At 43.4% G+C, this 115,343-nt stretch carries 123 protein-coding genes and 1 pseudogene (1 of these 124 running past the window's edge); 94 read left to right on the forward strand and 30 right to left on the reverse strand.

Annotated elements, in window-relative coordinates:
• Positions 1-1,230, forward strand: a 1,230-nt coding sequence (locus B853_RS00735; RefSeq protein ID WP_249027383.1) for an LTA synthase family protein, incomplete at its 5' end; no start/stop codon positions are given.
• A 102-nt stretch (positions 1,231-1,332) separates the two neighbouring features.
• Here B853_RS00735 and coaD read toward each other — a convergent pair.
• Entirely contained in the window at positions 1,333-1,827 is a 495-nt protein-coding gene (gene coaD, locus B853_RS00740; protein WP_010445102.1) for a pantetheine-phosphate adenylyltransferase, read from the reverse strand.
• Between the two features lie 83 nt (positions 1,828-1,910).
• On the opposite strand from coaD, the gene B853_RS00745 reads away from it, so the two are divergent.
• Positions 1,911-2,945 carry a glycosyltransferase family 9 protein gene (locus tag B853_RS00745; protein ID WP_029560900.1) on the forward strand — a complete coding sequence of 345 codons (1,035 nt, stop codon included), beginning with the start codon at positions 1,911-1,913 and terminating at the stop codon, positions 2,943-2,945.
• Here B853_RS00745 and B853_RS00750 read toward each other — a convergent pair.
• Both B853_RS00750 and B853_RS00755 read right to left on the reverse strand, forming a co-directional pair.
• Positions 2,914-3,708, reverse strand: coding sequence for a glycosyltransferase family 2 protein (locus B853_RS00750; RefSeq protein WP_038883444.1), 795 nt, complete (start codon positions 3,706-3,708; stop codon positions 2,914-2,916). The two genes, B853_RS00745 and B853_RS00750, sit on opposite strands and share 32 nt — an antisense overlap.
• Positions 3,695-4,753 carry a glycosyltransferase family 9 protein gene (locus tag B853_RS00755; RefSeq protein ID WP_038883446.1) on the reverse strand — a complete coding sequence of 353 codons (1,059 nt, stop codon included), beginning with the start codon at positions 4,751-4,753 and terminating at the stop codon, positions 3,695-3,697. Before B853_RS00755 ends, B853_RS00750 begins: the two co-directional genes overlap by 14 nt.
• Before the next feature lie 99 nt (positions 4,754-4,852).
• Between B853_RS00755 and B853_RS00760 the strand changes: the two genes are divergently transcribed.
• From B853_RS00760 to B853_RS00770, 3 genes are read left to right on the forward strand one after another with little or no spacing between them, the layout of a single operon-like run.
• Positions 4,853-5,248: a diacylglycerol kinase gene (locus B853_RS00760; RefSeq protein WP_038883449.1), complete on the forward strand. Its 396-nt coding sequence runs from the start codon at positions 4,853-4,855 to the stop codon at positions 5,246-5,248.
• Positions 5,245-5,964: a 3-deoxy-D-manno-octulosonic acid kinase gene (locus B853_RS00765; RefSeq protein WP_038883451.1), complete on the forward strand. Its 720-nt coding sequence runs from the start codon at positions 5,245-5,247 to the stop codon at positions 5,962-5,964. The genes B853_RS00760 and B853_RS00765 overlap by 4 nt, the downstream gene beginning before the upstream one ends.
• Before the next feature lie 29 nt (positions 5,965-5,993).
• A complete protein-coding gene (locus B853_RS00770; RefSeq protein ID WP_038883454.1) occupies positions 5,994-7,826 on the forward strand; it encodes a DUF3413 domain-containing protein in 1,833 nt (610 codons plus the stop codon).
• Between the two features lie 38 nt (positions 7,827-7,864).
• Here the strand turns inward: B853_RS00770 and B853_RS00775 are convergent, their stop codons facing one another.
• Positions 7,865-9,115 carry an O-antigen ligase family protein gene (locus tag B853_RS00775; protein ID WP_038883456.1) on the reverse strand — a complete coding sequence of 417 codons (1,251 nt, stop codon included), beginning with the start codon at positions 9,113-9,115 and terminating at the stop codon, positions 7,865-7,867.
• 92 nt (positions 9,116-9,207) lie between these two features.
• Entirely contained in the window at positions 9,208-9,885 is a 678-nt protein-coding gene (locus B853_RS26300) for a GNAT family N-acetyltransferase (protein WP_010445110.1), read from the reverse strand.
• Between the two features lie 229 nt (positions 9,886-10,114).
• Between B853_RS26300 and rffA the strand changes: the two genes are divergently transcribed.
• The 10 genes from rffA to pseI all read left to right on the forward strand — a co-directional run bounded on the left by rffA (position 10,115) and on the right by pseI (position 20,339).
• On the forward strand, positions 10,115-11,251 hold the full coding sequence (gene rffA, locus B853_RS00785) for a dTDP-4-amino-4,6-dideoxygalactose transaminase (RefSeq protein WP_038883458.1): 1,137 nt from the start codon (positions 10,115-10,117) through the stop codon (positions 11,249-11,251).
• Positions 11,252-11,253: 2 nt separating this feature from the next.
• Positions 11,254-12,372: a hypothetical protein gene (locus B853_RS00790; RefSeq protein ID WP_038883460.1), complete on the forward strand. Its 1,119-nt coding sequence runs from the start codon at positions 11,254-11,256 to the stop codon at positions 12,370-12,372.
• 17 nt (positions 12,373-12,389) lie between these two features.
• Positions 12,390-13,403: a UDP-N-acetylglucosamine 4,6-dehydratase (inverting) gene (gene pseB / locus B853_RS00795; protein WP_010445113.1), complete on the forward strand. Its 1,014-nt coding sequence runs from the start codon at positions 12,390-12,392 to the stop codon at positions 13,401-13,403.
• Entirely contained in the window at positions 13,400-14,575 is a 1,176-nt protein-coding gene (gene pseC / locus B853_RS00800) for a UDP-4-amino-4,6-dideoxy-N-acetyl-beta-L-altrosamine transaminase (RefSeq protein WP_173399861.1), read from the forward strand. The genes pseB and pseC overlap by 4 nt, the downstream gene beginning before the upstream one ends.
• Positions 14,575-15,267 carry a pseudaminic acid cytidylyltransferase gene (gene pseF / locus B853_RS00805; protein ID WP_038883463.1) on the forward strand — a complete coding sequence of 231 codons (693 nt, stop codon included), beginning with the start codon at positions 14,575-14,577 and terminating at the stop codon, positions 15,265-15,267. The genes pseC and pseF overlap by 1 nt, the downstream gene beginning before the upstream one ends.
• Before the next feature lie 3 nt (positions 15,268-15,270).
• On the forward strand, positions 15,271-16,224 hold the full coding sequence (gene pseG, locus B853_RS00810) for a UDP-2,4-diacetamido-2,4,6-trideoxy-beta-L-altropyranose hydrolase (protein WP_249027384.1): 954 nt from the start codon (positions 15,271-15,273) through the stop codon (positions 16,222-16,224).
• Positions 16,225-16,383: 159 nt separating this feature from the next.
• Positions 16,384-18,573 (forward strand): HAD-IIIC family phosphatase, encoded by a 2,190-nt coding sequence (locus B853_RS00815; RefSeq protein ID WP_038883466.1) that lies wholly within the window; start codon positions 16,384-16,386, stop codon positions 18,571-18,573.
• A 10-nt stretch (positions 18,574-18,583) separates the two neighbouring features.
• A complete protein-coding gene (locus tag B853_RS00820; RefSeq protein WP_173399862.1) occupies positions 18,584-19,288 on the forward strand; it encodes a VOC family protein in 705 nt (234 codons plus the stop codon).
• 8 nt (positions 19,289-19,296) lie between these two features.
• Positions 19,297-19,608: an N-acetylneuraminate synthase family protein gene (locus tag B853_RS26870; protein WP_428843293.1), complete on the forward strand. Its 312-nt coding sequence runs from the start codon at positions 19,297-19,299 to the stop codon at positions 19,606-19,608.
• Positions 19,536-20,339 carry a pseudaminic acid synthase gene (pseI, locus tag B853_RS00825; protein ID WP_428843294.1) on the forward strand — a complete coding sequence of 268 codons (804 nt, stop codon included), beginning with the start codon at positions 19,536-19,538 and terminating at the stop codon, positions 20,337-20,339. Before B853_RS26870 ends, pseI begins: the two co-directional genes overlap by 73 nt.
• Before the next feature lie 34 nt (positions 20,340-20,373).
• Here the strand turns inward: pseI and B853_RS00830 are convergent, their stop codons facing one another.
• The 7 genes from B853_RS00830 to wecA form a co-directional block, all read right to left on the reverse strand.
• Positions 20,374-21,372, reverse strand: a complete 999-nt coding sequence (locus tag B853_RS00830; RefSeq protein WP_038883469.1) for a glycosyltransferase 52 family protein — start codon at positions 21,370-21,372, stop codon at positions 20,374-20,376.
• Between the two features lie 44 nt (positions 21,373-21,416).
• Positions 21,417-22,097 (reverse strand): acyltransferase, encoded by a 681-nt coding sequence (locus B853_RS00835; protein ID WP_081641155.1) that lies wholly within the window; start codon positions 22,095-22,097, stop codon positions 21,417-21,419.
• Positions 22,098-22,099: 2 nt separating this feature from the next.
• On the reverse strand, positions 22,100-23,377 hold the full coding sequence (gene waaA, locus B853_RS00840; RefSeq protein WP_038883473.1) for a lipid IV(A) 3-deoxy-D-manno-octulosonic acid transferase: 1,278 nt from the start codon (positions 23,375-23,377) through the stop codon (positions 22,100-22,102).
• Complete coding sequence (gene waaF, locus B853_RS00845) at positions 23,371-24,429, reverse strand: lipopolysaccharide heptosyltransferase II (protein WP_010445158.1); 1,059 nt, start codon at positions 24,427-24,429, stop codon at positions 23,371-23,373. Before waaF ends, waaA begins: the two co-directional genes overlap by 7 nt.
• Positions 24,426-25,400 (reverse strand): lipid A biosynthesis (KDO)2-(lauroyl)-lipid IVA acyltransferase, encoded by a 975-nt coding sequence (locus B853_RS00850; RefSeq protein WP_010445160.1) that lies wholly within the window; start codon positions 25,398-25,400, stop codon positions 24,426-24,428. Before B853_RS00850 ends, waaF begins: the two co-directional genes overlap by 4 nt.
• Before the next feature lie 113 nt (positions 25,401-25,513).
• A complete protein-coding gene (gene rfaD, locus B853_RS00855; RefSeq protein WP_010445162.1) occupies positions 25,514-26,455 on the reverse strand; it encodes an ADP-glyceromanno-heptose 6-epimerase in 942 nt (313 codons plus the stop codon).
• Positions 26,456-26,639: 184 nt separating this feature from the next.
• Complete coding sequence (gene wecA, locus B853_RS00860) at positions 26,640-27,683, reverse strand: UDP-N-acetylglucosamine--undecaprenyl-phosphate N-acetylglucosaminephosphotransferase (protein ID WP_038883477.1); 1,044 nt, start codon at positions 27,681-27,683, stop codon at positions 26,640-26,642.
• 305 nt (positions 27,684-27,988) lie between these two features.
• Between wecA and B853_RS00865 the strand changes: the two genes are divergently transcribed.
• The 26 genes from B853_RS00865 to B853_RS00990 all read left to right on the forward strand — a co-directional run bounded on the left by B853_RS00865 (position 27,989) and on the right by B853_RS00990 (position 58,642).
• On the forward strand, positions 27,989-28,342 hold the full coding sequence (locus tag B853_RS00865; RefSeq protein WP_029560904.1) for an EamA family transporter: 354 nt from the start codon (positions 27,989-27,991) through the stop codon (positions 28,340-28,342).
• 12 nt (positions 28,343-28,354) lie between these two features.
• Positions 28,355-29,320, forward strand: a complete 966-nt coding sequence (locus B853_RS00870) for a glycosyltransferase family 2 protein (RefSeq protein WP_010445170.1) — start codon at positions 28,355-28,357, stop codon at positions 29,318-29,320.
• A 9-nt stretch (positions 29,321-29,329) separates the two neighbouring features.
• Complete coding sequence (locus tag B853_RS00875; protein ID WP_050568926.1) at positions 29,330-31,492, forward strand: DUF7657 domain-containing protein; 2,163 nt, start codon at positions 29,330-29,332, stop codon at positions 31,490-31,492.
• Positions 31,493-31,695: 203 nt separating this feature from the next.
• Positions 31,696-32,613, forward strand: coding sequence for a glycosyltransferase family protein (locus B853_RS00880; protein WP_038883480.1), 918 nt, complete (start codon positions 31,696-31,698; stop codon positions 32,611-32,613).
• The gene (locus B853_RS00885; protein WP_050568927.1) at positions 32,607-33,572 is read left to right on the forward strand and encodes a glycosyltransferase family 2 protein; all 966 of its coding nucleotides are present in this window, start codon (positions 32,607-32,609) and stop codon (positions 33,570-33,572) included. Before B853_RS00880 ends, B853_RS00885 begins: the two co-directional genes overlap by 7 nt.
• 78 nt (positions 33,573-33,650) lie before the next feature.
• Entirely contained in the window at positions 33,651-35,210 is a 1,560-nt protein-coding gene (locus B853_RS00890) for a hypothetical protein (RefSeq protein ID WP_038883482.1), read from the forward strand.
• A gap of 396 nt (positions 35,211-35,606) precedes the next feature.
• Positions 35,607-36,689: a dTDP-glucose 4,6-dehydratase gene (gene rfbB / locus B853_RS00895; protein WP_038883485.1), complete on the forward strand. Its 1,083-nt coding sequence runs from the start codon at positions 35,607-35,609 to the stop codon at positions 36,687-36,689.
• Positions 36,689-37,579 (forward strand): dTDP-4-dehydrorhamnose reductase, encoded by an 891-nt coding sequence (gene rfbD, locus B853_RS00900; RefSeq protein WP_038883488.1) that lies wholly within the window; start codon positions 36,689-36,691, stop codon positions 37,577-37,579. The genes rfbB and rfbD overlap by 1 nt, the downstream gene beginning before the upstream one ends.
• A gap of 2 nt (positions 37,580-37,581) precedes the next feature.
• Positions 37,582-38,466 (forward strand): glucose-1-phosphate thymidylyltransferase RfbA, encoded by an 885-nt coding sequence (rfbA, locus tag B853_RS00905; RefSeq protein ID WP_038883490.1) that lies wholly within the window; start codon positions 37,582-37,584, stop codon positions 38,464-38,466.
• Positions 38,467-38,468: 2 nt separating this feature from the next.
• Positions 38,469-39,005, forward strand: coding sequence for a dTDP-4-dehydrorhamnose 3,5-epimerase (rfbC, locus tag B853_RS00910; RefSeq protein ID WP_010445186.1), 537 nt, complete (start codon positions 38,469-38,471; stop codon positions 39,003-39,005).
• Between the two features lie 286 nt (positions 39,006-39,291).
• Entirely contained in the window at positions 39,292-40,077 is a 786-nt protein-coding gene (locus tag B853_RS00915) for an ABC transporter permease (protein ID WP_010445188.1), read from the forward strand.
• Positions 40,078-40,101: 24 nt separating this feature from the next.
• Complete coding sequence (locus B853_RS00920; RefSeq protein WP_038883493.1) at positions 40,102-41,763, forward strand: GspE/PulE family protein; 1,662 nt, start codon at positions 40,102-40,104, stop codon at positions 41,761-41,763.
• A gap of 11 nt (positions 41,764-41,774) precedes the next feature.
• Positions 41,775-42,956, forward strand: coding sequence for a type II secretion system F family protein (locus B853_RS00925; RefSeq protein ID WP_038883497.1), 1,182 nt, complete (start codon positions 41,775-41,777; stop codon positions 42,954-42,956).
• Positions 42,957-42,967: 11 nt separating this feature from the next.
• Positions 42,968-43,378 carry a type II secretion system major pseudopilin GspG gene (gspG, locus tag B853_RS00930; RefSeq protein ID WP_038883499.1) on the forward strand — a complete coding sequence of 137 codons (411 nt, stop codon included), beginning with the start codon at positions 42,968-42,970 and terminating at the stop codon, positions 43,376-43,378.
• Between the two features lie 2 nt (positions 43,379-43,380).
• Positions 43,381-43,797, forward strand: a complete 417-nt coding sequence (locus B853_RS00935; RefSeq protein WP_050568928.1) for a type II secretion system protein — start codon at positions 43,381-43,383, stop codon at positions 43,795-43,797.
• 2 nt (positions 43,798-43,799) lie between these two features.
• A complete protein-coding gene (locus B853_RS00940) occupies positions 43,800-44,186 on the forward strand; it encodes a PulJ/GspJ family protein (protein WP_128826778.1) in 387 nt (128 codons plus the stop codon).
• A 1-nt stretch (position 44,187) separates the two neighbouring features.
• Entirely contained in the window at positions 44,188-44,916 is a 729-nt protein-coding gene (locus tag B853_RS00945) for a PulJ/GspJ family protein (RefSeq protein WP_227741886.1), read from the forward strand.
• A 26-nt stretch (positions 44,917-44,942) separates the two neighbouring features.
• Complete coding sequence (locus B853_RS00950) at positions 44,943-45,863, forward strand: type II secretion system protein GspK (protein ID WP_227741887.1); 921 nt, start codon at positions 44,943-44,945, stop codon at positions 45,861-45,863.
• Positions 45,864-45,867: 4 nt separating this feature from the next.
• Positions 45,868-46,974 (forward strand): hypothetical protein, encoded by a 1,107-nt coding sequence (locus B853_RS00955; protein ID WP_038883507.1) that lies wholly within the window; start codon positions 45,868-45,870, stop codon positions 46,972-46,974.
• Positions 46,962-47,597 (forward strand): hypothetical protein, encoded by a 636-nt coding sequence (locus B853_RS00960; protein ID WP_128826779.1) that lies wholly within the window; start codon positions 46,962-46,964, stop codon positions 47,595-47,597. The genes B853_RS00955 and B853_RS00960 overlap by 13 nt, the downstream gene beginning before the upstream one ends.
• Positions 47,597-48,130, forward strand: a complete 534-nt coding sequence (locus B853_RS00965; RefSeq protein WP_038883511.1) for a hypothetical protein — start codon at positions 47,597-47,599, stop codon at positions 48,128-48,130. Before B853_RS00960 ends, B853_RS00965 begins: the two co-directional genes overlap by 1 nt.
• Positions 48,127-50,244 carry a secretin N-terminal domain-containing protein gene (locus B853_RS00970; RefSeq protein ID WP_128826780.1) on the forward strand — a complete coding sequence of 706 codons (2,118 nt, stop codon included), beginning with the start codon at positions 48,127-48,129 and terminating at the stop codon, positions 50,242-50,244. Before B853_RS00965 ends, B853_RS00970 begins: the two co-directional genes overlap by 4 nt.
• Positions 50,245-51,134: 890 nt before the next feature.
• Entirely contained in the window at positions 51,135-53,066 is a 1,932-nt protein-coding gene (locus B853_RS00975; protein ID WP_038884549.1) for a VapA family S-layer protein, read from the forward strand.
• 193 nt (positions 53,067-53,259) lie between these two features.
• Positions 53,260-54,582, forward strand: a complete 1,323-nt coding sequence (locus B853_RS00980; RefSeq protein ID WP_081641176.1) for an ABC transporter ATP-binding protein — start codon at positions 53,260-53,262, stop codon at positions 54,580-54,582.
• On the forward strand, positions 54,572-55,345 hold the full coding sequence (locus tag B853_RS00985) for a sulfotransferase family protein (RefSeq protein WP_038884547.1): 774 nt from the start codon (positions 54,572-54,574) through the stop codon (positions 55,343-55,345). The genes B853_RS00980 and B853_RS00985 overlap by 11 nt, the downstream gene beginning before the upstream one ends.
• Before the next feature lie 15 nt (positions 55,346-55,360).
• Positions 55,361-58,642 (forward strand): glycosyltransferase, encoded by a 3,282-nt coding sequence (locus B853_RS00990; protein ID WP_038884545.1) that lies wholly within the window; start codon positions 55,361-55,363, stop codon positions 58,640-58,642.
• Positions 58,643-58,748: 106 nt separating this feature from the next.
• On the opposite strand, the gene B853_RS00995 is transcribed toward B853_RS00990, so the two are convergent.
• Entirely contained in the window at positions 58,749-60,062 is a 1,314-nt protein-coding gene (locus B853_RS00995) for an MBL fold metallo-hydrolase RNA specificity domain-containing protein (protein WP_038884543.1), read from the reverse strand.
• Between the two features lie 315 nt (positions 60,063-60,377).
• Between B853_RS00995 and cysD (B853_RS01000) the strand changes: the two genes are divergently transcribed.
• The 14 genes from cysD (B853_RS01000) to B853_RS01065 all read left to right on the forward strand — a co-directional run bounded on the left by cysD (B853_RS01000) (position 60,378) and on the right by B853_RS01065 (position 75,399).
• The gene (gene cysD, locus B853_RS01000; protein ID WP_202796568.1) at positions 60,378-61,286 is read left to right on the forward strand and encodes a sulfate adenylyltransferase subunit CysD; all 909 of its coding nucleotides are present in this window, start codon (positions 60,378-60,380) and stop codon (positions 61,284-61,286) included.
• A 96-nt stretch (positions 61,287-61,382) separates the two neighbouring features.
• Complete coding sequence (locus B853_RS01005; RefSeq protein ID WP_249027385.1) at positions 61,383-63,029, forward strand: SLC13 family permease; 1,647 nt, start codon at positions 61,383-61,385, stop codon at positions 63,027-63,029.
• Positions 63,030-63,047: 18 nt separating this feature from the next.
• Positions 63,048-63,671, forward strand: coding sequence for an adenylyl-sulfate kinase (gene cysC, locus B853_RS01010; RefSeq protein WP_010445226.1), 624 nt, complete (start codon positions 63,048-63,050; stop codon positions 63,669-63,671).
• Positions 63,672-63,682: 11 nt separating this feature from the next.
• Complete coding sequence (cysN, locus tag B853_RS01015) at positions 63,683-65,101, forward strand: sulfate adenylyltransferase subunit CysN (protein ID WP_128826781.1); 1,419 nt, start codon at positions 63,683-63,685, stop codon at positions 65,099-65,101.
• A 15-nt stretch (positions 65,102-65,116) separates the two neighbouring features.
• Positions 65,117-66,379 carry an MATE family efflux transporter gene (locus tag B853_RS01020; protein WP_128826782.1) on the forward strand — a complete coding sequence of 421 codons (1,263 nt, stop codon included), beginning with the start codon at positions 65,117-65,119 and terminating at the stop codon, positions 66,377-66,379.
• A gap of 12 nt (positions 66,380-66,391) precedes the next feature.
• A complete protein-coding gene (locus B853_RS01025; RefSeq protein ID WP_128826783.1) occupies positions 66,392-67,156 on the forward strand; it encodes a sulfotransferase family 2 domain-containing protein in 765 nt (254 codons plus the stop codon).
• 7 nt (positions 67,157-67,163) lie between these two features.
• Positions 67,164-68,033, forward strand: a complete 870-nt coding sequence (locus B853_RS01030; protein WP_038886685.1) for a Gfo/Idh/MocA family oxidoreductase — start codon at positions 67,164-67,166, stop codon at positions 68,031-68,033.
• A 236-nt stretch (positions 68,034-68,269) separates the two neighbouring features.
• On the forward strand, positions 68,270-68,986 hold the full coding sequence (locus tag B853_RS01035; RefSeq protein ID WP_249027386.1) for a glycosyltransferase family protein: 717 nt from the start codon (positions 68,270-68,272) through the stop codon (positions 68,984-68,986).
• Positions 68,987-68,994: 8 nt separating this feature from the next.
• Positions 68,995-69,936, forward strand: coding sequence for a glycosyltransferase family protein (locus B853_RS01040; RefSeq protein WP_038885375.1), 942 nt, complete (start codon positions 68,995-68,997; stop codon positions 69,934-69,936).
• Complete coding sequence (locus B853_RS01045) at positions 69,851-71,023, forward strand: glycosyltransferase family 4 protein (RefSeq protein ID WP_227741917.1); 1,173 nt, start codon at positions 69,851-69,853, stop codon at positions 71,021-71,023. Before B853_RS01040 ends, B853_RS01045 begins: the two co-directional genes overlap by 86 nt.
• Positions 71,023-71,619, forward strand: a complete 597-nt coding sequence (locus B853_RS01050) for a sugar transferase (protein ID WP_038885373.1) — start codon at positions 71,023-71,025, stop codon at positions 71,617-71,619. The genes B853_RS01045 and B853_RS01050 overlap by 1 nt, the downstream gene beginning before the upstream one ends.
• Positions 71,612-72,232 (forward strand): acetyltransferase, encoded by a 621-nt coding sequence (locus B853_RS01055; RefSeq protein WP_010445246.1) that lies wholly within the window; start codon positions 71,612-71,614, stop codon positions 72,230-72,232. Before B853_RS01050 ends, B853_RS01055 begins: the two co-directional genes overlap by 8 nt.
• A gap of 28 nt (positions 72,233-72,260) precedes the next feature.
• Complete coding sequence (locus B853_RS01060) at positions 72,261-73,436, forward strand: DegT/DnrJ/EryC1/StrS family aminotransferase (RefSeq protein WP_010445248.1); 1,176 nt, start codon at positions 72,261-72,263, stop codon at positions 73,434-73,436.
• A gap of 52 nt (positions 73,437-73,488) precedes the next feature.
• Positions 73,489-75,399 carry a polysaccharide biosynthesis protein gene (locus tag B853_RS01065; RefSeq protein WP_038885372.1) on the forward strand — a complete coding sequence of 637 codons (1,911 nt, stop codon included), beginning with the start codon at positions 73,489-73,491 and terminating at the stop codon, positions 75,397-75,399.
• A gap of 115 nt (positions 75,400-75,514) precedes the next feature.
• On the opposite strand, the gene tpiA is transcribed toward B853_RS01065, so the two are convergent.
• Positions 75,515-76,285 (reverse strand): triose-phosphate isomerase, encoded by a 771-nt coding sequence (gene tpiA / locus B853_RS01070; RefSeq protein WP_010445251.1) that lies wholly within the window; start codon positions 76,283-76,285, stop codon positions 75,515-75,517.
• Between the two features lie 260 nt (positions 76,286-76,545).
• Here tpiA and B853_RS01075 point away from each other — a divergent pair, with 260 nt between their 5' ends.
• The 3 genes from B853_RS01075 to B853_RS01085 all read left to right on the forward strand — a co-directional run bounded on the left by B853_RS01075 (position 76,546) and on the right by B853_RS01085 (position 77,898).
• The gene (locus B853_RS01075) at positions 76,546-76,893 is read left to right on the forward strand and encodes a 5-carboxymethyl-2-hydroxymuconate Delta-isomerase (protein ID WP_010445253.1); all 348 of its coding nucleotides are present in this window, start codon (positions 76,546-76,548) and stop codon (positions 76,891-76,893) included.
• Between the two features lie 62 nt (positions 76,894-76,955).
• Entirely contained in the window at positions 76,956-77,378 is a 423-nt protein-coding gene (locus B853_RS01080; RefSeq protein ID WP_038885378.1) for a DUF805 domain-containing protein, read from the forward strand.
• A 253-nt stretch (positions 77,379-77,631) separates the two neighbouring features.
• Positions 77,632-77,898, forward strand: coding sequence for a GIY-YIG nuclease family protein (locus B853_RS01085; protein WP_346243144.1), 267 nt, complete (start codon positions 77,632-77,634; stop codon positions 77,896-77,898).
• Here B853_RS01085 and B853_RS01090 read toward each other — a convergent pair.
• From B853_RS01090 to glpX, 3 genes are all read right to left on the reverse strand, one after another.
• Positions 77,892-78,236: a DUF3135 domain-containing protein gene (locus tag B853_RS01090; RefSeq protein ID WP_038885368.1), complete on the reverse strand. Its 345-nt coding sequence runs from the start codon at positions 78,234-78,236 to the stop codon at positions 77,892-77,894. The genes B853_RS01085 and B853_RS01090 overlap by 7 nt on opposite strands.
• Positions 78,237-78,373: 137 nt before the next feature.
• Positions 78,374-78,988, reverse strand: coding sequence for a helix-turn-helix transcriptional regulator (locus B853_RS01095; RefSeq protein WP_010445258.1), 615 nt, complete (start codon positions 78,986-78,988; stop codon positions 78,374-78,376).
• Between the two features lie 302 nt (positions 78,989-79,290).
• Positions 79,291-80,298 carry a class II fructose-bisphosphatase gene (gene glpX / locus B853_RS01100; protein ID WP_038885367.1) on the reverse strand — a complete coding sequence of 336 codons (1,008 nt, stop codon included), beginning with the start codon at positions 80,296-80,298 and terminating at the stop codon, positions 79,291-79,293.
• Between the two features lie 334 nt (positions 80,299-80,632).
• Between glpX and zapB the strand changes: the two genes are divergently transcribed.
• Complete coding sequence (gene zapB, locus B853_RS01105) at positions 80,633-80,875, forward strand: cell division protein ZapB (protein ID WP_010445262.1); 243 nt, start codon at positions 80,633-80,635, stop codon at positions 80,873-80,875.
• A gap of 63 nt (positions 80,876-80,938) precedes the next feature.
• Here zapB and rraA read toward each other — a convergent pair whose 3' ends face one another.
• The 7 genes and pseudogenes from rraA to priA all read right to left on the reverse strand — a co-directional run bounded on the left by rraA (position 80,939) and on the right by priA (position 88,981).
• On the reverse strand, positions 80,939-81,463 hold the full coding sequence (rraA, locus tag B853_RS01110) for a ribonuclease E activity regulator RraA (RefSeq protein ID WP_010445263.1): 525 nt from the start codon (positions 81,461-81,463) through the stop codon (positions 80,939-80,941).
• Between the two features lie 75 nt (positions 81,464-81,538).
• Positions 81,539-82,456: a 1,4-dihydroxy-2-naphthoate polyprenyltransferase gene (locus B853_RS01115; protein ID WP_010445265.1), complete on the reverse strand. Its 918-nt coding sequence runs from the start codon at positions 82,454-82,456 to the stop codon at positions 81,539-81,541.
• 312 nt (positions 82,457-82,768) lie between these two features.
• Positions 82,769-84,100: an ATP-dependent protease ATPase subunit HslU gene (gene hslU, locus B853_RS01120; RefSeq protein ID WP_010445268.1), complete on the reverse strand. Its 1,332-nt coding sequence runs from the start codon at positions 84,098-84,100 to the stop codon at positions 82,769-82,771.
• Positions 84,101-84,129: 29 nt separating this feature from the next.
• Positions 84,130-84,681 (reverse strand): ATP-dependent protease subunit HslV, encoded by a 552-nt coding sequence (gene hslV, locus B853_RS01125; RefSeq protein WP_009698878.1) that lies wholly within the window; start codon positions 84,679-84,681, stop codon positions 84,130-84,132.
• Positions 84,682-84,883: 202 nt separating this feature from the next.
• A pseudogene (gene ftsN / locus B853_RS01130) lies at positions 84,884-85,431 on the reverse strand (cell division protein FtsN).
• A gap of 136 nt (positions 85,432-85,567) precedes the next feature.
• Positions 85,568-86,575: a DNA-binding transcriptional regulator CytR gene (gene cytR, locus B853_RS01135; protein WP_038885365.1), complete on the reverse strand. Its 1,008-nt coding sequence runs from the start codon at positions 86,573-86,575 to the stop codon at positions 85,568-85,570.
• A gap of 204 nt (positions 86,576-86,779) precedes the next feature.
• Positions 86,780-88,981 carry a primosomal protein N' gene (priA, locus tag B853_RS01140; protein WP_038885364.1) on the reverse strand — a complete coding sequence of 734 codons (2,202 nt, stop codon included), beginning with the start codon at positions 88,979-88,981 and terminating at the stop codon, positions 86,780-86,782.
• 297 nt (positions 88,982-89,278) lie between these two features.
• Between priA and rpmE the strand changes: the two genes are divergently transcribed.
• The 29 genes from rpmE to rplQ all read left to right on the forward strand — a co-directional run bounded on the left by rpmE (position 89,279) and on the right by rplQ (position 103,615).
• Entirely contained in the window at positions 89,279-89,497 is a 219-nt protein-coding gene (gene rpmE / locus B853_RS01150) for a 50S ribosomal protein L31 (RefSeq protein WP_010445294.1), read from the forward strand.
• Between the two features lie 457 nt (positions 89,498-89,954).
• The gene (gene rpsJ, locus B853_RS01155; RefSeq protein WP_004410492.1) at positions 89,955-90,266 is read left to right on the forward strand and encodes a 30S ribosomal protein S10; all 312 of its coding nucleotides are present in this window, start codon (positions 89,955-89,957) and stop codon (positions 90,264-90,266) included.
• A gap of 14 nt (positions 90,267-90,280) precedes the next feature.
• On the forward strand, positions 90,281-90,910 hold the full coding sequence (rplC, locus tag B853_RS01160) for a 50S ribosomal protein L3 (RefSeq protein ID WP_005435072.1): 630 nt from the start codon (positions 90,281-90,283) through the stop codon (positions 90,908-90,910).
• Between the two features lie 17 nt (positions 90,911-90,927).
• A complete protein-coding gene (rplD, locus tag B853_RS01165) occupies positions 90,928-91,530 on the forward strand; it encodes a 50S ribosomal protein L4 (protein ID WP_005435074.1) in 603 nt (200 codons plus the stop codon).
• Positions 91,527-91,829, forward strand: coding sequence for a 50S ribosomal protein L23 (gene rplW / locus B853_RS01170; RefSeq protein WP_004398471.1), 303 nt, complete (start codon positions 91,527-91,529; stop codon positions 91,827-91,829). The genes rplD and rplW overlap by 4 nt, the downstream gene beginning before the upstream one ends.
• A 15-nt stretch (positions 91,830-91,844) precedes the next feature.
• The gene (gene rplB / locus B853_RS01175; RefSeq protein WP_010445306.1) at positions 91,845-92,669 is read left to right on the forward strand and encodes a 50S ribosomal protein L2; all 825 of its coding nucleotides are present in this window, start codon (positions 91,845-91,847) and stop codon (positions 92,667-92,669) included.
• A gap of 21 nt (positions 92,670-92,690) precedes the next feature.
• A complete protein-coding gene (gene rpsS / locus B853_RS01180) occupies positions 92,691-92,969 on the forward strand; it encodes a 30S ribosomal protein S19 (protein ID WP_005431614.1) in 279 nt (92 codons plus the stop codon).
• 10 nt (positions 92,970-92,979) lie between these two features.
• The gene (gene rplV / locus B853_RS01185; RefSeq protein ID WP_010445309.1) at positions 92,980-93,312 is read left to right on the forward strand and encodes a 50S ribosomal protein L22; all 333 of its coding nucleotides are present in this window, start codon (positions 92,980-92,982) and stop codon (positions 93,310-93,312) included.
• 18 nt (positions 93,313-93,330) lie between these two features.
• The gene (rpsC, locus tag B853_RS01190) at positions 93,331-94,029 is read left to right on the forward strand and encodes a 30S ribosomal protein S3 (protein WP_005435080.1); all 699 of its coding nucleotides are present in this window, start codon (positions 93,331-93,333) and stop codon (positions 94,027-94,029) included.
• Between the two features lie 11 nt (positions 94,030-94,040).
• Positions 94,041-94,451 (forward strand): 50S ribosomal protein L16, encoded by a 411-nt coding sequence (gene rplP, locus B853_RS01195; protein WP_005379577.1) that lies wholly within the window; start codon positions 94,041-94,043, stop codon positions 94,449-94,451.
• A complete protein-coding gene (rpmC, locus tag B853_RS01200; protein ID WP_004410456.1) occupies positions 94,451-94,642 on the forward strand; it encodes a 50S ribosomal protein L29 in 192 nt (63 codons plus the stop codon). The genes rplP and rpmC overlap by 1 nt, the downstream gene beginning before the upstream one ends.
• A complete protein-coding gene (rpsQ, locus tag B853_RS01205) occupies positions 94,642-94,896 on the forward strand; it encodes a 30S ribosomal protein S17 (RefSeq protein WP_010445317.1) in 255 nt (84 codons plus the stop codon). Before rpmC ends, rpsQ begins: the two co-directional genes overlap by 1 nt.
• Before the next feature lie 164 nt (positions 94,897-95,060).
• A complete protein-coding gene (gene rplN / locus B853_RS01210) occupies positions 95,061-95,432 on the forward strand; it encodes a 50S ribosomal protein L14 (RefSeq protein WP_004410450.1) in 372 nt (123 codons plus the stop codon).
• A 13-nt stretch (positions 95,433-95,445) separates the two neighbouring features.
• A complete protein-coding gene (rplX, locus tag B853_RS01215) occupies positions 95,446-95,763 on the forward strand; it encodes a 50S ribosomal protein L24 (protein ID WP_010445323.1) in 318 nt (105 codons plus the stop codon).
• 23 nt (positions 95,764-95,786) lie between these two features.
• Entirely contained in the window at positions 95,787-96,326 is a 540-nt protein-coding gene (gene rplE, locus B853_RS01220) for a 50S ribosomal protein L5 (protein ID WP_010445325.1), read from the forward strand.
• A 17-nt stretch (positions 96,327-96,343) separates the two neighbouring features.
• Positions 96,344-96,649, forward strand: coding sequence for a 30S ribosomal protein S14 (gene rpsN / locus B853_RS01225; protein WP_004410442.1), 306 nt, complete (start codon positions 96,344-96,346; stop codon positions 96,647-96,649).
• A 29-nt stretch (positions 96,650-96,678) separates the two neighbouring features.
• On the forward strand, positions 96,679-97,071 hold the full coding sequence (gene rpsH, locus B853_RS01230; protein ID WP_005450567.1) for a 30S ribosomal protein S8: 393 nt from the start codon (positions 96,679-96,681) through the stop codon (positions 97,069-97,071).
• 12 nt (positions 97,072-97,083) lie between these two features.
• Positions 97,084-97,617 carry a 50S ribosomal protein L6 gene (gene rplF, locus B853_RS01235; RefSeq protein WP_010445333.1) on the forward strand — a complete coding sequence of 178 codons (534 nt, stop codon included), beginning with the start codon at positions 97,084-97,086 and terminating at the stop codon, positions 97,615-97,617.
• Between the two features lie 9 nt (positions 97,618-97,626).
• Entirely contained in the window at positions 97,627-97,980 is a 354-nt protein-coding gene (gene rplR, locus B853_RS01240; RefSeq protein WP_005435088.1) for a 50S ribosomal protein L18, read from the forward strand.
• 14 nt (positions 97,981-97,994) lie between these two features.
• Positions 97,995-98,498 carry a 30S ribosomal protein S5 gene (gene rpsE, locus B853_RS01245; RefSeq protein WP_004745894.1) on the forward strand — a complete coding sequence of 168 codons (504 nt, stop codon included), beginning with the start codon at positions 97,995-97,997 and terminating at the stop codon, positions 98,496-98,498.
• A gap of 7 nt (positions 98,499-98,505) precedes the next feature.
• Positions 98,506-98,682 (forward strand): 50S ribosomal protein L30, encoded by a 177-nt coding sequence (gene rpmD / locus B853_RS01250; protein ID WP_000201159.1) that lies wholly within the window; start codon positions 98,506-98,508, stop codon positions 98,680-98,682.
• Between the two features lie 5 nt (positions 98,683-98,687).
• Positions 98,688-99,122: a 50S ribosomal protein L15 gene (gene rplO / locus B853_RS01255; protein ID WP_005450562.1), complete on the forward strand. Its 435-nt coding sequence runs from the start codon at positions 98,688-98,690 to the stop codon at positions 99,120-99,122.
• A gap of 20 nt (positions 99,123-99,142) precedes the next feature.
• On the forward strand, positions 99,143-100,477 hold the full coding sequence (secY, locus tag B853_RS01260; RefSeq protein WP_005435093.1) for a preprotein translocase subunit SecY: 1,335 nt from the start codon (positions 99,143-99,145) through the stop codon (positions 100,475-100,477).
• Positions 100,478-100,515: 38 nt separating this feature from the next.
• Positions 100,516-100,629 carry a 50S ribosomal protein L36 gene (rpmJ, locus tag B853_RS01265; protein WP_000868186.1) on the forward strand — a complete coding sequence of 38 codons (114 nt, stop codon included), beginning with the start codon at positions 100,516-100,518 and terminating at the stop codon, positions 100,627-100,629.
• A 149-nt stretch (positions 100,630-100,778) separates the two neighbouring features.
• Entirely contained in the window at positions 100,779-101,135 is a 357-nt protein-coding gene (gene rpsM / locus B853_RS01270) for a 30S ribosomal protein S13 (protein ID WP_005450559.1), read from the forward strand.
• Positions 101,136-101,153: 18 nt separating this feature from the next.
• Positions 101,154-101,543, forward strand: coding sequence for a 30S ribosomal protein S11 (gene rpsK / locus B853_RS01275; protein ID WP_001118870.1), 390 nt, complete (start codon positions 101,154-101,156; stop codon positions 101,541-101,543).
• Between the two features lie 27 nt (positions 101,544-101,570).
• Positions 101,571-102,191, forward strand: coding sequence for a 30S ribosomal protein S4 (gene rpsD, locus B853_RS01280; protein ID WP_005383146.1), 621 nt, complete (start codon positions 101,571-101,573; stop codon positions 102,189-102,191).
• 24 nt (positions 102,192-102,215) lie between these two features.
• Entirely contained in the window at positions 102,216-103,208 is a 993-nt protein-coding gene (locus B853_RS01285; protein ID WP_010445384.1) for a DNA-directed RNA polymerase subunit alpha, read from the forward strand.
• 26 nt (positions 103,209-103,234) lie between these two features.
• A complete protein-coding gene (gene rplQ / locus B853_RS01290; protein ID WP_005383141.1) occupies positions 103,235-103,615 on the forward strand; it encodes a 50S ribosomal protein L17 in 381 nt (126 codons plus the stop codon).
• A 271-nt stretch (positions 103,616-103,886) separates the two neighbouring features.
• Here the strand turns inward: rplQ and B853_RS01300 are convergent, their stop codons facing one another.
• Both B853_RS01300 and bamJ read right to left on the reverse strand, forming a co-directional pair.
• Entirely contained in the window at positions 103,887-104,381 is a 495-nt protein-coding gene (locus B853_RS01300) for a DUF2780 domain-containing protein (protein WP_038885362.1), read from the reverse strand.
• 114 nt (positions 104,382-104,495) lie between these two features.
• Positions 104,496-105,116 (reverse strand): BamJ family beta-barrel-assembly machinery protein, encoded by a 621-nt coding sequence (gene bamJ, locus B853_RS01305; RefSeq protein WP_005437303.1) that lies wholly within the window; start codon positions 105,114-105,116, stop codon positions 104,496-104,498.
• Positions 105,117-105,347: 231 nt separating this feature from the next.
• Here bamJ and B853_RS01310 point away from each other — a divergent pair, with 231 nt between their 5' ends.
• On the forward strand, positions 105,348-105,944 hold the full coding sequence (locus tag B853_RS01310; RefSeq protein ID WP_010445390.1) for a LysM-like peptidoglycan-binding domain-containing protein: 597 nt from the start codon (positions 105,348-105,350) through the stop codon (positions 105,942-105,944).
• Positions 105,945-106,020: 76 nt separating this feature from the next.
• Here B853_RS01310 and B853_RS01315 read toward each other — a convergent pair whose 3' ends face one another.
• Entirely contained in the window at positions 106,021-106,881 is an 861-nt protein-coding gene (locus tag B853_RS01315; protein ID WP_038885360.1) for a DMT family transporter, read from the reverse strand.
• Entirely contained in the window at positions 106,882-107,334 is a 453-nt protein-coding gene (locus B853_RS01320) for a GNAT family N-acetyltransferase (protein ID WP_038885359.1), read from the reverse strand.
• 146 nt (positions 107,335-107,480) lie between these two features.
• Between B853_RS01320 and dbpA the strand changes: the two genes are divergently transcribed.
• Entirely contained in the window at positions 107,481-108,860 is a 1,380-nt protein-coding gene (gene dbpA / locus B853_RS01325) for an ATP-dependent RNA helicase DbpA (protein ID WP_038885358.1), read from the forward strand.
• 67 nt (positions 108,861-108,927) lie between these two features.
• On the opposite strand, the gene B853_RS01330 is transcribed toward dbpA, so the two are convergent.
• Both B853_RS01330 and cpdB read right to left on the reverse strand, forming a co-directional pair.
• Entirely contained in the window at positions 108,928-109,500 is a 573-nt protein-coding gene (locus B853_RS01330; RefSeq protein ID WP_010646401.1) for a Crp/Fnr family transcriptional regulator, read from the reverse strand.
• A 97-nt stretch (positions 109,501-109,597) separates the two neighbouring features.
• The gene (cpdB, locus tag B853_RS01335) at positions 109,598-111,559 is read right to left on the reverse strand and encodes a 2',3'-cyclic-nucleotide 2'-phosphodiesterase (RefSeq protein ID WP_038885357.1); all 1,962 of its coding nucleotides are present in this window, start codon (positions 111,557-111,559) and stop codon (positions 109,598-109,600) included.
• A gap of 274 nt (positions 111,560-111,833) precedes the next feature.
• Here cpdB and cobA point away from each other — a divergent pair, with 274 nt between their 5' ends.
• The 4 genes from cobA to B853_RS01355 form a co-directional block, all read left to right on the forward strand.
• On the forward strand, positions 111,834-112,709 hold the full coding sequence (cobA, locus tag B853_RS01340) for a uroporphyrinogen-III C-methyltransferase (protein ID WP_045402724.1): 876 nt from the start codon (positions 111,834-111,836) through the stop codon (positions 112,707-112,709).
• A 58-nt stretch (positions 112,710-112,767) separates the two neighbouring features.
• Positions 112,768-113,676: a sulfate adenylyltransferase subunit CysD gene (gene cysD / locus B853_RS01345; RefSeq protein ID WP_005450539.1), complete on the forward strand. Its 909-nt coding sequence runs from the start codon at positions 112,768-112,770 to the stop codon at positions 113,674-113,676.
• Positions 113,677-113,694: 18 nt separating this feature from the next.
• A complete protein-coding gene (gene cysN, locus B853_RS01350) occupies positions 113,695-115,125 on the forward strand; it encodes a sulfate adenylyltransferase subunit CysN (protein WP_038885356.1) in 1,431 nt (476 codons plus the stop codon).
• A 208-nt stretch (positions 115,126-115,333) separates the two neighbouring features.
• Positions 115,334-115,343, forward strand: the start of a protein-coding gene (locus B853_RS01355; protein WP_038885355.1) for an SLC13 family permease. It continues 1,715 nt past the right edge of the window; 10 of the gene's 1,725 nt are visible here — the first part of the coding sequence; its start codon is at positions 115,334-115,336; the stop codon falls past the right edge of the window.

A 115,343-nucleotide genomic window follows, 5' to 3' on the forward strand; every position in this document is an offset into this window, starting at 1 on the left:
TGGGCAAGAAGCGATTATACTGAACAGTTTAATTTTAAACCCGTATCACCTGAAGCAGTAGTTAAGCAGCAGATGATAAAGGTACTGGGGAAAGATAACCCTCAATATCAGACTCCTCAAAACGATTATTTAGCAGAGAACCCTCCTCATGTTGTAATGGCTTTAATGGAAGGAATGGGAAATAACGTGCTTATTGAGGATGATCCACATAAGAATGATCTACTGGGTGCTTTGCGGCCGCATTTTGAGCAAGATTATGTATACAAGCGTTTTTTAGCGGGGACCTCAGCCACAATAGATAGCATCGTCATGATGTTGTTTCACAGCAATGTTGCAACACTGAGCCACTCTATGGCACAAAAGACGTCATTGCCAAGTTCCGCTGTAATGCCATATAAGGCGGCAGGGTATGACGTTGTTTTTATTTACGGTGGAAACAGCATGTGGCGAAACTTAGCTAATTACCTTCCTAAGCAAGGCTTTGATCGAGTCTTTGATGAGAACTCTATCATAAAAGCATTCCCGGAAGCTGAAAGTTATCAGAGTACTTGGGGGATTCCAGATGAGTACACATTTAAGTTTGCAAGAAAAATCCTTGATGAAGCGAGTAAGCCAACTTTTGTTTACATAATGACGGTTACCAACCATTCTCCTTTTATGGTTCCTGACAATTATGCAGCTAAGCCAATTACTGTGAGTGCCAGAATCAGCAATCTGTTAGGCCCGCTTTCTGATGAAGCTGAAGCTATGTTGCATACGTACCAATACAGCAACAACGCCCTAGGGGAGTTTATACAAGGAGTGAAAACCTCACCTTTGGCAGTAAAAACTTTAATTGGAGCATCCGGCGATCACAGAATGCGTTATTTGGCGACTGATAAATCTGAGGAATATGGCTTAACCTATGGCGTCCCTTTTTACTTGTATGTGCCTGATGTAATTAAACAGCAGTCTGACATTGTCTATGACGAGCAGCGAATTGGTTCTCATAGAGACATTTTGCCAACTCTGTATCACCATAGCTTGTCAGATAGCTCATACGTTAGCCTTGGTGGGGAGAATATGTTGTCATCTAAGCCAACGGCTAATATCGGCTACAATAAGTTACGCACAATTACTTCTATAGGTGCTTTTAATAACAAAGAAGGAGCATTAGTTTACCCATGGTCTACTGCGCTTTATTCTTCAGCACAAGGACTTGAAGGCTTAGATACCGTTTGGGGGGGGTAGAGTACAATAAACTCCAGGACTACTATTTACGCTCTCAACTTCAGGCATATTAAAAAGGCCCTATATAGGGCCTTTCTCATCATTTTTACGTTAGACAGCCTCTTAAATCTGTCGCTTGTTGTGTAATGCCTGTGCGACAACATCAGGGACAAAGGCATTGACGTCGCCGCCATGTATGGCGACCTCCCGAACAATGGTCGATGAAATAAAGGCGTATTCTTCCGATGGTGTTAGGAACACACTTTCTAGATCTGGCAGTAAACGGCGGTACATATTGGTTAAGCCAAACTCGTATTCAAAGTCGACGGTTGTACGCAGGCCTCGGATTAAAACGTTAGCATTGACTTGTTTTACAAAATCAACCATTAGGCCACTAAAGCCTTGAGCCGTGACATTATCAAGGTGTTTTGTCACTTCTGTGGCAAAAGCAACGCGCTCTTCAAGAGCAAACATGGTATTTTTACTTGGGCTAGCGGCTACAGCAATAATGACTTCGTCAAACATATGGGATGCGCGTTCAATTAAGTCTAGGTGACCATTTGTGATTGGATCAAAAGTACCAGGGTAAACAACTCTAGAAATGTTTTTTTTAGACATGGGCCATACTCGTAAGCTTTGAACTTTCTACATGCTATCAATATGCCGATTTGATGACGACAAAAATTAAGTGTGAAAATGCAATGAAAAAAATACTAGTGATCCGAAATGACAAAATAGGTGATTTTATGTTGGCATGGCCTAGTTTTGCGATGCTTAAGCAATCAATGCCGGATTGTCACGTCACTGCTTTGGTTCCGAAATATACCATTGAACTTGCTAAGTTATGCCCTTGGATTGATGATGTTTTATTAGATCCGACAAAAAATGGTGATCCGTCAGAACGAAGGGCTGTTCTGGAAAGCATAAAGAAAGGCAAATTTGATGCGTCGATTAATCTGTTTTCCACAACATATAATGCGCTTCTTGTTTGGCGAGCAGGTATAAAGTACCGACTTGCTCCAGCAACCAAATTTGCTCAGTTGTTTTACAACCATCGTATTAAGCAGAGGCGTTCACAGTCTGCCAAGCCTGAGTTTCAATATAATTTAGATCTAATCCGAGCATTTTTAAATGAGCAAAACATTACGATTGTAGAACCTCAGGCTCCATACTTAACTTTTGAAGCTGAGATTCTGAAAGAGCAAAAACGTAAACTTTCTCAGCAGCTAGATATCGATACTTCTCTGCCATGGATAATGGTCCATGCAGGGACTGGGGGCTCGGCAAATAATCTGTCTCTAGAGCAGTATTCAGATTTAATCATTGGTATTGAGAGCGACTTTCAACTGATCGTGACAGCAGGGCCAGGAGAAGAAGAGAAAGCCTTCCAGCTACTTGAGCTAATAAAGAGCAAAGGTAAGAAAGGCGTTGTTTATAGCAAAAATGATGGTTTGACTGACTTCACGCGATCCATTGCATGTGCTCGGCTCTTCATTGCAGGTTCGACAGGGCCGCTTCATATTGCTGCAACTATTGATATACCAACGGTAGGCTTCTTTCCAAGCAAGCGCTCCTCTACGCCATTAAGGTGGCTGCCAATCAATTCTGAGGGGCGCCATCTCGCTTTTTGTCCGCCAAAAGGAGGGGGAGAAGAGTTAGAAGCGGATATGAGCCGCATCAATGTTGATACGGCACTTGAGACGCTTAACCCTTGGGTTGCTCGGTATCTGTCCTAATCCAAAGATCGGCATATTTCACGAATGTTGAATGTGCCGATAAGATGGAAAGCAACAGACCTTGCTTTCCATCTAAAAAGCCCGCTTTAACAATATACATCTTAACGAAGCAGGCTAGAGCATGAAGTATTCCACTTCCGATGCTGCTTTTTTTACCACGCTTTTCTCTCTGTTCAGCCCACGCTTTTGCATAGCCTGCAGATTTCACTAAATAGTGGTGTAAGTCGTTGTAGGTATAGTGCAGTGCATCTCCTTGAAGAGGTTTAATGTCCATAGAGTTATCGACTTTCACTTTTTCATGAACGAGAGAATCATCATATTCAGTGAGTTGAGTCGGGTAAAGGCGAACCACTCTGTCTGGGTACCAGCCGCAATGACGGATGTATCTACCGAAAACCCAACTTAAACGGCAAATTGAAAAAAGGGTATTGGGTTGGTTTTCGCTTACAGCTTGCTGAATACTAGATTGTAGTTCAGGTGTTATACGTTCATCTGCATCGAGCCAAAGTACAAAGTCTGAGGTGACATACTTCTGAGCCAATTGTCGTTGAGGACCAAATCCTGGCCAGTTGGTATTTTCGTAAAATTTATCTGTGTATTGGCTTGCAACTTCTTTTGTATTATCCGTACTACCCGAGTCTAAGATGACGATCTCATCAACCCATCCATGTACAGTTTTTAGGCATGCGTCCAAGTTTTCGGCTTCATTCTTAACAATTAACGCTACCGCTAAAGTTGGTTTGCTGGTGCTAGTTTCTGACATCGATGTCACCTTTAATTAGTTTATTAAATGCCTCAACTACGTCATTGAGCGAGATGGCTTGCATAACGTTAGCCCCCTTAACGCGAGTACTCCAAGGCAGGGATTCTACAGGCTGTTTATTCTGTTCTTCTGCGAACTTCTCGTAAACGCTAACGACATTGTCAATATTATTATAAGGTCCCGTTCTCTTGGGATTACTGTGACCATACAGGCCCAGTACTTTTGTTCCTTGTGTCGTTGCTATATGTGCTGGCCCTGAATCCGGAGCTAAGACAAGCTCACAAGCGCTCAAAACCGCAGTCAATTGTTTTAGGCTCGTTTTTCCGACCAAGCTTATGATTGGCGATTTGGTTTGCTGAATAATGTTATTCGCCAAGTCTACTTCACGCTGCGCTGGTGAGCCACAAAGTACGACTTGGTATCCTTGAGAGTACACGAAATCAGCGAACTGGGCATAGCGTTCTGGCAGCCAATTTCGTTCATCTTTACTTGCTGCTGGGCAAATCGCGACGGTTGCTTTGTGAGTCAACTGTTCAGTAGCAAACGCATGATCCTCTCTGCTTAACGGGAGTTGCCACGTCGGTTTTTGAGAGGGAACGCCTAAATATTCAGTAAAGGCATAAAAACTGTCGAGAACATGTTGCGACTGTGTGTCAGGTATCTTTTTATTCGTAAATAACCACTGCCCTTCTTTCGCTCTCTTGAAATTAAAACCGACTTTGTAGCGTGCTCTGATACCCGTTGTGAGTATGCTGGCACGTAAGGCGAGCTGCATATGTATCAAAGCATCAAACTTTCGATCTTTTAGTGTTTGCCAGACACTTTGCATGCCTTTAATACCTTGCTTTTTATCAAAAACAACCAATTCAACACCGTTTAAACCCTCCAAAAGCTGAGCTTCAATTTTTCCGATAACCCAAGTGATTTTTGTGTTAGGCCAGTGCTTTTGTACGTTTTGAATTGCGGCAACGGCATGACACACATCGCCAATAGCAGAAAGACGTAAAAAACATAATGATTTTGGTTCGTGTGCAAAGAGAGGCATATGGAGAGCTCTAAAAAAAAAACTGACTAAATTATGCAGATACCTAAGTTAAATGTAAAATGACTGACTTTCGTTCAACGACATTGTGTAAATTTGGCTATGACAGAATCTAACCAAGGTAAACCAGGAAATACTGGTTTAAAACGCATCTTTAAAGCTGGCATCTATTCTGTTCAAGGATTGAAAGCAGCATTTAAGCACGAGGCCGCGATTAGGCAAGAGATTGCCCTTATGGCTCTTGCATTTGGCTTGTTATGTTGGTTAGACGTGGGTGTGACAGAAAAAGTGATCATGATGGCGTTGGTTGTGCTTGTTTTCGTGGTGGAACTTCTAAACTCGGCAATTGAAGCGGTTGTGGATAGAGTTGGAGTTGAGCATCACGAGTTGAGTGGTCGTGCCAAAGACATTGGTTCAGCAGCAGTTTTAGTGATGTTGATGCTTGCCGGAGGCTCTTGGCTCTACATTATCGGTAGTCACTATTGGTGGGGACAATGATCAAACGATATCAAGATAACAATTGTGTAGTGCTGTATGACTCTCGATATATAACAGACCCTACACTGCCTATCTTTGATTCCGAATATTGGCAGGCCGAAGGGAAAATTACCGGGAAGGCAAAAGGGCGCGGAACAACTTGGTTTTTACAACTAGTTGAAATACAGGGTGCTTTACGTCACTACAACAGAGGCGGCTTGTGGGGTAAAGTCATACGAGATTCTTATTGGTTCTCTGGATGGGAGAGTGCTCGAAGCATTGCGGAGTTCCAATTGCTTAATCAACTTATTGATGCTGGGGTTAGTGTTCCTAAACCAGTGGCTGCAAGAGTGATAAAAATAGGATGCTTCTATACTGCCGATTTGCTAAGTGAGCGTATTGAGAATGCACAAGATCTTGTCTCTATTCTCATTGAACGCAAATTACCTACGAGAGTCTATCGTCTTGTTGGTCAAGAAATTGCCCGGATGCATAAAGCAGAGGTAAACCACACAGACCTAAATATTCATAACTTGCTGATTGATAACAATGAAAAGGTTTGGATCATCGATTTTGACAAATGTAAAAAGCAAGTTGGAAATGGCTGGCAGTCTGCGAACTTAGAGCGACTATTACGCTCTTTTAGAAAAGAGCAGAACAAACGTCAAATACAATGGTCAGAACAAGACTTCACCGAGCTTAAGGCTGGGTATCAAGAATTTATGGCTCAGCCATAATCACAAAACCAAATCAGGATATTCATCTCATGACTTTTAAGCAAAAGTTGCATATTCACGGCTGGTATATCTTAATCAATGCTTTAGTGTTGATGCTGATCTCTACCCGCTACTTTGCTTTTCTGGCCGAGTTCCCAAGTGAACCTTTAGGGGCTATCTTTATCGTCGTTGGCACATTTGGGCAAATGACATTATTAGCGCTTGTGGTTGGTATTTTGGCCTTACCAGCCTTATTGCTACCTCAAAAAGCTCGAACATCAGTACAAGCATTGATTGCGACTATCGGAGTCGTGACACTATTTATCGATACCATTGTTTTTGCTCAATATCGATTCCACATTAATGCAATGGTTTTGGATTTGTTGCTATCTGGACAGATTGTCAGCTTTCCACTTGTTACATGGGTCATGGTGTTAGTAGGGGTTTCAATTGCGTTTGCAATCGAGTTTGTTGTACTGCGCTGGCTTGAAAAGGGCCCTGAAATTCGTACCAGAAAGTTAGGCCGTAAGTTTGCATTCCTTACCTTCCTATCCTTGCTTGCGACTAATGGAATTCACATTTGGGCTGCTGCCCATGCTTATCAACCAGTTACGACAGTTAAAAGATATTTGCCGCTATTCTACCCTGCGACTTCAAACAGTATGATGCGTAAGTATGGTTGGATTGATGAGCAAGCAATTGAGCGTCAAAAAGCCCTAACTTTGAATCGAAAGAGTGATCTGAATTACCCGTTATCTCCACTCAAAACTAAAACTATAGAGAAACCAGTCAACATTATGTTTTTGGTTGTCGACTCTTGGCGCGCGGATACATTCAATGCAGAAAATACACCAAATATGTGGAAATATGCGGAACAAGGTGTGACTTTCCATAATCATATCGCCACTGGCAACGCAACTAGAACAGGTATTTTTGGTTTGTTCTATGGTATCCCAGGTACGTATTGGCATGGCTTCCTTGCTAACCAGCAAAGTCCAGTTTTTATGGACCGTTTGCAAGCAATGGGTTACGACATTGGGATATTCACTGCAGCTCAGCTTAGAAAGCCAGAATTTAACCAAACAGTGTTTACCAATATAGATAATCTTCGCATGAGCTCCGTTGGGGATACCCCATCAGAGTTAGACGCAGACTTAACAAAAGATTGGCTTAACTGGTATGACGCTCGAGATAAGTCTAAGCCAGCATTCTCTTTTTTGTTTTATGATGCCCCGCATGGTTATGACTTTCCAAAAGATTATGCCCATAAGTATGAGCCGATGCTCAAGGAAGTTAACTATCTGAAGCTCAACAACGACAGTGATCCTGAGCCTTTCTTTAATCGTTACAAAACAAGTGTTCACTATGTAGATAGCATGGCGAAGAAAGTGTTGGATAAACTGCAGTCGAGTGGTGATTTGGAGAACACAGTAGTCATCATTACGGGTGACCATGGGCAGGAAATGAACGATAACAAGCTTAATTTCTGGGGACACAACGGTAACTTTACTAACGCACAAGTGAATGTACCGTTTGCTATGTTCGGTCCAGGTATCAGCAAGGACAACTTGAAATGGCAGAGCAGTGATTTGACGAGTCACCAAGATGTTGTGCCAACACTTATGAAACACTACTTGGGAGTGACTAACGATAGTAAAGATTACTCTGTAGGTGAGGACTTACTAGGTGAGCGGATTAAGCGTGACTGGGTGCTATCATCCAACTATAGCGGCTATGCAATCATCACTGACAGCAGCATTGTTGAAGTTGGTGGTGGAGGGCAGTATCAGTACCTTGATAAGTCAAATCGACCAAAAGAAGGTGAAATGGATTTTGATAATGTTCAGGCGGCATTAGAGCAAATAAGTCGCTATCGAAAATAGTAAAAAACGGCAGTTAAATACTGCCGTTTTTTTATGTTCTATTGTATTCCATTATCTTCCGATGCTCTTTGCTCGACTTGGATGCCAAGCCCTATTGCGAGCATAAAAAAGACTCCTATTGTTTGGAAATCCATAAAGTTCGTATAGAAAACGCTGACGAGTAAAAAAGTCATCATCAAATATCTACAGAAAACTAGCCAACAATCGTCACCAGGAAGGCTTTTGAAAATAACAACTAGCAAATAAACAAATATTGCCGAGTATACGATTCCACTGGTACTAATGATGTTAAGTAGTCCGTTGTGATGATCGTTGTAGGAAAACTGATTGTCTGTCGATTCCATCAGGTGTTGGAAAATGCCTTTATCGATTAAAAACTGTTTGAGTTGTTGATCAAAACCATTTACACCATAACCGGTCATGTAAGTTATAGGTTCTTCCTCAATAGTTTTTAGTTGAAAGAGAATACCTTCCTTCCAGGATGTAAGACGGGCGGTATTGGACATGTTTTTCTCAGTATCAGTAATACTAACAATTCGAGTCTCTGCTTGCTTTACAACACTTGGAGCAACGAAATAAACGGCTACGGTTGCGATGAAGCCAAATAGAATGGCGGGTAAAATGACCTTCTTTTTATTGAATAGAAAATAAACTGGCAGAATAAGGCCAAGAGCAAGAAACGCAGCTCTAGAGCCATTAATAGCGATACAGAATACAGCGGCAATTAGCGTAGCCAGCAGAGCGAGATACTCCCAAGTGTTGTTCTTACGCTTAGTCAGCCAAACCACACAAAGTAAGGACATATAGATCAGTAGCTCAGCCCATCGCCCTACGGTCCAAAAACTTGCAACTCTTTGTCCTCTCCAGTGATCAAATGACAAAAATAAAGAAAGGCTATAAAGCAGAGCGATAGCAAACCCCGCTAGCATTGCAATAATTGCGTAGCGTCTGTTTTTGGCATTTGAAAAGTAGGATATGAAGAGAGGGAATATGAGCAAAAATCCCGCTTTATTGAAGAAATTTCCCATGCCTTTTAAGTGGGAGGGAGACAGTAAACCCGCGATAAGACCAACCACAAAGCAAATTAAAGATAGTCTTGCTACCTTATTCGTCGTGAGGAAGGCTTTAAATTCTGGCTGAGTTAAAGTTTTCACTATCATCAGTATCAGAGCGAGCACAAGCGCTATATTCAAGCCTGCCTTAGATATAAAAATACTTAAACTGAATAGAAAAAACGTTAGATGCTCAAATTTTTGTATAACGGAAGAAAAATTGTGTTTAGTTTGCATATGTTTGTACGTTCATATCATTAGGTAAAGTTATTGTTTTAGACATATCTCATGTGATCTTTGACTGAGCAGCTATAAGTTGAAATTAGAGGTTAGCTTTTATACAACCATACATGAGAGCTGCTTATAGAATAACCGCTTTTTAGATATAGGTTCATTGCAGGGATATTACTAGATTGCGTAGCAACATTGATATTTGCTGCTCCGCGTGAATGTGCATACCATTCAGCACTATCTAAGAGCATGCGAGCGACCCCTTTTCGAGAGAATAGAGGGTTTACTCCAAGAAGCCCAATAACCGCTTCTTGTTGGCGCACTTTTAAAGTGATAAAGCCTTTAATTAAGTTATCTTGATTAATGATTAAGCAGACATCATCAAATGCACCAATAATGGCTTTTTGTAGCCACTCTTGATAAAAATAATCCCTTTCTTGTGGTGAAAACCACGGGGCCTTGAAGCGACTGTGTTGATAGAGGTTAGGAATCAATGCCAGTAGTCCCTCCATATGTGCTGTTGTTGCCACTTCTGTGTATTCTTTTGTTGATTTGGATACTTTCTTAGTAAAAACCAGTTCACCTTCACAATATGAAAAGCCGTGCTTGTTTAATGACGATAACTTCTCTGCATCAGTACAAGGTACTTTAGTTGTAATGAGCTCAAAATGGGTATTGGATGGTAACGGTGCCTGTGACCAGTTTACGTCACAGATATTACGTTTAAAGAAAAAAGAGTCCCACTCTCTGGCACTTACAGAGAAGTAACTTGTCATAATGATTACCTATAACGCTAGCATGGTGTTGATGTTATCATAAGTGGGACAAACTCTTTTTGAAATAGTCTTGTATTTGGAGAAAGGGTATGAGTAAGTTTTATCTGGTTCTCGATATGAAGGCAAAGGTTAGACAATTAAGTGCTTATTTTAAATCATGAGTTTAACGTTATTGGTCCGGTATGTGATTAGCGCTTTCTAGTATGAAATGTTTTATGAGTAAATTAGCATGATTCCGTTTAATAAACCGGCAGTGTCTGGAAAAGAAATTCATTACATTCAAGAAGCGATTCTTGGTCAAAAGCTGTCAGGAGACGGGTATTTTGCGAAAAAATGTGAGCAGTGGTTTGCCGAAAAAAGTTCGAGTCTGAAGACGCTCCTAACCCCTTCTTGCACTCATGCATTAGAAATGGCTGCATTGCTTTTAGATTTGAGTGAAGGGGATGAGGTAATCATGCCTAGCTATACCTTTGTCAGTACTGCAAATGCTTTTGTATTGCGTGGGGCAAAGGTCGTCTTTGTTGATATTCGACCTGACACAATGAACATTGACGAAAAGCTAATTGAGTCGGCTATAACAGAAAAGACTAAGGCGATCGTTCCTGTCCATTATGCTGGTGTTGCTTGCGAAATGGATGCAATCATGTCTATTGCAGAAAAGTATGGCTTGTTTGTAATCGAAGATGCCGCTCAAGGAATGATGTCAACCTACAAAGGCCGCCCTTTGGGTTCTATTGGTCATTTAGCAGCTTTTAGTTTTCATGAAACTAAAAATTACACTAGCGGTGGGGAAGGTGGATTACTTTTGATAAATGATGATCGATTTATCAAAAGAGCTGAAATACTAAGAGAAAAAGGCACAAACCGTAGTCAGTTTTTTAGAGGTGCTGTGGATAAGTACACTTGGGTCGATTTAGGAAGCAGCATGCTTCCAAGTGAGATCCAAGCTGCTTATTTGTGGGCCCAACTAGAAAGTGCAGAGGATATTAATCACAAGCGCCTAGAGATTTGGAAGGGATATTACAATTCTTTCAATGCATTATGTAGTCAAGGCGACGTATCTCTTCCATTAGTTCCTGAACAATGTGCGCACAATGCCCATATGTTTTATCTAAAGTTAAGCTCTTTAGAAGAGAGAGAACGTTTCATTGAGTATCTCAAAGCGAATGATGTGATGGCTGTTTTTCACTACGTCCCTCTCCACTCTTCTCCTGCAGGGGAAAAATTTGGCCATTTTCACGGGAGTGACAACTACACGACATCTGAAAGTGAAAGACTGGTAAGATTGCCGCTTTATTACTCAATGACTGAGCAAGAGCAACGACAAGTCATTGAGACCGTGTTTTCTTATTTTATAAAGAGCTAGCAATGTTCGAAAACAAACACATATTCATCATTTCTGGTGCTGACTTCTTTTTTTACCTTTATGCAGAAGCTTTAATCAAAAAAGCAGGGGTTTTACCTGAAACCATTGTAGCACTTGTTTTTGAAGTCGATGGTAAAGGGAAAGAGTCACAAATACCCGTATCAAAAGTTACGTATTTAGATGCTTCTGAAGAGTTGTTAAGCCAGGCAATAACTGCTCAAACAGTAACGTTTATGTCTCTGAACCGATTTAACTCACCCTATATGAAAAAGGTTCTTCAGTTAGATGCTGGCATGAAAGATAAAATGTGTGTCTTTTTAACTGATGACGAGGTCGATCGCTGGGAAATTTGTTATAAGAATAAGGGAGACATTCAACCTGACCTCAAGCTTCATATAGCAGAAGATGACTTGTTTTGCTTGACTCAAATAGATCGTTTTATTGGCCATGAAAAAACGTTTAAGCCTAAGCTTGATCGCCTGCTAAATCGAGATGTTGGCTTCATAGATGCAAGTGTGATTTTTGAAACGTTGCCACGTGATTCAGCTCATTATTTGGCTCAGGCAGAGATGAGTTGCCAAGGGTGGGCGCGTAATGAAAAGCGTATCTTAGTCGGAACGAAGCAAAAGGCATTTTCTTGTTCTGAAATTAGAAAGTTCTTGCAAGCTCTTGGAAAAAACAAAAAAGCAAAAGACTTCAAATTACTAATCATGTGGCACAAAAAGTCTCGTTGGCAGAGAGCTCTCACGGACTTATATTTGATCTGGCTAAGAAACGTTAAACGCCAAGCTTTTGATGTTAGTTATGTCACGGCTATTAACCCCATAGCTTATACTTCTCTAGTAATGTCATGCTCTCACATATTGCTCCAACGCAGAGGGGGCGCGAGTACAGTAAGGCCCTATATCAAGAACGGTTATGGGGCTGTTTGTATCGAAAAAGGAACGCCCAATCATTACGGTTTCAAATCAGCATTGGATCTAGATATTTTGGAATACAGCTCCTTTGATGAGTTAGTTGAAAAACTTGTAGGGCAACAAGTTGATATTACGTCTAATGCTGAAGCAACAAAAATTGAAGAATTGCGATCAATAAAAGTTCTATCGCAAACATATTCATAAAAAAGTAGGTCTCAATTATGTTAAACGGTAAATCGGTACTTATCACAGGTGGTACTGGCTCATTTGGTAAACAATTTATCAAGACTATTCTAGAGCGCTTCCCTGAAGTGAAAAAAATCATAATATTTTCTAGAGATGAGCTAAAGCAGTTCGAGCTCAAACAAAAGTATCCGAGACATGACTTCCCACAATTACGTTTTTTCATCGGTGACGTCCGAGATCAACAGCGAATGATTCAAGCTTGTGAAGGTGTTGATGTGATCATTCATGCAGCAGCGATCAAGCAGGTAGATACGGCTGAATACAACCCAACAGAATGTATCCGAACTAACGTGGATGGCGCAGAGAATGTTATTCATGCAGCACTGCAATGTGGCGTTAAAGATGTTGTAGCTCTATCAACAGATAAGGCGTGTGCGCCAATTAACCTTTATGGAGCGACCAAACTTGCTTCAGATAAGCTGTTTGCCGCGGCAAATAACATCAAAGGTTCGAAAGATATCCGTTTCAGTGTAGTGCGTTATGGCAACGTAATGGGTTCTCGTGGTTCAGTGATTCCATTCTTTTTAAACAAACGTGCAGAAGGTGTTTTGCCGATCACTCATGAAGAGATGACTCGCTTTAATATCTCATTGCAAGATGGCGTGAACATGGTGATGTATGCTTTAGAAAACCACCTCGGTGGAGAAATCTTTGTACCAAAGATTCCATCATACAAAATTTTGGATGTAGCCAAAGCGGTTGCACCTAAATGCGAAACTAAGGTTGTTGGTATTCGCCCTGGTGAAAAGCTCCATGAAGAAATGATTACGGATACAGACTCTCTAAATACGATCGATCTTGGCAAATACTACGCAATTCTGCCTTCTGTATCGTTCACTTATACAGAGCAAGAATATATCGAACACCACAAAGCTGAAAAAGTACCATTTGGTTTTAAATACAACTCAGGTACGAACACAGAGTGGGAAAGTATTGAAAGCCTACGCGAGCTAATTAAAGAGCACGTTGATCCGAACTTTACAGTGTGAGAACAGTTGTGATTCCTTACGGTAAGCAAGATATTAATCAACAAGACATTGATAGTGTAGTTGATGTTTTGAAGTCGGACTTTCTGACTCAGGGGCCTCAAGTGCCAGCGTTTGAGCAAGCGCTCATTGATCATACTGGTGCGAGTTATGCACTGGCGGTGAATAGTGCGACGTCAGCATTACACATCGCTTGTCTTGCTTTAGGTTTAGGGGAAGGAGATTGGCTTTGGACTTCTCCTATCACCTTTGTAGCGTCAGCAAACTGTGGTTTATATTGTGGTGCAAAGATCGATTTCGTTGATATTGATCCGAGCACTTACAATATGTGTCCAAAGCGCCTTGAGGAAAAGCTAATCAAAGCGAAAGCTGAAGGTAAGCTTCCAAAAGTCGTTGTGCCTGTTCATTTATGTGGTCAACCATGCGATATGGTGGCGATCGCTAGACTGGCAAAAGAGTATAACTTCAAAATTATTGAAGATGCTTCCCATGCAATCGGCGGCAAATATCAAGGCTTACCGATAGGGAATTGCGAATATTCGGATATCACGGTCTTTAGTTTTCATCCTGTTAAAATTGTAACGACAGCTGAAGGTGGCGCAGCAATGACCAACCAGAAAGCTTTATCTGACAAGATGACTTTGCTTCGCAGCCATGGCATTACTCGTGACCTTGAGAAAATGGAGGGTGAAAGCCATGGTGGTTGGTACTACCAACAGGTCGATTTAGGCTTTAACTACCGCATGACAGAGCTTCAAGCGGCACTGGGTGTGTCTCAGATGCAACGCTTAGACGATTTTATTGCCGCTCGCCATCACCTTGCAGATCGTTACAATAGACTATTGAAGTCTTTACCTGTGGTATTGCCATATCAATTGGAAAACACCTACTCGGGCCTTCACCTTTATGTAATTCGTTTGCAGTTGGATAAGATCTCTTTAACACACAAAGAGGTGTTTGACGCACTGAGAGACAAAGGTATTGGAGTGAACTTGCACTATATTCCAGTCCACACTCAACCTTACTATGAAAAAATGGGTTTCAGTGAAGGTGATTTTCCGGAATCTGAGCGTTATTATCGTGAGGCTATTTCTCTTCCTATGTTCCATGCGATGAGTGAAGAGCAGCAAGATACAGTTGTTCAAGTGCTAACAGAAATATTGCAGGGGCACTAATGAAAGTTGCGATTATTCCAGCGCGTGGTGGTAGTAAACGTATCCCACGTAAGAATATTAAGGAATTTAATGGCAAGCCGATTATTGCCTACTCAATTGAAGCTGCCCTTGAGTCAGGCTGTTTCGATAAAGTCGTGGTTTCTACTGACGATCAAGAAATAGCTGATGTTGCTTTGCAGTACGGGGCAGAAGTCCCATTTATTCGCCCTGAAGCGGTCTCAAATGACTATGCGACTACGGCGGATGTCATTTTACATGCACTTGATTGGTTTGAAGAGCAAGCCATTTCTATAGAGTATATTTGCTGCATCTATGCTACAGCGCCATTTATTGCTATTGAAGACATTCAGTTAGCCTATCAAATGCTCCTGAAAGATCCTGCAGCAAACTACTGTTTTCCTGTGTGTGAATTTCCTTTCCCAATTCAGAGAGGCGTTAAGTTAACTGCTGGCAATCGAGTTGAAATGTTTCAACCAGAACATTTTAATACTCGCTCTCAAGATTTAGAGACTGGCTACCACGATATAGGGCAGTTTTATTGGGGTAAACCAAAGGCATATCGAGATAATATTCCAATGTTTTCAAATACGGCGATTGCCTTGCCTGTATCAAGAAATCGGGTGGTAGACTTGGATACCCAAGAAGATTGGGAATTTGCTTTGCTTCTATCTAAAGCGTTACAAGGAAGTTGAGCATTGTTAGTCGGTATTCGGGTTGACGCTTCTCTGAAAATGGGAACGGGCCATACATTCAGAATGTTAACGCTGGCTAGTAGATTAAAGCAAAAAGGGCATGAAATAGTCTTCATTAGTCGTCGACTCAAAGGAAACCTGATTGCTTTAGTCAAAGAAAAGCACTCCGTAATAGAGTTGCCGGAACCTGATGTTGATTTTGTTCCTAGCACACACTGCGGACACGCAGCTTGGTTAGAAGTCTCGTACGATCAAGAAATCACTCAAACGCGAGACGCTCTAACTTCATACCTAAAAAGTAAAGGGCGAAGCCAACTGGATTGGCTTGTCATCGACCACTATGCAATTGAGAAGGATTTTCAATTAGCGCTTAAGCCGCATAGCAAGGACATTCTACAAATTGATGACTTAGCTGATCGGCAACATATATGCGATGTATTGCTAGACCAAAATTTCTATCGTTCAGGCGAGGCTCGCTATGACGGTCTTCTCCCAACAGAAAGTTTACGTCTATGTGGTCCTAGGTATGCGTTGCTTCGGGAAGAGTTTGCTGTGTCGCGACGTAACCTTCCAGCTTATCAATCAAGATTAATGCAGAAAAAAGTCGTTTTGTTTTTTGGTGGTGTAGACATTGCCAACGAAACAGAGAAAGCTTTAAAAGGCCTTTTAAGTGTAGATAGTGACGACTCTTTTGACGTTATTATTGGGATGAACAATCCTCATAGAGAAGCGCTTACGGCACTGTGTAAAAAACATCTGGATAGAGTGACTCTCCACATCCAAGTAGAGAACATGATGGACTTCTTTTCATCAGCGTATCTCTACATCGGCGCAGTTGGCGCTACTACATGGGAGCGATGTGTATTGGCACTTCCTGGGATAGTATGTTCAGTTGCGGATAACCAAAAAGATCTAGCAATAAATTTACATCAAATAGGGGGGGGCATCATTATTTAGGTTTAAATACAGACCTAACTTCTAGTGATTATGCCAATGCCTATAAGCTTTTTAGCTCGGAGCCTGCATTACTTCATACTCAATCTAAATTATGCGCTGAGCTTATTGATGGTAAAGGCTGCGAAAGAGTTGTTAAACAGTTAGAAGAGATCTTAAGAAATGACTACATTTAGTATTCGCCTAGCTACCAATGAAGATAAATGGATGGTATTAGATTGGCGCAACCACCCAGACGTTAGGGCGGTGATGCTGACCAATCATGTCATTCAGCGTGAGGAGCACTCAACATGGTGGGATACTACGTTAGCTTCCGAAGATCGATGTTTGCTCATACTAGAACGATTGGGTCAGCCTGTTGGTGTAATTATATTTAATCGAATAGATCAAATAAAGAAAACAGCATGGTGGGCTTTTTATTTAGATAACGCCAGCTTGGAAAAAGATAATAAGATAGAGATATGGTTTGAAGCTGAAAAGTTAGCGCTGGACTACGCTGGCAACACTCTAAATCTGCACGAGATGTATGGAGATGTGGTAGATGAAAACGAAGCTGTTTTTGAGTTGCATAAAAAGTTTGGATTTGAGGAGTGTGAACCACCTGCTGGTCTCGTCGAGACAAACCGTCCAATACGCTACCTAAAATACACGTGGACAAAGAATAAACCAGATTTAAGATCAAGGCTTTATCTCTGTGCTTCGCATAATACGGACTTCTTGACTGATGCATTGTGTCGAAAAAGTGGTCATTATCCTCAGTTTCCTTATCAAATAAAGAAGCTTGAGTTTGGACGTTATCAACTAGACTTATTGGACGAGTCCAATGTGGAGTTGAATCATCAAGACTCTTGTTATGTTTTTTTAGAGCGTATAGAAGATCTTTTTCCTGATATTTATACATTGCCAACGGAGTCCTCTCTTCTAGAGACAGAGAAGCGTATTGCCGAGTATCTCTCTTTTATTCGACAAATTGCAACTCGTGGTAATAACAAAGTATATGTCGCTGATTTCTGCCTTCAAAAGGGTTTTCCTTATTCCTTAGAAGAGCAGTTTACAGGTTCAAAACTCCAGCGTTTAGTTGGGGAATGGAATGATTCTCTTCAAGCACTTAAAGCTGAAAACCTTATTGAAATCGTTCCATATTCTCAGGTCATCCAACGAGTCGGACACTCCTTTTCAAATAAATATTGGTATATGGCACGAGCGCCTTTCTCTATTCAGTGTTTGGAAGCTTACAGTCAGGCTATTTTAGGTAGTGTATTCGCATCACAAGCACTATCAGCTAGAGCTTTGATTCTAGATTTAGATAATACACTTTGGCAGGGAGTTATCGGTGATGATGGGTTGGAAGGTATTGCTTTAGGTGGGGATTACCCAGGTAATATCTATAAGGAGCTCCAATCACTTTTCCTCGCCTTGAAAGAGCGTGGTATCTTACTTACCATTTGTAGTAAGAACACAGAGCAAGTAGCGTTAGATGCCATTGAGTCTCACCCCGAGATGCGCTTAAAGAAAGGTGATTTTGTTGCTCATCGTATTAACTGGGTACCAAAATCTCAGAACATAAAAGAGTTGGCTCAAGAATTAAATCTTGGCGTTCAATCTCTCTGCTTTATTGACGATAATCCAGTTGAACGTGCGGAAGTTCGCCGTAACGTCCCAGGTATTTTTGTTCCTGAATTACCTGAAGACCCAGCAGATTGGTATGACTATATCTGTTACTTACCTGAGCTCTACGTTGCTCAAATCAATGAATCGGATAAGCGTCGGGCAGAGCTTTATAAAAAGCGAGTTGATATTCAGAAAGCTCAGGCTAACTTTGCTGATAGAACTGAGTTTTTAGCAAGCTTGGAAATGGATGTCCGCATTGAGCCATTAAGTGAGTCAAACTTTGATAGAACTTACCAGCTCTTTAGCAAAACGAATCAGTTCAACACGACGACTATACGTTACAGCAAAGAGGAGCTGCAGAGGTGGCTCGGATCGAGTCAGCACCAAGTTTTGCATGTTCAAGTAAAAGATAAGTACTCAAGTGAGTATGAAGGTGTTGCTGCGCTAGTCATCATTTGTGATAACAAAAAATGGGTTATCGATAACTTTGTAATGTCGTGTCGAGTGATGGGTAGAGATATTGAAAATGTGATTCTTGAACAGCTTATCCATCAAGCGAAAGCTATCAACATAAGCTCAGTTATTGGGCGTTACGTTAAGAGTCAAAAAAACATACCAGTGGAACATTTATACTCAAAGAACGACTTTGAAAAGCAGAATGATGGTTGCTGGCTGTTTGATTTGGATAATAAGCCATTACCTGAAAGAACAGAAGTTATGAAGTTACATTGGAATATGTAAGAGTATGAGTATGAATTCAAATACAATGTTTTCCGCTTTAGGTGTCTTGTATGTTGACCATTATACAATCACAACTAGAGACTTAATGGATACACTTAAAGATCTCTTATCGATCCCTAATACAAAGTTACTCCGTGGGCCAGGCGAAGATCCTAATCGCAATGCGCTTTATGCATTCGTTGAGCTTAATGGGATGGGAGTTGTAGAAATCCTATCGCCAACTAATGACAACTCTCCAATTACTGAGCACGCGAGTTCTGGAGGTGGGGCATATAACCTTTGCTATACAGTGCAAGATTTAGATAGCGCAATTAAAATTGCGGAAGAGAGATTTAACGCCGTACTTGTTGAATTACCAAAAGTCGAGGTTGCCTTTGATGGTCGGAGATCAGCATTCTTAAAGCACCCATCACATGGACTTTTCAAGTTGCTGGAAAGTCTCCCTAGTTCAATTGCTTTTGATATTCCTCACCTTCAAAGTGATGAGCAATGCGTGCAAAAAGATAAATTACTGGCAATTTATAATAATGTTGTTGGCGATAGAGAAACAGAGTTCAATAAAGTAAATATGAAAAGCTGCGCTGAGTGGGATTCATTTAAGCATTTACTTCTCATGATGGAAGTTGAAAAACAGTTCGAATTGAAAATACCAGCAGCAGACATGTCCTCTTTAAATTCATTAGAAAAGATAGACGCTTACCTGTCGAAAAAGTAAAGGCAATTATGAAGATAGCAAACCGACAAATTGGTCAAGGACACAAGCCATACATTATCGCAGAAATGTCTGGTAATCATAATGGTGACATCAATCGAGCAATTGCACTGATCAAGGCTGCGAAAGAAGCGGGTGCAGATGCCGTCAAGTTACAAACATACACAGCCGATACGATTACAATTAACCACGATAGTGAAGAGTTTATGATTCGTGGGGGGGGCTTTGGGATGGCGCTAAGCTTTATGATTTGTATGAGCAAGCACATACACCTTGGGAGTGGCACAAGACATTATTTGATGCAGCTGAAGAAGTTGGTATAACAATTTTCAGCTCTCCTTTCGATCATACAGCAGTCGATTTTTTGGAAAGTTTGAATGCACCAGCGTACAAAATTGCCTCATTTGAGTTGATTGATCTTCCTTTAATTAGAAAAGTTGCTTCCACAGGGAAGCCTATGATCATGTCAACTGGAAATGCGAACTTAGGCGAGATAGAAGAAGCTGTAGCAGCGGCGAAAGCGGCAGGAGCACAGGATATCGTCTTGCTACACTGTACCAGTGGTTACCCAACGCCAGCTTCTCAGGCGAACATCTCGACAATGGCAGTAATGCGTGATGGCTTTGGGGTAGAGGTTGGATTGTCAGATCATACGATGGATATCGGCGTGTCTGTAGCAGCGGTAGCATTGGGCGCATGTGTTATTGAAAAGCACTTTACTTTATCGCGCGCAGATGGTGGTGTAGATTCGGCATTTTCTCTTGAAAAAGAGGAGCTTAAATCTTTAGTGGTAAATTGCACCATGGCCTATGAAGCTATTGGTAAGCCAAATTTTGTTAGCACGGAGGCAGAGCTTCAGACTAAATGTCATCGCCGTTCTTTGTATGTAGTAAAAGATATTAAACAAGGTGAGATCTTCACGGAAGAACATGTTCGGTCCATACGTCCTGGTAATGGAATATTACCTAAGTTCTTAGATGAAGTTCTTGGGAGTACAGCAACGGTAGACTTGAAGTTTGGAACACCTTTAAGCTTCTCCCACTACCAAAAGTAACAGAAAGAAAAATCGCCGGTCTGACCGGCGATTTTTATAGTTTTGTCTCAATAACACCTATCTTTTCAAATGCTTTCTTTATTCTCTGTTCTCGATTTTTGATCAAAGTATTTTCTGAAATATGTGGAGAGCTTAAGTTGTAGACAGGCATACCAGTATAGAGGAGTGATGCTGTGTATTGAACTGTTGATAAAACCCCAACCAAACCAGAAAGCATTATCTTCTTATCGATTAGCTCAATCTCAAGCGGAAATTCGCTGTAATGGTAAGTAACGTTTGGAATTTCTAAAATTCTATTTTTAATCTCTTCAGATTCGGTTCTATGAGGGAAGTAAATGATAGGCTTACTATACGTTTCCACAAAGTGCTTTATTTCATTTACATACTCATCAATGGTTTTTCGTCTTTTGTGGCCAATCGCACCCTGACCAATAAAACCAATTGGGGCATTAGGATTGAATAAGTTTGTAATTTTGAATCTATCTTTTAATACAGAAAGTGAATTTTTTATAATGACATGTTCTGGGTTTGGAATGTCAAAGATAGTGAATATTTCCAAGTTACTACTTTGTTCAAGTTTACCTATAGGCTTCAGACCATTTAGACGTATCATGATGTCCTGAATAAACCTAGGTCTAAAATAAGTACTTTTATGGCGAATTTCTTCTTCATACTCGTTAATGGTTAATGTGCCATCATCAAAGTAAACTTCAGTATTTATAATAAGATTTTTTAGGATTAATTTTGTTCTCCATGCATTGTATTCAGCATGAAAGAAATAGTTTATGAACTTATCTTTACAGATTTTTTTTACTTTTTTTATTGCAATCGGTACTTGTTTGCTTCTATTGGTTCTTGGGATTTGGATGATATAATCCCATTCATTTTGGTCTAATAGTTTGCCTTGCTGCGATATCCCAGGTTCAGAATCCTGGTCGACAAGCAGTAATATATTATTCTGGCAAGCGTATTCTCTCCTTGCCTCTAAGGCACAAATATATTGAAATGGTGAAGTTACTAAAAACAAGTTCACTTTAGACTCCTCTGCAACAATCTTTTATTGCGAGCGTATTAATACTAGTCGACAAAATGTTTACCATTCATATCACCAATAACTTTTGCTGGGTTTCCCCCTAGATATGAGGAACCTTGGTACTCTTTTCCTGTCAACACAGCACCCGCAGCCACTATCGTATTAGTGTTTACCCTTGCTCCTTTCAATACTGTGGTTCGCGTTCCAAACCAGGCCTGCTTTGCGATATATATTGGCTTGTCTTTATTCACCTGTAATGAAGTAGAGTTATCAATAATGGGATGAAAGTCGGTATCCATAAACAAGCTCTGCCATGATATCAAGTTGTGCCCTTCAAAATGAATTCTGTCCTTACATATAATCGTGACATCGCCTGTAAAGTTACAATAGCTTCCAAAAAAAAGGTGTCCATCAACATGTAATTTACTGCCAACACCGATTTTGACATTTTTAGAGAAAGAGACTTGACCGCTTTTACTGAGATTCCATATAAATCTAGATCTGGTACTATCGATGGTTTGAATTTTCCCGAAACCTAGTCGAATTCTTGCAAAAGTAGGTTCATTTATAAGTGCCACTTTCCCACTTAATGACTCAAACTTTGTTTTATGACATACGATAATGGGTAGTTTAATAGCTTGGCTAAACGGTAAGTAATAGAAATTAAACAATAAGGTTTTTGGAATAGCTCTAATGTAATAGTACAGTTTGCTAACTAATTTCATTTTTATATATTCTTATAAACAAAGTTGAGTGTCCTTGAAATAGAGCCTTGAAAATCGTTTACAAATTCTTTTAGCTCCTGCTGGTGATTTATAGACATCTCTTTGTTGGTTAGTAGTTCACCAATTGTGTCGGCAATTTCGACATCATTAGATGATATCTTGATTAGCTTTCTTTTAATCAATTCAGGGACAACCTCATTGAAGTTATAGTAACTCGGCCCGTTAACAATAGGAATGCCTAGCGCTGCTGGCTCTAAAACGTTATGACCACCGACTTTCTCTCCAATTAAACTGCCGCCCATAAAGCATGCATCGGAAGCTTGTAGCAAAGTCAGCATTTCACCCATTGTATCAGCTAGGTAGACTTGAGTTTGTGGCGTGATTTGTGTGCATTGAGATCGTCTCTCACTAGTAAATCCAGACTTAGTAATCAAATCACTCACATGTTCAAACCGTTCGGGGTGGCGAGGGACAATGATAAGAAGCGCACTTGGTATATGTTTTAGCAACCTAGAGTGTGCTGAAAGTACGATTTCATCCTCTTTGGGGTGAGTGCTCGCAGCAATCCAAACCGGTCTGTTTTCACCAATTCCAGCTCTCAGATGGTTCCCTTCGGTGATTGCATTTTCAGGAATTTTTAGATCGAATTTAATGGACCCAGTCACGGCTAGTTTATCTTGAGGCACTCCTAGCTCTGCGAAATGAGCTTCATCAGATGCTGATTGGCAAAGAAGTTTATCTAAGCAAGGAATCATAAGATTGAAGAGTGGTTGAACCCTCTTATAGTTACTGCAAGATTTCTTTGATAGACGTGCATTGACAACCGTAATTGGGATTCCTGCCTTATGAACAGTATTAAGCGTATTTGGCCAAAGTTCAGTTTCAATGATTAACATTTGCTTCGGCTGAATCGCTCTTAAAAAACCTTTTATTGCGAAGCTGAAGTCAATTGGCATGTATCTGTGCTCAACCAAGCTGCCCAGCTTAGAAATCTGTGCCGCACCTGTACTCGTTGTCGTAGTTACAACAACGAGCTGTTCTGGATCTTTCTCTTTGATTGCTTTAATCAAAGGCGTTGCTGCTATGCTCTCACCCACTGACACCGCATGAATCCAGATAGGTTTTCCCTCTCGTTTTTGGGTTATTCGAGGAGTGAAACCAAAATGTTCTTTCCAACGAGAACCAAATGGGGGTTTATTGTTTTTTTTCTTGTAAAGCCCCATTAGTAAAAAAGGGGATACGATGAAAAGTAGTGCAGTATAGAAGGCTCGTATTAGCATGGTTCTACCGTTATCGCTTCTAACTTTTTGATACTGTTTAGGACCTGTTCAGGGCTTAGGTCGCTTAAGCACTTGAGGTGTTTAAACTGACATTCACGTTTAAAACAAGGTCGGCACTCAATGTCCGTGTGCACAATTTCGACTTTTTCCGCGAGGGGAGGCGTGTATTTAGGTGAGGTTGAACCATACACTGCTACCACATTACAGCCGACAGACGCTGCTACGTGCATTAAGCCAGAATCATTGCTTACAACTGTTTGGCAGGCTGATAGTAAATCAACAGCTTCAATTAAACTGGTGGCTCCAGCAAGAATATGAATGTTGTCCTTATACTTATCACTTACGTTAGATTTTATGTTCTCACAAGTTAACAAATCTTTTTTAGAACCAAACAGCCAGACATGTTGGCCTTCGCTTGCTTTTGCCTCAGCGACTTTAGCGTAGTGTGTTTCTGGCCACTTTTTGGCTGGCCCAAACTCAGCCCCAGGGCACAGACCTAGAACCGGAGTGTTTTGAGATAGTCCAAACTTTGCGATGGTATCTTGTAGTTGCGTTTCATCAACAGACAATTTAGGTCGAGGAAGGTTTTCAATCCCAGGAAGAGACGATGAGTCTTTCATTTCCGCCAGAGGGTAGGCTAGTGCAACATAACGTTCCACCATGAACTGGAATGACTTTTTATTCGGTCGAAGGTCATTGAGTAGGCCATAACGCATCTCTCCTCGCCACCCAGTTCTTGTTGGGATATTCGCGAACCAAGGTATTAGCGCAGACTTAGCTGAATTTGGTAGGACAAAAGCGTGGTCGTAACTGTTGGAACGTAGAGTTTTACCTAGCTCTCGACGCCCCCAGAAATTGAATTCACCATGACCAAGAGGCATTTCGATAGCTTGGTGAACTTCAGGCATCCTTTCTAGAATGGGCTTACACCAGCCAGGGGCCATCACATCGATAAGTACATCTGGGTGTGCTTGTTTGAGAGTGATATATAACGCCTGAGACATTACCATATCGCCAACCCATGACGGACCGATAACTAAAACCTTTTTCATTTTACGATCTTCTTCTTGAACTTTTCATGTTGGTAAGGGTTGCTTTCGGTTGGGTCTGGCCTATTTCTGAGTAATTGGAATATCCACATGTACTGAGTTGGGTCTTGAACCACTTCGTCTTCGATAAATGCGTTCATACGCCTAGCATCAACCAGTTCATCCCCTGATGGGAAGTCATACCAAGGTTCTTTTATCGATATTTCATATTGACCAGTGTTGATGTTAAATCGAGAAAATGTCGGAATAACAACTGCTTTGCTGAGTTTAGCTAATTTTCCCATGCCTGGTAAGGTCGCTTTTGGCACCCCAAAAAAGTCCACGAATACACTTAGCTCTCTACCGTGATCTTGGTCGGGTAGGTAATAGCCGAGAAAGCCTTCGCGAATAGACTTAAGAAATGGTTTTACGCCTAAGTCACGCTCATGAATACGCCCACCAAACTGGACTCGTTGGCGGTACATCAACCAATCGCCGATAGGGTTTTTCTGTTTCTTTGCCATCGCCGCGACAGGCATACCTTTAGATGCAAGAAAAACTGGCAAGATATCAATAGGCCATGAGTGAGGAGCAAGAAGTAAAATGTTGTACCCTTTCGCTTGTGCTTCTTCTAGATGCTCTAACCCATGAACCACCGTATTTTTTTCTAGGTATCTCTTTCCGAGTAAAGTGACTAGTGGAAAGTTAAGCAAGAAGGTGCCCGCGACGGTAAGTGTTTTTCGCAGTAGCTCTTCTTTTTCTTCATCACTTTTATCTGGAAAACATAAAGATAAGTTAACCCACACATTTAAAATTGTACTCTTACGTTTGTTTGCCAGTTTGTTGGCAATGAATCGAGCAATAGCGCGGTGAACTTTTAAAGGAAGCAAGCTAATTGGCAAAATAAAAAGTATGGCTAGCCAAAGCCCCCAATGTTTAGGGTGCAAAAAGGCCCATTGGAATTTTGGCTCATACTCATTAGAAGTAGTATTCATTTTAGTATTCATAACAAACGTTATTTATAAGGACAGAAGCTATTTGAATGACAACTGAGAGACATTATGAATTAAGCCTCAACTTTGGAAAATTGAGGCTTACTAAGTATCTATTACTTATTAATGATCGCCATATATTCAGCGACACCTTCGGCAACTGATTTGAACTCAACATCACAGCCAGCCGCTCGAAGCTTAGTTAAATCAGCTTGAGTGAATTCTTGGTATGCGCCCTTTAGATGCTCTGGGAATGGGATGGCTTGAATTTCCCCTTGCTTATGATGAGTAATTACTGCTTTCGCAACCTCTTCAAATGACTCTGCACGTCCTGTACCGCAGTTGTAAATGCCAGATACACCATTTTCAAGGAACCATAAATTTACTTTACAAACATCACCGACGTAGATGAAATCACGTTTAAAATGCTCACTACCTTCGAATAGCTTAGGGTTTTCACCTGCGTTAATCTGGTTGTTTAGGTGGAAAGCAACCGAGGCCATGCTACCTTTATGATCTTCACGAGGGCCGTAAACGTTGAAATAACGAAAACCGGTAATCTGAGAAAGCTTTTCGCCGTGTTCTTCAGCATCGAGCCATAAACGACGTACGTAGTTATCAAATTGCTGCTTAGAGTAACCGTACACATTTAGCGCACCTTCATACTCAGCTTCTTCAATGAAAGTATCTGTTTCGCCATAAGTGGCAGCAGAGGAAGCGTATAAGAATGGGATTTCTCTATCCAAACAGTAATGAAGTAGCTCTTTAGAGTACTCATAATTGTTTAGCATCATGTACTTACCATCCCATTCGGTAGTGGCAGAACATGCGCCTTCGTGGAATACAGCCTCAATAGGGCCAAAATCATCGCCAGCCATAACTTGAGTCAAGAAGTCATCACGATCCATGTAATCAGTGATATCTAAGTCAACTAAGTTTTTGAACTTTTTGCCGTTTTTTAAGTTGTCAACAACCAAAATATCATTGATGCCAGCTTCATTTAGTGCTTTAACAATGTTGCTGCCAATCATGCCAGCACCACCAGTTACGATGATCATAAAACATCCACCATAAATAACGAATAATACTTGATGATAACAGAGAATATCTGGAGTAGCGAGAATACGAAATTCAACAAAAGAGCAGTATTTACCTCAGTGCTTCTGTCTAGCTATTAACCGATAGGCTTACCTATCAAGTGGCATGAATGCATAGATAAGTCATTGAACTTAATGCAGACGACTAGTTTTTCTGCCTGGCAAGAGTGAATGTCTTTCGTGAGTAAGAAAGGATTTTTGCGTAAGCTAAAAATGCAAAAACAAAGAGGTAGAACATCACGTAATCCTCTATGCGATAAATTTCACCTAAAATTCCAATTCCTGCCAAGCCAGTTGCGAGCGTACATATGATTGCTAATGTTTGACGAGAGCTGAAACCAATTCGCTGCAAAATGTGGTGAATATGTTCACGGTCTGGTCGGAATGGTGAATCTCCACGTTTGGCTCTGCGTACAACCACGGTAACCATATCCATCAATGGCACTGCAATTAACCACAAGGCCGTAACAGGGCGGATAGATGTTGTACTTGGTGTTTGGCTTGCACTTAGAAGCAGCCATATGACTGTAAAGCCGATCAGCATACTACCCGCGTCGCCCATGAAAATTTTCCAGCGTTTCCCTAATAGGCCAAGGTTCATAATGGTATAAGGCAGCATTGCGGTGACAATTAACAAGCAAAGGAAGCTCAGCCCTTTATGTGCATCTGAGCCCAAGAGGTAAGCAAGAGATAGGAAAGTTACGATAGATAACCCACCGAGTAGTCCATCAATACCATCGATCATGTTGAATGCATTGATGGCTGCAATTACGGCCAGTACGGTCAGTATTGGACTGATAAAACCGAGTTCTATGGAGCCTAAACCGAGAATGTTGCCGAGTGAATGTAACTCAATACCAGCGATGTTTATCATTGCGATAGAGACAAGAGCTTGAATCACAAGGCGCAGCTTAAAGCTAACATCAAACTTATCGTCAAATGCGCCAATAACAGCCAGAATGCTGATACAAATAACGAACATATTGCTTTGCGGAACATCATGAGTTCTGAAGACAAGGTATTGTGCAAGCACAATACAAATAGACAAGCCACCTACTAATGGGAATGTCCCCTCATGAAGCTTTCGTTCATTAGGGCGATCTGCTAAGCCAATTGTTTTGGCAATTTTTCTCATAATCAGCTGAACAGCAAAAGAAAAGAGAAAAAGATAAAAGAGTTCTTCAAGCATAAAAATCGATAACCTAGCAGTCTTGGCGTCACGCGTCGCGAGACAATTTTAACGCAAAACTGTCCTCAGGTAAAAGTTACCCATGCATTAGATTTGTATCAATTATGTACTTATTATTCGTTATCATCTAGGTCGATATAAAATCTTCTGAAGATAAGTATTATTAATAAACTTCTTGTTTAGGTCATAGTGCTCAGAAATCGGTAATCGTACTTTCTCAAAGACGAAGTTTTACTTGTTGATGATGAAACTGTTCTGCGTGTTGTGTTAAATTAGCGCATAAATTGACTACTAACCGACACAAAATGACACTCTTTAACATCGCGATCATCTTGGTGTGCGTCCTAGGCATTTCGATAGGACAGATCTTATTCAAACTTGCCTCACCATATTTTCCTACAGCAATATCAATGGCCTCATTAACAGGTTTTGTTTTTAACAAGTACCTATTTTCTGCCTTGATCATATATGGATTGGCAACTGTTTTATGGGTTTATGCACTACGCTTAGTTCCTCTTTCTGTTGCTTATCCATTTATGGCATTGGCTTTTGTCATTGTTCCACTATTAGGGATGCTGTTTTTAAATGAGCCTTTTCAATGGCGTACATTGCTTGGTACTGGCTTAATCATCTCAGGCCTATTGGTTATTGTTCGTTAAGGGGTTATATAAATGAAAGTCGCTGTTGCCATCCCATGCTACAAAGTTAAATCTCACATTCTTTCAGTGATCGAAGGTATTGGTGCTGAGGTTGATACAATTTACGTAGTGGATGATTGTTGCCCTGAGCAGTCAGGAAACTTTGTGATTGAAAACAACCAAGATGAGCGAGTTAAAGTACTTTGGCATTCTGAGAACCAAGGTGTCGGCGGTGCTATTGTCACAGCTTACCAACAGGCATTAGAAGATGACATGGATATTGTCGTGAAGGTAGATGGTGATGGACAGATGGACCCATCTTTGCTGCCTCACTTCATTGAACCTATCATTCAAGGCCGTGCTGATTACACGAAAGGCTCTCGATTCTTTACTCTTGAATCTCTTACGTCTATGCCATTTGTTCGTAAATTTGGTAACGCTGCACTCTCCTTTATCAATAAAGTCTCTAGTGGTTACTGGAACGTCATGGACCCAACAAATGGATATACCGCTATCCACGCCCAAGCATTGCGCTTAATGCCTTTAGAGAAGCTAAGTCGTCGCTACTTCTTCGAGAGTGATATGTTATTCCGTTTAGGGACGTTACGTGCAGTTGTACAAGATATTCCGATGGACGCGATTTATGGCGATGAGGTGAGTAACCTGTCAGTCAAAAAAGTACTTGTAGATTTCCCGCCACTTTATTTAAAAGCATTCTTCAAACGCGTGTTTTACAACTACTTCTTGCGTGACTTTAATGGCGCAAGCATGGAGTTAGTACTTGCTTTAGTGCTAATGATATTTGGAACGTTCTGGGGTGGAAGCCACTGGATTGGTTCAATTGTTAGTGGAGAAGAAGCAAGCACAGGTACTGTAATGCTAGCAGTATTGCCTATTATCATGGGATTCCAGCTCCTTCTGAGCGCAATTGATCACGACATGACACATGTCCCAAGCAAGCCATTGCAACGCTGGTTTTCTGGTGCAAAGAAAAAGTAAGGGCGCTGAGTGAGATTGATTAGGCAACTAGAACTGGACAAGTTCGATTGGTTTTGTTTGTTGTTATTGATACCAATAACAATTTTTGCCATAACACCTTCATCGTACGGTATTGTTCTAAATATGTTTGGATACAATGGTGAAGGCTTGCTTTGGGGAAACCCGCGCCCAATACGCTCTGATGAATGGTCAGTCTGGACACCCTATATGCAGATGGCAGTCCTAAATGATTTTGGCCGTTTTAATGAGCTATCTACATACCATCAAGACTTACGTGGCTTCAATGCTCTTCCCTTATGGGATTGGGCGTTAGTTTTTAAGCCACTAATGTGGCCATTTTGGATCTTTGAACCAGCTCGCGCTTTTGCATTGCACCACGGCTTAGTCATCGTTGCTTTCTTGATTGGCTGGAAAAGACTCATCATCAGGTGTATTCAAGACTTATTGTCAGATACTAAACAGCAGAAAATTATAGCTGCGCTTTTCTCCATTTTATTGTTCTTTACAGGTTTCGTTCAGTTTTGGTGGACAACGTTAGGTCCGGTTTTGGCATTTAGTCCATGGCTATTATTGCTCATATTGAAGTGGCAACATAACGTAAAACACTACATTGTACTGGGTTATGTTGCGACAGTATGGTTGCTATCTCATACTTACCCGCCAATTATTGTCTCTATCGCCTATTTTGGGCTCCTTTTACTTTGTGTTCATAAGTCTGATTGGTGGCGCTCTGCTCCAATGCAGTTGATTTCTACTGCTCTAGTCTGCTTGGCAGCAGTAGTGGTAGCCTTGGTATACTACAAAGATGTTATCCCAGTCATGATGGATACAGTGTACCCAGGACAGCGCGTTTCAAAAGGTGGAGAGAGTAACTGGTTTATGTGGCTTTCCACATTACTGCCATATATGACGCACTCAAACTTTCGAAACCTGATCGGGATGAACATCTGTGAAGTTGGGGCTATTGCAAGTTTGTTGCCTATGGCCGCAGTAAGCTTTATTAAGCCCGATTTATCCAATGCCACGACAAAAAGAGCGGTAATCGGCAGTGTTGTGTTATTAGTAATATGCGCGGTTTGGATGTTATTACCCGTTCCTTCAATTCTCGCAAAAGTCACCTTGCTTTACCAAATCCCAGGCAACAGAATGCTCTTCTTAAGTGGCTTGGTATTCAACTATTTAGCTCTGATTGTTATCGTCACTGGCGATCTTAGAATAAGCTGGAAACGAGGAATGCTATTTTTACTATTTCTAGTCGGCGCTATTGCAATCCCAAGTTTGCTTTCGTTGATAGATTTTGGCAAAAAATCGCTATTCGAACTTTCTTCTTTAGTTGCCCTTGCTGTTCTGTTTTGTATCAGTAGGAAAAGTGAGTCAAAACGCAATATTAAAGCCGCAGTCGTTCTTATAGCTGTTATTCCGAATGTTCTTTCATATGCCTGGTTTAACCCGGCGCAGTCAGCATTCCCGATATTCGATCTGCACTCCCGTAAAGAGGTTTCAGCCCTGCAAGCCACTGCCCTAGAAGATGAGCCTCATTGGGTGGTTTCGCGAGATTATCGCGGCGCAATATTATCAGGAATGGGGCTTAACTCATTTGTATCTGTTCTTATTCAGCCTCAGTTGAAGTTGTTTCGAAAAATGTACCCTGATATGAGTGAAGCTGATTTTAATCATGTCTTTAATCGTTATGGCCATGTTTCTTTGAGTATTGACAGTAGTACTCCAAGCTCGCCGTTCTTAGATGTTATATCTATACCTTTGGCGGATTTATTGCCAAATAAGCACTTTATATCTGCGCACTATGAAGTTTGGGATGAAGTGCAAAGAACTCAAACTGTTCAATCGGGTGGGTATGTCGATTCGATAGTTGAGAACGCTAATAATATCGTTATTCGTGGATGGGTAATGGCACAACCCGTGGAGATATTAGGTAATGTAGACTTGCAAGATATTGCTATTGTTGCCAACCAGCCTCGCTCGGATGTTGCACTAGCACTAAATGACACTAGATTGCAGTCCTCTGGATTTGAAATGGTTGTGCACCGCAGTTCACAATTGGATCAACTTATTAAGCAAGAGGGGCTCTGTCTTCTTAGTCATGATGCTCAATACGGTTTGCGTGAACTGAGTTTACCACCAAGCTTGTCAAAATATATGTGTAAAAAATAACCTTACACTCTCATGACAAGCAAGACGTTGAAGAGACATTTTGTAAGCGGTATGATAGTGCCGCTTTCTTTTTGCAATATAATTAATGTGAGCAAATCATCACAATTCTCATAAAGATCGAACGATAACTAATCATATAAGAAAGCCGTACTAGAATTTAGCTTTATCCACCACGTCAACACAGTTAGCTATAAGAGCAAATAATGCGCATAATCATCTCAACAATTTCACACAATCATTATGAAATGATCGCGAAATTAAATTCACTTGCACAGCTGGCAGAAAATGAAGATGTAACCGTTATTTGTCGAGATAATACTGGTGATGCAAGGCTTCGAGAGTATTGCTCAGCACATGAAATTATCTATATTGAGAATCGTTATTCGTGTGGTTATGCCGTAAATAATAATTTGAACTTTGTTTACTATCGAGAGCACTTAGAACCACAAGATGATGATTACTTTGTGCTATTCAATCCAGACGTTGAGCTAACACCAACAACGATTCAAGAGCTTCGTAAGTCACTGACTGATAAGCCTCAAGGTATCTTGGCTGGTAATCTATTCCTCGATGAAGATTTTACTACAACCGATGACAACATCAGGCGTTATCCGCGTTTATATCAGTTTGCAAAAACCTACCTTTTAGGCAACCGATCGACGATGATCGACCGAAAACAAGGCTTACCTGAAGATGGACGTTACTGGGCAAGTGGTGCTTTCATTGCTATCAATGCCCCTCTATATAAGAAGCTTGGTGGTTTGGATGAGCGTTACTACATGTACTGCGAGGATATCGATTTTTGCTACCGCGCATCAAAGGCTGGCATTCCAGTAGAGTTAGTGGAAGATGTAAAGGCGATTCACTGGCGTCAACGTGACAGCAAAAAAATGTTCAGTAAGTTCTTTGTATGGCATGTTAGCAGTGTATTTCGTTACTGTTTTAGTCGAAAGAAAGTCGCAGCAAAGCGCTCTCATCTTTACCTTCCGACCTCAACCAGTTCAGCTCAGCCAGTTGTCGCAAAACCACGTGTTGTTGTAAAACCAATTAATGCGGTGGAGTCGATCGAAATAAGTCGATCTCGCGCTGTAGATGAACTGTTGGAACGTGAGGCGTGTTAAACGTTTTGCAAGTTCAGCCTTGTATTGACATTGTTTTAGCGACATACAATGGTGCTGTTTATCTAAAAGAGCAAATTGAATCTATCCAAAATAACCAAGCTTATTCAAGCTTGGTTAAGTCTTTCATTATCATTGATGACGGCTCTTCAGATGCGACTGAAGAGATTGTTGCCGATTACGCTAGTTCTGACTCTTTAATCAAGTGGGTGCCATCCAGCGGCAAAAGCTTGGGACCTAGCGGCAATTTTTGTCGCGGAATCGAGTTAACGTCTGCCCCTTTAGTCATGTTGTGCGATCAAGATGATGTTTGGTTTGAAGATAAAATTGTTACCAGCTATGAAAGCATAAAGCCTTACATTGGTTCAGCTATTCCTGCGCTGGCGTACAGTGAAATGCATATTGTCGATAACCGTTGCCAGTTAATTGCAGACTCCTACTTTAAGTTCAAGAGCATCCCATATTCATGGCCATCAGATTGGGGCAACTTGCTACAGCAAAATACGGTATCTGGTTGCACCAGTATTTTTAATCGAGCTTTGATCGACAAATCATTGCCTATCCCATCAGATGCCTACATGCATGATTGGTGGTTGGCTCTTGTGGCAAAGCAATTTGGAGTGTTGATTTTTATCGAAAAGCCCCTTATTGCCTACCGTCAGCATCAATTCAACACTATTGGAGCTAAAAAACGCTCGCTACGCGGGATAGGGAAGCAGTTCCAACGCTTTGAGCAAAGTGTGCATGATGTGGTCAAGCAGGCGGCAGCCTTTCTCCGCATATATGGCAAAGAGATGGATGAGCTAGAGGCAAAGAAAGAACTTGAACAATTGAGGGTAATTTCCGAGCTTCCTCGCTCCAGCCTAATGAAAAAAATATCGCTATATCAGAATGGTATGTTAGGTCGTAGCCATGCTTTAGGCACGGTACTTCTCATGATAGTGGTTCTCTTGAAACTATAATTGGATATTTTGGCATCGATATTGCTTATTGGTTGTAGCAAAGGAAATTACGACAACTTTTTGGCGAGGCTTAATTCGATGAACAAACTGACTCCCTTAGCAATACTGACTCCATTAATTCTTGCCGGTTGTGGTGGTAGTAGCGGTGGCTCTGCACCAGCACCAAAATATAATATTGAGTTTGCTTCTTTTTATGTTGAGAAAGCGGCAAGCAGTAACTCGACATGTTCTGTTTATGCGGAAGAGGTCTTCTACGAAGACCCTGATCCAGCTAAGCCTGATGAAGAGCCAGAAGTTGACTACAAAAATGTTGTCCTAGCGACAAAAGTTAGCTCACCATCAGTTCGTGTTGCAATTCACGATGCCAACGGCCGAATGATCAAAGACTTTGTTCCTGGTGCCGCTGAATGGAAAAACGGCAAGTTGTCGTTTAACCAATCGCTTATTCCATCAAATGGCTACCTTACAACTTACCAATTGCTTCAGCGCAATAACATCGTATTCTTAGATGCAGTGTCATACCAAAAGAACGTACTAAATGGTTCAATGACATTTACAACACCGCCAGCAACACTGACGCAAGAGAAAAAATGTATTACGTCAGGAGCTAAGCCACCAACATTTACTTCTAAGAAACAAACTTTCGATGATCGTGGCGAACCAACAGGCGTATTTGGTTTTAACACGCCGGACGGCAACTACTGGTCAGTATCACCACTTAACGCTGAGTTAGAGTTGGGTAACAAACCAATGCTAGCCGTGCGTTACGACCGTCATGTTGACGATACTCAAGACAACATCAACGAATCAGAAGCAGAGTCTCGCTATCGTCCACTTCAAGAGTACCGTTTCATCACAGGTACTAACCTTGGTACTAAGCCACTAGAGTTAAAAGAAATCGGTGACTCAAATTCTGATAGCAAGCCGCAATGGTATCCACCACAAGACGCAACAATCGACAGTGCGAAGTTGTTTGTTAAGTACAGCGGCTACTCATATTTGTGGCAAGCACTGCCGAACGCTCCGGAGCAGTTTAGTTTTGCTAGCAGCATCGGTAGCAGCAACTACTACCTACAAACAGAAGGTACGTTCAACAACTGGAACTTCAGTCAAGTAGATCGCGTGTCTAATCCTGCATCGGGTATTGATGCAACCAATTCAATGAGCGCGTTGGATGTTCCTATGCACGCACCACTAGAGCTAATGGCTTGTAGTTCAAGTGCGTCTGAAGTAGGCACCTGTTTACGTGCATACCAGACTCCAGACACAGGCAATGCGCGTATTCAACGTAGTTTTGTAAACGTAGATGACAATGCTGGTGGCCAAATTCGTCACACTATTTACAGCAAGCCGAATGATATGCCAGGTATGTTCTCGTTTGGTAATAGTGTCGTCGACGCAATTTGGAGTTCTAACTTAGTTTCAGCAAGTGCGTCATTGCTTTACACATCAGATACAAGTGTTGAAGATACGTTCCTGAAAGTACATCGCGATCCAATGGCTATCGCACAGGATGATTACAACTCAGATACCAACGTAGATAGCTTCGGTTTCTTGGTGACAGACTATGATGTTAAATACAATGCCTCTACTCTAGATACCAAAGATTACCTACTGTTGGATAACACTAAAAAGTAGCAGTACTCTGACTACGAAAGCGCTCCTATTGGAGCGCTTTTTTGTTGTGTGTAAATAATTGATAGTAATCTCAAGTAAAATTAGCACTCAATTGACACATTTTCTCAAGGCCGGCTGACGGCGTTGACGCATTCCCAATTGAGTCTTTCCTCCGCAGTGGTCATGCTTTATTTTCATGGGTAGAGCCGTTATGATTACAGGTTGAGCGAAGAGGCTCTGCTTTTGGGCGACTTTTCGTTAAAGAATTCATCAAGAATGCCCCTATCGATCGATTTGGGTCTTTCATATTTATCGAGGTCTCAGATACGTAGCCTAATACACGCTGCATGTTTGAAACGATCTCGCGATTGCTATTCAGTTGGCATCTAGTAATTATCAATCAAAGGAAAATCAGCTGTGCAGATAATGGTTACCGGTGGGGCAGGCTTTATTGGTTCTGCGGTTATTCGTCACCTAATTCAGAATACAGAACATAGCGTAGTAAACGTAGATAAACTGACTTACGCAGGCAACCTACAGTCTCTTGCTAGCGTTGCAGACTCAGAGCGTTACACCTTTGAGCAGGTCGACATTTGCGATGCGGACAACGTAAAACGTTTGTTTGAACAGTATCAGCCGGACGCCGTAATGCACCTTGCTGCTGAGTCACATGTTGATCGTTCAATTGACGGCCCTGCTGAATTTATCCATACCAACATCATCGGTACTTATACCCTATTGGAAGGTGCGCGTAAGTATTGGAATGAGTTGTCAGAAGATGCTCGTCAAGCATTTCGCTTCCATCATATTTCAACAGATGAAGTGTACGGCGATCTGCCACATCCAGATGAAGTTGAAGGCGGTGAACTACCACTATTCACTGAGACGACGGCTTACGCTCCGAGTAGCCCGTACTCAGCATCGAAAGCATCAAGTGACCACTTAGTTCGTGCATGGGCCCGTACTTACGGTCTGCCAGTGTTAGTGACTAACTGCTCTAACAACTACGGACCTTACCACTTCCCTGAAAAGCTAATTCCATTAGTTATCTTGAATGCCCTTGCAGACAAGCCGCTACCAATCTACGGTAAAGGCGACCAAATTCGTGACTGGCTATTCGTAGAAGATCACGCGCGTGCACTTACAGAAGTGGTGCTAAACGGTGTGGTTGGTGAAACATACAACATCGGCGGTCACAACGAGAAGCAAAACTTAGAAGTGGTTCAAACGATCTGTAAAATCCTTGATCGTTTAGTTCCTAAAGCAACGCCATACGCAGAACAAATTACTTACGTAAAAGATCGTCCAGGTCACGACCGTCGTTATGCGATTGACGCAGACAAGATCGAACGCGAGCTGGGTTGGAAGCCGCAAGAGTCATTTGAGAGTGGCATCGAAAAAACCGTTCAATGGTACCTAGATAACCAAGAATGGGTGAAGAACGTTCAAAGTGGTGAGTACCAACAATGGGTTGACCAGCAATACGGAGCTAGCAAGTAATGCGAATCTTATTGTTGGGTAAAAATGGCCAAGTTGGCTGGGAGCTGCAACGCTCCCTAAGCTGTCTCGGAGTAGTAACGGCTGTCGATTTTGATAGCACAGAATACTGTGGCGATTTTACTAACCCAGAGGGGTTAGAGCAGACAATTTTAGCGGTTAAGCCTGACGTCATCGTTAACTCTGCAGCCTACACTGCCGTTGATAAAGCTGAAGATGATCAATCTGTTGCTTATCAAGTAAACGCGGGCAGCGTTGAAGTTATTGCTAAAGCGGCAGAAAAGCTTGGCGCTTGGCTTATTCACTACTCTACAGATTACGTGTTTGACGGTTCAGGAGAGCAGGCTCGTAAAGAAGAAGCTCCAACCGCTCCATTGAATGTGTATGGTGCTAGTAAACTTCAAGGTGAGCAGGTTGTCGCTCAGCACTGTAGCAGGTATCTGATTTTCCGCACGAGTTGGGTATACGCAAGCCGTGGTCACAACTTTGCGAAAACCATGCTCAAGTTGGCGAAAGAAAGAGAAACGCTTTCAATCATCAACGATCAAGTGGGTGCTCCTACTGGCGCAGAATTGTTGGCAGATTGCACAGCAAATGCGTTACGTGTTGCGCTAAATAAACCAGAGGTAGCAGGTCTTTACCACCTAGTAGCATCGGGTGAAACCACATGGTACGACTACGCGCAATTCGTTTTTGACTACGCACGTCGTAGCGGTATTGAGTTGGCCGTTAAAGAAGTGAATGCAGTACCAACAAGCAGCTTCCCAACCCCTGCACAAAGACCTCATAATTCACGTCTTGATACTTCCAAGTTTGAGCAAACATTTGAGCTTAACATTCCCCATTGGAAGCACGGCGTAGAACGAATGCTTGTAGAATTAACAGAGTCTTAAAAATGCAAAATACACAAAAAAGAAAGGGTATTATCCTTGCTGGTGGTTCAGGCACACGTCTGTACCCAGTAACGATGGCCGTAAGTAAACAACTACTGCCAATTTACGATAAGCCAATGATTTACTACCCGCTAAGCACACTGATGCTAGCAGGTATTCAAGAAATTTTGATCATTAGTACGCCTCAAGACACCCCGCGTTTTGAGCAATTGCTTGGTGATGGTAGCCAATGGGGTTTGTCACTGGAGTACGCAGTGCAAGAGTCACCAGATGGTCTAGCGCAAGCATTTATTATCGCAGAAGAGTTCTTAAACGGTGCACCGAGTGCATTGGTGCTGGGTGACAACATCTTCTACGGCCACTCACTACAAAAGCAATTGGCGGAAGCGAGCAACCAAGATTCGGGTGCAACCGTATTTGCTTACCATGTTCATGATCCTGAGCGCTACGGTGTTGTGGAATTTGATGACGAAGGTACAGCTGTTTCTCTAGAAGAAAAACCAGAAGTACCGAAGAGCAACTTCGCGGTTACTGGCCTTTACTTCTACGATGAGAAAGCGGTAGAGCGTGCGAAGAGCTTAAAACCTTCAGCTCGTGGTGAGTTAGAAATCACTGACCTAAACCGAATTTACCTAGAGTCCGGAGAGCTTTCTGTTGCTAGAATGGGTCGTGGCTATGCTTGGCTAGATACAGGTACTCACGAGAGTTTGATTGAAGCAACAAACTTTATTCAAACGATCGAGCATCGCCAAGGTTTGAAAGTTGCAGCACCGGAAGAGATTGCCTACCGTATGGGCTTTATCGATGCAGATCAAGTACGTAAATGTGCAGCTCCGTTGGCAAAAAATGCTTATGGCCAATACCTACTGCGCATGCTAGAGGAATAAGCATGAAAGTTATCCCTACTGAAATCAAAGATGTATTCATCATCGAACCGACAGTGTATGGTGATGATCGCGGTTTCTTTTTTGAAAGCTTTAACCAAGCACGCTTTGAAGAAGCGATCGGCCAAAAAGTCGAATTTGTTCAAGACAACCATTCTCGCTCAGTAAAAAACGTACTGCGTGGATTGCATTACCAAGAACAACAAGCACAAGGCAAACTAGTACGTTGTGCAGTTGGTGAAGTACTGGATGTGGCAGTTGATATTCGTAAAGACTCAGAAACGTTTGGTAAAGTTGTTACCGTAAACCTGAGTGCAGAGAACAAACGCCAGCTTTGGATTCCTGCAGGCCTTGCACATGGCTTTAGCGTTCTTTCTGAGGTCGCTGAGTTTCTTTACAAGACCACTGATTACTACGCGCCTCAGTATGAGCGCAGCATTCGTTGGGATGATCCAGACCTAGCGATTGACTGGCAGCTAGAGGGTGAGCCCGCGTTGTCAGAGAAAGACAAGCAAGGCATCAGCTTTAGCTCCCTGAAATAAGATTAGAAGTGAGGCATTGCCTCACTTTTTTCTTTTTCGTTATAGAAAAGTAGGCGAGTTATGCTTTTTGTAAATGCATCAAACACCATTGCGTCTTGATACCTATCAAAACACCCGCGGATACAAAAGATAGCCGAATAAAAGTGCAAATTCTGGTTAGATTTCGTATCATGCTCGCCTCTACAGAGAACCGAACACAAAGTCGAAAACAGGCAATTAGCCAATCTCTGAACAGAACAGATTCAGACAACATTATTAATATCGACTCGCAAATTTTGGCTAAAACATGTTTCCAACCAAAGAAAACCGTCAACTTTTCCGCACTATGGTGCGTCGAGAAGTCAAAGCAAAATACCAAGGTACATTACTAGGCTTCCTATGGAATCTTGTAACGCCTTTGATGATGCTTGCCATTTACTCCACTGTTTTCCTGACCGTATTTAAAGCAAAGTGGCATTTAACAGCGACAGAGCAAGCCGATTACGGTCTGATGCTGTTTGTGGGTATTTTAACCCATACCTATATGGCAGAAGTGCTAACCACAACCAGTAATGTGATTAGAAACAACAGTAACCTAGTGAAAAAGGTACGTTTTCCAGTTGCAATGCTGCCAATGATTTCCGTTTGTAGTGCAGGCGTGAACTATCTATTTGGTTTACTGCTTGCATTTGCCTACGGTGCATTCAACCACTACATTGCCGATTATACCTACATTATTTATTTGCCACTGGTCTTGTTAGTGTACGTTTGCACTTTGACCGCAATCGCATATTTAGTGTCAGCGCTTGGCCTATTCATTCGTGATGTGTCACAAATGATGCCGGTTTTGATCACAGTATTGTTATTTACGAGTACAGTCTTCTTCTCGGCGCAATCTGCGCCAGATGAGCTGGCACAAGTTTTGTATTTCAACCCAATAAGTCCAATAGCGGATGCAATCCGCAGCATCTTGTACGGTCAAATGCCAAATATGACACACCTATTTACTTTGGGTGTCGTGAGCATTGTATGTGGCTTTATGACCTACAAATTCTTCGGTCGTTTACGTCCGAGCTTTTCAGATATTTTATAAAATAACATGTTAAATGAGGGAATCATGCTTTTAGGTGAGCGACTCAAACAGAAGCAACTCATCTCGGATGAGGACATAGAACAAATTATCGCTCTTCAGGAACAAGCTCCGATAGGAAAGCGAGCTCGCTTTGGTGAGCTATGTGTTTCGCATGGCTTGTGTTCTGAGCAAGATATCCTCGCCGCGTTAAGTGAACAGCTGGAGTTACCTTTACTTGCCGATATTCTAGAGCAGCATTATGGCAGCGATCTGCCGCCGTCAGAGTTGGCATTGTCATTATATCCGGCTGATTGGTGGCAGCAGCGTCAAGCGTTCCCTCTTTTAAAAAACGACAACGAATTACTTGTTGCTCAAAGCGATATTTGGGATGACTTCGTATTTGAGTCATTGCTAAGAACGCACGACCTGCATGTCATTCCAGTGTTGTGCTCAAACTACGAAATGCGTCAATTGCTCTCAACCATAGATGAGCAACAGTCAACAGCAACCGCATTGACCGAACAAGACAGCAGTTCGGCTCCTGTCGTTAAGTTTGTGAACGAATGTATTCAGCGTGCAATCAAAGAGAACGCATCAGATATTCATTTTGAAGTAAACAAGCAACAATTCTCTGTACGCTACCGTGTTGATGGGGTTTTACGTACCGTTGATCAGCCAGGAATGGCACAGCATTCAGCGATCTTATCGCGTATTAAATTAATGGCGGGCTTGGATATTTCAGAAAAGCGTTTGCCACAAGATGGTCGTATCCGTGTTCGACTATCTGGCCTACAGGTCGATATTCGTGTCGCAACCACACCTACCGTTTACGGTGAGAATGCGGTGCTTCGTTTGCTTGCTAACGAGAAGCAAAGCCAAGATCAGCAGCGCAAAGAGCTGGATATGCTGCCTGATCAAAAAGGTATTATTCAAGATATCTTAAGTAAGAAAACTGGTATCTTCCTGATAACTGGTCCAACGGGTAGTGGTAAAACCACCTCCTTATATACACTCCTTGGCCAGCTCAATGATGATCAAACCAAAATCATCACAGTAGAAGACCCGGTGGAATACCAAATGAAGGGGTTAACTCAAATCCAAGTCAACTCAGACATTGGTTTGAGCTTCGCTCACGTATTGCGTTCTGCACTTCGTCAAGACCCAGATATCATGTTGATTGGTGAGATGCGCGATAAAGAAACCTCACAAATCGCGATTCAGTCTGCGCTAACAGGTCACTTCGTACTATCAACGTTACACACCAATGATGCACCAAGCAGCTTTATTCGTTTGAAAGACATCGGCATTCCAGATTACTTAATTAAATCAACAGTAGTTGGCATCATGGCGCAGCGTCTTGTGCGTAAGTTATGCCCGCATTGTAAGCAAGTAGATGGACATGGTGAGCAAGCGGCTCAGTCACTTGGATACCAAGATGTTTACTCGCGTTGGGGGCATTTGTTACCACAACAAGTCACTTGGTACAAAGCGTGTGGCTGTGACCAATGTAATGGCACTGGTTACCACGGACGTCTGGCTATTTTCGAACTGTTAGGCTGGTCTGAGGAAGAAACAGCAGAGCTAGAAATGACAGAGTTACAGCAAGTCGCTAAAAAGCAGAACATGCGTAATTTACGTCAGGATGCCTTGATGCGAGCAGCATTAGGAGACACCACGCTAGAAGAAGTGCTACGTGTTGTAGGCTAAAGGATTAACCAATGAAGCAGTTTAAATACGTCGCACGCCGAAAAGACGGTTCATTGATCGACGGATGGCTACAAGCAGAAAGCGAGCAGCAAGCGAAACGGCAGTTGCAACAGCAGCAACGACAAGTTGTTATGTTGACTGAACAGCGCTCCAGTGGTGCGAAAAATCTAGGCCGTGAAACCCTGATCACCACATTGCGCGAACTCGCCACACTGCGAGAAAGTGGCATGCCGCTAGACCAGTGTATGCTTTCTTTGCTGGAAAACGTTGAAGACAAGCAAATGGAGCTAGTACTTAAGCGTTTATACAGTGACATTGAGAGTGGCTCAAGCTTGTCCGAAGCCATTAGTGCTCAGCCCGATGCCTTCCCGTTTTACGTCTCTTCAATGCTACGTTTGGGTGAAGCAAGTGGTCAGCTAGGAGAGGCGCTATTTAGCATTTCTGAACGTATCGAGCGAGAAGAGAAGCTAGTAAGTGAAGTAAAGTCGGCATTGACCTACCCAGCGTTCCTGCTGGTTGTTTGTGTGGCGACGGTATTCTTCATGTTCCTCTATGTTATCCCGAACTTTGAGAATATGGTTCAAGGTGGAGGAGACGCCGGCGCACTTGGCACATTGCTAGATATTTCAGCATTTTTGAATGATAACCTAACTATTATTCTTATTTTAATGTCTGCATTGATTGGCGGAGTTTATTACAGCGCAAAGTATGGCAACCTCAAAGATTATGCTATGCAAACCTTATGCATAATCCCCATGTTTCGTAACCTCATCGATTCATGGAACATAGTTCAATTTTCCAGTAGTATGCAAAAGCTTTTGCAATCTGGCGTGGAACTTGTTGAGTCTGTAGAAATCACACTCAATAGTATTTCTGACACGCAATTAAGAAAGCGCCTAAACCACGTCGTAGTAAAAGTACGCGAGGGTAAAGGCCTTGCAGATTCACTTGCTGAATATCATGTATTTCCACCTATGGTTATTCGCCTCATTCATACCGGCGAGGCGGGGGCTTCTCTCGTGCCATGTTTCCGAGAAATACATAATTTGTATGAGCGTCGTCTCTCTAAAGGTTTGAAACAAATCCTTACCATACTAGAGCCCTTAGTGATTGTAATCATGGGGGGGATCGTAGGTAGTATTATGATCGTGCTGATATCTGGCATCATTTCAGTGAACAATATCAGTCTATAAAGAGGTAAAAAATGAATAACCGAAAACAACGTGGCTTTACGCTGATTGAGCTGCTAGTCGTACTTGTCCTAATCTCTTTGCTAGCTGGCTTGGTTGGTCCTCAACTGTTTAACCAAGTGGGGTCATCAAAAACTAAAGTGGCAGGCGCACAGATTGAACTGCTAACTTCAGCACTGAACACTTATCGTCTTGACATGGGTGAATACCCAAGCACTGAACAAGGCCTTGAGGCGCTAATGGAGAACCCAGGCGATACCACAATGTGGAACGGCCCATACCTAGCGAAAGAAATCCCGCTTGATCCATGGAACCGAGCATACCACTACGAGCTAAAACCAAACTACGAGTTCGCGCTATACACCCTAGGTCGAGATAACAAAGCTGGCGGTGAAGGCGAAGATCAAGACGTTGGTGTTAAGTAATAGTGCCACCACTGCGTTCTAGCTCTTTGAAGCTTGGATTTACCTTGATTGAACTTCTTGTCGTGATCAGCTTGATGGCGATGGTCACGACAATTGTTGTTCCAAGCCTGTGGGGACAATACCAGCACTTTCAGCAGCGTTCTAAGGTAGAGAGCTTCTGGTACCAAGTTGTTGATAAAGCAGATGCTTCGCGCCAAAGCGGCCATAACTTTATACTTGACACTTCATCACCAGAGTGGATTCAAGCTGCCGAAGAGCAAGGTTTAGAATTGCACCCATCTCGCCCAATCTTAATCCGTGCAGATGGCTTTGTGCAGAGTGGTGATGTACTTCTTACCGTTCAATCGGTTCAAAGAAACTGGCGTATTTCTATAGCCATGCCTGATGGAAAAGTAACGATTAAACCGGATAGCCGTTGATCATGCAGTTACGGACATTCTCAAAAAAACGCGGCTTCACATTGATTGAAGTGCTAGTCGCGCTTGCAATATTAGCAGCTGGGCTGACGGCTTCAATGAGGCTTTTCCAGCAAGTCAGTTTGAGTAGCTTAAGAGCAGAGCAAGTGCAAGAGCAATTGCTTGTAGAGAAATCAATTTATCAATCGTTACTAAGAACTAATCCCGCTCAAAAAAGTGATGGGCGTGAACAACTTGGTGATATAGCTTTCACCTGGCAAGCAAGAGCTATTAGTCCAGTTTTGCAATTGAGAAGTGAGACCGGACTCAATCCTAACTATACACAGATATACATAATTTCCGTGAACTACCTTTGGAACAAAAAAACGTATCAGTTGAGTTCGAGCTGCTAGGGTGGGAAAAGCGATGAGTCGGCGATCTCAGTCTACTTCGCAGCAAGGCTTTACTTTAATAGAAGTACTCATTGCTCTTGTGGTGTTTTCATCAGTGATTTCTTTGGTTGTCATAGGTTTAGAGCAAGCTCGCTCTCAATGGGAGCGCAGCCACAATCGCGCTGAATTTTCCAAAAGCCTATCTCAAAGACACCAATGGCTAAACCAGATGTTTGAGCAAGCCAATGGGGCTCCTTTTCAAGTCGAGTTTGGTACAACTGCGCCGCTGTTTTACGGTAACGAAATTGCGATGCGATTCATTTCGGATGCTCCTATTATTGGTGGGCCTGGAGCCTATGCTACAGTCGAGTTAGAGCTTGTTCAGCAGAAGGCATCAAATCAATATCAGTTGGTTTTTAGGCAATGGCCAAATCGTGATCCTTTTCTTGGGATACCGAGTTCGGCCCAACCTAAAGATATTCTAGTTGTGTTAGAGGGCCTTGAGGCCGCTCAGTTTGAGTATTTTCTTCCGCCAAGAACAGAAGCAACGCCAATGGAAATCAGGTACCAGAACTTTAAAACCAGACCTGAAGGCTACTGGGATGAAAAATACGAAGCGAATTTTGAACAACGTATTCCTCCACAAATTAGGTTCTCATTTTTGCTTAACAATAAAAAATATCAGTGGGTGTTTAACCTACCTGATCGAAGCCTAGCTGGTGGGCAACTGGAGGATTTCTTTGTCCAATGATATATCGAAGACAATCTGGCGTAATCTTGCCACTCACTCTTGTCATGCTTGCGATCATTGCCACGATGGCGACCATGCTTACGACAAACTCACAGAGAGCTATCAGAGAGGCAACGGTAGCAAAAGATCACTGGCAAGCGAAATTAGCTATCCATAATGCCGAGCAGCGGGTGCTTTATGCCATGTTGACGGGTGAGCAGCAGCCAGGGGCTTATCAACTTGGACAGACAACCTTGCAAACTGACGGAACACCTGCACAACTATCAAATGGTGTTTGGGTGTCAGTTCAAGATCAAGCGGGCTTGCTAGGGCTGACATTTATCAATCGATCTCAAATGCATGCAGTGTTAAGGGGAATTCTTGGTGAGCCAAGTGCTTCGAACCTAACGAGGCAATTGATCAATTGGCAGAAAGAGCAGCAATCAGACATTGATACGTACCTAAATCAAGAAAACGCGCCAAGAGGTGCCTTATTTCGAAGCTTAGATGAAGTAATGTTAATACCCGGAATGACACCGGAACTTTATAACGGGCAATATTGGGACTTGGCCAATCAAAAGGCACCTAATGGCAGTGAGGGTTCTCCAGTTCCCGGTTTCAGAGATTTGTTTGTTCTTCGTGGAGCTGCTGAACCTAATTTGGCTGCAACGCCACCTTATTTACTTAACAAGCTCTATGGTTTTAATCAAGAAGATATCGCGCGTCTTCAAGAGCAAAAAGCACGTGCAAACTGGAGGGGAGTTGAGTTCAGTTTAAGAACGATGGGAGTACCTGTAGCGCAGGAAAACTTTATTCCTGGAAAGTTCTACTCTGTTCGTTTTCAATACCAAACTATTCAGGCGAGAGGTGAATTTGAAATCAATTCATACCTTCTTCCTACGCCACGGATTACATGGTATTCTCCTGACCTCTTTCGCTTCGTAGAAAACAATCCAGGGAGTAGGTAACAAGGTGTTATCCAAACTTCAACAGCAGAGGTGTATCTGGCCGGAACATGGCTCACAGCAACCAAAAAGTGTGGGGAATGTATCTCGCTGGGATAAGGTTGTTGGTTTAGTCCCACAGTCTTTGTGCCTATTTAAAAGCTTTTCTTATCAGGTAGAGCTTATTAGCGCTGCCGATCTTGAAACATGTGTTGAAAATGAACTTCAGCACCTCGTTTCGTGGAGTGATATTCGCTCCTACCATTGGGTAACAAAAGTCGAAGACCGATGGCAAGTAGCGGTATGGTTTTGGAACCCAGAAGATGTATCTTTTGCTCAGCCCGTAACCCATATTATTCCAGCACTGGTTTATCATCTTGCACGAGCTCAAGCAGATAAAGGGGTCTTACTATACAGTGAGTCGAATAATGATGAAGAACTGTCATGGGCAATATCATGGCAAGACCATCGTTTAATCGAGCAACTTTATCCACAAAAATCCTTTTTACACGCTCAAAGCCTAAAACGTTTGATGGCTGAAGAAGGCCGAGTCTGTTTTTCTAGTGACGAGAAAAAAAAGGGAGATTGGTCCTCACTTGCTGCAACACCAAAATCATCAGTTTTAGCAAAAGCCAAATGCACGACACAGTTTGATATCGAAAACCCATGGCTCTATTGGCGAGCGATGTTGGTAGGTTTGGTTACTTTGTGTGTTTACATTAGTTTAGACGCGTTGCTGCTCAAATATGAAGAAAGTAAGTTAGATACAGAAGTCGTCACCTTGCAGCAACAAACAATGGATCTTCAAAGGCTGAGAGCAAGCTTTAGCGATACATCGAAAATTCTGGAACAAGGTGAAAAAGCAAGAGCACGCCAACAAGCTCCAGCATTATTGCTTTCTGCTTTAACAGAGGCTTTACCTAAAGATATTGTACTGGATCGTTTAACATATTCACCTCAGCGTCTTGTTATGCAGGGCACAATGAAAGACAGTGCTGGAATGCTAGATACACTTAGTCAACTTCCTGCGGTCGAACATGCCCGTTTTATCGGAGAGGTGGTGCCAACTCAGGATGGACGGCAAGAGTTTCAAGCCGAGCTTCAGCTTAAGGAGGCTGTACAGTGGATAAACTGATCCAACAGTGGCAACAAGGCACATGGAAAGAAGAATTGTCTAGCCCTTGGGTTCAATGGGGGGGGTTAGGTTGTCTTGTGCTAATTATCTATGCCCTCATATTTAGCCCTTACCTAGAGTGGCGTAGCGAGATTTCTCAGCAAGTCGCCCATAAGTCCGGACAGTATGAGCGTTTGCTTCGCATAGAGCAGTCTCGCCAAGAAATACAGAATGCAGCGAATACAGCAAACCAAGAGCTAAAAGCTCTACAAACCTATTTGTTCAAGTCACGAACTCATAGCCGAGGTATTTCTGATCAGTTGAGCGCATTTGAAGATATTTCTCGAAGCCATCAATTAGGTTTTAGTGGCCGTCGCTTTGGTGAGCCATCAATCATGCCTTGGTTAGGCGAAAATCTAGATGCGCAATGGCGGCTAAATGGCTCTACGGATGACATTACCGCCTTCTTATATAGTATGGCACAAAGCAAACCGTTGATTGAGATCCAACAGTTGGAAATTAAGCCAGCGCGCCAAACCAGACGCAGTAAAAAAATGGGTGGCTATGAGATTGCACTGGACATTCGTAGCTATCGTCATATGCCGCTTAGTGAGTTAAAGCGACTCTCACAAGGAGCTAAATAATGCGCCTTACAACAAATCAACAAGCATTGTTGGGGTTGAACGGATTATGCATTGGCTTGCTAGTTATCTTGCATATACCGAGTTGGTTTACGGTCAGCCAGTCCGAAACATTAACCATGCCCCAACTTAAATCGAGCTTTGCCTCTATCACTAACCTAACCCCTAATGGAAACTTGTTTACCAAGGGAAGGGTGTTACTGACATCGAGTGAAAGAGCAAAACTTGCTGAACTAGAACAAGATCAAGCTGAGACACAAGACAATGAGCCACAAACCGCTGCTGTGAACTCACCACTACAGTTTGTGAGTGTAGCGATGAAAGGTTTACAGAGTCAGGCATTATTTATGCAAAACGGTGAAGCTAAGAGTGTCATCGTAGGGGATGTAGACCCAGATTTAGGTGAAATTGTTAACATTTCATCCACTCAAGTTATTACTAAGGCCGCGAGCGGCGCTCTTACCACCTGGACACTCTTTCCGGCACTGCCGACAGAGTTAGAAGAAAGTACCATTGAGGAAAGTACAACACCATGATACCGCAATCAATGTCGCGTAAACTTGGTCGCGGCACCATCTTGTTGGGCACTGGGCTTATGTATGGCTGTACCATGTTTCAGCCGATGCCAGAAAACAAAACTCCGACGCCACCGACAAATCAGTTAGAAAGTTCATACACACTTGTAGAGCAACAAAGTGTACAAAAGCCTGAGCATGAAATCTCCGGTTCTACCGCTTATGTGGGTGACAACATCCGTAATGCACCTTTATTGCGAGCAGGTCAAGGGGGAGGTGATGTCGTACAACAGTTATCCCTTCCGACGGAAAAACTCAGCCTGAATGCCGATCGCTTGCCATTAAACAATTTTATTAATTTGGCATTAGGAGAAGTTCTAAAAACCAATTACATCGTTGATCAAGAGCTTGCAGATAAAGCGGAGCCAGTAACGTTAAGGGTAAATAACCCGGTATCGGCACAGCGACTGCTTGGTTTGGTGGAAGAAGTCCTACAAGTTAACGGTATTGCGATGGTGCTAGATGATCAATTGATCAAGGTCATTCCTGCAAACAAAGCAGGAAGCCAAGCGCCGCGTTTGCTCAGTCAATCGGTTAAACCACTGCTAAAATACGGTAAAACAGCGCAGATCATTCCGGTTTACTATTTACCGCTAAGCCAAGCAACCAGTATGGCAGAGAAAATGTTACGTGAGAGTGGTGGGGGCAGTGTGTTAATGCAAAACCACCTCAACTCAATGATGGTAGTGGCGCAGCAAACTGACATTAATCGTATCCGTGATATGCTCCAACAGTTAGATGTACCAAACCGGGCGTCGAGCCATATGACACTGATACAAAGCCGTTATATGACCTCTCGTGAACTGTCATCACGTTTACAGAATGCGCTAGCATCAGCATCTGTACCGGTAAGTATGAAAAGCGGTAACAATGGCGTGGTATTAAACCCGCTTAGTGATCAGCAATTATTAGTAACAGCCAGTACTCGAGCTTGGTTAAACTATGCTGAAGAGTGGATTAAGCGTATCGACATCCCTGCGCCAGTTGAGGGCAGTCAGGGGGTGTATGCTTACTTTATGCAAAACACCAAAGCTGAAGATGCATGGCAGGTAGTACAAACCATCTTTGCTGGCAAAGAGGCGAAAGCTAACGAGCAGGCAAATAATAATAACCAAAACATACTCCAAGGCGCTCGTGACAGTGCAGATGGTGTGACTCCAGGTAACACGGGGATGAAGAACCTATCAAATAACCGAGCACAAGGTTTAAGTGTGGTTGATGACAATTTCCGGGTTGTGATAGATACCAAGCGGAATGCACTGATCTTCCAAGGCGAGTATCAAGACTATCAGCGCTTGGTTAACTTACTTAAATTTGTTGACCAAAGGCCACGTCAGGTATTGCTGCAAGCGACCGTTGCAGAAGTATCATTGACAGACAGTTACAGCTTGGGCTTTGATATTTCCACCACGGGTGGTGATATTACCGGTGGAACCAAGGGGCTCGCTGAGGCGGGAGTGTTAAGCTTAAAAGGCGTATTTGGTGATTTTGAAGTTGGCTTAGAGGCCGCGCTAGAAAATGGTCGAGCGCAAATCCTGTCCAGTCCAAGGATTATTGCTTTAGATCAGGAATCCGCACGGATCAACATCGGTAACCAAATTCAAGTTAAGTCTGGTGAAGTATCTGGCGGTGGCGATGATTCCAAAGCAACCATTACCTATAAGTACATTGATATCGGTATCACATTGGATATTACTCCAACCATTAACCAAAATGGCGTTATTGAGCTGAATATCAGCCAAGAAGTCAGCTCTCAAGGTGCATCGACAGGGGATAGCCCAACCATTAATACTCGATCGCTGCAGACTAAGTTACTTGCGGATAGTGGTGAGAGCGTATACATGGGCGGACTGATCAGTACCGACAACACCAGTAAAGAGAAAAAGGTACCAGTGCTCGGGGATATACCTGTGTTAGGTAATCTGTTTAAGTTCACCAAAGAAGAACAAACAACGTCAGAGCTTGTGCTAATGATTACCCCTTATGTTATCAGTAGCCGTGAAGAAGCCAAGTTTTACACCAACGAGTTTAAAGATGTCACTGGCTGGCAGATGATGGGGCCGCGCTTTAACTAACAAAAAAACCTCCTTCGGGAGGTTTTTATACCTTGAGGCAAGCAGCAGCAGATATTTGGTTTATGAGAGTAACGTGGCCGGGAATCGGTTTTGTTTAGGAATGTTGCCAAGAAATCACTAAGAGTGATTTTGATCGTAGAGAGAAAAATACGTCATTGGCTAAATGGCGGAGTGAAAATACAGCTTTAAGTTGTTCAAGCACGTAAAAAACCTCTGCAAAGGTGTTTTGGAATAAGGCCTGTTTTAAACAGTCATAAATATGATATTGAAGTGTTGGAAAATCACCTTTGTTTATAAAATGCTATAATTTCACCGATTAATTATTAATTTCGCTAGTCGCTACTAAGTATTAGTTTTATGGTCAAAAAAACAACGCCTGACACTGTATTGACGATCTTGTCACTATGATGACACGGCTATGAATATTCTGTTTTTTGGTGTGCTATTATCATTTTTTTTATTATATTCAATAGATTAACTATTTTTCTTTTTAGGTGTAATTAAAAGTTAGATTTAATTCTTCCTAACTATAGTGTATTTACATTACTGTTCTTTGGTTGTACAAAAAGTATTCTATTTTGCCCTGGGGATGATTTTTGTGATAGCAATCACTTCAGTTTTTCTCGAAATTAAGAGAAAAACCTCCCACTGTCACATTTTTTCCATTGACTTTATTTGTACTTCTAATAAAAATAGCGGGTGCGCACTTCGGAGCGCGATCTCTAAACATTACTTCGCAGGTTGGCTCGGATTTCTTTTACTTAGCGGTAAAGAAAGACAGCGCGAGTAGGGTGCGACGAACAGTGCACCGAAGTTGATCAAATTTGCTTTGCTTTTTAGCCAAGCAAAGCAAAAAAATAATATGGATCCAAACTAAGGACTAAAAAAACATGTTAAAGAAAACTCTTCTAGCAGCATCAGTAGCGGCAATCTGCTCTACATCTGCATTTGCTAAAGTTGTAATCACTGATACTCAAGACCGTTCAGGCGCTGAGTTTTGGACTACGACTGCTCTAGCATCTGTAACTAAACCAGAAGTACTAGCGTTCTCGACTGCAGAGCAAGAAGCTCGTGCTAAATTCACTGTAGAAGGTGAACTAAAAGCAAACGGCTTTATCACAATTCAACTAACTGGTGGCGCTACTTTTAACGCACCTGAAGTTCGTACTTGGCTAACTAACAACGCAGAGAAGAACTTTGGTCTAGATGTTGCTCTTCGCCAAGATGCTGCGGATGCAGACCAAGATGGTACGATTCTTTCAGATCGTATCGCAGACCTGTTCAAAGTGAACGAAGAAGCAAACGGCGTTAAGATCATCGAACACTCTCTTGACCTTGACAACACCCGTTTACGTCTAACATTAAGCCCAGTAGTTGCTGATGATGAAGGCCTTATTGGTTTCTTCCCAACATCATTTGATGCTGCAGCTGTTACACTGTTCCATACAATCGATACAGATAACGATCTAGTAATCAGCGATGCAGAGCTTAAAACGTACGTGATCGCTGAAGCGAACCAAGCTACTTCATTCCCTGCGTACGCAGCGCTAACAGGTGCAGTTAAAACAGCAGTTGATACATACATTGGTGGTGCTCAGATCGCAACAGACTACGGTCTACTTATCGATGGTGACGACTCTAACCAACCAGCTGGTAAAACAACTGCTGAGTTGTTCGACGTTATGCACGCTGAAGATGCGACTCTATTCTTGACTGAGCTTGGTGTTCCATCATCAGCTGCAAAAGTTGGTGCTAACTCTGCTGTTGACTTTACTTTCCCAGCAGCAAACAACATCTTTAACCTAAAATCGGGCAGCACTTCAGCTGTTACTCTGAACGTAGGTGCAATGCGTAACGCATCTTACACTGCAGACCCAGTAGCATCGCGCGCGGTATTTAAGCTAGGTGACCTATTCACACTATCTAACAACTTGGTAGATAATGGTGGTGCTGACGTACCAGGAACTAACCAATCTGTTACTGCTGAAGCGAAAGTTGCAACTGGCTTTACTCAGACTAACTACGCTCAACTAGATATGGCTCCAAGCAACTTGAAGCTAAACAACGTGACTTCTAACCAAGAAATCCAACTTAACAAAGTTAACCTAAAACTTGAAGGTGATTTCTCTGGCTACAAAGTGAACGAAGCGGGTCAATTCCTAAACGCTGCTAACCAGCCAACTGGTTTGACTTTAGCTAAAGACGGCACTGCAGTTACTACTGCTGGTCTAGGTGATATCGTTACTCGTGGCGGTCAAAGTGAAGTTCTATCTGGCTTCCTAACTTTCGCTATCGATAAAGACAACGAAACACCAATCGAAGCTCAGAAGATGACACTTTCTGCAACTATCCTAGGTACATCTCAACAAACGTTTGAAGATTACACTGCGAAACTTGCTGATCTATTCATCATCACTCGTGACGGTCTGAAGTTTGACACTATCCTAACTGGTACTACTTCTGCTAACACTATTCACATCCGTGACGTGTCTGGCATCCTACCAGTTGAAGGTGGTAAGATCTTCGTAACAGTATGGGAATACGATGCACACGGCCTACACGAAGGTGCTGAGCACAACCCAATCGTAACTCGTCATGAGCTATCTGTTAAACTACCTAACGAAGGTGCGGTAACGCTATCTCCAGCTTCTATCGCTGCAGATATCGGTTTCGAACCAGCTGCTGGCCGTCAAGCTCGCATGCTATTCGAAGTTGAAACTAACGTTGGTGAAGTAGCAGTTAAGAAACAAGACGACAAAGGTGTTGATATCCAAACTGGTTCTCAAGCACTTGGCGCTGGTAAAGTTGACTTCACTCTATAATAGAGTTTAGAAAACACTTGTTATAAAAGGAGCCTTAGGGCTCCTTTTTTAGTTTCCTGCTTCAGTAGCTCTTCTTTTCCGCATCTTTATGGCGGTAAATGTGCAAATTTACTTCTCATTGACCTCGCCGTTTTGCAAAGCGCTCTGTTTTTGCTCATAATACTCCCCCCCCTAATCGTAATAAATTACCCCAATGGTCATATCCGTTTCTCAAATCAGCAAGAGCTTTTCTCTTGCCAGTAGCCCTTGGCAACGCTTGCGCCAAGCTCTTTGGTCAAAAGCAAACGATGAGCGTTTTTATGCGCTAAAAGGTATCAACTTTCACGCCGATAAAGGTGAAACAGTCGGTATTGTTGGCCATAACGGCAGCGGTAAATCGACCTTATTGCAGTTGATCTGTGGCGTTATGCAGCCAGACCAAGGTAATGTGCAAATCGAGGGAAGAGTCGCTGCGCTTTTAGAGCTAGGATCAGGCTTTAACCCTGAGTTTACTGGCCGTCAAAACGTCTATTTTAATGCTCAGCTACTCGGTTTGAGCAAAGCGGAAGTGGCCGAACGATTTGAGGATATTCTTGCCTTTGCCGATATTGGAACCTTTATTGATCAGCCTGTAAAAAGCTACTCCAGCGGTATGATGCTGCGTTTGGCCTTTTCTGTTGTCATGCACATTGATCCAGACATCCTTATTGTCGATGAGGCCCTTGCCGTGGGCGACGATGCGTTCCAACGTAAATGCCACGCTAAGCTGCGTCAATTACAGGCAAAAGGGGCGACATTACTGTTTGTTTCTCATTCTGCAGGTCAGGTTATCGAACTGTGTGATCGCGCCGTACTGCTCGATCATGGCGAGTTACTTATGGAAGGCTCACCAAAGCAAGTTGTACAGCAGTATCATAAACTGCTTCACATGCATGGCCCAGAACGAGAAACGTATCGTCAGCAAATTAAAGACGGCCTGCGTGAAGACACAGACAACAAACCAAAATCAAAACAGATATCGGTGAGTAAAGGCGCGTTTGACCCAAGTATTAAGCCAGCGTCAACCATTTGGTATCAGAGCCAAGGTGCCGTGATTGGCGAACCGCACATCGAAAACCTAGATGGCGAAGCGGTAAACTTGCTTACTGCCGGTGAAGAGTATGACTACGTTTATCAAGTGCATTTCGAGTGTGAAGCGTTTGAAGTCGGTGGTGGGATGATGATCAAGACAGTATCCGGGCTAGAAATCGCTGGCGCGACCACAACGCGTAATCATCAAATGCGTATTCCTTACGTTGCTGCAGAACAGACGATAGAGATGCGCTTCCGTTTCTCATGTAATCTGCCAAATGGATCGTATTTCCTTAACTGTGGTTGTTCTGCATTAGTTGAAGGTGAACGTCAGTTCTTGCATCGTGGTGTAGATGCGGCAATGTTTACCGTGATTGAGCAAAGCAGTCATGTGACGGGAGCAGTAGACTTAGTGAAAAAGATTACGTCTAAGTCATTGGTGACAGAGGGCTCTCATGCGTCCTAATCTATTTATTATTGGTGGACAAAAGTGTGGCACCAGTGCGTTAGCCCATTTCATCGCTCAGCATCCCGATATCTGCTTAGCTCAAGGTAAAGAGGCACATATACTCGATCACCCAGAGTACCTCAATAAAGAGGGACAAGTGTGTGTGAGCGACGCTGTTTTAGACCAAGCCTACGCCGAGAAATTTACGCATGCGAATGGAGAGCGCTACTTATGCGATGCAACGCCAATCTATGCGTACTGGAATCAGGTGTTACCAAAGTTGGTGAAGTTCCAACCTCACGCAAAAGTCATTTTTATGTTGCGTGATCCAGTTGAAAGGGCGATCTCACAATATACTATGGAGAGTAAGCGAGGCTTCGAGAGTGAATCAATGCTCAAAGCCTTTCTTAAAGAGTCTTCGCGCCTTCAAACCGCAGAACATGATTATAGCTGGCAATCTCCGCTTCGAACGCACTCATACCTAGACAGAGGCCATTTTAGTCGGCAGCTAGTAGAGATAGAGCGTCACTTTGGTAAGCACAATGTACTCGTTATGCATAACGATGAGTTGCGCCATCATCATCAACAAGCAATGCAGCGTATCTTTGATTTTTTGCAAATTGAGAGTGTGGCGATAGCAGCGGAATCAGTGTTTGCAGGACAATACACTTCCCCAAGCATAGGTGAAAGACTCGCCAAGTTATATGCCCAGGCCAAATTACATAAAGAGCAGAAATTTGTGCGCCAATATGCGACAAAACTGCCAAGCAAATCAGAATAACGAGTATCGAATATTATGTCGAAAAACACTGAGCAAACGTCAGTAGCAGCGAATAAGAACAAATCTGTAGTGGTCGTGTTAGGCATGCACCGCAGTGGTACCAGTGCGCTTACCAAAGCGCTTGAAGTATTGGGTGTGTCTTTAAGTGAAAACTTGATGCCAGAAGGGGAGTTCAACCCTAAAGGTCATTGGGAAGATCTGGATGTTGTATCCATTAATGACCGTCTTCTTGCCGAAACAGACTCGATTTGGTCAAGTCCTACACTGACCGAGATTAACTTTGAGTCCCAGTTGGTGTCCCTTCTACTAGATGAAGCGGTTTCCTTGGTCAGTAACCGTGTTGATGAACATGCGGTTTGGGGCTTTAAAGATCCTCGTACTTCCCGTTTACTTCCTTTTTGGCAAGAGGTATTCAGCCGTGCAGGCGTGATACCAAAATACGTATATGCACTGCGTAATCCGCTAGACATTGCACGCTCGCTTGAGCGTCGCGACGGTATCTCGCATAAACACAGCTTTATTTTGTGGTTGATGCATACGTTGCCTAACTTGGCATTACTTAAGAATGAGTCTGTTGAGTTTATTACGTTTTCCGATCTACTTTCTAATCCACAACAAGTGATTAGTCGGTTAGAAAAGCAATTGGATATCACTGAACTGGACCAAGCAAAATGCCAAGAGTTCATTGAGCAGTTTATTGACCCAGCTTTAAGCCATAGCGATGCCAAACTAAGCGAACTGTTTGATGACCATGCCCACTTTGAGCCGCTTGTGTCTTTATATGGCGATTTAGAAAAGCTTGCAAAACAAGAGTATGATCTTGCTTCTTGGTTGAACGGTGAGACTAGCCAAACGTTTTTTGATCACTATCAAGCTGCAGTAGTTCAAGCTCAAAATGCGCTGATGGAAGAGTTCAACGTATCTGCATTTGAGTATCGTGCACAATTGTTCCATGCTAATTTGCGTTCTGAACAACTAGAAGAAGACTCACGTAACAAGCAGGCCGAGCTACAAAACGTGGTTCAAGAACTTCAAGGCGAGGTAGTAAGTAAAGATCAGCAGTTAGTTGAGCTAAACCAAAAGCTTATTGAAACCAGCGATGCCTTTGTTGCGCATAAGAAAGCGCTTGAAGAATTACGTCCTGAATTAAAAAAAGCCCACCAGAGTTTGCATGAGAAAGATGTTGAGATCGCGACACTGAATGAACTTAAATTTGTAGTGCGTGAGAAGGAATCGCAAATAGCGATGCAGCAAAGCCAAGCTCAAGCACTAGAGCAACGAGTCGCTGAACTGGAACACCGCAATGCAAATTCAGAGCAATGGGCATACTCGCTGCAAGCTGCAGTCGCTGAAATGCAAAACTCAACGTCTTGGAAGCTCACTTCGCCTGTACGTGCAATTCGTCCTGTGCTTTCGATGCCAATTAAAGTAGCCAAGCGTGGAGTTGGCTTTGTTAGGCATCATGGTGGCGTTCAGAATACCTGCCGCAAAGCGTGGGGTGTTTACCAACGTGAAGGGCTGAAAGGTTTGCTTAGCCGTGGTCAATACCAAGCGGCTCAAGCCGTAGAGCCGACAGGTGAACCACTGATCGATTACGGTCAATGGCTTGAAAAGTATGGCCAGTTGTCTGCCGAGCAAACGCAACAAGTATCCGCACGTATTGCTAGCTTAGAAAATAAGCCGAAAATCTCTGTCTTGATGCCTGTATATAATGCACCAGTAAACTACTTGCGTGAAGCGATCGAATCAGTGACCGCTCAGCTTTACCCTGAGTGGGAACTATGTATCGCCGATGATGCGTCACCAAACCAAGAAGTGCGTGATGTACTGCGTGAGTACGCGCAACAAGACAGCCGTATTAAAGTGGTGGAGCGTGAGCAAAATGGTCATATCTCTGAGGCAACCAACAGTGCACTTGAAGTCGCAACAGGTGAATACATCGCCTTAATGGATCACGATGATAAGCTGCCAAACGATGCACTTTACTGGGTGGCAGAAACAATTCTAGCTAACCCGGAAGCGGCATTGATTTACAGTGATGAAGACAAAATCACTGCAGATGGTGCCACACGTTATGATCCAAATTTCAAGTCTCAATGGAATCCAGAACTGCTGCTAAACCAAAACTGTATTTCGCATTTAGGCGTTTACAAAACTGATTTGGCAAAAGAAATCGGAGGCTTCCGTAAGGGCTTTGAGGGAGCGCAGGATTGGGACTTTGCGCTGCGTTTTACTGAGAAAGTTGAACGCGAGCACATCATCCATATTCCACGTATTCTTTATCACTGGCGTGCAATTGAAGGCAGTACAGCGGTTGATGGTGATGAAAAACCTTATGCTTTAATTGCGGGTTTGAAAGCCGTACAAGAACACTGTGACCGAATGGCGATCAAGGCCGAAGTGGTTGAACACCCAGAGCGTCACTATGCTCGAGTTAAATACGAGATCCCAACACCTCAGCCAATGGTAAGTATGATCATTCCAACACGTAATGGTTTGGACGTACTTTCTGTGTGTATCGACTCTATTTTGGAAAAGACGACTTACCAAAGCTACGAGATCATCATTGTAGACAATGGCTCAGACTGCCCAGACACCTTAGCGTACTTAGAGAAACTCCAGCAAGAGAACAGCAATGTAGTTGTGCTGCGTGATGATAGCCCATTCAACTATTCTGCGTTGAACAACAAAGCAGCAGCGATTGCGAAAGGTGAGATCTTAGCGCTGGTGAACAATGACGTAGAAGTGATCACGCCTGATTGGCTAACGGAAATGGTTGGTCATGTTATCCAACCACAAAACGGAGCGGTTGGCGCTCGTCTTTGGTACCCAGATGATACGTTACAACATGGTGGTGTGATTATGGTGGGGGGCGTTGCTGGCCATGCACATAAACACTTGCCGAAAGGTTTGCCTGGATATGGCTGTCGTGCGATTGTTTCGCAAAACTACTCTGCAGTAACGGCAGCCTGTCTACTGGTTCGTAAAGAGGTGTTTGAACAAGTCGGTGGTTTGAATGAGAAAGATCTGACCGTGGCATTTAATGACATCGATTTCTGCTTGAAAGTACAAGAAGCGGGTTATTTCAATGTGTGGACACCATATGCAGAGCTGTACCACTACGAATCGAAAACTCGTGGCTTTGAAGATACGCCAGAGAAACAAGCGCGTTTTGCCAAGGAAGTGCAGTACATGCGTGGCCGTTGGGCGAATGTCTTGGATGCAGATCCATGCTACAACCCGAACTTAACTATGGCTCGTGAAGATTTTTCACTGGCGTTTGAGCGCCGAGTTTAGATTTACACCATAACGGAAAATAGCAAAAGCACTGCATTGGCAGTGCTTTTTTATTGCTTAGAAGTTGCGTTAAACACGGTTTACTACTGAAATGGATGTACAGCAGCTATTCTATAACCCGGTACTGTTGGGTCCTAAGCAGAGTGGCGAATGCATGTTTGGCGTCATCTTCACCATGGATTAGGTGGATTTCTTCAGGAGGGGGCTCAATACCTTTAATAAAGCGCATTAGGTCATCTTGTCCTGCATGAGCCGAGTATCCCGACATAGTGTGCACTTGTGCATTGATTTCAATTTTTTCGCCATCGATATCCACTTCGATTGCGCCTGATTGTATTTCCCGTCCCAAGGTGTTTTTTGCTTGATAGCCAGCAAAAATGACGTCGTTGCGCTCATCAGGAAGTAGGGCTTTCAGGTAGTTGACGATTCTGCCACCCTCACACATCCCTGAAGCGGCAACCACAATAGCAGGCTCTGCAGAGACTTTAAGCCGATTTACCAGTTGGGAGTGCTGTTTGTGATCAGAGACGGTAATGCACTGGTCAAAGGCAAGCGGGTGGCGGTGAGCATCTAGCCGAGTTTTGGCTTCTTTGCCCCATAGCTTTTTAAATTGGCGATACGTTTTGGTGACTTTTTCTGCCAGTGGCGAATCAAGAATGATAGGAATGTTGGCATCAATATTATGCTGATGGATAAGCTGTTCAATATCGAACAACAACTCTTGGGTTCGGCCGACGCTAAAAGCCGGAATGAGGATGGTTCCACCATCTGTCAGAGCATGGTTGATAATTCCTGCTAGTCGCATTGCACGTTGCTCTGCGGGATCGTGGTTCTTGTCACCATAAGTGGTTTCGATATATAGGTAGTCAGCTCTAGTTGGTGATTTTGGGTCGGGTAATAGTGGTGTGTCATATTGGCCTAAGTCGCCAGAGAAAACCACAATCTTATTATCAGGAAGCTTCACTTCTAAATATGCAGAGCCAAGAATATGTCCTGCTGGTTGAAACCTTAAATAGGTTTTTGCCCCTAGACGATACCATTGTTTGAAAGGAATTGGACGAATGAGTCGCTTGATAAAACTCAGAACTTTATCTCGCTGCAACGCACTAAGGCCAAGCTGCAACTTTAAACCATCTTCAAGCATGAGAGGGATCAACTTGCTGGTCGCAGGAGTGCAATAGATAGGCTTGTTAAATCCAGACGCAATTAGCCAAGGTAATCGACCTATGTGATCGATATGGGCGTGAGTGATTGCAATGCCGATCAGGTGCTTGGACGGAAATCGAACCACTTGCTCTGATTGAGTTGCCTCCCCGCCTTGCAGTAAGCCGCAATCAACAAGCAGGTGACCAATATCAAGGGGTATTTCGTGGCATGAGCCAGTCACGGTGTCTTTCCCGCCATGATGAATCACTTCCATTTTTATCGCCCTCGTCTTTTCAAATCTTCCAAGTCAATTCTTGACCTTGTCAGCTCTGAAGGAAATTCTATCAGTCCCACATGGGTAAATTGTTCAAATAGCTCATATTGCGCGACTGATCTCAAACAAAGTCATACTTAACATGGTTTTTAATATCGATTTAAGCGCACTAACATTTCAGTTAAAATAGGAAAGATTTTTTAAATAGTCAGTTCACCTTCCATCGTTCTGCCGCGATTTAGGAGCCAGACCTAAGGCGGTAGCGTATTTGAGAGAACATAACCATAACCTATAAAGTGGTGTGAATTAATAATGATTGATACAAAACAAATGACGCATTTAAAGCAGCTAGAAGCGGAATCGATTCACATCATGCGTGAGGTGGCTGCTGAGTTTGATAATCCCGTGATGCTTTACTCTGTCGGTAAAGACTCTTCGGTTATGCTGCATTTAGCCAAAAAAGCCTTCGCGCCTGGCATTCCACCCTTTCCGTTGATGCATGTAGATACTACGTGGAAGTTCAAAGAGATGATTGAATTTCGTGACTATATGGCGAACAAATTGGGCATGAAGTTGCTCGTTCATCAAAACCCTGAAGGTTTGAAAATGAACATCAACCCATTTGTGCATGGTAGCTCATTGCATACAGATATAATGAAAACCCAGGGGTTAAAACAGGCGTTGGATAAACATGGCTTTGATGCTGCTTTTGGTGGTGCGCGTCGTGATGAAGAGAAATCTCGCGCTAAAGAGCGAGTCTATTCCTTCCGAGATGAAAACCATCGATGGGATCCGAAGAATCAGCGCCCGGAACTATGGAATATTTATAATGGTCGTATTCATCAAGGGGAGAGCATTCGAGTTTTCCCTTTATCTAACTGGACAGAGCTAGATATCTGGCAGTATATCTATCTAGAAAATATCGAAATTCCTAGCTTGTATTTGGCCAAACCACGCCCAGTTGTCGAGCGTGATGGTATGTTGATCATGGTGGATGATGATCGGATGGAGCTAAAAGAAGGTGAGAAGGTAGAGAAGAAGATGGTGCGCTTTCGAACCTTAGGTTGCTATCCATTAACTGGCGCTGTGGAATCTCAAGCCACGACACTGCCAGAAATCATCCAGGAAATGTTGCTTACGACGACTTCTGAGCGACAAGGGCGCGCTATTGATCATGACAGCTCCGGCTCGATGGAGAAGAAAAAGCGTGAAGGCTACTTTTAATCATCCGCACATATAGCCGTTACCCAGATGCTTTTCACTGCGACCGTCATTCTCGTCTTGCTTATTTTTTTAGCAACGACAAAAATCAGACCAGCCATGCTATTTATGATGGCTGTGCTGTGCCTGTATACCTATGGAGAGCTTTCTCTAGAAGAAGTCACTTCGAACATCACTAACCATTCCGTCCTGACGCTTATCTGTTTGATGTTAGCATCTTTAGCCTTGGAGAAGAGTCAGCTTTTGCCGTGGGTTTCGACAAAGATTTTCCGCCCTAGCTATACTCAAACCATTTCTTTGCTTGGTATCAGTACTGCGCTAAGTTCTGCGTTGTTAAATAACACTGCCGTTGTCGCGACTTTGATGGGGGCGGTGAAACGCAATCAGGATCATCCCGCTCAGAAGTTGTTGTTGCCGCTTTCCTACTTTGCCATTTTGGGTGGTACGTTAACTTTGATCGGTACCTCGACAAACCTTGTGGTGAATGCGTTACTTATTGATGCAGAGCTACCAAGCCTACACTTTCTTTCATTCTTCCCTGTCGGGATTGCTCTGGTTCTTGTTGTTGGTAGCGTAGTGATATGGACGACTAAGTCATTAACGGCAAAGGATAGAGCTCAACAAGATAAGCTGGATTACTTCATTGATGCAGAAGTCGTAGTCGGGAGTAAATTGATTGGTAAGTCAGTACAGCAAAACCGGCTACGCGCGCTCGATGGTTTATTCTTGGTTGAGGTTGTTCGACAAGGCCAACTTATCTCACCCGTTACGCCAGAAACGTTAATCCTTGCACAGGACAAGTTAATCTTTGCTGGTGATGTGAAGCAGATTAAACAGTTGCAGCTCTTTGATGGCTTAAGGCTATTTTCTGATGATATTCAGTTATTAGAATCCAACTTAACTGAAGTGATCGTTAGCCCAGAATCGGTGTTGGTGAGTAAGACACTAAAAGAAACAGAATTTCGTTCACGCTTTGATGCTGCTGTGGTGGCGATTTCCCGTGATGGTGAGCGATTGTCAGGTAAACTCGGTGAACAAGTGCTCCGTGCTGGGGATAAGCTGGTTCTGGCAGTGGGTACGGATTTCGATAAAAGGCAAAACTTGTCGCGTAACTTTTTCTTCTTATCAGGGAAGACGGTGGAGCAACCGTTAACGGGGTGGCAAAACGCGCTGGTGATTTTGGGCTTTCTAGCCGCGATTGTTGTTTCTGTTGTCTCTTCGATAACGTTACTTGAGGCTATGGTTGGGTATTTGATTGCACTGATTATCGGTAATGCATTAGATAGCTCCACTATCAGAAGGCGCTTCCCTTTTGAGTTGTGGTTAATCTTGGTTTCAGCGCTATGCCTAGCACAGGCATTTACTAATTCAGGCTTGGCTGAGTGGATATCAACGAATTTATTTCAGATGCTTAATGGGTATTCGGCCTATACCGCATTAATCGTTGTTTTTATTACGACTTTGTTGTTGACCGAGATCATCACTAACACAGCCGCCGCAGCGATCGTACTGCCTGTAGGAATCGCTTTAGCAAAAGCGTATGGGGTGGATTCTAGCCCTTTTATTATGGCAGTAGCATACGCCGCAAGCGCTTCGTTTTTAACGCCTTATGGATACCAAACTAATCTGATGGTAATGAATGCAGGGGGCTATCAGGTAAAAGACTTTATCCGAGTCGGTTGGAGGGTGTCATTGGCGTATACTTCGGTTGCGTTAGTCACAATTCCCCTTGTTTTCCCGTTTTAACTGTCAAATTTAAGTGAAATGAAAACATACGAAAGAAAACAGAATGAATCCGTTAGTGATGACCTAGTTTGGCATCATACTAATGTCACTCATCAAGAGCGGGTGAAACAAAAAAAACAACGTCCCGTCGTACTGTGGTTTACTGGACTAAGTGGTTCCGGAAAGTCGACAATCGCCAATGCGCTAGAAAGAAGATTGCTAGAGCTGAATAAGCATAGCTATTTGCTCGATGGCGACAATGTTCGCCATGGACTCAATCAGGATTTAGGCTTCAGTGATGTTGATAGGGTAGAGAATATCCGCAGGGTTGCAGAGGTTGCTCACTTGTTTGTTGATGCTGGAATGATCGTACTTACAGCTTTTATCTCTCCATTTCGTAGCGATAGACAACTAGCAAGAGACAAAATTGGGTCAGAGGCATTTATAGAGGTGTTTTTAGATATCCCACTAGCAGTGTGCGAAGACCGTGATCCTAAGGGACTTTATAAAAAAGCGCGAGCTGGACAAATTAAGAGTTTCACTGGCATTGACTCTGATTATGAAGCGCCAATAGAACCAGAGATAACTTTAAACGCTAATATGTCCATTGAAGATGCTGTGGACACTATCATTGCTACCCTCACCGAAAAAGATTTTATTTAGGAATATTACTTATGTCCCACAGTTCTGACTTGATTGCAAAAGACATTGAAGCCTACTTAAAAGTGCATGAGAACAAAGATCTTCTCCGCTTTTTAACTTGTGGCAATGTTGATGACGGTAAATCAACGTTAATTGGGCGTCTGCTTTATGATTCAAAGTTGATCTATGAAGATCAAATGGCGGCAATTGAGAAAGATTCGCAAAAGTTTAATACTACAAATGAAGCGTTTGATTTAGCTCTACTTGTTGATGGGTTGCAGTCTGAACGTGAGCAAGGTATTACGATTGATGTAGCTTATCGATACTTTTCTACTGATAAGCGTAAGTTCATCATCGCAGATACTCCAGGGCATGAACAATATACGCGAAACATGGTGACAGGGGCTTCAACCTGTGACCTTGCTATTGTGATGGTTGATGCGCGTCGTGGGATTCAAACGCAAACTCGTCGCCATAGCTATATTTGTTCTTTGCTGGGTATCAAGCACGTCATTGTCGCTATTAACAAAATGGATTTGGTGGACTATGACCAAGAGATTTATCAAAGTATCAAGCGCGACTATCGTAAGATGGCAGAAAACTTTGATATCGACGACATTCGTTTTGTGCCTATATCAGCCCTCAAAGGCGATAATGTCGTAACTTCAAGTGAGCACATGGATTGGTATCCGGGAGCGACACTGATGAAGTTGCTTGAGACGGTCAAGGTTGCTAAAGATAAAAATACATCGGCATTGCGTTTTCCAGTCCAATACGTGAATCGCCCTAGCTCTGACTTCAGAGGTTATTGTGGCACTATCGCTTCAGGTACTGTTCAGGTTGGTGATACAGTTACAGTTCTTCCTTCAGGGAAGTCTTCCTCCATTGCATCCATTTACACCTTTGATGGTGAATTAAACCAAGCATTTCCTGGCCAAGCTGTCACATTGACTCTTGATGATGAAATCGATATATCTCGCGGTGATATGATCGTTCATCCAGAGCAATCCCCAATTGTGGCGGACAAAGCATCGGTTCATTTGGTGTGGATGGGCGAAGAGTCCATGAGAGTGCATAAAGAGTACGTTTTTAAGTTCTCAACCAAAACTTGTGTCGGTAAGGTAAGTCATATTCAACACAAAATCGACGTAAACACTCTAGAGCAGCACGCTGAAGATTCACATACATTGGATCTTAATGAGATTGCGCTAGCTTCTTTTGATTTAAATGATCAAGTGGCGATGGATTGTTACAAATCACTACCATCTACTGGTGCGTTTATTGTTATTGATCGCTTGTCAAATGTTACCGTAGGCGCAGGTATGATTACTTATGTTCACGACAATAAAAAAACAAAAGAGACTAAGCGAGAGTACACGCCAGCAGAAATTGCGCTTAATACATATATTCGAGAGCACTACCCTGAATGGGGATGTTTGGAAATAAATTAAGCAATTATTAGTTTTATGGTAAATAAATTTTACTCAAAAATATTCAGCAGTGGTGCTGTTAATATAGTCGGTATAATGTTAATAGCATTATCCGGAATTGTATTAGCAAGAATTCTTGGTGTTGAGAAATATGGGGAATATGCCACGTATATGTCTATTGTAGCGATGGCGATAATTCCTCTAGTTAATGGGATTCCTCAGATCGTTATAAGGGAGTTAGCCAGTAAAGAACCAAAAGAAAATCTAAGTAGTAGAAAGTACAATGTTATAGCTTGGTCTAGAAGTTTCTTGATGTTTCTTTGTGTTCCTTCAGCTCTATTTGTGTTAGTTAACTCTTGGTGGCAGGGTACTTCATATATTATGTCAGCTATATTATCTACAATAATAATAACAAAGGCTGAATTATTTAGAAGAGGGGCTATATTAACTGGAAATGGAAGAGTTATATATGCTCAAACATTAGTTAAAATTATACCTATGATACTATTTTTTTTAGGACTAGCTATAGCTGTACTGGCTTTTGACGCTAAACTAAATGAAAAAAGTACATTGATGATATTCCTGTCTGCATTAGTAGCTTCTTTGTTTTTCTTTCGAGTGAAAAATAAAGTATTTCTACTAAAAAATAAGAACAAATCACTCTATTCAATGTGGAGCAAAAGTGTTGCCCCGTTTATTTTCGTTGCAGCATTTAGTTTGAGTGTTAATGAGATATCGATAATTTTACTAGGCAACTTATATAAATCAAGTCATGCAGCGATGTTATCGGTTTCTATCCAGTCAGTAAACTTAATAACGCTTGGTATGATCTCTATTAACTCGATTATATCACCGAAGATCGCAGAGCTATACAGTAGCGAACAGGTGGATAAACTACAAGATCTAATTACTAAAATTACAAAGATCAGTTTCTTTATATCAATACCAATCATATATGTATTTTTCTTCCATGGAGAGATTTTCTTAAGTTATGTTTTTGGATATGAGTATCGAAGCGCAGAAGCAGTATTGGCTATTTTGACAGTTTCTCAAGTTATAAATCTAATTACAGGACCAGTAGGACTTGTGGCGAATATGTGTGGTTTAGAGCGTATGTCACTTAAAATATCTGGTATTTCCTTTGTTCTATTTATGATCTTTGGCTTTATTTTAGTCTATTTTTACGGGCCTTTAGGTTTCGCTATCTCTATTGCTATTAACGTTATTTTTTCTAACGTTGTTATGTCAAAAGTTATATACAGTAAAATTGGTGTGAAAACATGGTTGAGGTACAAGTAGTGGATAAATTGAATGTATAATGTTCTATACTGTAAGAGCCACGGTTTAGTTTATATATCTAACCCTAAGGTAGCATGCTCATCGATAAAAAACTCTCTTCTGGGTGGCTTTGATGGCGATGTCCATCTAGAAGCAAGGAAAAGATTAAGTCTCCCTAATAATAAAGATATACCAATTTTTATTTTAACAAGAAATCCTTATAGCCGAGCACTTTCTGTTTACAAGGATAGAATTGAAAATAAGCATGATGTTGTTGTACGAGATGGGTTTTGTAAAAAATATGGTTTAGAAACAAAAGATGATATTAGTTTTTATCAGTTTTTAAGTGCTTTGAACAACGATAAAGATAAATCCATTATGGACATGCACTATCGACCTCAAGTGCTTAATTTATACACTGATGATGTTGAGCCATGCTTTATTGGTCGTATTGAAAGAATGAAAGAGGTTGAGATTTTTTTAAGTAGGTACAATGTCAATTTAGTAAATAAAATCCCTCATGCTAGAAATGCTTCTAACACTTATATAGATGAAATATCTCAAGATGAAGCAAAGTTGATAGAGAGCATATATTCACAGGACTTTGATTTGTTGGGTTACGACAGAAATATAAAAAACATTAATCCACCAGAATGTATCTATCAAGATCAAGTAGTTCGAGGTGAGTATTTAAAACTAGTATCATCAAAATACACCAGACTATACTGGGAATTACGTTTCTTTTTCGTGCGCTGTAAATCTCTAATCAAGAAAGTACAATTGTATTTAATAAAATAGGCAAAATATGAAAGCTATTATTTTGGGTGATGGCTGGGTTGCTAACGCTAGGCATAAACCAGCTTTAGATAAATTAAGTATCTCTTATGATACTTATGACATAAGAACTGATGATGATTTTTGCAACAGTGGATATGATTTTGCTGTTGTCTCCGTTCCTCCAATGTCAAGATTGCACGCAGTCAAAAAGTGCCTAGAAAAGGGGATAGTTAGATTATACCTAGAAAAACCCTTAGCACATACAATAGAAGATGCAGAAGAAATTATCAAACTAATAGGTGATTACAATGCAGAAGCATACTGTTTGCACAACTTTGCATTTTCTGAAGTCGGTAAATACCTTCTGAGTCTTGATAGAAAAGATATCAAGTTTTCGATCTTTACTCAGGTGAATAGAGAAGATAGAAAATTACCAAAATGGATAGATGAGTTACCTTTCGGTATAGGATTAGATGAGTTTCCTCACTTTGGTTATTTATCTAGAACCTTATATGTAGACAAAGGATTAAACTCTGATAATGTGATATTTATTGAGGATGACAAAACATTTAATAATAAGTGGGAAATTACTATATCCCACCAGCAAGGTTGGACAGTGTGCAACTTATGGACTGATTCATATTATACAGATGAAGCGGTTGGCCAAACACCATATTGGCAGTATAAGGAAGTGCTTAAAAGATGTTTGTATGAACTTAGATCGTTAGTCAAAGTATCAATAAATAGAGTGATTCTAAAGAAAAGCAATGACTTTGGCACTAATACTATGTGGGAGAAGTTGCTTAGTAATACCCTCTCTCAGAAAGAAAAAGAAGTTGTAAGTTTAGATATGGGGCTCAAAATACTACAAGATTATTACAAGGTAAGAGCAAAGTGAAGGTCGTAATTTGTCACACGAATAAAGGTGGAGCATATCGTGTTGCTAAATTCTATGCTGAATGTTTAGAATCAGAGTTTTTGATAAATCCAAGCTCAATTCAAATATTTAAGTTGTGTTTTAACAAAAAAATAGACACAGTATTTTTTCATAATATTGCATTGGCTTTTAAGTATTGCCTTATTTTTAGATTGTTTAATCATAATGTTAAAGTTTTTAATGTCGAGCATTTCGTCATGTCGCAAATGCTAAAACATGAAGTTAAAACTAAGCTTAGAAGATTCTATTTTTTTTTCAGATTATATATAACAAAGATATTGAATGTAAAAACGATATGCTTGGATGATTATTGCAAAAAAAATAGAAAGAAATTTATTAAAGGTGATTCAATTGTAATATATAACCCATTACTCAACGGTGTTTCTCAGTGTGAAGGGATGCCCAAGCGTAGTAACCATAACTATGACTTAGTGTGGTCTGGCGGGTTGAGCTATCAAAAGAAATGGCCTGAAGTACTTGATGTTCTTGCTAAACTAGCTAAAAGTGGCAAGAAAGTTGCCATCGCTTCTTATGACCAACCTAATGAGAGAGATAGGTTAGCGATAGAAACTGCAAATATTGATTTCTTTTATTCGCATCCTGATTGGACATCTCTATCTGAGAACTATCTGTTTTCTAGTAATTATGAAGGTTATCCGCTCGTGTTGATTGAAGCCATGCAAGCTAATATGAATATTATTGCTTGGTGTAATAAGGCTTGTAGCTATCAAATATTAAAATATTATAGAAACTTCAAATATTATCCAGGCAAGTTAAGTCTTGAGAACCTCGATCTTTCTTCACTTAATTTTTCTACAACGAGTGGAAAAACGTTTCCTAATGTCGACATATTAAAGCGGCATAATTTAGAAGAGGTAGCTAGGAGAATCAACGAAGTTGTTGATAAGAGCTAAGTAATACAATGATAGATGTGTGTTTTGTTAAAACAGGCCGAGCATTTTTGCCTGAAATTTATGCGTATAGAGCGTACCTTCATAAAAAAGGTATCACTACCTGTATCGCAGATGATTTGAAACAGGCAAAACAAATACACTGTAAAGTTTACTATCGCTTCGGAGGTTTCCTTACACAAAGAGTTGCAAACGACTCTCTTGAAGTTCATGAGTATCATACGATAAGCACCGGGCGATTTGTTTCTTTAAAAAATATCGTGAAATCGTTTTTTAGCGCAAAACCTGACTACCTTTCGTTTCTCAATTCTTATGTGGAAAGTACTTACTTCTTTTCTTCGGGGATCCCTACTTTTTATAGAGATATGGGAGCGGAGTCCTCTCTTTTAGATATTAGAAAGTTATCAGATAAAAAAGATTACGATATTTGCTACTTTGGTTCGATAAGTAATCGAGAAGGGGTTTCGGACGCGATACTTCATCTAGCAAGTAAAGGATACCAACTTGTTGTTGGTGGTAACGCCAGTGAACAGGATCAAGAGCTATTTGCTAAGCATGATGTGCACTATTTAGGGGTTTGTAGTCGAGAGGTGGTTTATGATTGCTTGTCTAGGTCCCGTTTTGGTTTGAACATCGTTCCTGATGAATATCCATTAAATAGGCAAACCGCGACAAAAGTTATCGAGTATTTGGTTGCTGGGATTCCAGTTATATCGAACAACTATCAGTGGATTCGCGAGCATTCAATGTCAACCGGATACGATTTTCTCGATCTTGATTCTGCTATTGAATTAAATAACGTTGAGCTTGGTAGATTTATTTTGAATGAGGCTCAAGCTAAGCGATTCACGTGGGACTCTATTCTTGATGAATGCGGTTTCTACAAAATCATTAAGGAACTTATCGAACGTTATGAAAGTACTTCAAGTTGCCACCGTAGCAACCACGATTAACGCATTTTTATTGCCCTTCGCGAGAGAATTTCGCGATCTTGGTTGGCAAGTCGATGCGGCTGCAGAGGGAATCGAGCAGTTTCCTGATGTACAAAATGCTCATGACAAATACTATGAAATTGGTTTTTGCAGAAACCCTTTCAAAGTTCGCGCGTTAATTCAATCATTGGTTGAAATTCGGAATCTTTTAAAGCGAGAGCGCTATGACGTTGTGCATGTCCATACACCAATAGCATCATTCTTAACGCGCATTGCATCGATAGGGGTCGGTAACACGAAGCTTTTCTACACGGCTCATGGCTTTCACTATGTGAAAGGAAATCCTTTTTGGAAGAATGCGATTTATTATTTGGCAGAAAAATGTGCTGGTTTACTAACCGATCATTTATTTGTGATTAATGAGGAAGACTACCGTTTCGCTACCGAAAAGCACATCGCGTCCAAAGTCAGTAAAATTGATGGTATCGGCGTTGACATGGAATACTTTACTTTCTCTGTTGAAGACCGAAAGGTTTTACGAGATGAACTTGGTATTCAGGATGGAGAAGTAATGCTGCTCCATGTTGCTGAGTTGATACCAAGAAAACACCATAGTGTCATGTTTGAAGCATTGGCTAAGATGAAAAAGACTGAGGCGCTCGGCAATGTAAAGTATGTGGTCGTCGGAAGTGGTCCTTTGTTGACCGAGCTGGAGCAACTTAGTCGTCAATTGAAGCTGAATGAGCATATTTTGTTCTTGGGATATAGAACGGATGTAAAACGTCTTTTATCGGCTTCTGATGTATTGGTGCTAAGTTCAAAACAAGAAGGTTTACCTCGATGTGTTATGGAGGCGATGAGCGTTGGAAAGCCTGTAATTGCATCGAATATAAGAGGAAACAGTGACTTACTACAGAGTGGGGCAGGCATTCTTGTTGAGCTTAATGATGTTGAGGGGTGGCAAGTCGCTATCCAAGAGCTTGTGGATAATGAGTCTCTTAGAGAAACTATGGGCAAAGTCGGACAAGATTTGATTTGCTCTCGCTTTGAAGAATCTAAGGTTATTGATCAAGTGAAAGGTGTTTACATGAATGAGGCGATAAGGTGATGAAAAGGTTATTCGATCTAATTGCATCGTCAGCGGCTTTAATTTTGCTCTCACCAATAATTATTTTGCTCTTTATAAAGGTGCGCAAGAACCTAGGCACCCCGGCTATTTTTTCCCAGACTCGGCCTGGTCTGAATGGGAAGCCATTTCGAATGTTCAAGTTTCGGAGCATGCGAGATGCTTTTGATGAAGAAGGTAATCCACTACCAGACGCTGAGCGAATAACAGACTTTGGGCTTAAGTTAAGAAATTCGAGCTTGGATGAACTGCCAGAGTTGTGGAATGTGTTAAAAGGGGATATGAGCTTAGTTGGTCCGAGGCCACTGCTGATGGATTATTTGCCCTTGTATAATGCTGAACAAGCTCGCCGGCATGAGGTTCGTCCTGGTATTACTGGGTGGGCTCAAATCAACGGAAGAAATGCGATCAGCTGGGGTGAGAAGTTCAAACTTGATGTTTGGTATGTGGATAACAGATCTCTGTGGCTTGACTTGAAAGTACTTTTCCTAACAGTGAAGAAAGTGCTGGTTAAGGATGGAATTTCCGCTGAAGGACATGTCACTGTCGAGCCATTCAAAGGAAACCATGATGACTAAGATTGCGATTCTCGGTGCAAGTGGGCATGGCAAAGTTGTTGCGGAAGTTGCTGAGTTAAATGGTTATGAGAACATCGTTTTTTTCGATGATCGTTTTCCTGTGTTGAATCAACTAGAACATTGGAACGTTGTTGGTACTACTGAAGATTTATTGAAGGATGTATCAAAATTTGATGCGGTTGTTGTGGCTATCGGAAATAACGAAGTGAGATTGATTAAACAGAATCATTTGGTGGCGATGGGTGCGACACTTGTTACCTTAATACACCCTTCTGCTGTGATTAGTCGTTATGCAAAAATAGGTATTGGTACGGTGGTAATGGCGAATAGTGTTGTGAATGCTTTCTCTTATATTGGAGATGCGAATATCATTAACACAGGAGCAACCGTGGATCATGACTGTATTCTTGCTAACGGTGTTCATGTTTCACCTGGCGTGAACCTTGCAGGTGGGGTTCAAGTCGGCGAGGGCTCATGGTTAGGCATTGGATGCAAGGTCAAACAACTTATTGCTGTTGGGCGAGGTGTTGTTGTCGGCGCCGGATCGGTGGTTGTTTCAGATATCACTGACTTCGAAACGGTCGTAGGAAATCCAGCTAAACCACTCCTTTAATATCATTACATAAAATCTAGGTGTTTCAGTGTTAAATACGTCTTTTTCTCCATGGCCTTCATTCTCACAAGAAGAAGCCGATGCTGTCAGTTCAACCTTGCTCTCCAACAAAGTCAATTACTGGACGGGTGATGAATGCCGTCAATTCGAAAAGGAGTTTGCTCTATGGGCAGACTGCCAATATGCAGTTGCATTGGCAAATGGCACTCTTGCTCTCGATTTAGCATTAAAGGCGTTAGATATTGGTGTCGGAGATGAGGTCATTACAACTCCGCGTACTTTTTTAGCGACAGCGTCATCGATTGTTACGAGCGGCGCGTCTCCTGTTTTTGCTGATGTTGACGTCAATAGCCAAGCAATAACTGCAGAGTCGATTAGTGCAGTTTTAACCGACAAAACGAAAGCTGTAATTGTAGTCCACTTGGCGGGAATGCCAGCTGAGATGGATGCGATTATGGCACTGTCAGAGCAACATGGTTTCTATGTCATTGAAGACTGTGCCCAAGCACACGGTGCAAAGTATAAAGGTCGAAGTGTCGGTTCAATTGGCCATGTCGGTGCATGGTCTTTTTGTCAGGATAAGATCATGACGACTGGCGGTGAAGGTGGCATGGTGACGACGAATGATAAGAGCCTTTGGTCCAAAATGTGGGCGTATAAAGATCACGGCAAAAGTTACGATGCCGTTTATAACCGAGAGCACCCCGCTGGCTTTCGTTGGCTGCACGAGAGCTTCGGCACGAACTGGAGAATGACTGAGATTCAAGCCGTGATTGGGCGTATTCAGCTGACGAGGATGCCAGACTGGAGCGAGCGACGACAGAGTAACGCCAAACGAATTGATGATGTAGCAAGTTTATTTAACGTTGTTCGTGTCGTGAATGTGCCTAGCTACATGATTCATGCGGAATACAAACATTACCTTTTTGTTCAACCTCAAAACTTGGCCAAAGGTTGGAGCCGAGACCGTATAGTTAACGAAATGAATAGTAAAGGAGTGCCAGTATATCAAGGGAGTTGTTCGGAAGTTTATTTAGAGAAAGCGTTTGACGGAACCTCTTGGCGACCTAATAAGCGCTTGGAAAATGCAAAAGAGCTTGGCGAGACCAGCTTGATGTTTTTAGTTCATCCTACTTTAAATGAAGCAGAGTTAGATACAACGGTTGCAGTGTTAAAAGAAGTACTTATGAAAGCACAAAAATAAGCGACTTGTAACGCATGTATTCAATTGATTTTGCTTTGAAAATAACTAACTCATGATAAATCGACTATTAAATTTTTCTCGCCCGACGAAAAGGTTGATCAGTGTTGCTGCTGACAGTACTTTTATATTTGTTGCTTATTGGGCGGCTTTTTATACACGAATGAGTGAGGTGAGAGATTTCTCGCCAACAAAAGAGCATTGGTACGTTTTAGCTGGCTTAATTTTATTTACTGTAGTTGTATTTATTCGCAGTGGACTATATCGAGCCATTCTTCGCTATATGAGCGCGAATGCGGTTATAGTTGTCAGTGTTTCCTCAACCATTTCAGCCCTTACTTTGGTTTTACTCGCTTATTATTTTCAAGCGTTTTTGCCTCGATCCGTTCCGATTATCTACTTAACTTACCTGATAGCGCTTTCTGGTGGATCTCGAATGGTGATGCGCAGCTATATTGGGCGAACAAATGTGAGTGGCCGAGAAAAGGTTATTGTTTATGGGGCTGGTGCAGCTGGAAGGCAGTTAGTTAATTTAATTAAACAAGGTAGTGAATACAAAGCTGTGGCTTTGATGGATGATAATCGCACTCTGCATAAAAGTATTGTACAAGGGCTGACTGTTTATCCACGTAACCAACTCTCGTGTCTACAAGGTAAGTACGGAGTTCGAAAGGTTCTTTTAGCAATACCATCTGCAACACGCTCAGAAAGAAGAGAGATAATTGAGTATTTAGCTGAGCAGCAATGTGAAGTTCTTACTATTCCTAACTTAGATGATCTGTTAAATGGCTCTTTTGCCATCGACCAGTTAAAAGAGGTCTCTGTTGATGATCTACTAGGGCGTGACCCAGTGGTTCCCAATCAAGAGCTTTTACGTGCGAATATTGCAGGGCTAACGGTTTTGGTAACTGGGGCGGGAGGATCTATCGGTTCTGAGTTGTGTCGTCAAATCGTCCAACAATCTCCGAGTCGGTTAGTTTTATTCGAACGTTCTGAGTTTGCCCTATATAACATAGAACAGGAACTCCGCCCGGAAGCCATAAAACATGGTATTGAATTGGTGCCAATCCTCGGAAATGTTCAAACATATAGTCGATTGGTGGAGGTGTTCAAATCATTTAATGTTAATACGGTTTACCATGCTGCAGCGTACAAACATGTCCCTTTAGTTGAGTACAATGTAGCCGAAGGGATTCTGAATAACGTTCACGGAACCTATCAAACAGCATTGGCAGCGATACAGTGCGGTGTAGACTCGTTTGTTTTGATTTCTACGGATAAAGCTGTTCGTCCCACTAATGTAATGGGGACAACAAAACGGCTTGCAGAGCTGGGTCTACAAGCTTTATCTCAACAAGCAGCATCAAAAGCGGAACAATGTACTCGATTTTGTATGGTTCGATTTGGCAATGTTCTTGGTTCATCTGGGTCAGTCATCCCACTATTTAAAAAGCAGATAGAAAATGGAGGGCCTGTTACGGTAACTCACCCGGATATTACCCGCTATTTTATGACAATTCCCGAAGCTGCTCAGTTAGTTATACAAGCTGGATCTATGGGAGAGGGGGGAGATGTTTTCGTTCTTGATATGGGGCATCCTGTAAAAATCAGCCAGCTTGCGGAAAATTTGATTCACTTGAGTGGTAGAGATGTTCGAAGTCGAGATAATCCAGAAGGTGATATTGAAATTTTATATACTGGCTTGAGGCCTGGTGAAAAGCTCTATGAGGAACTGCTGATAGGGGACAATGTGAAACCTACAGCACACTCAAGAATTATGTCCGCTAGTGAGATGTCGATAACGGTCAATGAATTTGACGAGATATTAGAGAAGCTTGTTCTCTCCTGTGAGCGTGGGGATTTAAAAGAGGTTTGGGATGCCCTGTTGATGACCCCGACAGGTTTTGCTCCCTCTGATAGTTTGTCTGATGTTGCATGGATAGCAAGAACTCGTCTAGTTAGCTAGTATCAAGATCACAAGACTATAGCTCCAACTCAATTTTACATATGAATTACATTGTAATTTGAACATAAAAAAACCGACGCAGATGGCGTCGGTTTTTTATATCTTATCGGAACAATTAAGCTTTAGCTGCTGCCGCTGCTTTAGCGATTGCTGCGAAGCTCTTAGCGTCTAGAGAAGCACCACCAACTAGAGCACCGTCGATGTCTGGTTGTGAGAAGTAAGCTTCTGCGTTTTCTGGCTTAACAGAACCGCCGTATTGGATGATAACTTGTGCTGCAACTGCTTCGTCTTTCGCTGCGATTAGTGCGCGGATAGAAGCGTGGATGCGTTGTGCATCTTCAGCTGTTGCTGCTTTACCTGTACCGATAGCCCAGATTGGTTCGTAAGCGATGATCGCGCCGTTTAGAGCTTCAACACCGTAAGTGTCGATAACTGCGTTGATTTGACGTGCACAAACTGCTTCAGTTTCGCCAGCTTCGTTTTGAGCTTCAGATTCACCGATACAGAAAACAGGAGTTAGACCGTTTTCTTTTAGGAAGTTGAACTTCTTCGCGATGAACTCGTCAGATTCGTTGTGGTATTCACGACGCTCTGAGTGACCGATGATGATGTGAGATGCACCGAAGTCTTTCAGCATTTCTGGAGACATATCGCCAGTGAATGCACCGCTGTTGTTTAGGTCAGTGTTTTGTGCACCAAGGATGATCTTGTTACCGCCTTCTGCGATTACACGCTCAGCAAGGTCGATGTAAAGTGCTGGTGGAGCTACTGCTACGTCAACACCTTCAACGCCTTCAAGCTCAGCATTAAGACCAGTTAGCAGCTCAGTTACCATTGCTTTGCTACCGTTTAGTTTCCAGTTACCCATCACTACAGGACGACGCATAGGAATATCTCCATATTTATTTCAATTAATGTAAAAAATCTACGTAGGAATATAACAGAATAATGTGAACAGATCATGATTGGCGTCATGTCTTATTCGGCTTTCTTCATCTGGTCGGTGCTGCATTAGTTCTGTTATTTTTGTCAAAAGCAATCGATTGGTGATCGCGTAGACAGAATGATAGTTCATTCCTCGGAAAATGCTGCCTAGATTGGTATTACTGTGGGCTAAAAGTTAGCCGTAACAAGAAAGGAATCAAAATGCCAAACTTAGTTTTAGAATATTCCAACTCGGTGGATGAGCGAGTGAATGTTCAGGGGTTATTGGAAGATCTACATAAAGTCACGCTTGATAGCGGATTATTTGAGTTAGCATCTGTGAAATCTCGAGCTTTACGCTGCCACAACTGGCTCGTAGGAGAAGAGGGCGATAGTGTCGATTTCATTCATATCAACTTTGATTTGCTGGCTGGTAGAAGTGCCGAGCAAAAACGTGAGCTCTCAAGAGCGTTGATGGTCGTTTTACAAGAGCAAGCGAGTCATGTGCGCAGTTTGACGGTGAATGTTCGAGATATGGATATTGATTGCTTCCAGAAGGTGGTAAATTAACCTCACTAGTTTTATTTGATGCGGCTAAATCTGGTCGCGTTTTCAATATGTTGAGTGTGTCGATGTCGATTAAAGAGTTATTGTTTTCTTTCCAAGGGCGTATAGGTCGTAAAACGTATTGGGTGTGGAATATTATTTATTACATCCTGATTCTTGGGTTTGGCGCTGGCATCAGTAAGCTATTCCCGGCGTTTTCTTACATCTTATTGCCAGTGTTTTTAATGATTCTGCTGATCCCTGATTTGGCGATTACAACGAAACGTTGGCATGATCGCGATAAATCTATCTATTGGTTGGCGTTAAACATTCCTTTGATTATTGGACGAGTCGCAACGCCAATGACCAACCCTGCAGCGCAAGAAGCTTCAACACCACAAATGCTAATTGCTTCGATATCATTGATCTGTGGTTTGTGGATCCTTGTCGAGTGTGGTTTCTTGAAAGGTACCTCTGGCCAGAACAAATACGGACCTGAGCCGGAGTAAGAGCCTTAGGTATCGTACTCGTTGAACGTAGATTCTTAGTCTCGCTGAGGCTCGCTAGAATGACTGATTCCTCTTATTTAATAGAAAGTTAAATTAACCGTCATTCTGAACAGCGAGGAACGAGCGTGATTCAGAATCTACTCACCGAGTGCTCCGAATTTGGAGTAAACAGACCGATCTAGTGAATTACAGTGGAAAAGTAACCGTAGATCATTAAGGAGAAAGAGCTATCGACAAGGTACCTTGTGTCTATATCCTAACTTCAAACAACAACGTTGTTCTCTACATTGGTGTTACCAGTCAGTTGCCGCAAAGAATATGGCAGCATAAAAACGGCATAGTAGAAGGTTTTACCAAGAAATATAATGTGCACAAGCTCGTCTACTTTGAGTTGTTTGAAGACATATCGATTGCAATTAGTCGTGAAAAACAACTGAAGCAATGGAAGCGAGAGTGGAAGTTAGAATTAGTGAGAGAATCTAACCCTAACTTTCTCGATATATCCAGTAGTGTTCAGTAAAAATCACTTCGGCCTTTAAATGCGATTAGCTCAACCACATCTGCCTTTTGCGATGGCTCACCATCTCCCTCTAGTGCCTCTCTAAACTTCACCATTTGCTTCTGTAGCTCGTTCATCAGAACGACGTTGGTATGATTGGGGTTCTTACAATTATCAATCACACGATCAATATGGCTTTGCTGAGCCCATAGTCGGTCTTGCATCTGATTCGACGCAGAATTGATCATTTCTTTTGCCATATCATGACGAAATTGTTCAAACGCTTCTGGATCTTTCTCCGCCATTCTCACCATTTCGTCGAAGGGCGGTAAGTGCTGAGTCTTAACTGTATTTGGCATAACTTTACTTCCAATTCCATCTGGAACATTTTTAATGATAGTAAAGTAAGCGTAATTCAGTTCTGGCTATTGTTAGTGGGAACGTTTAGATGGTCTCAGTTTTAAGACAGGTTGTGTTTGAGGTGTATTGAGTTCATTTACTGGTAGATGCGATATACACAACGTCGTTGACCACTGATGATGTGTTCGGTTCGTTCTATGGTGGTATTGTCACCCAGTAGAGATTGAAAGACATTGAGTTCAGATGAGCACAAACTCGGGCAACGAGTGGCTGCTTTGCAGATAGGGCAATGGTTTTCAATAAGAATAAAGCCGTGTTCATCTTGTTCAAGCTCCGCCATATACCCTTCTTGTTCACGAAGAGACACTAGCGTTCTAAGCTTGCTTTCTAGTGAATCACATTGTTCGATGTGCTGTTGATAGTTCTGCTGGGTAAGCTTTTCTCGCTCTGAGGTCACTTTGTCGAGGCCGTCTTTGCCAAAAATGTGTTCAACCGCTTCGATAAACTGAATGGTGAGCTCGCCATGTCGGTCAGCAAATTGCTCGTGACCTTTTTGTGTCAAAGACCAATGGCGAGTTGGGCGACCAACTTTCACTTTCATATCATACGTTGACAGGATCCCGTCATCTTCCAAGCCTTGCAGATGCTGACGCGCACCCATGGTCGTCATACCCAGCTCAGAAGAGAGTTGTTTTGCTGTGACAGATCCGTCACGCTTAACGATTTGCAAAATCCTATCTACGGTCTTCATATACCCACCTTTATACATCCGTACATATTATGCGCGATAGGGTTAGTAAAGAAAAGTGTTGACTTAATTTGAGTGGGGATTTGTCGGACCTATGTTCATGCGAACAAATATATATCGTCACTCTGAACAACGAGGAACGAGTGTGATTCAGAATCTATTATCCGTTGATTCTGTGGTCTGGGGTAGGAGTAAAGGTTAAGAGCTTGCTGGAACTAGATTCTTAGTCTTGCTGAGGCTCGCTAGAATGACTTACAAGGAAAGAAAGGCTCCAACTCAGAGTGAGTGGGAGCCTCGAACAATGCTTAAAGAATAATATCTCGCACTTCAGGATCTTTACGCTCTAAGTAGTGCGTAGATTTGATACGGCGGATAGTGCGACAGCGGCCGCGGATCAATAGAGTTTCTGTCGTTGCGATGTTGCCTTGGCGAGAGATGCCTTCTAGTAGGTCACCCTTAGTGATGCCTGTTGCTGAGAACACAACGTTGTCGCTGCGCGCCATGTCCTCCATTTTTAGAATGACATTGGCTTTAACACCCATTTCTTCACAGCGCTGAAGCTCTGCTGCGCCGTAGATGCGGTTTTCTTCCGTATCACCTTTTACTTCGTGGCGAGGAAGAAGGCGACCGTGCATGTCACCGTCTAGCGCGCGGATAACCGCAGCTGATACGACGCCTTCTGGCGCACCACCGATGCAGTACATTACGTCTACTTCGCTGTCTGGCATACACGTTAAGATAGAAGCGGCTACATCACCATCTGGCACTGCGAATACGCGAACACCCATTGCTTGCATCTCTGCGATCACGTCATCGTGACGAGGTTTAGCAAGAGTAATGACAACAAGAGTATCAAGAGACTTGTTCAGTGCTTTAGCAACGTTTTCTAGGTTTTCTTTGAGTGGCTTGCCAAGGTCGATAACGCCTTTTGCGCTAGGGCCTACAACTAATTTCTCCATGTACATGTCAGGCGCTTTCAAGAAGCTGCCTTTCTCGCCCGCAGCTAATACAGCAAGTGCGTTCGATTGGCCCATCGCTGTCATGCGGGTGCCTTCGATTGGGTCTACTGCGATATCCACTTCATCGCCACCACAACCAACTTGTTCTCCGATGTAGAGCATTGGTGCATCATCGATCTCACCTTCACCAATAACGATTTCACCGCTGATGTCTGTTTTATTCAGTAGGGTGCGCATTACCTCAACAGCCGCACCGTCGGCTGCATTTTTGTCGCCACGGCCTAGCCATTTGTAACCAGCTAGTGCTGCACCTTCAGTAACACGGGAAAATGCCATTGCTAAATCGCGTTTCATGATGTCTCCAAGTAACAGGGGAAGAAGAATTTGCGCGGCGATTCTATCACACCACAAAGTAAACGTTTGCCTTTTTGCTGAGCTTTAACTCTATCTAAGTTGAATTTGATCAATGTAGAGTGACTTTTAGCGCTCATCATGGGCAATAAAGAGGAGCAAAAATGCTTCGTAGATAAGAAAAGTCAAGGTTTAGTGAGATTGCGTTGATTTTTTAACCGAATGATGCGAAAGATCGAATATAGTAAGTGTTTCTGAACGCTACGCTGAGTAGAATGAAGCTATATTAGATGAACGATGACGATTCATCCCAACCGAATAATCAAGGTAGGCCCAGATGTCTTTTGAAGTACTAGAAAAACTAGAAGCGAAAATTCAAACTGCAGTTGACACAATCACTCTTCTTCAAATGGAAGTTGAAGAGCTGAAAGAAGACAAAGCAAAGCTTGAAACTGAAGCGACTGAGCTTCGTTCACAACGTGAAGAACTTGAGCAAAAATCTCAGCAGGCTCAACAAGAGCACGCACAATGGCAAGAGCGCATTCGTGCACTACTTGGCAAGATGGACGAAGTGGAATAATCCACTCTGTATCCAGATTCAAAAACACCCGCCATGTGCGGGTGTTTGTGTATTTGAGGCTGGCTAACTTAACTCTTGTTCTTCGTCATCCGCATCTAGTTCAAGATCAATGTTGAGCGGCTCTGGTGAAAGAATGATGCCAGTGCTGTCTGCGTAGATGTAATCTTCTGGTAGGAAGCTGACTCCGCCAAAGTTCACTGGTACGTCAATTTCACCGATACCTTGGTTAGCTGCACCAACAGGAATAGAGGCTAGTGCTTGAATGCCTAGATTCATGTCTTCAAGCTCATCCACTTCGCGGACACACCCGTAAACGACAATCCCTTCCCACTCATTCTCTTCGGCTAGTGTTGCGATTTCTGCATCGATTAATGCTCTGCGTAGAGAGCCGCCACCATCAATCAACAATACTCGCCCGATACCATCTTGCTCTAACGTTTCGCGGATCAGAGTGTTGTCTTCAAAACACTTAATCGTTGTCACTTGTCCTGCGAAGGATGCGCGACCACCAAAGTTACTGAACATCGGTTCAACCACATCTACCTGATCAAGATAGATATCACAGAGTGCTGAGGTATTGTATTCCATAGCGTGCCTTTCTAAACAGAAACTGTTGTCTTTGAGTATATAGAGGCATTAAGTCAATGCAATGACATTCCTTTTTTAACTCACGAGAGTTTGAGCTACCACAATTGTTGCAAACAAAACGTTAGTTACCAGAGAGCATTTGACGACAACGGGCATCATCGGTGCAATTTGTGCTGGTTGCTGCGTTTGCCATACTGCTCTACCGTGCTGCGCGACTACATACACACTGACAAGAAATGGCAGGCTGATCCAAACTGGCTTGCCTTGAATCAGTAAATAGCTTGCAAAAGCTACGAGGGCAGAGCCAAGCAAAATAAAGTGGTATTGCTTCGCTTTACGTTGGCCAAGTCGAACCGCCATGGTGCGTTTGCCGCATTCACTGTCGTTTTCAATATCGCGCATGTTGTTGATGTTCAGTACCGCAACCGCTAGCAGGCCACAACCTAACGCTGGTAGGAAAAGTGTGGCATCCACATGACCAGTGTGAAGGAAGTACGTCCCCGAGACCCCAAGTAAACCAAAGAATAAGAATACTGAGAGATCCCCCAAGCCAACATAGCCGTATGGCTTGCTGCCCATGGTGTAAGCAATTGCCGCTAGGATGGCAAGAATACCTAACCCGATAAAAGTAAGGATACTTTCAAAAGAGCTTAGGGCATAAAACACCAAAGTTAAGCCTGCAATAGCAGTCAGGATGATGTTGAAGATGATCGCTTTCTTCATTTGGTCTGCGGTTACTGCACCAGACTGCATCGCGCGCTGAGGACCTAAGCGATTGTCGTTATCTGTGCCTTGCACAGCATCACCATAATCGTTCGCTAGGTTAGACAAAATTTGCAGTAGCGTGGCAGTGACAAATGCCATGATAGCGATCGTCAGAGAAAAGTGCCCCGCAGAATACGCGAGTACGCTCCCAGTAAGAATCGATACCAGTGCCAGTGGTAATGTTTTTGGACGAGCGGCTTCAAGCCAGATCTGTAAAGATTGTTTCATGGATATTTCGTGCTAGTAACCAATGTGCCCAGTATAAGCACAAAGCGCCCGTTACGCTATTGACCTGACGCAACTCAATTAAGAGTCAAAGGGTTACGGAGAAGGAACACAGTTTCCATATTTGAGGGAATAAAATAGCGCTCTTTCTTGGAAAGAGAAGGGGACGGCGAATGTTGTTATTAGATCCTTAGTCTCGCTTGAGCTCGCTAGGATGATGAACTCTTTTGGTCTAGAGCTCGCTAAAGTAACGGTCATTCAGAACGAAAAAGCCCAGAAACAAGGTTCTGGGCTTTGAACTCTATAGAGTGCTAGTTAAAGAATGAAGCGACTTAGATCTTCATCTTCAATCGTATCGCCTAGGCGGTCTTTCACGTATGCCGCGTTGATGACGAATTTCTCACCGGCTTTTTCCGTCGCATCGTAAGAAATCTCATCCATCAGACGTTCCATCACAGTGTGTAGACGGCGAGCACCAATGTTCTCAGTGGTTTCGTTTACTGTCCATGCCGCTTCCGCGATTTGCGTGATGCCATCTTCAGTGAACTCGACGTCCACGTCTTCTGTCTTCATTAGTGCAATGTATTGCTCAGTTAGAGACGCTTTCGGTTCAGTTAGGATGCGTTTGAAATCGTTGCTAGTTAGCGCTTCAAGCTCAACACGAATAGGTAGACGACCTTGTAGCTCTGGGATTAAATCAGAAGGTTTTGCCACTTGGAATGCACCTGAAGCAACAAACAGGATATGATCTGTTTTCACCATACCGTGCTTGGTTGATACTGTGCTACCTTCGATCAGAGGTAGTAGATCACGTTGAACACCTTCACGAGACACGTCAGGGCCAGAGCTCTCACCGCGCTTACAAATCTTATCGATTTCGTCGATAAATACGATGCCGTTGTTCTCTACGTTGAAGATCGCAGATTCTTTCAGTTCTTCTTGGTTTACCAGTTTCGCCGCTTCTTCTTCCGCCAACGCTTTCATTGCGTCTTTGATTTTCAGCTTACGCTTTTTCTTGGTGTCACCAGCTAGGTTTTGGAACATGCCCTGCAGTTGGTTGGTCATCTCTTCCATACCTGGAGGAGCCATGATTTCCACACCCATTTGTGGCGCAGCTACGTCGATTTCGATCTCTTTATCGTCTAACTTACCTTCACGGAGTTTTTTACGGAAAATTTGACGAGTGTTTGAGCTGTCTTCAGTTTGTTCAGCTTGACCCCAAGCATCACGAGCTGGTGGCAGTAGGGCGTCAAGAATACGCTCTTCAGCCAGCTCCTCTGCACGGAACTTAACTTTTTCCATTGCTTGCTGGTGGGTCATCTTTACGGCAACATCTGTTAGGTCGCGGATAATGGTTTCCACTTCTTTACCCACGTAGCCAACTTCGGTGAACTTGGTCGCTTCTACTTTGATAAACGGCGCGTTAGCCAGTTTTGCAAGACGACGAGCAATCTCAGTTTTACCCACACCAGTTGGACCAATCATTAGGATGTTTTTTGGTGTTACTTCTACACGCAAGCTTTCTTCAAGTTGCATGCGACGCCAGCGGTTACGCAGTGCAATCGCAACCGAACGTTTTGCTTTGTCTTGACCAATGATGTGGCGGTTCAGTTCATGAACGATTTCGCGAGGAGTCATTTCAGACATATTCTTTCCTTACTTCGTTACGATTACGCTTAAGCCGTAGGCTTAGGAAGTTCTGCTGTAGATTCTAGTTCTTCTACAGTGTGATGATGGTTGGTGAATACACAGATGTCGCCTGCAATGTTCAATGCTTTTTCTGCGATTTCGCGAGCATCTAGGTCTGTGTTTTCTAATAGTGCAGTGGCTGCCGCTTGTGCGTATGCACCACCTGAGCCAATCGCGATCAAGTCATTTTCTGGCTGAACCACATCACCATTACCTGTGATGATCAGTGAAGCGGTTTCATCGGCTACAGCCAGCAGCGCTTCTAGTTTTCGAAGAGCTCGGTCGCTACGCCAATCTTTAGCTAGTTCAACGGCTGCTTTAGTTAGGTGGCCTTGATGCATTTGCAACTTACTTTCAAAACGCTCGAATAGAGTGAAAGCATCGGCAGTACCACCGGCAAAACCTGCAAGTACTTGATTGTTGTACAGGCGACGGACTTTACGTGCATTGCCTTTCATTACCGTATTGCCTAATGATACTTGGCCATCACCCGCGATGACGACTTTGTTGTTTCGACGTACAGATACAATAGTAGTCACAGTCGACCTCTTAATTATTTCTCTTTGGATTTAATCATTATATGGGGGGGGAAGGGATTCGGGATTCAAGGGGAAGTCGTTTTTCCTTTGTAGACATTATGATTTGTCGTTTTGAACGAGGAAGAGAGCGAGTAGGGACCTCGGTAAAAGAAAAGACCAACTGATCTCTCAGTTGGTCTTTAGATTTAATGTTTAGTCAGACTTATAAAGTTTCTTTCCAAATTGCGCAGGGCTCGATCTTCGCTCGTTGCAACTTGTGGCGATCCTTTTCAGCATCACGTTTGAATTTGTACGGTCCTAGTACGACACGGTACCAAGAGCTGCCTTCTTTCTTGCGTATTTGGCTAGAGATTCCTTGGAAAGCGATCGCTAGCTTGCGGTCTTCCGCTTGAGCCTGAGTCTTATACGCCCCGCATTGCATTATGTAAGGGATCTTTGAGACTTCAATTTCTTTCGCGACAACTTCGACTTCACGGCTAGGTAAAGACTCGACATATTCCCACTTTTCCTCAGGAGGAGGTGGAAGTTCTTTCTTTGGTTTCGGCTTGCTTGTCTTCACCGGCTCTTGTTTCGCTACTGGCTTTTCTGGCTCAGGATCGGTACTGAGTAGGTATAAGCCATAGCCAAAGCCCCCCCCACAAGCAAGACAGCTAGTAGGCCACTACGCCAAGGTTTTTTTCGTGATGGTTGTTTCTTGGTTGATTTTTTCGGCGTGCCACGACCACGTCGTACATAATCTCTATTTGCCACGGTAACTTCAGGTCATCAAGGATTCTGACAGTATGGTAATCCAGAACGAGGAGAGAAAACACCCTGACAATGTAATCTTGTTAGCTACGTGCAGGAAACTGGCCACTTTAGCGATGCTAGAGTGGCTAGTTAGTTATCAGCGTAATGGTGGTGGAGCAGCACTACCTCGAACAACAAGCTTGGTCTCAAGTAAGCGAGAGCCGGAGTGTACATCATGACCTTTTAACAGCTCTAGCATCATTAGCATGGCTTGGCGGCCGATCTCATAACGAGGTTGAGAGATGGTAGTTAACGGTGGATCGCAGTACTGAGCAAATTGGATATCGTCAAACCCAACAATTGAGATGTCTTGTGGAACTCTCAATCCTAGGCGTTTTGCTTCTTGGATCGCACCAATAGCCATGGTGTCACAATGACAGAATATAGCGGTAGGTGGCTCTGGTAGTTCGAGTAATTTACGGATTGCTTGTGCACCGCCTTCAAAGGTGAAGTCAGTAACGATACTGTATTGTGCTTCTTTAGTAATGCCCGCACGACGTAACGCCTGTTGGTAACCCTGCTGACGGAATTGGCATAGTGCAGCACTCTCTGGACCAGAGATTTGAGCGATACGCTTATGGCCTAATTGAGTTAGGTAGTTCACAGCTTCAAAAGCAGAGGTTAGGTTATCAATGTGTACGGTTGGCAGTTCTAGCTCAGGAGCAAACTCACAAGCCATCACCATAGGCGGTAAGTTTTTCTGTTCTGGCTTGCTGACATCGAATGGTAAATCGGTGCCTAGCAGTAGCATGCCATCAGCTTGTTTGGTAAAGACGAGGTTTACAAATGAGCTTTCTCGTTTTTTCTGTTGACCACTGTCGCCCAGTAGGACTAGGTAGCCATGTTCCATTGCTGCATCTTCGATACCACGAATGATTTCAGAAAAGTACGGATCGCAGATGTCGGGAACTATAGTGACAATGGTTTTTGATTCATTTCTACGTAAGTTGCGTGCTAATGAATTCGGTGAGTAGCCAGCTTCAAGCACAGCATCTTCTACTCTTTTTCGTGTCGATGATGATACTTTTTCCGGATTCATCAGAGCTCGCGACACGGTTGCGGTAGAGACTCCAGCAAGCTGGGCAACATCCTTCATTGTCGCCATAGTTTATACCCTCTCAATTGATTGCCAGATGACGTTTGTCATTGTTCTAATATCAGCCTATGTGATTGATCCACTTTAGACTTTGCTAATTTGGATAGTCTATTCATTTCTAAAGTGAAAGTTACGGCCTGATTAACAAAAATTGCAATGCGATTGTGATTTTCATCACATAAGACGGTAATTCATTACATAGTTAAACGTTTGCTAGCTGAGATCTTGTGGTTCTATGTCTAAATTCCAGCGCACTTTCTTGGCATTTGGCAACAACTCAATAGCAGGTTTCGCACTGGTTAATAACTTTTGCATCAATGAGCGATGCTGGGTTTGTAGTAATAATTGCCATCGATACTTACCCGCACGTTTTGCTAACGGTGATGGCGTCGGCCCCAATACCATGCAGGAATCATCGAATAGTGGGTGTGATTCAAGGGTAAAACGCACTTGGCGTAAAAAGTCTTCAACCACTTCGCTTTGGTTCGCTTCTGCTTTAAATAAGGTCAAGAAGCTATATGGTGGCAGTTGGGCGAGTTTACGCTCTTCCAATGCGGTCATGGCAAAGTGTCGGTAGTCTTTTTGCAGCAGCGCCTGTAGCAAACTATGTTCTGGATGGTGGGTTTGCAGTATCACTTCTCCCGGCTTACTTGCTCGACCAGCGCGCCCGGCGACCTGAATGAATAACTGTGCTAAACGCTCTGATGCTCGGAAGTCACTACTATATAAAGAGCCATCCACATCTAGCAGCGCAACAAGTGTCACGTTAGGGAAGTGGTGGCCTTTTGCTAGCATTTGAGTGCCGATTAAAATTTGGTATTCGCCTTTACGAATCGACTCGAGCGCATCCTCTAGGCTGCCTTTGCGGCGAGTGCTATCTCTATCAATACGAATGGCTTTGTATTCGGGAAATAGATCTGTCAATTGTAACTCGAGCTGTTCCGTGCCTACGCCCACAGTCACTAACTGTGTCGAGCCACACCCTTGGCATTGATGAATCACAGGTTGCTGTGAGCCGCAGTGATGACAGCGAATCTCATTGCTGTATTGATGGAAGGTGTAGTAAGCATCACAACGTTTACATTCCGCAATCCAGCCACATTCATGGCACATCAATGCTGGTGAAAAGCCTCGGCGGTTTAAGAACAACATGACTTGATTGCCTGCTTTTAGGTGTTTGCGCATTTCTGCAATCAAAGGCGCGGATAATCCACTATCTAAATAGAGGCCTTTTACATCGAGTACTTTATTCGTCGTTGGTACAGCAGAGCCAGCACGTTGAGTCAGAGTTAAATGATGATACTTACCAGTGAGTGCATTATGCAGTGTTTCTAATGCAGGCGTTGCTGAACCAAGCACAATAGGCACTTGCTCTTTATGTGCGCGCATAACCGCAACATCACGCGCGTGATAGCGCAGGCTATCTTGCTGTTTATAAGACGAGTCGTGCTCTTCATCGACGATAATAATGCCGAGATTGGCGAAAGGCGTTAGCAGGGCAGAGCGGGTACCAATAATGATGCCGGCGGCTTTGTCCCGTGCAGAAAGCCAAGCATTCAGCCGCTCGGTATCATTTAGCCCAGAATGGATCACATCAACGGGAACATTAAAGCGATGTTTAAAGCGGTTGATAGTTTGTGGTGTTAAACCTATCTCTGGCACCAAAACTAATGCTTGTTTACCTTGCTCAAGCACTGGCTTAATGAGGTTCAAGTAGACTTCGGTTTTACCTGAGCCGGTTACGCCCTCTAATAAATAGCAGGCAAAACCGGTTTGACTGTTTACGCTTGCAATAGCCAGCGCCTGTTCATGGTTGAGTTTTGGCTTCTCAACGTCGCACTCGACTTGTTGGCCCCACTTAGTGATTTTTGGCTTCTTCTCTATGCGTTCGACCCAGCCTTTCTCTTCTAAAGATTTAAGTACGCTAGACCCAATTTCATGATCAATAAACTCTTGATGCGGAACTGAGCCATTAACTAACATCTGCAAAGCACGCTGTTGTTTGACTGCGCGCCCTAAACCTTGCATCAGCTTATCTTTACCCGATGTAGTGATCTTCCACTCTTGCAGCGTAGCAAAGTCTGCAGGTTTACCTTTACGCAGTGCAGTGGGCATCGCGTTGTGTAATGTATCTCCGAGAGGGTATTGGTAAAACTGACTACACCAAGTAAGTAAGGAGTATAGTTTCTCTGGCCATAGAGGTTGGGCGTCTAAAACTGCTTTGATTGGTTTCAGTTGCTCTTTAGGAAAATCAGAATGGTTCACCATCGCAGTGACTATGCCGACAAGGGTCTGACGGCCGAAAGGAACAGACACCCTTCCTCCAATGAGCGGAAAGAGATGCCCGGGAATGATGTAATCAAACTGTTTGTCGAGTGGTACCGGTAGTGCCACTCTAGCGATGGATGGGCGCATAGAATCTTAACTATATAAAAGAGGGAAGAAGAGGGTATAGTCTATTAAAACCTTCGGTGGAATTCGAGTAATCCTCAAATAAGGTAAGAGAAAGTCCTCTATATATAAGTGCTGGTGAAAAAAGTGGCGAAAAAGTTGCCAAATGTGTTGATCCTAGCAAGGTGATTCATTACTATACTGCGCCTTGAGATATGGCTTCGGCAATTGGTCGATGCGGTATCGCATTTTTGATATTAATTACGTGTGGTGTGCGGCATAGATTCGTATAGCGACACGGCCTACTATTGAGGTTATCCCATGAAAGCTGGTATCCACCCAGAATACAAAGCAGTAACTGCTACTTGTTCTTGCGGCAACTCTTTTGAGTTTAAATCTACTCTAGCGAAGGAATCTATCCACCTAGACGTATGTGACAAGTGTCACCCATTCTACACTGGTAAGCAACGTATCGTTGATACAGGCGGCCGTGTTGATCGCTTCAACAAGCGTTTCGGTGCACTATCAAGCAAGAAGTAATAGCCAGCGCTATTATCATTCCTGTTTAAAAAAGGACGCTACGGCGTCCTTTTTGTTTATGGCGGCGGCAGAACTTTTGGATATTTCGAGTGGTTGGATTTTATTCGATTATTTTTCACTCAGCTCTTGCATCCTAAAGTGTGATCTGTATAATGCGTCGCACTGGTTAAGCCAGTTGTGAACCAATGAGCAATGAGGAGCGAGTAAATCCTAGTGATTTACGAGGTAATGTAGACTCAGCTTATGTTCGCGGTTAATACAATTAGCTATCTTTTCTTCGGAAAAACTATCCCCAGACGTGACTCTGGTATGTAGGGATAGTTAATCGAAAATTAACTGACAATGTGTCCTAATCTTGGACGCTACGGTTTCACATAAATCAATCGGCATTCTCTCGTCTTGACGAGTCTGAGTGGCGATATTGTTTGTGTAATTTTTAATATTGGAGCTCTGTCTCATGCAGAACCAACGTATCCGTATCCGCCTAAAAGCATTCGATTACAAACTAATCGACGCTTCTACAGCGGAAATCGTTGAAACAGCTAAGCGCACTGGCGCACAGGTTCGTGGTCCAATCCCACTGCCAACTCGTAAAGAGCGTTTCACAGTTCTTATCTCTCCACACGTTAACAAGAAAGCACGTGACCAGTACGAAATTCGTACTCACAAGCGTCTAATCGACATCGTTGAGCCAACAGACAAAACTGTTGATGCTCTAATGCGTCTAGACCTTGCTGCGGGCGTTGACGTTCAAATTAGCCTAGGTTAAGGGAGATTAGAAGAATGATTGGTCTAATCGGTCGTAAAGTGGGCATGACCCGCGTATTTACTGAAGACGGCGTTTCTATCCCAGTAACAGTTGTTGAAGTTGAAGCAAACCGTGTTTCTCAAGTTAAAACTCTTGAGACAGACGGCTACGCAGCAATTCAGGTAACTGCTGGTTCTAAGAAAGCTAACCGTGTAAACAAAGCTGAAGCAGGTCACTTTGCTAAAGCTGGCGTTGAAGCTGGTCGCGGTCTTTGGGAATTCCGTTTGGAAAACGGTGAAGAGTTCGCAGTTGGCGCTGAGCTAACAGTTGAACTATTCAACGAAACTAAGAAAGTAGACGTTACTGGTACATCTAAAGGTAAGGGCTTCCAAGGCGCTGTTAAGCGTTGGAACTTCCGTACTCAAGATATGACTCACGGTAACTCATTGTCTCACCGTGCACCGGGTTCAATTGGCCAATGTCAAACTCCAGGTCGCGTATTTAAAGGCAAGAAAATGGCAGGTCACATGGGTGCTGAGCGTGTAACGACTCAAAACCTAGAGATCGTACGTGTTGACGCTGAGCGCAATCTGCTTCTTATTAAAGGTGCAGTACCGGGCTCAACAGGTGGCAACGTGATCGTTAAACCAGCTGTTAAAGCATAACGTCTCAGGAGTAAGTAATGGAACTAATGGTTAAAGGTGCTGATGCACTAACTGTTTCCGAAACTACTTTCGGACGTGAGTTTAACGAAGCTCTTGTACACCAAGTAGTTGTTGCGTTTGCAGCAGGTGCTCGTCAAGGTACTCGTGCTCAAAAAACACGTTCAGAAGTTTCTGGCGGTGGCGCTAAGCCATGGCGTCAAAAAGGTACTGGCCGTGCGCGTGCTGGTACAATCCGTAGCCCAATCTGGCGTACAGGTGGTGTTACTTTTGCTGCGAAACCACAAGATCACAGCCAAAAAGTAAACAAAAAAATGTACCGCGGTGCTATGAAGAGCATTCTTTCTGAGCTAGTTCGTCAAGAGCGTCTAATCGTTGTTGATAACTTCTCAGTTGAAGCGCCAAAGACTAAAGAGCTAGTTGCTAAGCTTAAAGAGCTTGAGCTAACTGACGCTCTAATCGTGACTAGCGAAGTAGATGAGAATCTATTCCTAGCTGCTCGTAACCTATACAAAGTTGACGCACGTGACGTTGCTGGTATCGACCCAGTTTCACTAATCGCGTTCGACAAAGTTGTAATGACTGCTGAAGCAGTTAAGCAAGTTGAGGAGATGCTAGCATGATCACTGAAGAGCGTATCCTAAAAGTTCTACGTGCTCCGCACATCTCTGAAAAAGCAACTATGGCAGCTGAGAAAGCGAACACTATCGTTTTCAAAGTAGCTAAAGATGCAACTAAAAAAGAGATCAAAGCAGCTGTAGAAAAGCTTTTTGAAGTTGAAGTTAAGTCTGTAAATACTCTTATCACTAAGGGTAAGACCAAACGTCAAGGTCTACGCCAAGGTCGCCGCAGCGACGTTAAGAAAGCGTACGTTACTTTGAAAGAAGGTCAAGATCTTGACTTTGTTGGCGGCGCGGAATAACAGGAGTAGTTAAGAATGGCTATTGTTAAATGTAAGCCGACTTCCCCTGGTCGTCGTCACGTTGTTAAAGTTGTTAACGCTGACCTACACAAGGGCAAGCCATACGCACCTCTTCTAGAGAAAAACTCTAAGAACGGTGGTCGTAACAACAACGGTCGTATCACAGTACGTCACATCGGCGGTGGTCACAAGCACCACTACCGTCTAGTTGACTTCAAACGTACTAAAGACGGTATCCCAGCGACAGTTGAGCGTCTAGAATACGATCCAAACCGTAGCGCAAACATTGCTCTAGTTCTATACAAAGACGGTGAGCGTCGCTACATCCTAGCACCTAAAGGTGTTAACGCGGGTGATGTTATTCAGTCTGGTGTTGATGCACCAATCAAAGCTGGTAACACTCTACCAATGCGTAACATCCCAGTAGGTTCAACTGTACACAACGTTGAACTTAAACCTGGTAAAGGTGGTCAGCTAGCTCGTTCGGCTGGTGCTTACGCTCAAATCGTTGCTCGCGACGGTGCGTACGTAACTATCCGTCTACGTTCTGGCGAAATGCGCAAAGTTCTTTCTGAAGGCCGTGCAACAATCGGTGAAGTTGGTAACTCTGAGCACATGCTACGTGAACTTGGTAAAGCTGGTGCTTCACGCTGGCGCGGCGTACGTCCAACCGTACGTGGTGTAGTAATGAACCCGGTTGATCACCCACACGGTGGTGGTGAAGGTCGTACATCTGGCGGTCGTCACCCAGTATCTCCTTGGGGTATGCCAACTAAAGGCTTCAAGACTCGTAAGAACAAACGCACTGACAAGTACATCGTACGTCGTCGTAACAAGTAATCTATATAAAGAGGAATCGCCATGCCACGTTCTCTCAAGAAAGGTCCATTTATTGACCTACACTTGCTGAAGAAGGTAGAGAAAGCGGTGGAAAGCGGAGACAAAAAGCCACTTAAGACTTGGTCCCGTCGTTCAATGATCATCCCATCGATGATCGGTTTGACCATCGCTGTCCATAATGGTCGTCAGCACGTACCTGTTTTCGTTACCGAAGAAATGATCGGTCACAAACTAGGTGAATTCGCACCAACACGTACTTACCGCGGTCACGCTGCGGATAAGAAAGCTAAGAAGCGTTAAGGAGTAAATGATGGAAGCTATTGCTAAACATAACTTTGCTCGCATTTCGCCTCAGAAAGCTCGCTTAGTTGCGGATCTAATTCGTGGTAAATCTGTTGACCAAGCTCTAGAAATCCTAACTTTCAGCAACAAAAAAGCTGCTGTTCTAGTTAAGAAAGTTCTAGAGTCTGCTATCGCTAACGCGGAGCACAACGAAGGTGCAGATATTGACGATCTGAATGTCGCAAAAATCTTTGTAGATGAAGGCCCTATCATGAAGCGTATTATGCCTCGTGCTAAAGGTCGTGCGGATCGTATCTTGAAGCGTTCAAGCCACATCACTGTTGTTGTAGCAGATCGCTAGAGACTAGGAGAGTAAGCAATGGGTCAAAAAGTACATCCTAATGGTATTCGTCTTGGCATCGTTAAGCCTTGGAATGCTACATGGTTTGCTAACACCAAAGATTTCGCTGACAACCTAGACGGCGACTTCAAGGTACGTCAGTTCCTAACTAAGGAACTACAAAAAGCGTCTCTTTCACGTATCGTTATCGAGCGTCCTGCTAAGAGCATCCGTGTGACTATTCACACTGCTCGTCCAGGCGTTGTAATCGGTAAGAAAGGTGAAGACGTTGAGAAACTACGCGCAGCTGTAGCAAAAATTGCAGGTGTACCAGCGCAAATTAACATCGCTGAAGTACGTAAGCCTGAACTTGATGCACAACTTGTTGGTGACAGCATCGCGTCTCAACTAGAGCGTCGTGTTATGTTCCGTCGTGCTATGAAGCGCGCGGTACAAAACGCAATGCGTCTAGGTGCTAAAGGCATCAAAGTGGAAGTAAGCGGTCGTCTAGGCGGCGCTGAAATCGCACGTTCTGAGTGGTACCGTGAAGGTCGTGTGCCTCTACACACTCTACGTGCAGACATTGATTACGCAACTTCTTCGGCTCACACTCAATACGGTGTGATCGGCATTAAAACTTGGATCTTCAAAGGTGAAATCCTAGGTGGTATGCCAGCAGCTAACGCTGTAGAGCCTAAAGGCGACAAGCCTAAGAAGCAGCGTAAAGGCCGTAAGTAAGGAGTCGACAGATGCTACAACCTAAACGTACTAAGTTCCGTAAGGTTCAGACAGGTCGTAACCGTGGTCTAGCTAAAGGTACTGATGTAAGCTTCGGCGAATTCGGTCTTAAAGCTGTTGGCCGTGGTCGTCTAACTGCTCGTCAAATTGAAGCGGCACGTCGTGCAATGACACGTCACGTTAAGCGTCAAGGTAAAATCTGGATCCGTGTGTTCCCAGACAAACCAATCACAGAAAAACCACTTGAAGTTCGTCAAGGTAAGGGTAAAGGTAACGTTGAGTACTGGGTAGCCCAAATCCAACCTGGTAAGGTTATGTACGAAATGGGTGGTGTACCTGAAGAATTGGCACGTGAAGCGTTCCGCCTAGCGGCTCGTAAACTGCCATTCAAGACTACATTTGTAACTAAGCAGGTGATGTGATGAAAGCACAAGATCTACGCGAGAAAAGCGTTGAAGAGCTTAACGCTGAGCTATTGAATTTGCTACGCGAACAGTTCAACTTGCGCATGCAAGCTGCAACTGGTCAGCTACAGCAAACTCATACTCTGAAAGCTGTACGCCGTGATATCGCACGTGTGAAAACTGTTTTGACTGAGAAGGCAGGCGCATAATGAGCGAAGTAAAACGTACTCAACAAGGTCGTGTAGTTAGCGACAAGATGGACAAGTCTATCGTAGTTGCTATCGAACGCATGGTGAAACACCCAATTTACGGTAAATTCGTAAAGCGTACGACTAAAGTACACGCACATGACGCGAACAACGAGTGTGGCCTAGGCGACACAGTTGAAATCGCTGAGTGTCGTCCACTGTCTAAGACTAAGTCTTGGACTTTGGTAAAAGTTCTAGAAAAAGCTAAAGGTTAATCCTAGCTAATTCTATGAAACTAAACGGCTCCAAAATTATTTTTGGGGCCGTTTATTTTTTGACTACCCAATTGAAAAAAAGGGTGGTACAATTCGCGTCCCTTTTAAAGAGGCAGCCCGACCCGAGAGGGTCTAGTTTTTTTATAATTTAGCGGAGCACTAACATGATCCAAATGCAAAGTATGCTGGACGCAGCTGATAACTCAGGCGCACGCAGCGTAATGTGTATTAAGGTTCTGGGTGGCTCTCACCGCCGTTATGCACATATCGGTGACGTTATCAAAGTTACTGTTAAGGAAGCAATTCCTCGCGGTAAAGTTAAAAAAGGTGACGTTCTGAAGGCGGTGGTAGTGCGCACCCGTAAAGGCGTACGTCGTCCTGACGGTTCTGTCATTCGCTTCGACCGAAATGCTTGCGTATTGTTGAACGACAATACAGAGCAACCAATCGGTACACGTATCTTTGGTCCTGTGACACGCGAACTTCGTGGCGATAAGTTCATGAAGATCGTTTCACTGGCTCCAGAAGTTCTGTAAGGAGCACGTAGAAATGGCAGCTAAAATCCGTCGTAATGACGAAGTAATCGTTCTTGCTGGTAAAGACAAAGGCAAGAAAGGTAAAGTAACTAAGGTCCTAGCAACTGGTAAAGTTATCGTTGAAGGCATCAACCTTGTTAAGAAACACCAAAAGCCGGTTCCGGCTCTAGGTCAACAAGGTGGTATCGTTGAACAAGAAGCAGCAATCGATGTTTCTAACGTGGCGATCTTTAACGCAGCTACTGGTAAAGCTGACCGTATCGGTTTCCGTTTTGAAGATGGTAAGAAAGTACGTTTCTTTAAATCTAACAACGAAATCGTTTCTAACTAATAGAAGTAATTTGGAGTTCTACTATGGCGAAACTGCATGATTACTACAAGTCGTCTGTAGTCGCTGAACTGACCAAACAGTTTAGCTACACAAGCGTCATGCAAGTCCCTAGAATCGAGAAAATCACCCTAAACATGGGTGTTGGTGAAGCAATCAACGATAAGAAACTGCTAGAAAACGCAGCATCTGATATGGCAACGATCTCTGGTCAAAAGCCACTTATCACTAAAGCGCGTAAATCTGTTGCTGGTTTCAAAATCCGTGAAGGCTACCCTATCGGTTGTAAAGTAACCTTGCGTGGCGAACGTATGTGGGAATTTTTAGAGCGTTTAATCTCTATCGCACTTCCACGTGTACGTGACTTCCGTGGTGTTAGCGCTAAGTCTTTTGACGGTCGCGGTAACTACAGCATGGGCGTTCGCGAGCAAATCATCTTCCCGGAAATCGACTTTGATAAAGTTGATCGAGTACGCGGTCTAGACATCACTATTACGACGTCTGCTGGTACTGATGAGGAAGGCCGTGCTCTGCTGGCTGCCTTTAACTTCCCATTCCGTAAGTAAGGTGAAGGGTTACTGTTATGGCTAAAAATTCAATGAAAGCACGTGAAGCAAAACGTGCGAAGCTAGTAGCTAAGTTCGCTGAAAAGCGTGCGGCGCTAAAAGCTATCATCAGCGATGTAAACGCATCTGAAGAAGATCGTTGGAATGCGGTTCTTACACTGCAATCTCTTCCACGTGATTCAAGTGCATCACGTCAGCGCAACCGTTGTAACCAAACTGGTCGTCCACACGGTTACCTACGTAAGTTCGGTCTAAGCCGTATTAAGGTTCGTGAAGCTTGCATGAAAGGCGAGATTCCGGGTCTTCGTAAGGCTAGCTGGTAATTGCCACTTAATCATTTGGAGTAAATCATATGAGCATGCAAGATCCGATTTCGGATATGCTGACCCGCGTTCGTAACGGTCAGGCAGCAAACAAAGTTGCTGTTAAAATGCCTTCTTCAAAGCTTAAAGTTGCAATCGCTGCACTACTAAAAGCTGAAGGTTACATCGTTGACTTCGCTGTTGAAGGCGAAGCAAAACCTGAGCTAGAAGTTACACTTAAGTACTTCCAAGCAAAACCAGTAATCGAGCAACTTAAACGTGTTTCTCGTCCAGGTCTACGTGTTTACAAGAAGAAAGATCAACTTCCTTCTGTAATGGGTGGTCTTGGTATTGCTATCGTTTCTACTTCCAAGGGTCTGATGTCAGACCGCGCTGCACGTAAAGCAGGTCTTGGCGGTGAAATCATCTGTTACGTAGCTTAATAGGAGTAGACTATGTCTCGTGTTGCAAAAGCACCTGTCGCTATTCCAGCTGGCGTAGAGGTGAAACTAAACGGCCAAGAAATCACTGTAAAAGGTGCTAAAGGCGAACTAACTCGCGTTCTTAACGACGCTGTTGTTATCGCTCAGGAAGAAAACAACCTGACTTTCGGTCCTAAAGAAGGTGTTACTAACGCATGGGCACAAGCTGGTACAGCTCGCGCTCTAGTTAATAACATGGTTGTTGGTGTTACTGAAGGCTTTACTAAGAAGCTAACTCTTAAAGGTGTTGGTTACCGTGCTGCTATTAAAGGCAACGCTGTAGGTCTAACACTAGGCTTCTCTCACCCAGTTGAGCACGAGTTGCCAGCGGGTATTAAAGCTGAATGTCCAAGCCAAACTGAAATCATCATCACTGGTTGCGATAAGCAACTAGTTGGTCAAGTTGCGGCTGACATTCGTTCTTACCGTCAACCTGAGCCTTACAAAGGCAAAGGTGTTCGTTACGCAGATGAAAATGTGCGTACTAAAGAAGCTAAGAAGAAGTAAGGTAACACTATGGATAAGAAAGCATCTCGCATCCGTCGTGCTACACGTGCACGTCGTAAGATTGCAGAACTGGGTGCGACTCGCCTAGTTGTACACCGTACTCCTCGTCACGTGTACGCACAGGTTATCGCGGCTAATGGCTCTGAGGTTATCGCAGCAGCTTCTACTGTAGAAAAAGCGATCCGTGAGCAAGTGAAATACACTGGTAACGTTGATGCAGCTAAAGCAGTAGGTAAAGCTGTTGCAGAACGCGCTCTTGAAAAAGGCGTAACTGCAGTTGCATTTGATCGTTCTGGTTTCCAATACCACGGTCGAGTAGCGGCGCTAGCAGAATCTGCTCGCGAAGCTGGTCTGAAATTCTAAGGTAGGGTTGGAAGATGGCTAAAGAACAACAAGTTCAAGCGAATGATTTGCAAGAAAAGCTAATCGCAGTTAACCGCGTTTCTAAAACGGTTAAAGGCGGTCGAATCATGAGCTTCACTGCACTAACAGTAGTTGGTGACGGTAACGGTCGTGTAGGTTTCGGTTACGGCAAAGCTCGTGAAGTACCTGCAGCGATTCAAAAAGCAATGGAAAAAGCACGTCGTAACATGACTACGATCGCGCTAAACGAAGGCACTCTTCACCACCCAGTGAAAGGTCGCCATTCGGGCTCTAAAGTTTACATGCAGCCTGCTGCAGAAGGTACTGGTGTTATCGCAGGTGGTGCGATGCGTGCAGTACTAGAAGTTGCTGGTGTACACAACGTACTATCTAAAGCATACGGTTCTACGAACCCTATCAACATCGTTCGTGCTACGATCGATGCACTAGGTAGCATGAAGTCACCAGAAATGGTTGCTGCTAAACGTGGTCTAACTGTTGAATCTATTTCGGAGTAAGAACACCATGGCAACTATTAAAGTAACTCAAACTAAAAGCTCAATTGGCCGCCTACCAAAGCACAAAGCTACTTTGCGTGGTCTAGGTCTTCGTAAAATCAACCACACAGTAGAACTTGAAGATACTCCGTGCGTACGCGGTATGATCAACAAGGTTTACTACATGGTTAAAGTTGAGGAGTAATCAGAATGCGTTTGAATACTCTTGCACCGGCTGCGGGCTCTAAGCATGCTCCTAAGCGTGTAGGTCGTGGTATCGGTTCTGGCCTAGGTAAAACTGGTGGCCGTGGTCACAAAGGTCAAAAATCACGTTCTGGCGGTAAAGTTCGTCCAGGTTTCGAAGGCGGTCAGATGCCTCTGAAACAACGTCTACCAAAATTCGGTTTCACTTCTCGTAAGAGCCTAGTGTCTGCTGAAGTTCGTCTAGCTGAGCTAGCGAAAGTTTCTGGTGACGTGGTTGATCTAAACAGCCTTAAAGCTGCTAACATCATCACTAAGAACATCGAATTCGTAAAAGTTGTTCTTTCTGGTGAAATTAACAAAGCAGTGACTGTTAAAGGTCTACGTGTGACTAAAGGCGCTAAAGCTGCAATCGAAGCTGCAGGCGGTAAAATCGAGGAATAATCTCGAGGAACGAGGTACAGATGGCTAAGAAACCAGGACAAGATTTTCGTAGTGCTCAGAGCGGCTTAAGTGAACTAAAGTCGCGCTTGTTATTCGTAATTGGTGCACTTTTAGTATTCCGAGCCGGCTCTTTTGTGCCGATTCCTGGTATTGACGCTGCTGTACTTGCCGATTTGTTCGAACAGCAAAAAGGTACCATCGTTGAAATGTTTAACATGTTCTCCGGTGGTGCTCTTGAGCGTGCATCTATATTAGCATTGGGCATCATGCCGTATATTTCGGCATCTATTGTTGTCCAATTGCTAACTGTAGTTCATCCAGCGTTAGCGGAACTCAAAAAAGAGGGTGAAGCAGGCCGTCGTAAGATCAGCCAATATACACGCTACGGCACGCTTGTACTTGCAACATTCCAAGCTATTGGTATTGCAACTGGCTTACCAAACATGGTCGACAATCTGGTTGTTATGAACCAAACCATGTTTACGCTAATTGCTACCGTAAGTTTAGTAACCGGTACCATGTTCCTAATGTGGTTAGGTGAACAAATTACAGAGCGAGGAATCGGTAATGGTATTTCCATTCTGATTTTTGCAGGTATTGTTGCTGGATTGCCTTCTGCAATCGGTCAAACAATCGAGCAAGCGCGTCAAGGTGAATTGCATGTACTTCTTCTGTTGCTAATTGCGGTATTAGCTTTTGCAGTAATTTACTTCGTTGTTTTCATGGAACGTGGTCAACGCCGTATCGTCGTTAACTACGCTAAGCGTCAACAAGGTCGTAAAGTATTTGCTGCGCAAAGCTCGCACTTGCCACTTAAAATTAATATGGCGGGTGTTATTCCAGCGATTTTCGCATCAAGTATTATCCTGTTCCCAGGAACACTGGCTCAGTGGTTTGGTCAGAACGGTGAGAGCAGCGCGTTCGGTTGGTTAACTGACGTGTCTTTGGCTCTTAGCCCAGGTCAACCGCTGTATGTAATGCTTTATGCAGCAGCGATTATTTTCTTCTGTTTCTTCTACACGGCGTTGGTTTTCAACCCGCGTGAAACAGCAGATAACTTGAAGAAGTCCGGTGCATTCGTACCCGGTATCCGCCCAGGTGAGCAGACAGCTAAGTACATTGATAAAGTGATGACACGTTTAACCCTAGCAGGTGCACTGTACATTACCTTTATCTGTCTGATTCCCGAGTTCATGATGGTCGCGTGGAACGTACGTTTCTACTTCGGCGGTACATCACTACTTATCGTAGTTGTTGTTATCATGGACTTTATGGCACAGGTACAGACTCATCTGATGTCTCAACAGTATGATTCTGTGTTGAAGAAAGCGAATCTGAAAGGCTACGGTCGTTAATTCGACGGTAGACTCAGTTTCAATTACGGAGTTTAGCAATGAAAGTTCGTGCTTCCGTTAAAAAAATCTGCCGTAACTGTAAAGTAATCAAGCGCAACGGTGTTGTTCGCGTGATTTGCAGTGAGCCAAAGCACAAACAGCGCCAAGGCTAATTAGCAGAAATTTTTACTTGAAAACGAAGGTTAGGTCGAGTATATTCCTCGGCCTACCTTTTGCGTGCAAAAGAAGTAGTACTCCGCAGCGTATCCATCACGGGCTTTGCTGCGGCTAATTCTTTTATAGAAACACTTAGGAGTGAATAATGGCCCGTATAGCAGGCATTAACATTCCTGATCAGAAACACGCTGTAATCGCTCTAACGGCGATCTACGGCATCGGTAAAACTCGCTCTCAAGCTATCCTAGCTGAAGTGGGTATTGCTGAAGATGTTAAGATCAGTGAACTAACTGAAGAGCAGATCGATCAACTGCGTGATGGTGTAGCTAAGTACACTGTAGAAGGTGATCTACGTCGTGAAGTATCTATGAACATCAAGCGTCTTATGGACCTTGGCTGTTACCGTGGTCTTCGTCATCGTCGCAGTCTACCACTACGTGGACAGCGTACTAAAACCAACGCTCGCACCCGTAAGGGTCCGCGTAAGCCGATCAAGAAATAATCGGGAAGGTAGAGTACAATGGCTAAACAACCAACTCGCGCTCGTAAGCGCGTACGCAAGCAAGTTGCAGATGGCGTTGCGCACATCCATGCTTCTTTCAATAACACAATCGTAACCATTACTGACCGTCAAGGTAACGCTCTAGCTTGGGCTACTGCAGGTGGTTCTGGTTTCCGTGGTTCTCGTAAGTCTACTCCGTTCGCTGCACAGGTTGCTGCTGAGCGTTGTGCTGAAATGGCTAAAGAATACGGTCTAAAGAACTTGGAAGTTATGGTTAAGGGTCCTGGTCCAGGTCGTGAATCTACTGTTCGCGCTCTGAACGCAGCTGGTTTCCGCATCACAAACATCGTTGATGCTACACCAATCCCTCATAACGGTTGTCGTCCACCTAAGAAACGTCGCGTATAACGTTTTTTAGATTACTGGAGAAAGATCATGGCAAGATATTTGGGTCCTAAGCTGAAGCTTAGCCGTCGTGAAGGCACTGACTTATTCCTTAAGTCTGGTGTTCGCGCGATCGATACCAAGTGTAAAATTGATAACGCACCAGGTGTACACGGCGCTCGTCGCGGTCGTCTATCTGAGTATGGCGTTCAGCTTCGTGAGAAGCAAAAAGTTCGTCGTATGTACGGCGTTCTAGAAAAACAATTCCGTAACTACTACAAAGAAGCTGCACGTCTTAAAGGCAACACAGGTGAGAACCTGCTTCAGCTTCTTGAAGGTCGTCTTGATAACGTAGTTTACCGCATGGGCTTTGGCGCAACTCGCGCAGAAGCACGTCAGCTAGTTAGCCACAAAGCTATCCTAGTTAACGGTAAAGTTGTAAACGTTCCTTCTTTCAAAGTAGCGGCTAATGACGTTGTTTCTATTCGCGAGAAAGCTAAACAGCAAGCTCGTATCAAAGCAGCTCTAGAAGTTGCTGAACAACGTGAAAAACCAACTTGGATTGAAGTAGATGGTGGCAAGATGGAAGGTACATTCAAGCGTATGCCTGAGCGTTCTGATCTATCAGCTGACATCAACGAACAATTGATCGTCGAGCTTTACTCTAAGTAAGGTTTAAACTAAAGAGAGGACACAATGCAGGGTTCTGTAACAGAATTTCTTAAGCCACGTCTAGTTGACATTGAACAAATCAGCTCGACTCACGCAAAAGTAACTCTTGAGCCATTAGAGCGTGGCTTTGGTCATACTCTGGGTAATGCACTTCGCCGTATTCTTCTATCTTCTATGCCAGGTTGTGCTGTAACAGAAGTAGAAATCGAAGGCGTACTTCATGAGTACAGCACTAAAGAAGGCGTTCAAGAAGATATTCTTGAAATTCTTCTAAACCTTAAAGGTTTGGCTGTACGCGTTGCCGAAGGCAAAGATGAAGTGTTCATTACTTTGAACAAATCAGGCTCGGGCCCTGTGGTTGCAGGTGACATCACCCATGACGGTGATGTAGAGATCGCTAACCCTGAACACGTTATTTGTCACCTAACGGATGACAACGCTGAAATCGCAATGCGTATTAAAGTAGAACGTGGTCGTGGTTATGTTCCAGCTTCAGCGCGTATCCATACTGAAGAAGATGAGCGTCCAATCGGTCGCCTACTAGTAGATGCTACTTACAGCCCTGTAGACAAAATTGCCTACGCTGTAGAAGCAGCTCGTGTAGAACAGCGTACTGATCTAGACAAGCTTGTTATCGATATGGAAACAAACGGTACTCTAGAACCTGAGGAAGCAATCCGTCGTGCAGCTACTATCCTAGCTGAACAATTGGATGCGTTCGTAGATCTTCGTGATGTACGTGTACCTGAGGAGAAGGAAGAGAAGCCAGAATTCGATCCGATCCTACTGCGTCCTGTAGACGATCTTGAACTAACAGTTCGCTCTGCTAACTGTTTGAAAGCAGAAGCGATTCACTACATCGGTGATCTAGTACAACGTACTGAGGTTGAGCTACTTAAAACGCCTAACCTTGGTAAAAAATCTCTTACTGAGATTAAAGACGTACTTGCGTCACGTGGTCTGTCTCTGGGCATGCGCCTAGAAAACTGGCCACCTGCATCAATCGCTGAAGATTAATCGATACTAGTTAGAAGGATTAGGTCATGCGCCATCGTAAGAGTGGTCGTCAACTCAACCGCAACAGCTCACATCGCAAAGCGATGTTCAGCAACATGGCTAGCTCTCTAGTACGTCATGAAGTTATCAAGACTACTTTGCCAAAAGCAAAAGAGCTACGTCGCGTAGTTGAGCCTTTGATTACACTAGCTAAGACTGACAGTGTTGCTAACCGTCGTCTAGCATTTGCACGTACTCGTGATAACGAAGTAGTTGCAAAACTGTTTAACGAACTAGGTCCACGTTTTGCTGCTCGTCAGGGCGGTTACACTCGTATCCTAAAAGCTGGCTTCCGTGCTGGTGATAAAGCTCCAATGGCTTACATTGAGCTTGTAGATCGCCCAGCTGCTGAAGAAGCTGCTGAGTAATCTCAGTTCGTAAGAACAAAAAAAGCCGAGCGTTAGCTCGGCTTTTTTGTTTTTGAAGCTAGGGAAATAACGGCTTATGCCCTGCGAGATTTGCTCGCGGAGAGCAAGTCGAAAGTTACTGGCACTACTGGCCCATATTTGGATTTGATTATCTGAATTCAAAGAAAAAGGGTCGACACTGTGTGCCAACCCTACATGATTTTCTCGCTTCTCGCTTCTCGCTTCTCGCTTCTCGCTTCTCGCTTCTCGCTTCTCGCTTCTCGCTTCTCGCTTATTTCCAGATAGCACCTAGGCTATCGAGTAGGCCAGAACTTGCACCTTGGCTTTGCAGTGCACTTAAGATTAGGGGAGTAAAAGTGGAAATCAGGGATGGGTCCATACCTAGAGCAGAGAACGCACCTTTTACTGTCTCGTTGTTTGCGATTAAAGCAGACAGGCCACTTGTCTGTAGAGAGTCAAAACCTGGAACTAGTCCCGCTAGTTCTGAAGTCTCATTATTACCCAGAGAACTCTGAGCTAAGGCCAATAGTGAACCTACACCACCAATAGCTTGTTCGGATGACACGTTTGTACTTTTTTGAATGGCAGAAACTAGGTCAGTATCTGCTGCTCCCTGTTTTGACCAAGCTTTAACTGCTCCCATCAGTGCCGCGTTCGCAATTTCACTATAGCCGCTGTCAACGCCTACTTGATTCTCTTTCGATGTGCTTTGACAGCCCATCAATGCGACACTGGCAAGTGCTGCGATAGCCACTTTCTTATACATATCATCTCCTTATTACTTACTGCTAACCATTCTTTTTAAGAATTTACCTCAGTATTATCCAAAAAAAACGGCGACACAATGTGTCGCCGTTATTAGCTTTGCTAAAAATCCAAATTAAAGGATGTCTAGTAGCTCTACTTCGAATACTAGAGCAGCAAATGGAGGAATAGCAGCACCTGCGCCACGCTCACCGTATGCTAGGTCTTGTGGGATGTATAGTTTCCACTTAGAGCCAACAGGCATTAGTTGAAGAGCTTCAACCCAACCTTTGATTACGCCAGTTACTGGGAACTCAGCAGGTTGACCGCGAGATACAGAGCTGTCGAATACAGTGCCGTCAGTTAGCTCACCGTGGTAGTGAACACGTACTTGAGACGCTGCTGTTGGGATTTCGCCAGTACCTTCAGTGATGATTTCGTACTGAAGACCAGACTCAAGAACGTTTACTTCTGGACGTAGAGCGTTGTCTTTTAGGAACGCTTCGCCGTCAGCTGCTGCTGCTTTAGCTGCTTCTTGACGAACTGCTTCTGCACGAGTGTGTAGCTCTTGCAGTGCGTTGTTGATCTCGTCGATCTCGATAGAAGGCATGTCACCAGTTAGTGCCGTTGCAATACCAGCAGCGATAGCGTCAACGCTAAGGCCTTCTAGACCAGAACCAGCCAGTTGCTGACCCATTTGCAGACCAATACCGTAGCTCGCTTTCTGTTCTGCAGTTTCAAATTTAATTTCAGACATGAATGTCGCTCTTATTAGGAGTGATAAAGGCACAGGATATCAGGTTCGAGCCTCGGTTTAAATGATTGTGCTCGAATGTCGCATTCTGGATCGGAGGGTGTGACTTATCTCTTACTCCAAGTGAAATTTCTGCTAATTTACGCCAAATTACATTTTACTTTGGCGAAAAACATATACTCTCCCCGCTGGTATTTTTATACTGAGATTAGAAGTATTAAAGGACTCATCAGAATGAATCGTCGCAGAAAGAAAAAGCAGCAAGTCGACCACGTCGAATTGATGAAACAAAAGTTCGCTGCTATCGATTGGAAGCAGCCGTTTAACAAAGAGAAGTGGCAGGAAAGAGTACAACCTGTGGCTCAGTTTTGGCAACGCTTTCCAAAACTCCATCAACGTGCACTGATGGTATTAGTGCCAGTGGTGTTGGTGCTTCTGATCATCCCTGTACCCAAAGATACTGAGGCACTTATCGATGATGCTCAAGTTGAGAGTCAACGTGTTGCCATTCAACTGAACGCGCAAAGCTTAAGTGAACAGCGCTCAGCACAGAACTCAGAACCAAAATCGGAACAGTGGAAAGAGTACACGGTGAAAAACGGTGATACGCTGGCCCAAGTATTCCGTAGTAACCAACTTTCGATGGCTGACTTAAACGCCTTGGTCAAAATTGAAGGCAGCGATAAACCACTGAGCCGGATTAAACAAGGTCAATTGGTTCGCTTTAAGCTCGCTGATGATGGTAAGTTAGATATGCTGCAGCTTGAGAAAAGTGGCGAGTCGGTGATGTTCTTCCGCTTATCTGATGGCACATTCGGGCGCAATAAATAACGTTCATTAGCGCACATTCTAAAGGCGCGATGATTCGCGCCTTTTTTATATCCTTCTGTTTGCTAGTGATAGCATCTCAATCTGATGCCTCTCGATTGGTGAGCCGTCTTCTCTTATTCCATGGCAAGAGCGGTAATACGATCATCAGGATCCCTACCGCAGTCAGCCAATCTGGAATCTCGTCAAACCACCATATTCCAAAGATTGTTACGAACACTAAGCCAGAGTATTCAGCTAAAGCAATTTCTCCGGCTGGAGCTTTTTGATATGCCAGTACTGCCAAGCCGTTATAGCTTAAGATGCATACTGCACTAGCGATAACTAATACCAATTCTTGTCCCGTCATCGGTTGCCAGTAAAATCCAGCCAGTACTGCAGAGATAGGTAACGAGAATAGAGTGGTCCACCAAAGTGTGGTGACGACGGATTGCTCGCTAGGCAGTTTTCTTACCAATATATTGAACATTGCCAGCGTGGTCGCGGTGCCGAGTGCAAACAACGCTGCCCAATGAAAATTATCTGGCCTGAGTACCACTAAGACACCAAGGAACCCGAAGCAAGTGAACAAGACCTTGCTCAGTGGAGGATGCTCTTTGAGGAACAATATCGACAGCGGCAACATTAAAATCGGCGCTGCGTAAAAGACGGCGTTAGCAGTCGCAAGAGGCAGGTGAGTGACTGCAACCATCATACAGCCGCTACCAATTAATATTAGGTGTGCCCGCAATAAGGTAATAGGTGCTTGCTTCAGGCTACGTTTATTCGGTTGTTGTCTGAGATAGAAAGGTAGGATGAGCAGCAGTGAAGCCAACTGGCGCACAAACATATATTGGAACGGGCTAATGCCGCCTTCAATCAGTTTGACGGCGACATCGGAGAGTGACGCCGCCAAGTTGCCGATAACCAGTAATAGTAACGCCAGGTGGTGGGGTGACATTTAGCTCACTCGGCGCATATCGACATGCGGGATACCATCTTCAAGGTAGCTTTCGGAAATGACTTCAAAGCCATGACTCGCATAGAAAGCCATCAGGTGTTCTTGCGCACCGATATCTATCGTTTGACCAGCCCAAAGCTGTTGGCAATGTTGTAAGGCTTGCTCAAGCAGTTCATGTCCAAGACCACTACCACGAGCGCTTTGCTTGGTTACTACACGACCAATACTGACATTGTCGTAGGTGGTACCAGCAGGCAATAGGCGAGCACAGGCGACCAGTTCATCACCTTTGTAACCCAATAGGTGAAAAACGCCTTCCAGTGTATCTTTGCCGTCTAGCTCTGGATAAGGACAGGTTTGCTCCACCACAAAGACATCAACGCGCAGGCGCAGCATCTCGTAGAGTTGTTTCGTCGTCAGTTGAGAGAAAGGTAGGGCAGTCCAGTTGATCATGTTCAATATCCATTAATGAGCGAATGCAGCTGACTTTACGTCGTTTTCTGCTATTACTCATTAACAATGGTTAATTTTCACTGGTCTTCGTGACAAATCTGGCGATAATGTGCCCTCTTTTTCATCCCACCTGAGGATATTTCCCTGTGAGCAAACAAACTTTTGACCAAGTAGGGCTTAATCCAGCGCTACTAGAGACGCTTGAATCATTGAACTACACCCATATGACGCCAATTCAAGCGTTGAGCTTACCTGCGATTTTGAATCAGCGTGATGTGATTGGTCAGGGTAAAACCGGCTCAGGTAAAACAGCGGCATTTGGTCTGGGCGTATTGTCCAACCTAAACGTGAAGCGCTTCCGTGTACAATCTTTGGTGTTGTGCCCAACGCGTGAACTGGCTGATCAGGTGGCGAAAGAGATCCGTACGTTAGGTCGTGGTATTCACAACATTAAAGTACTGACATTGTGTGGCGGCATGCCAATGGGACCGCAAATCGGTTCACTAGAGCATGGTGCTCATATTCTGGTGGGTACGCCAGGTCGTATCCTTGATCATCTAGAGAAAGGTCGCATTAACCTAGAAGAGCTAAACACGCTGGTTCTAGATGAAGCAGACCGCATGCTGGAAATGGGCTTCCAAGACGCCCTTGATGCGATCATTGATGCTGCGCCTAAACAACGTCAAACACTGCTATTCAGTGCGACTTTCCCTGAGAAGATCGAACAGATTGCTCAACGCATTATGCAATCGCCAGAGATGATCAAAGTAGAATCGACACACGATACGTCGAGCATCGCGCAGTACTTTTACAACGTTGAAGGTTCAGAAGCACGCGATGAAGCTTTGGCGAACCTACTACTGACGCACCAGCCAGAGTCAGCGGTGGTGTTCTGTAATACCAAGAAAGAAGTACAGAATGTAGCAGATGAACTGCATCACAAAGGCTTCAGTGTGGTGGATCTTCATGGCGATCTAGAGCAGCGTGAGCGCGACCAAGCTCTGGTCCAGTTTGCTAACAAGAGTGTCTCTATCCTTGTTGCAACAGACGTGGCGGCGCGTGGTTTGGATGTCGACAACCTGGATGCGGTATTTAACTTTGAACTGTCTCGTGACCCAGAAGTACACGTTCACCGTATTGGTCGTACTGGTCGTGCGGGCAGCAAAGGTCTGGCGTTTAGCTTCTTTGGTGAGAAAGATGGTCTACGTGTGGCTCGTATTGAAGAGTACCTAGAGATGGATGTGGTACCAGCAACACTGCCAGCGAAATCAACTCAGCAGCCATACCAAGCGAATATGGTGACGATTAACATTGATGGCGGTAAGAAACAGAAAGTACGTGCGGGTGACATCCTTGGCTGTTTGACTGGTAAAAATGGTATCACGGGTGCACAAGTGGGTAAGATCCAACTAATGGCGATGCGTTCTTATGTTGCGGTAGAGAAATCTGTGGCGAAGAAAGCACTGCAAACCATCAGCAACGGTAAGATGAAGGGGCGTCAATTCCGTGCTCGTATTCTGAAGTAAGCAGAACTTGATTTAATGCAAAGGCGCTCGACATTGAGCGCCTTTGTTTTTTCCAGCCTATCTGACCTTATTCATTACCTTTCTTTAAGCGTGACTTAATTCGGCTAAGACTGATCGCGGTAATCCCCAAGTAAGCGGCAATCTGGCTATCGGTAATGCGCTGTTCTAAGTCTGGATAATGCTGACAAAACAGTTGGTAGCGCTCTTCCGGTGAGTAGAGCAACATAAAGCGCTCTTTGTTTTCTTTATGCATCAATTGTGCTTCGAGCAGCTTTAAGTAGATAGGATGCTTTTCTGAACGCCATTGGTGTAGCACTTCAACTGGCAAGCAAAACAGATGACAAGGCGTCAGTGTTTCCAGTAAATATGGCGAAGGCTGATTCTTAATAAGCCCTTCAAAGCCAATCACCCAATCTTTTTCCCAGTAGAACTCTTTACTGAATTCCTTCCCTTTGTCAGTCAGATAACTGGCGTGGCACAAGCCCTCTAACACAAAGTAGATGTGTGAGCTGAACTCACCTTGGTGATTAAGAATATGGCGCGTTGGCAACTCTAGCTGTTGCCCATGTTCAATTAGCTGATTCGCTTCATCTTCGAGGAAGCCATGATTGATTAAGTCAGAAAAAAGATCGCTGTGCATGTGATAACTCAGAAACGGTTTTCCTCATTCTAACGATTTTTACTGATAACAAAAAAGCGGCTCATGAGAGCCGCTTGAAATCACTGCCAAACTTGCCTTACTTATTCAGGTCGATTTGGTAAATCGCAAAACCAACTTCGTCAGTGGCGACACGCTTCATCGGGTATTGCCCTTTTTCTTCGATGAACTGCGCGGCTTTATCACTTGGTGAGGTTTCAAAGCGAACATCAAGTTTTTTGTCCGATTTGATTGGTGCGAAAGACCAGTTGTTATCCGCGCTTGGTGTTACTTCGCCCTCCTCTTTACTGATGCGAGAGATGTAAGCAGCCACTACAGAGCGGTTCTCATCTGGAGCATCAAACGCGATGAAGTCCGGACCAGTACCCGGGAAGGTTGCGCTGTAAGCACGGTAGTTGTTAGTTGCGATGATGAAGTCTTGTTTTGGATCAACTGGCTTACCGTTGTAAGTCAGGTTCACGATACGCTGTGAATCTGGGTTGATCACTTTACAATCCGCATCGTACTTCGGCGGTTGAGTAACATCGATTCGGTAGTTCACACCATCTATCACGTCGAAGTTGTAAGTGCGGAAGCTATCCCAGTTGATCAAAGACTGAGGCTTAGTGCTGTTGACATCAATATGGTTGAATTGACCTGCGCTACACTCTAGCCATTCGTGAACTTCTTTGCCTTTAACCTTCATCGCTACCAGCGTGTTCGGGTAGAGGTAAAGGTCTGCGGCATTACGGAAAGTCAGCTGACCTGACTCTACTTCTGTAAAACCATTTGGATCGTCTTTACGTCCACCGACTTTAAATGGTGCTGCTGCGCTCAATACTGGAATATCTGCAAGATCAGGGTCGCCTTGGATAAAGCGTTCCACGTAATCTTTCTGCGCTAGGTTTACGATTTGAATCGTTGGATCATCTTGTACAAGCGCTAGGAAGCTGTACATCACGTCATTTGCTTTGCCAATTGGTTGGTTGACGAATTCACGTGTGCCTTTGTGGTCATCAACAAGTGCATCCACGATGCCTTTATCGGCTTCTGCCAAAGATTTCTTGTTAGCTTTATCGAAGATAGGGCGCGCTTCAGATTGACCTTCAACCACTTGCCACTTGCCGTCTTTTTCTTTCAGCATCAAGTCCATTACGCCAACGTGGCTACCCCAGCGACCTGGCATGACTGCGGTTACGCCATTAATCGTGCCTTTTGCGTTGTCGACACCTTGCAGCTTGGCAAAGTCTTTACCCGGGAACACCGCGTGAGAGTGACCAAATGCAATCGCATCAATGCCTTCCACTTCTGTGAGGTAGTAAACCGAGTTTTCAGCGCCTACTTTGTATGGGTCAGTCGAAATGCCTGAGTGTGGGATCGCCACAATCACGTCTGCGCCTTCTTTCTTCATCTGAGGAACCAGCTTTTTCGCTGTTTCAGTGATGTCTTCAGCGAAGACTTTGCCTTCTAGATTCTTCTTATCCCATACCATGATTTGCGGTGGTACGAAGCCGATGTAACCCACTTTGATTTCGTGGCTTTGACCATCAGTGTCTTTGAACGTGTGCGTTTTAATTAGATAAGGTTTGAAGTAGTGCTCACCGGTCTTCTTGTCGAAAACGTTAGCACTAACATAAGGGAAGTTTGCACCGTCAATAGAGTTTTTCAGGAACTCAAGACCATAGTTGAATTCGTGGTTACCAATGTTACCCACATCGTAATCCAGCTGGTTCATCGCTTTGTATACCGGGTGGATTTCGCCTGCGTTAACCCCTTTTGCTGCCATGTAATCGCCCATCGGGCTGCCTTGAATCAAGTCGCCATTGTCGACCAAAACACTGTTCACGGCTTCTTCACGAGCTTGCTTTACCAGTGTTGCTGCACGGCTAAGACCAATTTGTTGCGAAGGCTGGTCTTTGTAGTAGTCGTAATCCATCACATTGGTGTGAATGTCGGTGGTTTCGATAATACGTAACTTGATGGTGTCCGCCATTGCTGGGCTAGCAAGTGCTAACATGCCACCCAAAACTGCGACGGATAGAGGATTAACAGCCATTTTCATGAAGTGCTCCAATTTAATGGGATAGGGAAGTGTGGCGTACTGTAACAAACTTTTATGTGACGAAACGATTGCTGGAGAGAAAATTGTGATAATTAGATAAGAAATAGCCTAACAATATTCTAGTGTGTTTGCTTTTTGTGCAAATTAGAATGAGACCAAACCAAAGCTTCTTAGCAGTTTTTTGAATAAAAAATGAAATTTTAGAATTTCAGGTAATATAGCCAGGCAGCCATAATGCTGCTCATACCGATATCAATGGATGATGAGCAAGCACATGGCAGTGAACGATTCAGTAACGACTCTCCCAATCAATAAGCCTCGGCTGGTTTCGAATAACCAAGCTGCTGATCTTCCCCGTTTCAGCAAACAATCTCTTCAACCGGGTGAAGTTGCCCTTGTCGGTGCAGGTCCGGGCGACCCAGAGCTATTAACGCTTAAAGCGCTTAACTGCCTGCAACAAGCTGATGTTGTGCTATACGACTATCTAGTGTCTGACGAGATCATGGCGTTAATCCCAAGCGAAACCATTTTGGTATGCGTTGGTAAACGTGCGGGTCACCACAGTGTGCCGCAAGAGAAGACCAACCAACTGCTGGTGGATTTTGCTAAGCAAGGCTACAAAGTGGTACGCATTAAAGGTGGCGATCCATTTGTGTTTGGCCGTGGTGGTGAAGAACTGGAAGTCTTGGCAGACGCCGGCGTGCGTTTCCAAGTCGTTCCGGGCATTACTGCCGCTGCGGGTGCAACCGCTTATGCCGGAATTCCGCTGACACATCGTGATTACGCGCAATCAGCACTGTTTGTCACCGGTCATCTGAAAGAAGAAAGTGACGACATGGACTGGTCGACACTAGCTCGTGGGAATCAGACTTTAGTGATCTACATGGGGCTGATGAAATCACACTATATTCAGAATCAGCTCATCAAACATGGTAGGGCAGCCTCAACCCCTATCGCCATCATCGAGCGCGGTACGCAAATCCAGCAAAAAGTTTTCACCGGAGAACTTTCTCAACTATCTGAATTATCTAAAGAAGCTCAAGCTCCGTCTTTGATTGTTGTCGGCGAAGTTGTGCGTCTATCTCAAAAGTTGGACTGGTTTTTGTCTAGTACTGAATTCAACAAAAGTGCTATTGCCAGCTCCATATAATTTCAGACAAAAAATTAGGGACTAATGAGCCTTCAAGCTTAAAAAGGAAAGACAAAACATGGACCAACAACGTTTAACTCACCTTAAACAGCTCGAAGCGGAGAGTATTCATATCATCCGTGAAGTTGCTGCTGAGTTCGATAACCCAGTCATGATGTATTCGATTGGTAAAGATTCATCAGTTATGTTGCATCTTGCGCGTAAAGCCTTTTATCCGGGCAAAATTCCATTCCCTTTATTGCACGTTGATACGGATTGGAAATTTCGCGAGATGATCGAGTTTCGTGACCGTACCGCTGAGAAGTATGGCTTTGAGCTTTTGGTTCATAAGAACCCAGAAGGTCTAGCTATGGGCTGTAGTCCATTTGTACACGGCTCTTCTAAGCATACTGACATCATGAAGACTCAAGGTTTGAAGCAAGCTCTGAACAAGTATGGTTTTGATGCAGCATTCGGTGGTGCACGTCGTGATGAAGAGAAGTCTCGTGCAAAAGAGCGCGTGTACTCATTCCGTGATAAGAACCATACCTGGGATCCGAAAAACCAACGTCCGGAGCTTTGGAAAACATACAACGGTCAAGTAAACAAGGGGGAGAGCATTCGCGTGTTCCCACTTTCAAACTGGACTGAGCTGGATATCTGGCAATACATCTACCTAGAAAACATCGAGATTGTGCCTCTGTACCTTGCAGATAAGCGACCGGTTGTGGAGCGCGATGGCATGCTGATCATGGTAGACGATGACCGCATGGAGCTAGAACCAGGTGAAGTGATTGAAGAGAAGAGTGTACGTTTCCGTACTTTGGGTTGTTACCCGCTGACTGGCGCGATTGAGTCTGAAGCCAACACGCTAACAGGCATCATCGAAGAAATGCTGGTGGCAACCTCAAGTGAGCGCCAAGGTCGCGCGATCGACCATGATCAGTCAGGATCGATGGAACTTAAGAAACGTCAAGGTTACTTCTAAAGGATCTAAGGAAAGATAATGAACAGTGCAGTTGAAGCTCAATTAGCCGAGCTTGGTATTGAAGGCTATTTAAAACAACACCAGTACAAGTCGTTACTTAGATTCCTGACTTGTGGCTCGGTAGATGACGGTAAAAGTACCCTAATCGGTCGCTTACTCCACGACTCAAAACAAATTTATGAAGATCAGCTAGCGGCAGTTCACTCGGATAGCCAACGCGTAGGCACCACGGGTGAAAAGCCAGATTTGGCATTGCTGGTAGATGGTCTACAAGCAGAGCGCGAGCAGGGCATTACCATTGATGTGGCTTACCGTTACTTCTCGACGCAGAAGCGTAAGTTCATCATTGCTGATACACCAGGGCATGAGCAGTACACGCGTAACATGGCAACAGGTGCATCGACCTGTGATTTGGCTGTGATTCTGGTTGATGCACGCAAAGGTGTGTTGGACCAAACGCGTCGTCACTCATTCATTTCTAACCTACTGGGTTTGAAACACTTCGTTGTGGCGATCAACAAAATGGACTTGGTGGATTACTCACAAGAACGTTTTGAAGAGATCCGCGATGAATACTTACAGTTCTCAGAGAACCTAGCGGGTGAGACGGATATCCAAATCATTCCGTTGTCAGCGCTAGAAGGCGACAACGTAGTAGAGAAAGGACAGAACCTAAGCTGGTTCGAAGGTCCATCTCTGCTTGAGCTACTTGAGACTGTTGACGTTGACCACGAGAAAGGCGAAGGCGACTTCCGTTTCCCTGTTCAGTATGTAAACCGTCCTAACCTCGATTTTCGTGGTTTTGCGGGCACGGTTTCATCAGGCTCAGTGAAAGTAGGTGATGCGATTAAGGCGCTGCCATCAGGTAAAACCTCAACCGTAGCACGTATCGTGACTTTTGATGGTGATGTACAGGAAGCACAAGCAGGTCTGGCTGTGACCTTGACTCTGAATGACGAAATCGACATCAGTCGTGGTGATTTATTGGTACTGGAAAATGCGCAAGTAGAATCAACCAACCACTTGTTGGCTGACGTTGTGTGGATGACAGAGCAACCGCTGCAACCGGGTCGTGATTACGATATTAAGATTGCTGGTAAGAAGACGGTGGGTCACGTTGAAGCGATTCGTCACCAGTACGACATCAACAACCTTTCGACTCACGGCGCTGCGGAGTTGCCGCTTAACGGCATTGGCTTGTGTGAGTGGTCGCTGAACGAATCTGTCGCGTTGGATAACTATCAAGATTGTGCCGATACCGGCGGCTTCATCATCATCGACCGTCTAACCAATGTAACAGTTGGTGCGGGCATGGTGAAAGAAAGCTTGGCTGCTGTTGAGCGTGGTCTTGCGGATGTTTCTGCGTTCGAGCTTGAACTCAATGCTCTCGTTCGTAAGCACTTCCCACACTGGGAAGCCAAAGATCTAAGCCAGTTACTGAAGAAGTAATTTGGTTCATCAAGCCTGATGGGGTTGCGAAACCCGTCAGGCTGATTTCCCCCGAATCCAGGATGCTCCGGAAGCCCAAGAAACCGAGCATTCTGGCGTTCTTTTTCGCTTGCTTTGCTTTTTTGTCTGGTTACTCGTTTGTCACTCCGTGCAGCTAAGTTTGCACGAGTTGTTGTGCCCGTATTGGGTTTATTGGTAAGGATTGGCTATGTGGGAAC

It is taken from the genome of Vibrio rotiferianus CAIM 577 = LMG 21460 (genome assembly GCF_002741985.1).
Taxonomy (GTDB): Bacteria; Pseudomonadota; Gammaproteobacteria; order Enterobacterales; family Vibrionaceae; genus Vibrio; species Vibrio rotiferianus.

What these genes read in the sequence shown, in the direction of transcription:
- coaD (WP_010445102.1), bottom strand. Translation starts at nt 1,827, where the DNA reads ATGTCTAAAAAAAACATTTCTAGAGTTGTTTACCCTGGTACTTTTGAT.
- zapB (WP_010445262.1), top strand. Translation starts at nt 80,633, where the DNA reads ATGTCTTTTGAAGTACTAGAAAAACTAGAAGCGAAAATTCAAACTGCA.
- cytR (WP_038885365.1), bottom strand. Translation starts at nt 86,575, where the DNA reads ATGGCGACAATGAAGGATGTTGCCCAGCTTGCTGGAGTCTCTACCGCA.
- rpmC (WP_004410456.1), top strand. Translation starts at nt 94,451, where the DNA reads ATGAAAGCACAAGATCTACGCGAGAAAAGCGTTGAAGAGCTTAACGCT.
- B853_RS01040 (WP_038885375.1), top strand. Translation starts at nt 68,995, where the DNA reads ATGATAGATGTGTGTTTTGTTAAAACAGGCCGAGCATTTTTGCCTGAA.
- rplB (WP_010445306.1), top strand. Translation starts at nt 91,845, where the DNA reads ATGGCTATTGTTAAATGTAAGCCGACTTCCCCTGGTCGTCGTCACGTT.
- B853_RS01030 (WP_038886685.1), top strand. Translation starts at nt 67,164, where the DNA reads ATGAAAGCTATTATTTTGGGTGATGGCTGGGTTGCTAACGCTAGGCAT.
- B853_RS00940 (WP_128826778.1), top strand. Translation starts at nt 43,800, where the DNA reads ATGCAGTTACGGACATTCTCAAAAAAACGCGGCTTCACATTGATTGAA.
- rpsH (WP_005450567.1), top strand. Translation starts at nt 96,679, where the DNA reads ATGAGCATGCAAGATCCGATTTCGGATATGCTGACCCGCGTTCGTAAC.
- tpiA (WP_010445251.1), bottom strand. Translation starts at nt 76,285, where the DNA reads ATGCGTCGTCCTGTAGTGATGGGTAACTGGAAACTAAACGGTAGCAAA.
- pseF (WP_038883463.1), top strand. Translation starts at nt 14,575, where the DNA reads ATGAAAGTTGCGATTATTCCAGCGCGTGGTGGTAGTAAACGTATCCCA.
- rffA (WP_038883458.1), top strand. Translation starts at nt 10,115, where the DNA reads ATGATTCCGTTTAATAAACCGGCAGTGTCTGGAAAAGAAATTCATTAC.
- B853_RS00925 (WP_038883497.1), top strand. Translation starts at nt 41,775, where the DNA reads ATGAAGCAGTTTAAATACGTCGCACGCCGAAAAGACGGTTCATTGATC.
- B853_RS01095 (WP_010445258.1), bottom strand. Translation starts at nt 78,988, where the DNA reads ATGAAGACCGTAGATAGGATTTTGCAAATCGTTAAGCGTGACGGATCT.
- B853_RS01300 (WP_038885362.1), bottom strand. Translation starts at nt 104,381, where the DNA reads ATGTATAAGAAAGTGGCTATCGCAGCACTTGCCAGTGTCGCATTGATG.
- B853_RS01035 (WP_249027386.1), top strand. Translation starts at nt 68,270, where the DNA reads ATGTCGCAAATGCTAAAACATGAAGTTAAAACTAAGCTTAGAAGATTC.
- cysN (WP_128826781.1), top strand. Translation starts at nt 63,683, where the DNA reads ATGTCCCACAGTTCTGACTTGATTGCAAAAGACATTGAAGCCTACTTA.
- B853_RS26870 (WP_428843293.1), top strand. Translation starts at nt 19,297, where the DNA reads ATGAAGATAGCAAACCGACAAATTGGTCAAGGACACAAGCCATACATT.
- rpsQ (WP_010445317.1), top strand. Translation starts at nt 94,642, where the DNA reads ATGAGCGAAGTAAAACGTACTCAACAAGGTCGTGTAGTTAGCGACAAG.
- rplX (WP_010445323.1), top strand. Translation starts at nt 95,446, where the DNA reads ATGGCAGCTAAAATCCGTCGTAATGACGAAGTAATCGTTCTTGCTGGT.
- B853_RS00745 (WP_029560900.1), top strand. Translation starts at nt 1,911, where the DNA reads ATGAAAAAAATACTAGTGATCCGAAATGACAAAATAGGTGATTTTATG.
- cysC (WP_010445226.1), top strand. Translation starts at nt 63,048, where the DNA reads ATGAAAACATACGAAAGAAAACAGAATGAATCCGTTAGTGATGACCTA.
- rplQ (WP_005383141.1), top strand. Translation starts at nt 103,235, where the DNA reads ATGCGCCATCGTAAGAGTGGTCGTCAACTCAACCGCAACAGCTCACAT.
- B853_RS01090 (WP_038885368.1), bottom strand. Translation starts at nt 78,236, where the DNA reads ATGCCAAATACAGTTAAGACTCAGCACTTACCGCCCTTCGACGAAATG.
- B853_RS00770 (WP_038883454.1), top strand. Translation starts at nt 5,994, where the DNA reads ATGACTTTTAAGCAAAAGTTGCATATTCACGGCTGGTATATCTTAATC.
- B853_RS00915 (WP_010445188.1), top strand. Translation starts at nt 39,292, where the DNA reads ATGTTTCCAACCAAAGAAAACCGTCAACTTTTCCGCACTATGGTGCGT.
- rraA (WP_010445263.1), bottom strand. Translation starts at nt 81,463, where the DNA reads ATGGAATACAATACCTCAGCACTCTGTGATATCTATCTTGATCAGGTA.
- rpsE (WP_004745894.1), top strand. Translation starts at nt 97,995, where the DNA reads ATGGCTAAAGAACAACAAGTTCAAGCGAATGATTTGCAAGAAAAGCTA.
- B853_RS00765 (WP_038883451.1), top strand. Translation starts at nt 5,245, where the DNA reads ATGATCAAACGATATCAAGATAACAATTGTGTAGTGCTGTATGACTCT.
- rplW (WP_004398471.1), top strand. Translation starts at nt 91,527, where the DNA reads ATGATCACTGAAGAGCGTATCCTAAAAGTTCTACGTGCTCCGCACATC.
- priA (WP_038885364.1), bottom strand. Translation starts at nt 88,981, where the DNA reads ATGCGCCCATCCATCGCTAGAGTGGCACTACCGGTACCACTCGACAAA.
- gspG (WP_038883499.1), top strand. Translation starts at nt 42,968, where the DNA reads ATGAATAACCGAAAACAACGTGGCTTTACGCTGATTGAGCTGCTAGTC.
- B853_RS00870 (WP_010445170.1), top strand. Translation starts at nt 28,355, where the DNA reads ATGAAAGTCGCTGTTGCCATCCCATGCTACAAAGTTAAATCTCACATT.
- B853_RS01320 (WP_038885359.1), bottom strand. Translation starts at nt 107,334, where the DNA reads ATGATCAACTGGACTGCCCTACCTTTCTCTCAACTGACGACGAAACAA.
- B853_RS01020 (WP_128826782.1), top strand. Translation starts at nt 65,117, where the DNA reads ATGGTAAATAAATTTTACTCAAAAATATTCAGCAGTGGTGCTGTTAAT.
- B853_RS00775 (WP_038883456.1), bottom strand. Translation starts at nt 9,115, where the DNA reads ATGCAAACTAAACACAATTTTTCTTCCGTTATACAAAAATTTGAGCAT.
- B853_RS00820 (WP_173399862.1), top strand. Translation starts at nt 18,584, where the DNA reads ATGAATTCAAATACAATGTTTTCCGCTTTAGGTGTCTTGTATGTTGAC.
- B853_RS00970 (WP_128826780.1), top strand. Translation starts at nt 48,127, where the DNA reads ATGATACCGCAATCAATGTCGCGTAAACTTGGTCGCGGCACCATCTTG.
- rpsN (WP_004410442.1), top strand. Translation starts at nt 96,344, where the DNA reads ATGGCTAAAAATTCAATGAAAGCACGTGAAGCAAAACGTGCGAAGCTA.
- rfbD (WP_038883488.1), top strand. Translation starts at nt 36,689, where the DNA reads ATGCGAATCTTATTGTTGGGTAAAAATGGCCAAGTTGGCTGGGAGCTG.
- rfbA (WP_038883490.1), top strand. Translation starts at nt 37,582, where the DNA reads ATGCAAAATACACAAAAAAGAAAGGGTATTATCCTTGCTGGTGGTTCA.
- B853_RS00975 (WP_038884549.1), top strand. Translation starts at nt 51,135, where the DNA reads ATGTTAAAGAAAACTCTTCTAGCAGCATCAGTAGCGGCAATCTGCTCT.
- rplC (WP_005435072.1), top strand. Translation starts at nt 90,281, where the DNA reads ATGATTGGTCTAATCGGTCGTAAAGTGGGCATGACCCGCGTATTTACT.
- glpX (WP_038885367.1), bottom strand. Translation starts at nt 80,298, where the DNA reads ATGAAACGCGATTTAGCAATGGCATTTTCCCGTGTTACTGAAGGTGCA.
- rpmJ (WP_000868186.1), top strand. Translation starts at nt 100,516, where the DNA reads ATGAAAGTTCGTGCTTCCGTTAAAAAAATCTGCCGTAACTGTAAAGTA.
- B853_RS01055 (WP_010445246.1), top strand. Translation starts at nt 71,612, where the DNA reads ATGACTAAGATTGCGATTCTCGGTGCAAGTGGGCATGGCAAAGTTGTT.
- B853_RS00985 (WP_038884547.1), top strand. Translation starts at nt 54,572, where the DNA reads ATGCGTCCTAATCTATTTATTATTGGTGGACAAAAGTGTGGCACCAGT.
- rpmE (WP_010445294.1), top strand. Translation starts at nt 89,279, where the DNA reads ATGAAAGCTGGTATCCACCCAGAATACAAAGCAGTAACTGCTACTTGT.
- B853_RS00880 (WP_038883480.1), top strand. Translation starts at nt 31,696, where the DNA reads ATGCGCATAATCATCTCAACAATTTCACACAATCATTATGAAATGATC.
- B853_RS00835 (WP_081641155.1), bottom strand. Translation starts at nt 22,097, where the DNA reads ATGAAATTAGTTAGCAAACTGTACTATTACATTAGAGCTATTCCAAAA.
- bamJ (WP_005437303.1), bottom strand. Translation starts at nt 105,116, where the DNA reads ATGTCTGAAATTAAATTTGAAACTGCAGAACAGAAAGCGAGCTACGGT.
- rpmD (WP_000201159.1), top strand. Translation starts at nt 98,506, where the DNA reads ATGGCAACTATTAAAGTAACTCAAACTAAAAGCTCAATTGGCCGCCTA.
- rplO (WP_005450562.1), top strand. Translation starts at nt 98,688, where the DNA reads ATGCGTTTGAATACTCTTGCACCGGCTGCGGGCTCTAAGCATGCTCCT.
- rpsJ (WP_004410492.1), top strand. Translation starts at nt 89,955, where the DNA reads ATGCAGAACCAACGTATCCGTATCCGCCTAAAAGCATTCGATTACAAA.
- rplD (WP_005435074.1), top strand. Translation starts at nt 90,928, where the DNA reads ATGGAACTAATGGTTAAAGGTGCTGATGCACTAACTGTTTCCGAAACT.
- B853_RS00790 (WP_038883460.1), top strand. Translation starts at nt 11,254, where the DNA reads ATGTTCGAAAACAAACACATATTCATCATTTCTGGTGCTGACTTCTTT.
- hslU (WP_010445268.1), bottom strand. Translation starts at nt 84,100, where the DNA reads ATGTCTGAAATGACTCCTCGCGAAATCGTTCATGAACTGAACCGCCAC.
- rpsD (WP_005383146.1), top strand. Translation starts at nt 101,571, where the DNA reads ATGGCAAGATATTTGGGTCCTAAGCTGAAGCTTAGCCGTCGTGAAGGC.
- rplV (WP_010445309.1), top strand. Translation starts at nt 92,980, where the DNA reads ATGGAAGCTATTGCTAAACATAACTTTGCTCGCATTTCGCCTCAGAAA.
- B853_RS01075 (WP_010445253.1), top strand. Translation starts at nt 76,546, where the DNA reads ATGCCAAACTTAGTTTTAGAATATTCCAACTCGGTGGATGAGCGAGTG.
- B853_RS01310 (WP_010445390.1), top strand. Translation starts at nt 105,348, where the DNA reads ATGAATCGTCGCAGAAAGAAAAAGCAGCAAGTCGACCACGTCGAATTG.
- rpsC (WP_005435080.1), top strand. Translation starts at nt 93,331, where the DNA reads ATGGGTCAAAAAGTACATCCTAATGGTATTCGTCTTGGCATCGTTAAG.
- B853_RS01065 (WP_038885372.1), top strand. Translation starts at nt 73,489, where the DNA reads ATGATAAATCGACTATTAAATTTTTCTCGCCCGACGAAAAGGTTGATC.
- rplF (WP_010445333.1), top strand. Translation starts at nt 97,084, where the DNA reads ATGTCTCGTGTTGCAAAAGCACCTGTCGCTATTCCAGCTGGCGTAGAG.
- B853_RS00990 (WP_038884545.1), top strand. Translation starts at nt 55,361, where the DNA reads ATGTCGAAAAACACTGAGCAAACGTCAGTAGCAGCGAATAAGAACAAA.
- waaF (WP_010445158.1), bottom strand. Translation starts at nt 24,429, where the DNA reads ATGAAAAAGGTTTTAGTTATCGGTCCGTCATGGGTTGGCGATATGGTA.
- B853_RS00755 (WP_038883446.1), bottom strand. Translation starts at nt 4,753, where the DNA reads ATGCCTCTCTTTGCACACGAACCAAAATCATTATGTTTTTTACGTCTT.
- B853_RS00965 (WP_038883511.1), top strand. Translation starts at nt 47,597, where the DNA reads ATGCGCCTTACAACAAATCAACAAGCATTGTTGGGGTTGAACGGATTA.
- wecA (WP_038883477.1), bottom strand. Translation starts at nt 27,683, where the DNA reads ATGCTTGAAGAACTCTTTTATCTTTTTCTCTTTTCTTTTGCTGTTCAG.
- cobA (WP_045402724.1), top strand. Translation starts at nt 111,834, where the DNA reads ATGGCAGTGAACGATTCAGTAACGACTCTCCCAATCAATAAGCCTCGG.
- secY (WP_005435093.1), top strand. Translation starts at nt 99,143, where the DNA reads ATGGCTAAGAAACCAGGACAAGATTTTCGTAGTGCTCAGAGCGGCTTA.
- B853_RS00760 (WP_038883449.1), top strand. Translation starts at nt 4,853, where the DNA reads ATGACAGAATCTAACCAAGGTAAACCAGGAAATACTGGTTTAAAACGC.
- B853_RS00750 (WP_038883444.1), bottom strand. Translation starts at nt 3,708, where the DNA reads ATGTCAGAAACTAGCACCAGCAAACCAACTTTAGCGGTAGCGTTAATT.
- rplP (WP_005379577.1), top strand. Translation starts at nt 94,041, where the DNA reads ATGCTACAACCTAAACGTACTAAGTTCCGTAAGGTTCAGACAGGTCGT.
- cysN (WP_038885356.1), top strand. Translation starts at nt 113,695, where the DNA reads ATGAACAGTGCAGTTGAAGCTCAATTAGCCGAGCTTGGTATTGAAGGC.
- B853_RS01115 (WP_010445265.1), bottom strand. Translation starts at nt 82,456, where the DNA reads ATGAAACAATCTTTACAGATCTGGCTTGAAGCCGCTCGTCCAAAAACA.
- rplE (WP_010445325.1), top strand. Translation starts at nt 95,787, where the DNA reads ATGGCGAAACTGCATGATTACTACAAGTCGTCTGTAGTCGCTGAACTG.
- waaA (WP_038883473.1), bottom strand. Translation starts at nt 23,377, where the DNA reads ATGCTAATACGAGCCTTCTATACTGCACTACTTTTCATCGTATCCCCT.
- rpsM (WP_005450559.1), top strand. Translation starts at nt 100,779, where the DNA reads ATGGCCCGTATAGCAGGCATTAACATTCCTGATCAGAAACACGCTGTA.
- B853_RS00815 (WP_038883466.1), top strand. Translation starts at nt 16,384, where the DNA reads ATGACTACATTTAGTATTCGCCTAGCTACCAATGAAGATAAATGGATG.
- B853_RS00995 (WP_038884543.1), bottom strand. Translation starts at nt 60,062, where the DNA reads ATGGAAGTGATTCATCATGGCGGGAAAGACACCGTGACTGGCTCATGC.
- cpdB (WP_038885357.1), bottom strand. Translation starts at nt 111,559, where the DNA reads ATGAAAATGGCTGTTAATCCTCTATCCGTCGCAGTTTTGGGTGGCATG.
- rpsK (WP_001118870.1), top strand. Translation starts at nt 101,154, where the DNA reads ATGGCTAAACAACCAACTCGCGCTCGTAAGCGCGTACGCAAGCAAGTT.
- B853_RS01050 (WP_038885373.1), top strand. Translation starts at nt 71,023, where the DNA reads ATGAAAAGGTTATTCGATCTAATTGCATCGTCAGCGGCTTTAATTTTG.
- B853_RS01005 (WP_249027385.1), top strand. Translation starts at nt 61,383, where the DNA reads ATGCTATTTATGATGGCTGTGCTGTGCCTGTATACCTATGGAGAGCTT.
- B853_RS01285 (WP_010445384.1), top strand. Translation starts at nt 102,216, where the DNA reads ATGCAGGGTTCTGTAACAGAATTTCTTAAGCCACGTCTAGTTGACATT.
- B853_RS00865 (WP_029560904.1), top strand. Translation starts at nt 27,989, where the DNA reads ATGACACTCTTTAACATCGCGATCATCTTGGTGTGCGTCCTAGGCATT.
- B853_RS00850 (WP_010445160.1), bottom strand. Translation starts at nt 25,400, where the DNA reads ATGAATACTACTTCTAATGAGTATGAGCCAAAATTCCAATGGGCCTTT.
- B853_RS26300 (WP_010445110.1), bottom strand. Translation starts at nt 9,885, where the DNA reads ATGACAAGTTACTTCTCTGTAAGTGCCAGAGAGTGGGACTCTTTTTTC.
- rplR (WP_005435088.1), top strand. Translation starts at nt 97,627, where the DNA reads ATGGATAAGAAAGCATCTCGCATCCGTCGTGCTACACGTGCACGTCGT.
- B853_RS00980 (WP_081641176.1), top strand. Translation starts at nt 53,260, where the DNA reads ATGGTCATATCCGTTTCTCAAATCAGCAAGAGCTTTTCTCTTGCCAGT.
- cysD (WP_005450539.1), top strand. Translation starts at nt 112,768, where the DNA reads ATGGACCAACAACGTTTAACTCACCTTAAACAGCTCGAAGCGGAGAGT.
- rplN (WP_004410450.1), top strand. Translation starts at nt 95,061, where the DNA reads ATGATCCAAATGCAAAGTATGCTGGACGCAGCTGATAACTCAGGCGCA.
- B853_RS01315 (WP_038885360.1), bottom strand. Translation starts at nt 106,881, where the DNA reads ATGTCACCCCACCACCTGGCGTTACTATTACTGGTTATCGGCAACTTG.
- rfbC (WP_010445186.1), top strand. Translation starts at nt 38,469, where the DNA reads ATGAAAGTTATCCCTACTGAAATCAAAGATGTATTCATCATCGAACCG.
- rfaD (WP_010445162.1), bottom strand. Translation starts at nt 26,455, where the DNA reads ATGATCATCGTAACTGGTGGTGCTGGCATGATTGGCAGCAACATTGTT.
- B853_RS01080 (WP_038885378.1), top strand. Translation starts at nt 76,956, where the DNA reads ATGTCGATTAAAGAGTTATTGTTTTCTTTCCAAGGGCGTATAGGTCGT.
- B853_RS01025 (WP_128826783.1), top strand. Translation starts at nt 66,392, where the DNA reads ATGTATAATGTTCTATACTGTAAGAGCCACGGTTTAGTTTATATATCT.
- rpsS (WP_005431614.1), top strand. Translation starts at nt 92,691, where the DNA reads ATGCCACGTTCTCTCAAGAAAGGTCCATTTATTGACCTACACTTGCTG.
- B853_RS00890 (WP_038883482.1), top strand. Translation starts at nt 33,651, where the DNA reads ATGAACAAACTGACTCCCTTAGCAATACTGACTCCATTAATTCTTGCC.
- pseB (WP_010445113.1), top strand. Translation starts at nt 12,390, where the DNA reads ATGTTAAACGGTAAATCGGTACTTATCACAGGTGGTACTGGCTCATTT.
- B853_RS00920 (WP_038883493.1), top strand. Translation starts at nt 40,102, where the DNA reads ATGCTTTTAGGTGAGCGACTCAAACAGAAGCAACTCATCTCGGATGAG.
- B853_RS01330 (WP_010646401.1), bottom strand. Translation starts at nt 109,500, where the DNA reads ATGCACAGCGATCTTTTTTCTGACTTAATCAATCATGGCTTCCTCGAA.
- B853_RS01045 (WP_227741917.1), top strand. Translation starts at nt 69,851, where the DNA reads ATGAATGCGGTTTCTACAAAATCATTAAGGAACTTATCGAACGTTATG.